The following is an 81,568-nucleotide window of genomic DNA, read 5'->3' as shown; positions in this document are numbered from 1 at the left end:
ATTAGTACTCCAGCAGCGTTTCGCTATCTGGCCTGGTCAGAGGCATCGTCGGGAGTGTAGTTGGCTGCTGGCAGTCAGGGGCGGTCTTGGCGGACTGCCCCTCCAGCGAATGACATCGTCGTCGGTAGTGACAGTGCCGGGCCACGGCCTGACGCCTTCGCCGCCATCGCGACCAACTCAGCGCATGGATGCGAAGTGGCGGGCGGGGCCGGTGTGCGGGGCCAGTTGCCAGGAGCCGGCGGACTTCTGCCACGGTGAGCGGAACCAGGGTGGAACCGTTTCTGCATCCCCCTTTGCCGCCGCCTGGGCTGCCGTGGCCGCGAGAAAGGCATGCGCGAGCATGGCCAGGGTGATGTGCCTCATCCAGCCGACGTAGCGGCGGACTTCGTACTGGTCCAGGCCGCATTCGTTCTTCGCGGCCTGAAAGCATTCCTCGATCGCCCACCGGCGCCCGGCAACGCGCACGAGGCGGTCGACGTCGGTTCCCGTCGGCGCGTATGCGAGGTAGTAGGCGATCTGGTCGGGTCTGTTGATACTGCGCCGGGCCAGCGCCCAGCGGTGATGGGTGGGCCACTCACCGTCGAAGTCCTCGATCACCGGGAGCTGGACGGCCGCCCAGTCATAGACGCGCGGGCCCTTGGCGCCGTCGCCGCACGAACGTTGCTCCCAAGCCTCGTTTGGCGCCTGGCCGAAGAGATACTCGATCCGGCCGAAGCCGGGCACTGGCTGGGACTTCGGGACGGCGAGCACGTAGCCGACTGCGGCTTCTTCCAGCATCCGGCGAAAGCGCCACTCCTGGCCGTAGGCGGCATCCGCGGTCACCCATGCGATCGGCAGCGGGGAGGAGAGTGCGCGCAGCACCATGGCCCTGGCCAGTTCTGGTTTGGTGGCGAAGACCCTCTCATCAGGGATTTTGGCGGCGCGGCAGCGTTCGCGGTCGTCCGTCCAGGACTTGGGCAGATATAGCTCGCGGTCCACCAGGGCGCGTGCGCCGGTGGTGGCGTAGGCGGCGAAGACGCCGATCTGACAGTTCTCGGTGCGGCCGGCGGTGCCGGAGTACTGGCGCTGCACCCCCGCGGAGGTGGTGCCCTTCTTGACGAAGCCGGTGTCGTCGAGGATGAGGACTCCGTCGGCCTCGCCGAGCTTGTCGGCGACGTATGTCTGCAGGTCGTCGCGGACGTCGTCGGCGTTCCAAGTGGCTCTGTTCAGTAACCGCTGCAGGCCGTCGGGGGTGCGGTGGCCTGCGTGTTCGGCCAGTTGCCAGCCGTTCTTGCGACCGACCGGGCCGAGTAGGGCGCGGACGTAGTCACGCATGCGGCGTCGCAGGTCGGCACGGCCGAAACGGTGGCCGATGCGCAGGAACAGGTCGTCGAGTTCACGGTCCCAGGTCGCGTCGGCAGGGTCGTCGATCACGCGGGGAGGCTGCCCTCATCACCGCATAATCAGTTCTCGATGTCATTCGTTGGAGGGGCAGTCCGCCAAGACCGCCCCTGACTGCCAGCAGCCAACTACACTCCCGACGATGCCTCTGACCAGGCCAGATAGCGAAACGCTGCTGGAGTATTAGTACTGCAGTGGGACTTCACCGTTCCCGCTGGTCAGAGGCGTAGTTTCGAGCCTAGCGGGGTGACGGCTCATCAGGAGGCGGTTCGCGCAAGCCGGTCGGTTCGGCGGGCGAGGGCGCGCACGATTGGGTCATGATGGCGGACTTCGTCACGGGGCCGTGGACGGCCGAGCTGGAGGAGTTGTTCCTGCGGGTGGGGAGCCGATTCGGCCGGGTCGAGGTGCGGCGCCGCATGCGGGATTACGTGCGGGGCCTGCTGGGCCCGGTCGGCCGCAAGAACAGCTGGCAGCTGGCCGAGTACGCCGGCCACACCGGCCCGTACGGGCTGCAGCACCTGCTGTCCTGGAGCCGCTGGGATGTCGATGGGCTCCGCGACGACCTGCAGGACTATGTGGCCGAGCGGCTCGGCATGCCGGACGGCGTGCTGATCGTGGACGACACCGGCTTCGTCAAGAAGGGCCGCGTCTCCGCCGGGGTGCAGCGGCAGTATTCCGGCACGGCCGGGCGGACCGAGAACTGCCAGATCGGCGTTTTCGCCGCCTACGCCTCGTCCCGCGGACGGGCGCTGGTGGACCGGGAGCTGTATCTGCCGAAGTCCTGGACCGATGATGCCGCACGATGCCGGGCGGCCCGCGTTCCCGCCGAGCGTGGTTTTGCGACCAAGCCGGAGCTGGCCCGCACCTTGGTGCTACGGGCACTGGCCTCCTCGCTGCCGATCGCCTGGGTGACCGCAGACAGCGCCTACGGGCAGGACTGGACCTTCCGCCGGATGCTGGAGGAAGCCGGAGTCGGCTACGTCCTGGCGGTGCCGAAATCCCAGCAGATCAAGTCACTGGCCGGGATCTGGCGGATCGACCAGCTTATCGCCGACGCCCCCAACGATGCTTGGCAGGTGCTGTCCTGCGGCGACGGCGCCAAAGGGCCGCGCACCTATAACTGGGCCGTCGCCCGGCTGCCCGTCAACATCGTCTTCGACCCGGATCCACCCACGCACCATCGCTGGGTGATGGCCCGCCGCAGCCTGGCCCGGCCCGACGAACTCGCCTACTACCTGGCCTATGCACCCAGCGGGACCACGATCGAGCAGCTGGTGCGCATCGCCGGTACCCGCTGGGCCATCGAGGCGTGCTTCCAGGCCGCCAAGGGCGAGTGCGGCCTGGACCAGTACGAGGTCCGCCGGTATCCCGGCTGGTATCGGCACATCACCCTGGCCATGCTCGCGCACGCCTTCCTCGCCGCCGTGGCTGCGGCCGCGGTCGAAAGGGGGGCAGCAGAAACGACACAGCCGGCCTGGCCCCGCTCACCGTGGCAGAAATCCGGCGTCTGCTGGCAGCTGTCTGCCCCTGGCCCGCGTACCGTCGCGCCGGTGCACTGAGCTGGTCCCACTGGCGCAGACGCCACCAGGCCGTTGCCCGTGCCTGCCACTACCGCCGGCGCCCCGCGCCTGAAGGCTGCTTGCGCGAACCGCCTCCTGATGAGCCGTCACCCCGCTAGGCTCGAAACTACGCCTCTGACCAGCGGGAACGGTGAAGTCCCACTGCAGTATTAGACCGTATCCTACGTGGTGAGGCGGACGTTGAGCCGTACATGGGGCGGGGTACGTGGAGTTGGATTGTTCCGGACGGCTTGTGGGAGATCGCGAGGCCGCTGATCCCGCCGTCGAAGGTGCGTCCGCAAGGCGGCGGAACGCAGGACACGCCTAATGAGACGCTGTTCGCGGCCATCATCTACGTCCTGGTCAGCGGCTGCGCCTGGCGGCAACTGCCGCCCTGCTTCGGCATATCGAAGGTCGACGGCTCATCGCCGGTTTCTGATCTGGTCGAGAGCCGGTGTGTGGGGTCGCCTGCACGAGGCCGTGCTGCATCAACTGGACGACGCCGGCCACATCGACGTCACCCGCGTCGTCCTCGACACCGCCCACGTCAGGGCTAAAAGGGGGCGAACACACAGGTCCGAGCCCCGTGGACCGGGGTAAGCCGGGTTCCAAGGTGCACATCCTGTCAGACGCGAACGGACTGCCCCTCCTTGTCGGTGTCTCGGCCGGCAACACCCACGACAGTGAAGGACTGAAACCCATGATCGAGGGTCACCAAACGAGACACGACCCTCACAAAGGCCAGTACTTCAGCCTCAGCGCTTGCACGCGGACAAAGCCTAAGACCGTGCCGACCTGCGCAGATGGCTCCGGTGGAAACGCATCGGCGTCCGCATCGCTCGCAAAAAAGGGATCGAGTCCAGCGAACGATTAGGACGACGCCGCTGGGTCATCGAGCGGACCATGTCCTGCCTCTCCGGCTATCGCAGACTCAGCCCCCGCTACGAACGAAATCCCAGCAACCACCCTTTCTCGGCCTCGCCGCCGCCCTGTGCTGCTACAAGCGCCTCGTCCGCCTCACCACGTAGGACACGGTCTTAAGCGCCAAGCCGCCCCTGGCAAGTTCCATGACCTCGCTGACCTCTTCGTCAAGGACACGCGTCCAGCTCCGACCGCCCGGCGTGGCAAGACATAATCGTCGTTGCTCTGGCCTCTTGGACCCGCCAACGCGGGCCCTGGCGCGCGAAGTTCTGCTTCTAACCCGGGCATTGCCACGTTCACTTGACATGGAAGGAGTAACAACTCCTCATGTGGACAGGCATGTTGGATGGTCAAATTGGTGACGGCCAGATCAACGCAGTCTATTGATGGGAGTCATGTAATGCTCACGCGACTTCGAAAAACTGGAGTTGCCCTGAGCGGGGTCGCCCTCGCCCTTGGCATGTCACTCGCTGGAGCCTCGCCAGCCTCGGCAGACATTAACGGGGCATATCTTGAATCCCCGCACTATTCGTGCACCTTCAGTGGGATTACCTACGATTCCGTTGGGACTACGGGTTACCGGGCCTGGGGGCACGAATGTCACTCCAAGAGTAATCTCTTCTCCGGTCGTGTTCGACTTGCGACAAGCTGCTCATGGGGATTCACCTATCGCTCAGCTTGGGTGTATGTCAACTCCAATAGTAGGGCGAACCTTCTTAGCCCCTCGGACTCTGAGTCTGGGTGCTTGTGGGGAGTTTCCACCGCTTGGCTTGAGGAAGGCTGATCAAGGGTGATGACGGGCCGTCGGATCGTCCGGCGGCCCATTCAGCATATCCGCCGGTGACGACTGGCTCGCCTACCAGACTATTCCTGAATTCCCGGGCACCACGGAGTCAACGGTGTTGAAGCAACCCCAGTCTTGGTCCAGTTGGGGATAGTCCGGGCGAAGCCGGGGCCCCTATCGGCGATGACTCGAGGAAGCCTGGTGCGTGGAGAAAATCTGGCAAGCAGGATGCTGGGGTGGCTGGGCTGCTTCCAATGGCTAGAGGTTGTCCTGTAACTGGTGTGGCAGTTGGTGCGTTGGCTTGGTATGGGTGGGGTGATCTCAACAGATGATCCGAAGTGGAGCGAGCCGTTCTCCGGGCTGACCGAGGTGCAGTTCGCCAGGCTGGTGGCACTGGTACGGCGCCGTGGCGGCAACGTCCAACGAGGCCGTCCCTGGCGATGCCGCTGGAGGACCGGGTACTGCTGGTGGCTACGTACTGGTGCAAGAATCTCACCTTGCGGCAGGTGGCGCCGCTGTTCGGCGTCTCGAAGTCCGCGGCCGACCGCATCCTCGATCACCTTGCACCCCTGTTGGCCATCTCGCCGGCGCCGGCCGCGCAAGGACACCGTCTACATCGTCGACGGCACCCTGGTGCCCACCCGGGACGGCGCCATCGCCGCCTCCAACAAGAACTACCGGTACTCGCACAACCTGCAGGTCGTCATCGACGCCAACAGCCGCCTGGTCGTGGCGATCGGGCTTCCCCTGCCCGGCAGCCGCAACGACTCCCCGGGCCTTCACCGAGTCCGATGTCGAGCGGGCCTGCCGCGGAGCCCCGGTCATTGCCGACGGCGGCTGCCAAGGCACCGGCCTGCTCATCCCGCACCGCAAACGACGAGGTCAGACGCATCTGTAGCTCGCAACAAGAAGCGGAGAACACCGTCCACGGCCGAGCCCGGGCCGGGTGGAACACGCCCTGTCCCGGCTGAAGAACTGGAAGATTCTGCGCGACTGCCGGCTCAAGGGCAGCGGCGTTCACCAGGCCATGCTCCGCATCGCCCGGCTACACAGCATGGCCCTCACCGGATAACTCACACCCCATACGGGACAGCCTCTAGCTGGGCTGGGGATGAGGCGGCGGGACGCAGCTCGACGTAGCTGCCTCCCCGGCTGGGACGGTACAGGGCGGGAGTCGGCGAACGGCACGAAGCCGCGCTCGGCCCAGCGTCGCGCGCGTCAGGAGGCGCGGGGCGGCCCGTTGAGGCCGCAGCGAGGCCGTTCTCCGCAGGTTCGGGCTCGGGCGTCATCGTGCGTCTACCTCCGGAGTGGATTGGCCGGCCCGCCACTCGCGGAGGTCGGGGATGTGTTGAGCGTGCCAGGGCTGGCCCGAGAAGTTCGGCGATCGAGGTGATCGAGTGCTCGGGGTTGGGCAGCAGGAGGCGTGCGGCGCCAGGGCGCCTGCGGCAGCGCTGCGTGCTGACCTCGGGCCCCTGTGGACAGCCCGCCCCGCCCCTGGAACTGGCTGGCTACCGGTCGACCCTCCCCTTGGGTGAGCAATAGTCGCTGAGTTCCCGGCCTCGTCCACGGTCGACCGGCTTTCTTGAGAGTGCCTGTACCAGGACCCGTTACCTCGTCCGGGTGACGGGAGCCGGTTCTGACCCAACCTCGCCCCGAGTACGCAAGCCTCATTGCTGACGGGATTCCTTCAGTCTGGGTGAAGTCGAGGAGGCGTGGGTTGGCTCTGGCCGTCGTACGCGACCTGCGCGAGTACCGGGCCCCGGCGAGCGAGGAGGAACTCGACCAATTCGAGACCGATGTACTGGCGGGGTTCGTACTCGCGCGGGCGTCGGCCGGGCTGGTCGACAGCACGATCCGCAACGACACCAACCACCTGGACCTGATTCGGGACTGGTTCGTCCGCCTGCTGTGGGACATGGAGCCGGCCGACGCGGACGTGTACTTCGGCAAGGTGCTCCGCGACGCCAAGCCCTCGACCCGGACCGGCCGGGCGGGGGCGCTGGCGGTGTTCTTCCAGTTCCTTGAGCTGCGGCACAAGGTCGAACTGCACAACCTCACCGGCCGTGTGGTCGAGTGCCCGCTGGACGAGATGAACCGGCCGCGGGCCTCGGTGGAACCGCAGCTGCGCATCCCGCCCAGCGAGGCGGAGATCGAGGAACTGTTCGCCGGATGGCGCGAGGAACTCATCTCCTGCCGCAAGTTCGGCCCGGCCGCCCGCAACTACGCGGTCGCCCGGCTGGCAGCCGATGTGGGGCTGCGGATCAACGAGGCACGACTGCTCGACCTGGATGACGTCCGGTGGGAGCTGGGCCGGTTCGGCAAGCTCAACGTCCGCCATGGCAAGGGCTCCCGGCGACGGGGACCGAAGCCTCGGCTGGTGCCGTCATCTGTGTGGTGCTCGGCTGCGGCGTCGAAGAGCTCCTGCTGCCGGAGCCGGAGAGGGTGCCGGAGTCGACGCCAGCGACCGATGAGCAGACCGTCGCCGTGGGCCAGCCCCGCTCCGTCACCCCGCGTCCTCGCGCGGGCAGGTCCCTGCCGCCCCAATGAGCTGCGTGCACTGTGGCAAGCCGCTGCCCGAGGGATCGCGGCGAGACCGGGCTTACTGCGACAACAAGTGTCGGGGCCTGGCCTCCTACTATCGGCGCAAGTCCGGTGTCCCGCCCCCGCCGCGCTGGCAACATCCGGCCCTGACCTCCGACAATCCCGCGCTCCGGTCGGCCGCGGCCCACGCCCAACAGCTCGGCGAGACCAACGGCTGGTCACCGTCCCTCGTCCGGTGCGCGATGGACGGCCTGATGGCCGTGCTGGAGGACCGCCCGCCCGGCGAGCCCGTGAGGATCACCGAAATCCGTACGCGAATACCGCGGCACGCTTCCAGCTACCGGGTCGCCGAGGTACTCGCCGATCTGGACCTACTGGACGACGACAGCGCGTTGACGATCCGCTCCTGGGTCGACCACCGCACCAGCGAACTGCCCGCCGACTTCGCGAGCGACGTCCGGGCCTGGCTACTGGTCCTGCTCGACGGTGACAGCCGTGCCAGGCCTCGGTCACACACCTGCCTATACGTCTACTTCGGGCGCGTCAGGCCCCTGCTGGAGAACTGGGCGGCCACTCGCGGGCACCTGCGTGAGATAACCGTTGCCGACGTCACCACCGCCTTGGCTCCGTTGCGCGGATGGCAGCGGCGCAACGCCATCTCCGGACTGCGCTCGCTGTTCCGCTTCGCCAAGAAGCGCGGCCTGATCTTCGCCAATCCCACTACCCGGCTCAAGGCCGAAGAGATCGAGCGCAACCTGCTGCCGATGACCGACGCCGAAGTGCTCGCCGTCGAACGGACCGCCGTCACCCCGGCACAACGACTGATCGTCGCCCTGGCCGCCGTCCACGCCGCCCGCGCCACGGCCATCCGACACCTCACCCTGAACGACCTCGACCTGCCCAACCACCGCATCGCCATCGCCGGGCACGCTCAACGACTCGGCGAACTACCCCACCAGACCCTGCTGGCCTGGCTCGACGAACGTCGCACCCTCTGGCCGAAGACCCCCAACCGGCACGTGCTCATCAACGCGAAGACCGCCCTGGGGACCAGGCCCGTCAGTGCCGAATACCTCAAGCGGCACCTCCTGCACCAGGGCATCTACCTCGAACGCATCCGCGGCGACCGGGTACTGCACGAAGCGCTGACCGTCGGCGCCGACCCGCTGCACCTCGCCCTGGTCTTCAACCTGTCCCACACCACCGCGAGCCGCTACGCGACCATCGCCCAGGACCTGCTCGACGACCAGATCGAGCAGGCCGCCGAGAGCCAATGAGTTTCCTGCCGATACAACGGCGACGAACCCACCGCACTTTCGAGCCCGTCGGCAGAAGACGCCGAGGGTTCCCGGTCAAAATCCCTCAGTCACGCTGAACTCACGGCCGGCGTGCCAGTAAGAACTGTGTCACCAGCGGCGAACAAGCGGTCAGCGCTTGATAACTGGGGCCTCCTTCAGCCGGTGAGGCATGGCACGGTCTTTTGGTCGTAGCATGTCAACCGTGAACTGCAGCCCTGGCTGAGTGCCTCGATCTGAAGTCCGCGGGTCATTCGTGTGCCGATCCGGGCTCATTCTGGGCACGTGATTTGTGGTGGCTGGTCCGGCAAGTACACCGCGTATTCCTGCGAGTTGAGGTCGCGGCCGACAGCGCGGCAGATCTTGCTGATCGCTGCGGTGGGGGGCGGGTAGGGCGACGTCCCAGCGGCGTACGGTGTGGTCGGCGCTGCCGGTGACCAGGGTGCGCCCGTCCGGGCTGAACACCACCGAGCCCGGCTCGCCGGTGTATCTGCCGGCCGCGCTTCCGCGGCTGCGGCCGGTGGTGGTGTCCCGCCTTCGGCGTCAGCTGGCAGAAGCGGGACATCGGCTTCCCTGCGTCTTTCAGCGCAATGGTGCAGGACACCAAGAAGGACGGCCGCCGTGCCAAGATTTTCGCGGGCTACGACTACTGGACCGGTAGCCAGTGGCAGTGGACCACGCGCACTGCAGCAACCGCCAACGGCGGTCACGGTTCCAAAGACTGGAACAAGCAGACCGCCAGGCTGCCAGTGAAGGACTTCGTGTTCAAGGTCTGCACTTACGACAGCAGCGGCATGCGCACCTGCAGCGGCTGGTTCTGAGGTAAGACGCCATCCGCTCACCGGTCACGGGCGGCCTGGTCGAACAGGGTTCCTCATCGGGTGATCGTGTGAGTGCCGGCTCAGACAGCAGGGCCTGTTGGTCGCTCTCGCGTGCCAGGAGGCCGGGGTGCCCGCCTGCCGCTGTCCGGGGACCGTCTGCCGGATGCCTCCCAGGTCCTGGCTGGCCTCGCGCGCACGCTGGGAGCTGGAGAGTCGGGGCCAGGGTCGGGTCCCGGCCTTCGGTCTGCACATGTCCACGGCCGACGCCCCGGACGCCGTGATCGACCGGGGACACCAAGGGCGGCTTCCGGCGGCCCGGAATGCCGCGTCCCTGCCGTCTCACACCCTGAGCGCGGCTGTTTCTATTTGATTCCATACAGTTCACTCCGTGAGTCACTCACTGTGAGGGATATCAGCGTGAGTTGACCTATGCGTCCAGGGCTTTCCCTCCAAGGCGAGCGGGGGAAGGTTCATGGGCGCCGGCCGCCTGCGTCGTTGTGGAGACCCTGACGTTGTCACGAATGCCCGGGACGGCCACCTCACCCCGAAAGCGCTCACATCCCCGCCCGTCAGCCCCGAGGTTCCTGCTCGTGCCTCCGCCCTTCCGCCGCCTCGGCCTTGCCCAGCTTGTCGGCGATCCCACCGCGAGGTCCTGCGCCGCGTTGGGAGGAATCGGCGAAGTGCCGGACCATGTCGTCAAGAGGGTCGCCCCGGAAGTTCGGACATCAGGAGTGCCTTGCCGTGCATGTCCTAACGAGTTGGGGAGCGATTGCGGTCGGCTTGCAGCAGTTACTGCGATCTCGTATATTCCGAAATCGTGACTTCATCTTCCGTGTCTCCGTACGGTTCGGCGCTGCTGGCACTGCAGCGCGCTACTCATGCCACACTGCAGATCCTCATGGCCGAGCTGGTTGACCTCGATCTGACCGCTTCTGAGATCAACGCCCTGGCCATCCTGGCGGGCGGCCAGGGCCGGACCATCTCCGAGCTCGGCGCCGCGGCCGGCACCCGCCCGACCACGCTGACCAGCGTGTTGGACCGGCTGGAGCGCCGTGGCCACATCACGCGCGGCACCCGTCCGGGAGACCGTCGTGTCGTCGTCATCGAGCTGACCTCCTCCGGCCACCTGGCAGCCGACACTATCCGACAGACCCTGGCCGCCGTAGAAGCCCGCGCGCTCGACGGCGTGCCCGCCGAGGCCGTCGCCGGCTTCCACACCGTCCTGCGTGCCTTGGCCGAGGTATCCCCATGACGAAGACCGAACCCGAGGCGCCCGAGAGCACCCGTGTCTTCGATGAGCTGCTGGCCGAGGTAACGACATCCGCGGGCACCTTCGGCCACCGCGAGCACGTCCACCTCACCTGGCTGGCGGTGCACCGCGTCGGCATGCCCGCGGCCATCGCCCTGATCAGCGACGGCATCCAGCGCACCGCACGCTACGCGGGGGCACCCCAGAAGTACCACGTCACAGTCAGCCGAGCCTGGGTGGAGCTGATAGCCCATCACACCACGGCGCACGGACAGCCGGACTTCGCCGCCTTCACCGAACGACATCCCGCGCTGCTCGACAAGCGCCTACTCACCCGCTTCTACCGCTCCGCGACACTGGCCGGCACGCAGGCCCGCACCAGCTGGGTTGAACCCGACCTCGCTCCCTTTCCCTGGACCGCCCCCAACCAACAGCGGCCCCAAGAGCGGAAGACAACCCGCTTCACGAGTGGGCCCCGCCAAGAACCAAACGCACGAGGCGAGTTGTGAGTCCAGCCTGGACCCGCGCGGCCCTGTCCCACCCCGCTCTGTCCGGCATCTCCCGCGCTCACCTCGACGCCTTACTCGAAGAGCTCGCGCCGAAGTGGGGCGCGGCACGTGAGTCGGCCCTGCGCGAACGCCGTGGCTGGGACCGGCGGCGGGCCGTCGGCACGGGCCCCCGCCACCAGCTGGTATTGGCCGACCGGCCGCTGATTACCCTGGTCCACCAGCGTCACCAGCTGCCGCACGCAGCTTTGGCCGAGTTCTATGGGGTGGACCGCTCCACCGTTTCCGCCGCAATCCGCGAAGTCAAGCCGCTGCTGGCCGCACACGGCTTCGCCGTTCCCGACCAGCCGGGGCTGCAGCTGCGAACCCTGGAGGACCTGTTCGCCTACGCCAGGGCCGAGGGTGTCGGCCTGCGGATCAACGGCACCGATGTGCAGGTATGGCCCCCCCGCGCCGGCCGCCCTGGCCGACGGGCTTTCGTGTCCGGCCAGAGGAAGCAGAACACCATCAAGACCACCACCTTCAGCGACTGGCAGGGACGCACCCTGTTCTCCGGCGTGATCCGCCCGGGCCGAATGCACGATCAGACCGCCATGCGCACCGAGGGCATCGCCGAGCAGTTCCACCAGTACCCGAAGGTGAAGGCCGAGGTCGACGAGGGCTATCGGGGCCTGGCCAACGAGTTCCCCAGCCAGGTGACCGCCCCGCCGAGGAAGCCCAAGATGGACGCCCCGCTCGGCGATCAGTACGGCTGGCGCGAGGCCCGTCGCCGCCAGTCCTCCCGCCGGATCTGCGTCGAGCACACCAACGCCGAGTACAAGCAGTGGCGGCCCCTTCAGCGGTACACCGGCCGCCGAGAGACCTACCCCGAAACCCAACTGGCTGTCGCCGGGCTGGTCTCCGACAGATCCGCCCTCCGGGTCACCCGACGCAAGACCAGTACCGAACTGGTGCTCGCCAAGCCGACTGCAGGCTGACCATCCATCAGCCAAAAGCGCAGGCCAGCATGCTTGACGTCAATCGCTCCCCAACTCGTAAGTGCCCGAAGGGGTCGAGGGTGTTCCTCATCTCCCCGGCGGCGGCGTGGGTGAGGTAGCTGTAGATGCGGTAGGCCTGGCCGCCTGTCTGCGGCGGCCAGGCTGCGGGCCTGGTGGCACGGGGCTTACTCCAGCGGGAGTGTCGCTGCATCCCGCGCCAGCGACGACGTCTTGCGCTGCTTCAGCTTCGGGTGGCCCAGCAACAGCGTCAGGGTCCAGGTGGGAGGGAGGTAGCCGCCGGAGCGGTCGGTGAGGAAGTCGGCATTCTTGATCCTTCGCGGACGAGCGCCCTGCGTCCTCTCCAGCAGTCCGCTGGCCAACAGTTCATCTGCCAGTTCCTCAAGCCGGCCCTCGTAATCGGCATACAGCGCCTTACCGGCCTGCTGTACTGCCTCGTGGGCTTCGCCGACCACTTCGCGGATGCGGAAGGAGTGGTGGTCGTCGTCGTCTGGTTGCGGGAAGAGGCGCTCGGCCAGGGCTCGGCGGGCGCCGGCGGACGTGGTCGAGCGGAACTCCGGCAGGTCCTTCAGGTGGGCGACCATCGCCGCCTGGCGTTCTGTTTCCGCCGCCAAGTCGGTGGATCCTCGCGCTTTTCCTCCTCGGCCTGCCGCTGCCCTGCTTCGAAGTCATTCCACGCCTCTCTGAGTTCGTCGTACCAGGACGCGGTCGTCGACCAGATGTGCGCCACCGCGCCGTGGACAAAGCACACCTCGAGGCCGGCGACCTTGCCGTGGTGCGGCCGCGCCGTGGCCCGGATGGCACGCAGATTTTGACCCGCGGCCTCGTCCAGCACCTCTGGATCGTCCACCGCCGGCCAGTCAGCGAAGTCCGCCGTACCCTGGTCGGGCTGCTCGCCAACTCGCTGTTCGGCTGGACCTGGGCCGACCCGATCGCCGCCCTGGTGATCGCCGCCGCAGTCAAGGAGGTCCGGAAGGCGTGGCGGTGACAGCTGCTGTGCGGCGGCTGAAAGCTCTCGGAAAGACATCGCCCGCCCCGCAAACAACCATGGCCGATCCCCTCTTCGCCACCGGAACGAGTTGATCGCTCATGCGGAAGCGTTCTCATCTGCGCCGGCCGGATACAGTCCAAGGATTTCCAGAAGCAGCAGGCAGTCTTCTCGTCCTCGTGCGTAAGCGGCGATCAGCTTTCGAGCGGATTGTCGTGCCACCTCCGGATTCTCGTCGATAGTGAGATTCTGGATACTGCGGAAAAGATCACTCTTGCAAGAAGACATAAAGGATCACCTTGAGCGGTCACTAGGGTCTTCAGCTGGCCCTCCAAATACGCTTACTCGAGCTCACCTGAAGAACTTCCATACCTTCAGACGGCAAAAACGAAATCGACAGAAAAGTGAAGTCCGGGAGTTCTCCCGATTGACGGTCCTCCGTTTGAAAAAGGCTCTGGCCGCAGCGCGCCCTTTGAACGGTGCTGCAAAGCTCCCGTCGGCACCGGTATACGGTAGTTCCCAAATGTATACCCTGTTCGCAAGGCTTGCGCTTGAGAAAAAACTACTTAACGGACGACGCCCGTCCGGTGTCGGTATTCCTGAGGGAGCAGAACGAAGGGCATTTACACCTAATAGGGTCGTTCTATTCCCCTTCCAGCAAGAGAGCCCAGTGTGGATGGCTTGGACGGTTCTGCTGATACGGTGGGTTGACCAGCCTGCCCGCGTAGGATCCGCCAGGGCTTCAGCTCTGCGAAGGCGCGTTCGCCGAGGGCTCGGAGAGGGGCGTGGCCGCGGTTGAACTGCTGGTAGTGGGCGGGCTGTTCGCGGTGCTGGTACGGGGTGCGGACCATGGCGCCGGCACCCTGGTAGCCGCGATCGGCCAGATCAGGATCTGCCGGGTGAGGCAGGTCTGGATGATGCCGTGTGCGCGGGCTGCGGTCAGCTCATGGGTACAGCCCGGTGTGACGCGGGAGAACCACAGGAGTGTGCCGTCCGGCGTATGATGACCTGGACGTTCATGCCGTGTTTCCTGTCTTTATGTACAGCTCGTCTGCGGCGATGCGGTCGGTCGGGTTGAGGGTGCCGTCGACGATGACGAAGTCTCCTCAGCTCGAACCAGCGCCTCCTGCAGACCCGGTGCCCAGGAGGCGAGCACCTCGAGGGTCTCGGTAATCTGCACGGTCGGCGGGTAGGTCACGTTCCCGATCCTCAGGTTGAGCGAGTCTAGGGCAGGTCGTGATCAAGGGGTCAGGTCGTAGTCTGCTGGTCGGGGTGGGATAGAGACGCTGGTGCTCGCGGGCGGTTTGGAAGGCCAGTAGGCGTCGAGGTCGCCGTTGGTGGTCACGGTGCGGAGGATGAGGACTGCTTCGGCGCGTGAAGGCCCCAGCGGGCGCCAGTGATGTCGAGGCGGTCGGCGATCAGGTCACGGCAGGCGCCCATCCCGTCACTCGTGCCGGTTACTCGCCGTTCCCTGGCGGTGTGTGCCGGGTCTGGTTGCCGGGGTCGAAAGGCGGCCGGGCCGCGATGCGCGCGCGGTCGGCCTCGGATCCGTAGTGGAGATCGATCCGCCGGGCGGCCGCTGCCCACTCGGGCATCGTCCGCACAGGTGCGAGCGTCTTCACCACGAAATCCGAGCCCACGCGATCGCGGGCGCGGGCCCACAGCGTCTCGGCGGGTTCGTCCAGGAGGCAGCCGATCGTGCCCTCGTACATGGCCATCGCCCGAACGCGGCCGTCCGGCTCGACCTGCATGAGACCGCTCAGCGCGTATCCGCGGGCGACCAGGTCGGGATGCATCTGGAGGGCGCGTCCGTCGAAGGTCTGCACAGAGACTGCGGGCGGCAGGAGACGGGTGAGGCGCGCGCGCAGGTCCGGCCCGGTGAGTTCGTCCAGCTGGCTGTCGGTCAGCAGTTCGTGGCGCACGTAGCTCTCCCGGTTCGCCAGGCCGCCGGGGACCGCTGCTCCGAAGGAGACGAAGCCCAGGTGGGGGAACCGGCTGGCGACATCCCGGCACAATGCCTCCATGTCGTCGAAGTTGCTGCGCACAAGGGTGCAGTCGATACTGAAGGGCACCGGCGCGCCCTCGCTGCGCCGGGCCGCCTCATCGAGCAATCCCAGTGCGTGGACGGCCCGGTCGAAGGAACCGGTGCGGCCCCGGATGCGGTCGTGCACCGCCGCCGTGGCGCCGTCGAGGCTGACGTGGACACGGAAGAAGGCTCCGAGTATGTCGTCGAGCAGTTCCCGGGCGAGGAGCCATCCGCTGGTGAACAGACCGACGTCGATGCCAGCGTCGCGAAACCTCCGCGCCAGCATGTGGACGTCCTTGACGAGCAGGGGCTCGCCTCCGCTGAACTGCACTGCCCGCGGTCCCAGCGCGATCAGCGCATCGGCCACCTTCTCGCGGTCCGTGCGGGACAGCTGGCGCGTGGGGCGTCGCCCCGACTCGGAGTAGCAGTGCGTGCAGCGCAGGGGGCACGCGTAGGTTAGGTCCCAGTTCACTTCCTGGGGTCGGTTCATGGGGATGCTCCTAGGGCCCGTCTTCAAACGGATCTTGCCCAGAGCAGGAATGACGCGAGTGTGACCGCCGCTTCGTAGGAGGTGGCGGTCTTCTCGTATCTGGTGGCGATGCCGCGGATGCCTTTGAGCCGGTTGAAGCAGCGCTCAATCATGTTGCGTCGGCGGTAGGTCTCCCGGTCGAATCCTGGCGGTCTGCCGCTGCGGCGGCCGCGGTTGTGTCGGTGCCGTCGCTGGTCGATCTTCTCGGGGATGACATGCGCAATGCCACGTTTACGCAGGTAGGCGCGGAAGCCGCGGGAGCTGTAGGCCTTGTCTGCAACGACCTGGTCGGGCTTGCAGCGCGGTCGGCCCAGGCCGATGCGAGGGACGCGGATCCGTTCCAGCAGTGGGTGTGCGCAGATGCTGTCGTGACGTTGGCCCGGTGTCAGGAGGATGGCGAGCGGGCGTCCTTTGCCGTCGCAGGCGAGGTGGATTTTGGTGGTCAGTCCTCCTCGGGATCGGCCGAGGGCGTGATCGTCCGGTTCGTCCGCCCGCTGCTGCCCCCTTTTCGGCCGGTGGTGGCTGCGTGCTGGTGGGCGCGGACGACGGTGGAGTCGATCTGGACCAGCCAGTCGATGTCGCCGACTGCGTCGGCCTGGGCCTGGATCTGCTGCAGGGCCCGGGTGAACACACCGTCCAGGGCGTAGCGGCGGAAGCGGGTGTACACCGTCTTCCACGGGCCGTAACGGGCCGGCAGGTCGCGCCAGGAGATCCCGGTGCGGATCTTGTACACCATGCCGTTGACGATCTTCCGGTCCTCGACGCGAGGTCGGCCCGTCACGGCTCGCGGTATGAGTGGAGCGAGTAACTCCCACTCACGGTCGGTGAGTTCATGGCGGCGCATCACACCCACCATGATCCATTACGAGATGATCTTTGAAGACGGACCCTAGCTCAGAGTGGTACCGGTGCGGGACCCCAGCCGTTCCCACGGGGTGATGATGGGCGGTCGCGGACCGGATGCCGGTCCCGACCAGTGCCTCGCGAGCTCGGCGTAGAGGGGCGACGCGTCCAGCAGGGCCTCGTGTGTACCTACCAGCGGCCGATCGCCGTCGAGCAGGACGATCCGGTCGGCGCGCGCGGCGGAACTGAGGCGGTGGGCGACGATGACCAGGGTGGTGTCGGCGCGGTCGGCGAAGGCCTCCTCGACGCGTGCCTCCGCCTCCGCGTCGAGGGAGGACGTGGCCTCATCGAGGAGGACCACCCGGGCGGGCGAGAGGTAGACGCGGGCGAGTGCGATCAGCTGCCTTTCACCCGCGGACAGGGACTGCGATCTCTGGGTGAGCGAAGCGTCGAGTCCGCCGGCCGCGGCCACGACGGGTGCGAGGCCCAGCAGTTCGATGCAGTGGGCCAGCGAGCGCGGATCTGCCTCGGGCGCCAGATAGAGGAGGTTCTCGCGGAGCGTGCCGGGTGCGACCCAGGCCTCCTGCGGAATGACCGCTATCTCACGGCGCAGTTGGGCGGGGGCGATGTCCTCCAGCGGCACACCGCCGTAGCGCACGGTTCCGGAGTCCGCCTGGCGCAGCCCGCCGAGGAGATCGACCAGCGTCGACTTGCCGATGCCGCTCGGCCCCACGAGGGCGAGGTGCTCGCCGTGCGGGATGATCAGATTCAGGTCCCGTACCACGGGCGTGGCCGTCGCACTGTAGGCGAACGTGATCGCACTGAGCTTGATGTCCGATCCGGACGGCAGTGCCTCCGGGCGGCGTGTGGGGGGGCACGGCCGTGAGCGGACCGTCGGCGATAGCCTCCTGCAAGCGATGTGCTGCCACGCCGAGTTGGAGACCCCAGGCGCCCAGTAGGCTGGTGACGGCACGCAGGGCGGGCTCGATGCCGGCGGTCAGGCATGCCGTGGCGCTGACAAGTTCGCCGACGGTGAGCAGGTCGCGGCGGACGAGCCACGGCGCCGATGCCAGCAGGGCGAGCAGCGGCAGATGGCAGCCGACCATGATCACGGCGATCCGAATTGCGTCCGTCCGGGCTGCGGCGCGGGTCGCCCGGGCATGCCGCTCAGCTGCGTACACCACGTCCGCCGCCGCCCGCTCGTACGCGCCGGCGGCGGCGATGTCACGGACGCCAGCCACCATGGTCCCTGCCTGCCAGGACACCGCCTCGTCGGCCAGGAAGACCGCGTAACGGCGCCGTGCCATGGCAGGTATGGCTTTGCAGAAGGCCAAGACGGCGATCAGCAGCGTCGGTCCCACGATCAGACCGACCACGGGCGCCACGGTCAGCGCCCCGGCGAGGGCGCCGACCACGGTCAGCGCCATCCGCAGCACCGAGCGCAGCAGTGCGGAGGTCAGTGCCCGTACGGTGTCGATGTGCCCGGTCAGCTGCGCGACGGCGGATGCGTCGAAGGTCCGTGGGGCGGCGACCGCCCGGCGGACCGTGGCGGTCACCAGACGCCGGGTGAGGCCGTCACGCAAAGGCTCGACGACATCGCAGAGCGGGGCGAACACCGCCCTCGCCGCAGCGGCCTTGCAGACCAGCGCCACTCCCAGGACCGCGAGCCAGGCGGCGCCTGCTACGGGCCGCTGCGCCAGGAACCCGTCGTCCAGGGCGCGGGCCACGACGAAGCCGGTGACCAGTGCGGGCAGCGCCTCCAGCCCGCTCCATGCCGTCAGCCGCAGCAGAGCCCCACGACGGCCACGGATCTCCTCCCACAACAGTCGCCAGCCCTTGCCGCCCCGTGCCCGGTCACTCATGGTCTTCCTCTTCCGTCTGCGTCGGCACGTCGTGGGCGGGCCCGTCGCTGTTGGCATCCATTCCTCCGGCGAAGACCGCCCGGTAGGCAGGCACCGCCCACAGGCGGCTGTGGGGCGCGACCGCCCGTATCTGTCGTCCTGCAGCCAACCCACGGTGTCGGCACGGGCGGCGGTGGCGGCGCGGTGGGTTATGACGATCTGTGTCCCATCCGTGCGGAGCGCACGGCCCACTAGCAGCTCGGTGACCGTGTCCAGGTGGGAGGTTGCGTCGTCGAGGACGAGGACGCGTGCGCCTGCCATGCGCGCGGCGGCCCGGGCCAGGCCGAGGCGCTGTCGCTCGCCGCCGGAGAGGGCCAGCCCCGTCAGGGCTGTCCCATATCCGTCCGGGAGCCGTTCGATGAAGTTGTCGGCGCAGGCCGCTCGAGCGGCGGACTCGGCACGCCCGGCGGCGCCCGGAGCCAGGCCGTAGGTGATGTCGTCACGGACGGTGCGTCCCAGAGGCTCGGGCCGAGCGAAGGCGTAGACGACTGCCCGGCTCCGTGCGTCGGGTGCGAGGGTGCGGACCGGGACGCCGTCGAGCAGTACGTCGCCGGAGTCCGGCGTCAGCAGGTGTCCCACGACGGCGGCCAGCGCGGACTTTCCCGCACCAGAGTGCCCCACGACGGCCACCTTGGCCCCCCCCGCGATGTCGAGGCCGACCACGTCCAGCACACGACGGTCCCCACTTGTGACAGTGACGGACCGGAAAGACAGGGCGCCGGGTCCGGCCACGGGCACCGCGTCACCGACAGCCGGGGGGGTTGAGGGCCAGGACCTCGGCCAGGCGAAGTGCCCCGGCACGGACCCGCGCCATGCGCGCTAGGTGTACTCGGCCGGGAGGTTGGTGACACGCCTGCTGCCGGTTGTTGATCATGGGTGGACCTCCGGGCGTAGTGGAGATTGCCGTCTTCACTCACCTCGGAGGTCCTGGTGGCCCACGCTAATGCCCGGCTGACCTTTCACGGCAGATGCCTGCTGGTGCGTCGCGTTGTCTTCGACCGGCGTCCGGTCGCGCATGTCGCCAAGGAACTGGGCGTCTCCCGGCAATGTGCTCACCGCTGGGTCAACCGCTACCGGGCCGAGGGCTGGCCGGGGCTGCACGACCGCTCCAGCCGCCCGCACTCCTGCCCACGGCGCACCCCGGCCGAGGTCGAGGACCGCGTCCTTGAGACCCGCCGGCGCCTGCGCCGGGGACCCGAGCAGATCAGCGAGGCCACCGGGGTTGCGGCCCGGACCGTGACCCGGATCCTGCGCCGACACCACATGCCGCCGCTGGCGGCGTGCGACCCGCTGACCGGGCAGGTGATCCGGGCGGTGCGCAAAAGCGCCGCCCGCTACGAGTACGGCCGCCCCGGCGGCCTGGTCCCCCTGGACGTCAAGAAGCTCGGAAAGATCCCCGACGGCGGCGGCTGGCGGGCCCACGGCCGCAGCGAAGACGTCCGCGGCCGCGGCATCGGCTACGACTACGTGCACGCCGCCGTCGACGATCACTCCCGCCTGGCCTACGCCGAGATCCTGACCGACGAAAAGGGCACCACCTGCGCTGCGTTCCTCACCCGCGCGGCCGCGTTCTTCGCCGGCCACGGCATCGCCCGCATCGAACGGGTGATGACCGACAACACCAGGAACTACCGCACCTCCGGCGCATTCCGGGATGCCTGCCCAACCCTGGGCGCCAGACAGAGGTTCACCCGGCCCCACTGCCCCTGGACCAACGGCAAGGCCGAACGCTTCAACCGCACCCTGCAGGCCGAGTGGGCCTACCACCAGGTCTTCGCCAGCAACACCGAACGCGCCGACGCACTCGCGCCCTGGCTGCGCTTCTACAACACTGGCCGCCGACACACCGCGCTCGGCGGCCAGCCACCGATCAGCCGACTGTCACCAAAGTCATGACCGAGTACACCTAAAGCGTGTTGCACAAGGCCGTGAGCTGGGCATCTCCCGGGTATGGCCGGGGTGTTAAGGGCTGACCGAGTGTGGGTGGAGACATTCACCGGGCTGCGAGTGGCGCAGTTTGCGGGTCTGTTGAAGGTGGTGCGGGAGCGGGGCGGTGATGGCACCTTGCGGGGCCGGCCGTGGTCCCTGCCGCTGGCCGAGCGGGTCCTGCTGGTCGCGGTGTACTACCGCACGAACCTGACCATGCGGCAGCTGGGTCCGCTGTTCGGGGTGTCCTCCTCCACGGTGTGCCGGGTCATCCAGCGACTGGGGCCACTGCTCGCGCTCGAGCCCATGACCCGCCCGGCCGACGGCCCGGACCGGTTGTGGATCGTGGACGGCACGCTGGTCCCGGTGCGGGACCGGAGCGTGGGCGCCTCCAGCCGTAGCTACCGGTTCTCGGCAAACGTGCAGGTCGTCGTGGACGCGGACACCCGGCTGGTGGTGGCGGCGTCCCGCCCGCTGCCGGGCACCACCGCGGACGCGCATGCCTGGCGGCGCTCCGGCCTGGCCCCCCACTGCGAGGGCGTGACGGTGCTTGGCGACGGCGCCTACCTCAACACCGGGCTGATCGTGCCGCACCGTAAACGGCCCGGACGGCCGTTACTGAAGGGCGAGGAGGAAGACAACGCCGAGCACCGCAAGGTCCGAGCTCGCGTGGAGCACGTGATCGGAAGGATGAAGAACTACAAGATCCTGCGCGACTGCCGGCAGCGCGGCAACGGCCTCCACCACGCCGTCCAAGCCGTCGCCCGCATGCATAACCTCGCCCTCGCCGCATGATCACACACGCCAACAAGGCCAGCTCAGACTGCCTGATCACGGCCTTGTGCAACACGCTTTAGAGGTTGTCCCGTAACCGGTGGGGCGGTTGGTGCGTTGGCTGGGCATGGGTGGGGTGATCTCAGCGGATGATCCGAAGTGGATCGAGCCGTTCTCCGGGCTGACCGAGTCGCAGTTCACCAGGCTGGTGGCGCTGGTGCGGCGTCGCGGTGGTGACGTTCAGCGCGGCCGTCCCTGGCGGCTGCCGCTGGAGAACCGGGTGTTGCTGGTGGCGACGTACTGGCGCACGAACCTGACGTTGCGGCAGGTGGCGCCGTTGTTCGGGGTCTCGAAGTCTGCGGCCGACCGCATCCTCGATCACCTGGCGCCCCTGCTGGCCATCTCGCCGGCCCGCCGGCCGCGCAAAGACACCGTCTACATCGTCGACGGCACCCTCGTGCCCACCCGTGACCGCAGCATGGCCGCCTCCAGCAAGAACTATCGGTACTCGACGAACGTGCAAGTCGTGATCGACGCCAACAGCCGCCTGGTGGTGGCGATCGGCCTGCCGCTGCCCGGCAGCCGCAACGACTGCCGGGCCTTCACGGAGTCCGGCGTCGACCGGGCCTGCCGCGGCGCACCGACCATCGCCGACGGCGGCTACCAAGGAACTGGCCTGCTCATCCCGCACCGCAAACGACGAGGTCAGACGCACCTCAGCCCACAGCAGGAAGCGGAGAACGCCGTCCACCGCCGGGCGCGAGCCCGGGTGGAACACGCCCTGTCGCGGTTGAAGAACTGGAAGATCCTGCGGGACTGCCAGCTCAAGGGCAACGGCGTTCACCAAGCCATGCTCGGCATCGCCCGACTCCACAACCTGGCCCTCACCGGATAACCCACGCCCCATACGGGACAACCTCTAGGGATCTTTAACGGCTGAGGTTACGGCGGTTGGAGGTCGAGCCCCGTCCTGGCGATGAGACCCTCGATGAGGCGGGGGCGGTACTGCATCCGTTTCAGCCGCGTCTTCACCAACGCGGTGAGCTGGTCGAGGCTGTGTTTCGTGACGTTGGCCAGCGATCTCTTCAGGTGCGACCACACGCCCTCGACGGGGTTGAGCTCGGGAGCGTACGCCGGTAGTTGGAAGACAGTCAGCCATAATCGGGCCGCGATCAGCTCCCGCATGGTGCGGCTGACGTGCGTGTTCAGATGGTCCCAGACCAGGACGAGGGCCGCCGAGCTGCTGGTGTGCGGCATCGAGCAGGCGGGCGTAGTCGGTCTCGGCGAAGCGCTTGCGCCGGCCCTTGGCGGGGCCGCGGTCGAGGTGGATGCGGTAGATCAGCCGTGGCCGATGGCCGGTTTTGGTGCAGATCAGCGCCGTCATGGAGACACGTTTGGTGCCTGCGGCGGTGACCCGCACTACCGGGGTGTGGCCCCGGCGGCCCCAGGTGCGGCCCTTGGGCGGCCTCAGGTGCGGCCCTTGGGCGGCCTCAGGCCCTGGCCGGCTTCGTCCTCGAAGCAGAGCCAGGCGCCCAAGTCCGCCGCCCTCTTTTTATGACGGGCCACTGCTCGTCCTTCCAGGCGGCGATCTTCGCCTCGTCCCGCTCGGTGGCCTTGCGGGAGGGGACCTGCACGCTCCAGCCGATGCGGTGAAGCAGCAGGTCCAGCCCGGCCAGGGTGTACTCGACGCCGAACCGGCGGCGCACGACCTCGGCGATCCGGGCCAGCGTCCAGCACTGGTCACTCCAGCCTGAGGCGGCCGGGCCGGCATCCAACACCGTCTCCAGAACGCGCAGTTGTCCCGCGTCGAGCTTGCAGCGAGCGCCGCCGGGGCCCTTGAAGGCCAGGGCCTGCCGACCGCCTGAAGCCAACGCCCGCCGCCAGCGATTCGCCGACATCCGGGTAACCCTGAACCGTCGGGCTACCTCCCGGTCACTGGCCCCGGCCTCGATCAGCTCAGCGGCCTCGAGCCGGACTTGCTCACGCCGAGCCCGTTCCTCCGCTGTCAATCTACCGCCATCGGGATACCTCATCCTCCCGGCATAGCGCGGCCCACGACAGCCGTCACGGCCCGACGTAACCCGCACCCCGCCCACACCATCGCCCGCCACCGCACCCCCACCGGCCTCGACGTCGACAACACCAACGAAGTCCTCTACCGCGACTGGATCCACATCGAACACACCGCCGGCAACCACCAAGGCCTGCACACCGCCATCACCCGCCTCCAACACACCAACCGCACCCTCAACTGCCCCCTCCAACCCGAAACCGAACAACTCATCCACCACCTCCTCAACACCCCCAGCACCAGCCCCCACCCCCCACACCAACCATGAACACCCCACCCGCCACCACACCCCACGCCCCACACCCGCCCGGCACGCCAGCCACCCCCGACGGCCAGGTGCCACCGCGCCCACACACCCCCACCACGCGCCCAGCCACCAGCAGTGCCGACACCCGCACCCCCCAGCCCACCCGCGCCCACCAAGCACTGACCGGCCTGATCACCGCCGGTGCCGTCCTCATCGCAGCCATCGGCTTCACCGGCTCCTACACCGCCGTCCGCGAACTCGCCGCCCACCAGGGCTTCGGGGCCTTCAGCTACCTCTTCCCCATCGGCATCGACGCCGGCATCCTGATCCTCCTCGCCCTCGACCTGCTGCTCACCCAGCTGCGCATCCCCTACCCGCTGCTGCGCCACACAGCCTGGCTCCTCACCACAGCGACGATCGCCTTCAACGCCGCGGCCGCCTGGCCCGACCCACTGGGTGTGGGCATGCATGCAGTGATCCCGGTCCTGTTCGTGGTGGTCGTCGAGGCCGCCCGTCACGCTGCCGGCCGCATCGCCGACATCACCACCGACCAACACATCGAAAGCGTCCGCCTCACCCGCTGGCTCCTCAGCCCCATCCCCACCCTCCTGCTGTGGCGGCGCATGAAACTGTGGGAACTGCCCTCCTACCACCACGCCCTCACACTCGAACAAGACCGCCTCGTCTACCAGGCACGGCTACGCACCCGATACGGCCGCACCTGGCGACGAAAGGCGCCCCTCCAGGCACTGATGCCCCTACGCCTCACGCGCTACGGCATCCCCCTCGCCACAACCGTACGAGCAGACCTCACAGCAACCGGCATCACACCGACACCGACTCCAACAACCCCGCCACAGCCGCCCAAGACGACTCCAGCACCACAGACAACCGCCCCAGCGGAACCCGCCGCGCACAACCCCACCACTGAAGCGATGCCCGCCCCACCAGAGCCTGCACCGTCCACCGAACACCACCTCCAACCCCGCTACCGCAACCGTCCCGCACCACCAGACAAGGCCGCGACATCCCACCAGGAGGACAACCCTTTCCCAGCAGCGCACCCCCAGCACGAGCCCCGCGTCAGCCGCAACACCCCCGTACACGGCCGGCAACACGAGGCGCGCGACCATCGACACCGCGGCCGGCCCCAACCACACCAACCCAACCGGCCCCACCACCACTCAACAGAAGACGCCGACACCCCGCCCCCACCACACACCGACCACCCAACCCCACAACCCCCCAGCACCACACAGCGCGAAACCCACCGCGCAACGCCAGCACCGACTCTCACGGCCGCCGACCACTACTACCTCGCCTGGCACACCTTCCAGCAACAGCACGGCAGACCACCCGATGCCGCCGAACTCTCCACCCACCTCGCCACCCGCGGCATCCTCGGCGCAGAAGACCAACCCATCAAACCCAAAGCCCTCGCCCGCTACCTTCTCCAATTCCGCATCTACACCATCTGGGCCCAGCACAGAGCCCTCAGCGACCACCCCCCACTCGAACACGTCATCAAAGACCTCACCCACCACGGCATCACCGGCCAATACAACAAACCCCTCCGCACACCCGACATCACCAAACACCTCACCCGCTTCGAACACCGCTGGCACACCCTCAACCACACCCACCCACCCCACACCCAGCCCCTCAACCAGCCCCACTCCAACGCAGGCGAACCAGACCTCGGTTCGGGCAACGACACATGACACCCAGCACGGCCGCACCGCCCACCCCGACCGAAGACGCGTCACACCGTGAGACCTTGCCAACTCGCCAGCATCACTGACGTGGTTCGCCCCCGGGTGAAGCCGGGCGGAGGCGCCGGGGGCAGGATGACCGGGTGACCCTGATGGTTGAGATCCATGTGCCGCTGCTGCCGACACCCGGCCTGGCAGATGCGCCAAAGGACGCACACAGATCGGCGACACCCACGGTCCGCGTCGGCGAGGCTGCTTCCTACTCTCCACAGCAAAGGCGCACCACGCCACGTGGACAGAGACAACGACCCAGTGAACCTTTGTCTGCAGGGCAGTTACCAAACGCGCTATGCGGCGCCGCACCACTACTGCCGACTCCGCAGACTCGACCCGCTGCACGAGGAATGGACCAAAGCCCGCCGCTGCACACCAGACGATGCAAGACCGCAGATGCGAAAGACCGGGAGCCGGTCTTCGGTGTCAGGCCGCGAATCCGATGGTGGTGACGTACTCGTACTGGCCCCATTCGGAGCCAAGGTCCACCGTCGCGTCGCTGATCCAGGCGTCGTCCAGGGCCTCGTAGTCGTCGTGGGCCCACGCCTGGACGATCCGGTCCCAGTGACGGACATTCAGCGTGCGGAACGACACGGCGCGCTGGCGGGGCCGGTCAACCTGGGACTGGTTGAGCGGGTGGAACTCCACCCGGGTGCCGCGGCCCTCACGGTTAAGGCGGGCGAGCAGGTACCTGGCGACGTTGTGGCGGCGGACCGTACGGTAGGCGGTCTCGATGGTCTGCAGATTCTTCCTCGACGGGCTGCGCCTGCCGGTAAGCCATGCCCTGAGCGTGCGGTCAGTGACGGTCAGGCCGGCCTCGCGGGCCGCCTGGCGGGCGTGGTCGGTGCGGGTGAGGTAGTGCAGACGAGCCAGCAGCCCGCGGCGCTGGGTGACCGGCGTGGCGACGAAGCCGGCGAGCGCATCGAGCTGACGGGCCACGGCCTCATGGCCCTTCAGGCCACGGGCCCCATATTTCCCGAAATCGAGGGTGCGCTCCGGCACGGCAATTCTCTTCCACGGTGGCATGCGCTGCTTTTGCGGCGAGCATCAGATTACAGCAGGTCCCCTTGGCGAGATCATGAGTTGCCGTCACGCACGCACCGGTTTTGACCTGCTGCTTCGCGGGCGTGCAGGAATGCGGGATGTACTCACACCCGGCAAGCGCGGCGGCGCGTCCGGCGCTTCCGTGACTGGCGGACCAGCACCGGCCCAAGCGAAGCCGTCACCGTCGTCACCCCGCTCATGGTGTGGGGCCGGCATGCCCGCACTCCTCCTGGCGCCCGCCGCGACCGGCCCGCACATCCCCGTCGACGGTCACGCACTTCCCCAGCAGGAGCGCCCCACCTTTCCCCGCCCAACCGTTCGACGCCTTTTGACGTTTGGCGTCCGGATCAATGGACCACAGCGTCATCATCGTTCTATGACTGCACTCAGCCTTGCCCAGCGACTCGCCGGCCGCATTCAGCACCTCCTCGGCGACGGCCCGTTTCGCCATCCTGGCGGATGGACCCACATGGGCGCTGTCATCAGCGACGCCAGCTTCCACGCACGCTGCACGTACGAGGCGACCCTCCGACCGCGGCTTCTCCGGCTTCAAGCAGACTGGCCCGATGCGACAACGGTCCGCGGTTTCCAGGGACGGCTCGCAGTAGAAGACCTTGCCGTGGCCATGAACTTCAATGACTCACGGAAGGTGGCGACGGCCCACGCCATCACCGACCTGCTGGCTGCCAACGGCGTCGACACCCGCGATGATCTCCACGCGTGGCTCGACCACCCGGCCAATCGCGCCGCGCTGCGCAAATGACGTCAATGGCCGCAGCGGTCCTCACCCTGGAGCGGCAACGCTGAAAGACCTCAGTGAACCTCTTTCATCTTGGGCTGTCGGGTGAACCAGGCTGGTCAGGGACGGTGACGTGGCGAAGCCCCTCGTCGTTGGTGTGGTGATCTCACTCAACACGCCGACGGCCGGGGGGCTTCGCTGGTTCCGTATCCTTCCACGCTCGATGTCCGGCACGAGCTGGTCGAGCATGTCTCATGGCTCATCTACGCCCGAAGGTGTGAACGCCACACTCGCTGGCGCAAGTTGAGCTGCTTCCGTCAGGCACAGCTCGCCGTTGCCCACCTGCGCAAGAACGAGACGCTCGCCCAGCTCAGCGCAGGGTTCGGCGTCTCCGAAGCGACGGCCTGGCGGTACGTGGACGAGACGGTCGACGTCCTCGCCGCCTGGGCGCCCGGCCTGCGCGAGGCCCTGACCGGCCGCGGCGAGGACGACTTCGTGATCCTGGACGGCACTCTGATCCCCACCGACCGGGTCGCGGCGGACGAGCCGTACTACTCCCAAAAGCACAAGAAGCACGGCATGAACGTGCAGGTCGTCGCCGCACCCGACGGCACGCCCCTGTGGTTCTCGCGGGCCCTGCCCGGACGCACCCACGACCTGACCGCCGCCCGTGCTCACGGTGATCGAGAACTGCCACACGCGAGAGATCCTCGTCCTGGCCGACCGCGCCTACCAGGGCGCCGGCGCTACCGTCCGCACCCCCTACTACCACCACCACGAACTGCCCGATCACTACCAGCAGTACAACCGGGACCACGCCCGACTACGCGCCCCTGGCGAACGCGCCTTCGCACAGCTGAAAACCTGGCGCCTCCTTCGTCAAGCCCGATGCTCGACCAACCGCATCGGACGCATCGTAGCCGCCGTCCACACCCTCCTGATCTGCGGATACGGAGGAGAAAGAGGTTCAGTAAGCCCTCATCTCATTTGGAACGGTAGCCTGTCGGTCGTGGTTTCGATGATCCCGCTGGTGAAGGGGATACCGCCGATCCGCTCCCGGAGCGGACGACGACGGCGCAGACCGGAAAAGCTCGACGACCAGCTTCGGCGATGGTTACGCGGGCGGCATCAGGCACCGCATCGCCCGCAAGGGCATCGAGTCCTCGACCCGTCTGGGCCACCATCGCTAGACTATAGAACGCACGATGGTCCTGGCTCGCCGGATGCCGCAGACTGCACCACCGCTACGAGCGTAAAGCCGAGCATTTCCTGGCCTTCACGAACATCGCCTGCACCCTCATCTGCTACCGCAGACTCATCAAATGAGATGACGTCTTTAGAGCGTGTCCTACGTGGTGAGGCATCGTTGGTCCAGGCATGGGGCGGGGTACGTGGAGTTGGATTGTTCCGGACGGGCTGTGGGAGATCGCGAAGCCGCTGATCCCTCCGCCGAAGGTGCGGCCGCAGGGCGGCGGTACGCAGGACACACCTGATGAAACGCTGTTCGCGGCCATCATCTATGTGCTGGTCAGCGGCTGTGCCTGGCGTCAACTGCCGCCCTGTTTCGGCATATCGAAGTCGACGGCGCATCGCCGGTTTCTGATCTGGTCGAGAGCCGGCGTCTGGGGGCGCCTACACGAAGCGGTCCTGCATCAGCTCGATGACGCCGGCCTCATCGACGTCACCCGCGTCGTCCTCGACACCGCCCATGTCAGGGCCAAAAAGGGGGCGAACACACAGGTCCGAGCCCCGTGGACCGGGGCAAGCCGGGTTCCAAGATGCACATCCTGTCGGACGCGAACGGCCTGCCCCTCCTCGTCGGCGTCTCGGCCGCCAACACCCACGACAGCGAAGGGTTGAAGCCCATGATCGAGGGTCACCAAACGAGACACGACCCTCACAATGGCAGGTACTTCAAGCCCCAGCGCCTGCACGCGGACAAAGCCTACGACCGTGCCGACCTGCGCAGATGGCTCCGATGGAAGCGGATCGGAGTACGCATTGCCCGCAAGGGGATCGAGTCCAGCGAACGATTAGGGCGACGCCGCTGGGTCATCGAGCGAACCATGTCCTGGCTGTCCGGCTACCGCCGACTCAACCCCCGCTACGAGCGCCATCCCCGCAACTACCTGGCCTTTCTCGGACTCGCAGCCGCCCTGTGCTGCTACAAGCGCCTCGTCCGCCTCACCACGTAGGACACGCTCTTAGAGCGTGTCCTACGTGGTGAGGCATCGTTGGTCCAGGCATGGGGCGGGGTACGTGGAGTTGGATTGTTCCGGACGGGCTGTGGGAGATCGCGAAGCCGCTGATCCCTCCGCCGAAGGTGCGGCCGCAGGGCGGCGGTACGCAGGACACACCTGATGAAACGCTGTTCGCGGCCATCATCTATGTGCTGGTCAGCGGCTGTGCCTGGCGTCAACTGCCGCCCTGTTTCGGCATAGAAGTCGACGGCGCATCGCCGGTTCCTGATCTGGTCGAGAGCCGGCGTCTGGGGGCGCCTACACGAAGCGGTCCTGCATCAGCTCGATGACGCCGGCCTCATCGACGTCACCCGCGTCGTCCTCGACACCGCCCATGTCAGGGCCAAAAAGGGGGCGAACACACAGGTCCGAGCCCCGTGGACCGGGGTAAGCCGGGTTCCAAGATGCACGTCCTGTCGGACGCGAACGGACTGCCCCTTCTCGTCGGCGTCGTCGGCCGGCAACACCCACGACAGCGAAGGGCTCAAGCCCATGATCGAGGGTCACCAAACGATTCCCAATGAGGTTGTCAAGCCTGGCTGGTGACGTTCTGTGAGCGTCAGCCCAGTGCGGCAGGGGCCGGGGGCTTTGTGATCTCGAAGGTGCGGCCATCGCGTATGAGGGCCCATATGACGTTCAGGCGTCGTCGTGCGAGGGCGATGATGGCCTGCTTGTGGTTTTTGCCTTCGGCCCTCTTTCGCTCGTAGAACGCTTTTGAGACGGGGCAGCACCGGGCGGCGACCATAGCCGACATGTAGAAGACGCGCAGCAGCCTTCGGCAGTAGCGTCGAGGGCGGCGCATGTTCCCGTTGATTCGTCCCGAGTCCTTTGGGACCGGGGCCAGGCCGGCGACACCGGCGAGGCGGTCGGAACTCCCGAAGACGCTCATGTCTCCGCCTGTGTGGGCGATGAATTCGGCACCCAGGACGGAGCCGATGCCGGGCATGCTCAAGATGGCTTCGGCGTGTGGGTGGTCGCGGAGCCGGCTCTCGATCAGGGCGTCGGTCTCGGCGATCTCGGCATCGAGGGCCGTCACCTCCCGCGCCAGCTTGGCCACCACTGAGGCGGCCACCTTCTCTCCAGCCACGGCGGTGTGCTGGGCCTCGGCGGCGTCGACTGCGGTGGCAGCAACCAGCTGGGAGTTACGGACCTTGCGGTTCTTCAACCAGGTCGCGAGCCGGTTCTTCCCGATCCGGCGCAGGGCGGCGGGGGTCTGGTAGGCCGTCAACAGCACCAAGGATGCCTTTGATTCCTTGTAGTCGAAGGCCCGCTCCAGGGCCGGGAAATACTCCAGCATCTGGGCCCGCAGCCGGTTGATGGCTCTCGTGCGGTCTGCTGCCAGGTCCAAGCGACGCGAGGTAAGAAATCGCAGGTCGACGGCGATGTCGTCGCCGCGGTGCACCGGTTGAAGGTCACATCGCATGCGCGCCTGATCTGCAATAACGAAGGCATCCTTCGCGTCCGTCTTCCCATCACCCCGGTAGGAGCCGGAGGCGTGGTGGACGGTGCGGCCGGGGATGTAGAGAACCTTCTGACCGTTGTCGGTCAGCAGCGCGATCATCAGGGCAGCACCGCCGGCGTTAAGGTCGATCGCCCACGTCACCGGCTCACCGTCGCTCAAATCCAACACATCGCTGATCCAGTTGGACCAATGCAGCAGCCTGGCTGCGGTCTTGACCGCTGCGCTGAACACGACGGGGAGTAGATGGCGGATCTCCGGGACGGTCAGCGTGATGCGGTCGATGCTGCGGGGTAGGGTCGCGCGGATCGGCGGGCTGGTCCGCACCCGCGCTGGCTGCGACGGCTGCCAGGAAAGCCAGGGCGAGCATGGTGTGACGGTGCCATGAGGTCCAGTGTCCCAGCCGGTCCTGATGCAAGATCGAAAAACCAGACTGGAGTACTAGGGTCCGTCTTCAAAGATCGTCGGGTGGTGGATCATGGTCGGGTGATACGTCGCCATGAACTCAGCGATCGTGAGTGGGAGTTACTGGCTCCGCTGATACCCCGGGCCGCCACGGGTCGGCCGCGCGTGGAGGACCGGCAGGTCATCAACGGGATGGTCTACAAGATCCGTACTGGGATCTCGTGGCGGGACCTGCCGGAACGCTACGGCCCGTGGAAGACGGTCTACACCCGCTTCCGCCGCTACGCGCTCGACGGCGTGTTCACCCGCGCTCTGCAGCAGATCCAAGCCCAGGCCGATGCTGCCGGAGACATCGACTGGCTGGTGCAGATCGACTCCACCATCGTCCGCGCTCACCAACACGCCGCCGCCACCGGCCGAAAAGGGGGAGGTACCGGCAGGACGAACCGGACGATCACGCCCTCGGCCGATCCCGAGGCGGACTGACGACCAAGATCCACCTCGCCTGCGACGGCCGCGGGCGTCCCCTGGCGATCCTCCTGACGCCGGGCCAACGTCACGACAGCATCTGCGCACGTCCCGTGCTGGAACGGATCCGCGTCCCCCGCATCGGTCTTGGCCGGCCACGCTGCCGGCCCGACCAGGTCATCGCGGACAAGGCCTACAGCTCCCGCGGCCTCCGTGCCTACCTGCGCAGGCGCGGCATCGCACACACCATCCCTGAGAAGACCGACCAGCAAAGGCACCGTCACAACCGCGGCAACCGCGGCGGGCGGCCGCCAGGGTTCGACCGGCAGACCTACCGCCGACGCAACACCATCGAACGCTGCTTCAACCGACTCAAGGGCTTCCGCGGCATCGCCACGAGATACGAGAAGACTGCCACCTCCTACGAAGCGGCGGTCACACTCGCCTCGTTCCTGCTCTGGGCAAGATCCGTTTGAAGACGGACCCTAGGACGGTCGAGGCTTCGAAGCCCACCTGCCCTGGGGAGGACGAATCGCGTGTCCGGCCAGCTCAGGACACCTCGCCCCGCCGGGCTTACAGTCGTTAGTAAGAGGCGTTCCGCCTCACTCCGTCATCGTCATCGCGGACCACGGGCGGGGTGCGGGACTTCGCACGGCCGGCCGGCACGGCCAACGGGGGATCAGCCTCGCCGTCCGGCCTTGAGTGCAGGGATCCGATGCGCCATGGCTGACGTGAAGGTCGTGTGGACAGGGCTTGAGTGCCAAGTCAGGCAAGAGAAGGAAGACGATATCTTCGGCAGCGTTCAGGTGATCGCCGGGATGACTCCGCAGCCGCCACTGAAGTTCCCGGAGAGCGGCACGCTGCAGTTCGGGCCTCCGGGGCTGAGGATCTTCAGCGCCCAGCGCCTGCTGTACTCCGGACCGGCGCAGGATCTCACCGTGTCACTCGCGCTCGTGCAGCACGACTCTGGTGACGTGGAGCAGGAGAAGCAGGCCGTCGCCCAGGCCATCTCCGCCGCAGCGACCGCGGCCATCGCCAAGGCGACCGGCGGGGCGGGCGGCTTGATCAAGCCTTTCATCGACCTCGTGGCCGAAGCCCTGGTCGACTTCTTCAGCCAACTCCTTGGCCTTGCCGACAACCCGTTCAACCCGGCGGCCGTCTTCATCCCGAAGGACAGGCTGTTGGATGCAAACAGCCGGCGCCAGATCCGGCAGCGTACCGACGATCCGCGCGTACTGCAGTTCACCGACCAACTCGCCTGTAGCGGCACGGACGATGACGGAGACCTGGGGGTCTACGCGCTGTACCTGGACGTTCAGCCATCAGGACCCCCGGCGGAGGCATGCCCCCCGTGGACGACGGCATCGGCACACCCACACTGAGCAGGGGTTCGCAGGGAGCCGCAGTGAAGAAGCTCCAGCAACTGTTGAACGCCCATGTGCCGGACGTCCAGGCCCTTGCGGTCGATGGGGACTTCGGCTCCGTGACGGACGCTCGCGTCCGCGTGTACCAGCGCCGGGTCGAGATCGAGGTCGACGGCATCGTGGGTCCCCAGACCTGGGGCATGCTGACGGGCGGTGAGCTAGCGCAGGAGGGCGCGGCCGGGACGCCAACCCTGAGCAACGGCGCGCACGGCCCGGCGGTCCGCAAGCTCCAGAGGCTCCTGAACGCCCACGTGCCGGACCTCCAACCCCTCGCGGTCGATGGGGTCTTCGGCCCTGTCACGGAGAAACACGTCCGCAGGTTCCAGACCCGCCTCGCCATCGCCGTCGACGGCATCGTCGGCCCGCAGACGTGGGGCGCGCTCACACTATGACGCGCTAGGTGTGCTGTCCGGGCAGGTTGGTGACCCGGCTGGCTGGGGGTTGGCCGCCGATGCCGGTGTGGGGTCGTGGGGTCGGTGGTAGTTGTACCAGTCCAGCCAGTCGAGGAGCCGCTGATGAAGCCGCAGGTGGGGGCCGTGAGTTGCGCGCGCTCGCGTACTACACGGTCGGCTGGAAGCCGTTGATCGTGGCCTCGACCATGCGGGAGACTCGCTCGAGTTGGGCTCTGGTCGGCTCAGCGGGGACCTTGAGGTTCTGCCACACCACTACGAAATCGAGGTTCCGGTTGCTGTCGTGCACCTTCGCTGCCTCGGAAACAACTTTCTCGACGACACCGGCGCTATTGGGCTTGAGTGGGCCGATGCCGATCTTCGCGTGGGTGGCGGAAAGCCCGCCGTTCGGCCAAAGGAGTTCGCGGTGAAACCAGCTGCGGCCGCCGCCTGCAAGCATCTGGAGCAGATCCGTCGGGCGGCCGCTCTCCAGGCTGCCGTCAAACATCCGGGTAACAAGTCTCGCCATGTCCCCGGCCGTGGTCGCCTGGGCGACCTGTCCGTCGTTTGTGGACGCGATCCGCACGGGGGTCCATTGTCCCAGGTAGTCGCCGGCGAGCCAGATGCCCTGCTGGTTCGGTCGGAAGAAACCGTCGTCTCCGGCCTTGGCGTTCATGAAGCCGAACGCGACGCCGTGGATGCAGGCCGCCGCGGCGGCGTTCTGCTGCTGCAGGAGCATCCCCCTGAGCTGGGAGCGGTAGTCGAAAGTGAACTCGACGCCGGTCGGCCGACCCGCCGCATCGAGTTGCGGTTCGAGAACCGTCCGGTAGGCCGGCAAGATCTTGGTGTCGTCACTCCCGTGCTCGATCGTGATGTTGCTCGGGGTGGCGTTCTTGATCTTCTGGTCGAAGGCAGACGAGAGAGCAAGGAAGAAGGCGTCCGGCGACGGCGGCCCCTGTGCCAGGAGCAGTTGGCGGGAGAAGAAGCGGAGGGTGTGTGCCGCGTACATGGCGAGGAGTTTGACCAGACTGCCCGAGAAGTGAACCTCGTTGTGCCGGTGGCCCGCCCACGCGCGGTCGGTGTTCTCCAGAGCCACCACGGTGAGCGCGACCCGTTCGAGTGCGGTGCGATCCGCTCCGGACAGCCCGTTCATGAAACCGTTGAGCGCGTTCTGCATGCTCCGGTTACGGTCGGGGGCCCCCTCGGCCTGGAGGTTGTCGCCGTACGCCCCGGTGAACATCTCCATGATGATCGACCGTCCTTGGGAGGAGACGAACGCCGCGAAGACGGCGGCTCTACCAATGAGCATGTCGCTCCCTCCATGGTCGTACGTCACTCCACCGTCCTCAACTTCTACAGCGGTGCGCTTCCCCTCGTAGCGTGGAGACCCGATTTGGAGGGAAGGTTGGGTCGTTGGAGACAAGAGGCGCAAGCTTTGACCCGGAGTTCCGGGCGGGGGCTGTGCGTATCGTGAAGGAGACCGGTAAGCCGGTCGCGGAAGTGGCGCGGGATCTAGGGTCCGTCTTCAAACGGATCTTGCCCAGAGCAGGAACGAGGCGAGTGTGACCGCCGCTTCGTAGGAGGTGGCAGTCTTCTCGTATCTCGTGGCGATGCCGCGGAAGCCCTTGAGTCGGTTGAAGCAGCGTTCGATGGTGTTGCGTCGGCGGTAGGTCTGCCGGTCGAACCCTAGCGGCCGCCCGCCGCGGTTGCCGCGGTTGTGACGGTGCCTTTGCTGGTCGGTCTTCTCAGGGATGGTGTGTGCGATGCCGCGCCTGCGCAGGTAGGCACGGAGGCCGCGGGAGCTGTAGGCCTTGTCCGCGATGACCTGGTCGGGCCGGCAGCGTGGCCGGCCAAGACCGATGCGGGGGACGCGGATCCGTTCCAGCACGGGACGTGCGCAGATGCTGTCGTGACGTTGGCCCGGCGTCAGGAGGATCGCCAGGGGACGCCCGCGGCCGTCGCAGGCGAGGTGGATCTTGGTCGTCAGTCCGCCTCGGGATCGGCCGAGGGCGTGATCGTCCGGTTCGTCCTGCCGGTACCTCCCCCTTTTCGGCCGGTGGCGGCGGCGTGTTGGTGAGCGCGGACGATGGTGGAGTCGATCTGCACCAGCCAGTCGATGTCTCCGGCAGCATCGGCCTGGGCTTGGATCTGCTGCAGAGCGCGGGTGAACACGCCGTCGAGCGCGTAGCGGCGGAAGCGGGTGTAGACCGTCTTCCACGGGCCGTAGCGTTCCGGCAGGTCCCGCCACGAGATCCCAGTACGGATCTTGTAGACCATCCCGTTGATGACCTGCCGGTCCTCCACGCGCGGCCGACCCGTGGCGGCCCGGGGTATCAGCGGAGCCAGTAACTCCCACTCACGATCGCTGAGTTCATGGCGACGTATCACCCGACCATGATCCACCACCCGACGATCTTTGAAGACGGACCCTAGCAAGGAGGTGTGCAGGCGGTTTTGATCTAGCTCGGACCACAGGTACTCACCGGGTCGTTGAAGTCCGTGATCCCGCAACAACCCGTGCATCCGGTCTTCTCGCACGTACCGCACGTGTAACAACTGCTGCCCTCGTACGTGGGCATGCACCGGGAGCCGCACGTCAGCTCGCAGGTGATACAGGTCTCGAACTCGTACGTGCGATAGCCGCAGTCTATGGGGACTTCCGTCTCGGCCCGCTCTCGTTGTTCTCGCTGCCCGGACCGGAAGCCCCGATGGGGACGGCGCCGGAGGTCGAGGTCGAATTCATCGGGGGGCGATGCGTGCTCATGCAGGCGTACGAGACTTCCGCGCCCTTCCTGAGCGTTATCCGGGTCGCCTCCGCGCCGATGAACGGTGGCTGCTCCCAGAGAATTCCGGCACTGTCGACGACATCGTCGACGGCGAATTCGATGCAGTAATCGAAATTGCGTGTGAAGTACAGGCGCCGGTGGCCCGGGCGGTCACTGTCACCGAGGAATCCGTTGAACGTCGGTCCTTCTTCGCTCCGGTCCTCCGCCCGGCGCGGCTGGCACCGGAATTTCTCGACAACGGGATCCTGCGGGCCCTCGATGTCCCTGGGCTTGCCCCCATCCTTGCCCCTGGGCCTGTCCCGCCCCCTGGGATTTCCCTCGTCCGCACGATCGGCCATCCCATTGCTCCTTCTTGCGTGTCGGGCAACCTGGAGGTGCGTATGCAACGACCAGCAACAAGATGAGAAGGCCCATCAAGCCTTCCACGGCGGTTGGCGGTGGGCAACCGGAGCCCGTGCCCACCTGGTCACTCCGTTTGGCCGGCCCGCTGCTGCATGCCGTGAGCCATCCTGAAGGGAGTGCCATGGTGGTCGACGTCGGCGCCGGGGGGCAAGTTATTGAGGTAGGCGGTGCGGGCGGGGTCGTCCACGTGAGCCAGGCAGGCAGTCTGGCCCGGGATGCGGATACCTCGGCAGCCGACCGGGTCCGTCGCGGGACCGGCGCCGTGACCGCAGTGCGGCCAGTCAGGCGGCTGCGGTGGGGCGGCAGGCGATCTGCTCATCGCTCGGCGGCCGTCCGGTGCGTCATGTCCTCCATCATCGCTCGGCTTGTACAAGAGCGGTGGCCTCCGGATGCGGCCTGACTTCGGGTTCACCCACCGGTACGAGCTCCTGCATGGAAGGACCGTTCTGGTGCACTGCTGCGAGTTTGAGCTGGCGGTCGCGGGCGGCTACCGCAAATTTCCGTTTCGGTACTCCCGAAGGCCGAGATGGAGCGCACCTTCACTGCCGAGCGGGCCGCCGTCAGCGCGCAGCCGACTCCATCATCCGTGCAGCCAACTTCGGAGGCAGACAGCAGTGTCGCTGTTCGTCACCCGTCCATTGTCCGGTAAACGTGTCCCGAAAAGAGCGCCATCTCGAGGGTTTTCCGGACGGTCTGCCGGACGGGCGGTTAGCATCCCCTTAGGGATCAGTCCAGCACGACCGGATGCCGGGGGATACGGTCCTCACGGGCGCGCGCAACCAGGTCGACGAGGCCTGCGGGATAGACCGTTTCCCTTGTCCGGCCGGGCTGGGTCGAGGCCGTAAGTATGCGGCCGACCCGGCCCAAGCCAGTAGGGTGCGCCGAGTGAAGAATGAACCCCGCCGCGCCAGCACCTTCCGCCTCGTGGTCACGGGAGGAGGCACCGGCGGTCACACCTATCCGGCGCTCACCGCGATCCGCACGTTGCAGAGTCGTCTGGCGGGAGAGGGCAGGGCCCTTGACGTCCTGTGGATTGGTACTGCCGATGGCCTGGAGGCGCGCGTGGCGCCGGCTGAGGGGATCGCGTTCGCCACGGTGGCCACGGGGAAGATCCGCCGCTCGAGCAACCCGCTCAAGATGATGTCCGCGGCGAATATGCGGGACATGGCTCGCGTACCGCTTGGCGTGGCTCAGGCGAGGAAGCTGGTCGCGGACTTCCAGCCGGACGTTGTGCTTGCCACCGGCGGCTACGTCGCGGTTCCCGCGGGGCTGGCCGCGCGTATGTGCCGGCGTCCGCTGGTGTTGCACGAGCAGACGGTGCGCTTGGGTCTGGCCAACCGGAAGCTTGCCGGTTCGGCGACGTGGATTGCGGTGTCTTCCGAGTCGACGTTGCCTCTTCTGCCGGCGGAGGTGCGCGGCGCTGCGGTGGTCACCGGCAATCCGATCCGGCCGGAGGTACTGGCCGGGCATCCGGATAAGGCGGTGCAGGCTCTTGGCCTTCATGGCTTCGACCGGCGGCTGCCGACTGTGTACGTCACCGGTGGTGCGCAGGGTTCCCAACAGATCAACGGCGTCGTACGGGACGCTCTGTCCTGGTTGCTGGAGAGGGCGAACGTGATCCACCAGTGCGGCCCGGACAACGTCGGGGAGCTGCGGCAGTACGCAGCGGCCCTGCCAGCCGGGTTGGCTGGCAGGTACCACCTCACCGGGTTCGTCGGCCCGGAGCTGCCGGACGTTCTTGCGCTCGCGGATGTCGTTGTGTCGCGCAGTGGGGCCGGGACTTTGGCCGAGCTCACCGCTCTCGGCAAGCCGGCCGTTTTCATCCCGCTTGCCTCCTCGGCGGGGAACGAGCAGGCGCACAACGCCCGCCATCTGGAGGAGGGTGGGGCCGCCGTCGCCTTGCTCGGTGACGTCACTGCAGACCATCTCCGCGACGCGGTGGGCCCGCTCCTTGCTGATCCGGCACGGCGGGAAGAGATGGCGCAGCGGGCCCGGGCGCAGGGGAGGCCGGATGCGGCGGACCGGCTCGTGGACGTGATCCTGTCCGCCGCATCCGGCTGACCCGTGTGCGGTCACGGGAGACCACGGCCGACGTGTAGCGCGGTGCCCGCATCGATGAGCACGGCGCAGTCGTTGAAAACCTGGTCGCCCTGGCCCATCGGGTCGGGGACGTCGCGGCCCGGGAGATAGAGGCTGAGTTTGTGCGCGTTGTCCTCGCCACAGATCGCACGGAGTGTGCCGAGGACAGCGGCGTCCATCGCCAGTACCTCGTCCGCCCAGTCCAGCATCTCCAGGGTGATCTGCTGCGCCCGGTGGAGGGTGAGGTCGAGTCCCAGTCGCCGCGCGGCGTTGATCATGGATGGGTTGGCGGGCTGGCCCTGCCATTTGCCGATCAGTCCTGCTGAGCGGGCCGTCACGGCCGTGCCTCCCCTGCGGGTGAGCGCGATCTGGGCGAACGGGGAGCGGCAGTAGTTCCCCAGGCAAACGGTCAGCAGGTTGCGCATCTCGATCCTCCGGCGGACTTGAGGGCCTGTCCGAGGGCTGTGACCACGTGCTCGATGTCCGGCTCAGTGAGGTGCTGGTGGAAGGGCAGGCTCAGGATCTGCTCGCCGACCTGCTCGGTGGCCGGCAGTGTGCGCCGCCAGTCGGCGAAGGCGGGCTGGAGGTGGTTGGGCGGGTAATGGACGCCCACACCGATGTCCTGGGCTCGTAGGGCTGCGAACACCTGGTCTCGGTGTGGCACGCGGACCTGGCACAGATGCGGCACCGTGTGCTCGACGTCGACGTCGACGAGCGTCACGCCGTCCAGTGGGGCGAGGGCGTGCCGGTAGGTGTGCCACAGGCGGCGCCGGGTGTGCTCGGTCGCAGTGAAGCGATCGAGTTGGGCCAGCCCGATGGCGGCGTTGAGGCTGGGAAGTTGGTAGCGCAGGCCGAAGCCTTCCACCCGGTAGGTGGTGATGTTCGCTCGCTCGCTTTGAGACTGGACGATGCCAAGGAGCCGAAGCCGGCGGATGCTGTCGGCTTCCTTCGGCGTGCGGGGGATGACCATGCCGCCCTGGACGCAGGTGAGGTTCTTGATCGGCCCGAATGAGAAGCACGTCAGGGCCCCGGTGGTGCCCACGCGTCGTGTGCCGTTGCGGGAGCCGAAGGCGTGCGCGGCGTCCTCGATGACGGCCACTCCCCGCTCGTCCAGTTCGGCCTGGACGGCGCCGAGGTCGACGGCCCGGCCTCCGAACAGGACCGGGATGACGGCGGCCGTGGTGTCGCTGACCGCATCCATGACGAGCTGGTCGGTCACGCACAGCGTGGCGGGTTCGATGTCGACGAAGCGCGGGGTGGCGCCAACGGCCAGGATTGCCTGGATCGTCGCGCAGAACGTCATGGACGGCACGATCACCTCGTCGCCGGGGCCGACTCCGGCGGCGAGTAGGGCGGTGTGGAGGGCCGCGGTGCCGGAGGCGACGGCCAGGGCGTCTGCGACGCCGAGGAAGCCAGCGATCCTGCGCTCGAACTCCTCGGTGACGTCTGTGTGTCCGTACTGCCCTGACTCAAGGACCTGAACGGCCGCTGGGGTTTCCTGCCCGTACAGGTAGGGGCTGGCGTTGCGCGTGGCGTCCGGCCTCACGGTTGCGGTCATGATGTCCCTCCCTTCGCCACGGTCGTGAGGTCAAGTTCGGCGACGTCTCCGACGGCCAGGGTCTCGATGTAGTTGGTCAGGAACAGCCCGGCCTTGTAGGTGAGGCGGTCGTGGTCGACCGGCAGGCCGAACAGGCCATTGACCATCTGGCCGACGAGGTCCGCTCCGGCTGCTTCACTCAGGGGGAAGCCGCCGGCGATCCGGACGTTCAGCTCGGTGATCGTGACCGCAGCATCGTCGGAGACGAACCCCTGCACGCAGCAGATGCCGCGGGCGCGGACAGCGCCCAGCGTCTTGACGACGGCCTCCCGTACCGCGGGGTGGTCGAACGTGGTGGAGACCGCGGCGAGGCCTGCCTTCACCAGATTGCGGCGGCGCAGGATCGCCGAGGCCCGTCCGGTGCGGTCGACGAGGCAGTCCGCGGTGAACTCGTAGCCGTACACCCGCTCTTGGACCAGTGGTTCTGGGACGAGCTCGCACAGGAGGCAGGCGTGGTCTCGCCTGTCGATGAAGTGGACGTTCTGAGCGCCGTGGCCGCGTCGGGGTTTGACGACGAGTGGCGTGTGGTCGGGGACTTGGTCGATCGCTTCGGGGAGCCACGTGCGCGGGGTGGGGATGCCGTGCGTGGTCAGGACCTGGTGGAAGGCGGCCTTGTCGATGCAGGAGCGCATTGACTCGGCATCCGGCAGCCACAGGCGCACGTCATCGGCCTGCAGCTGGGGAGCCATGTCCATCAGCGGTGGGAGGTCGTGCTCGATGCCGGCCACCACCGCGTCCACGGCGAGGTCCCGGCACAGCTCGGTCATGACGTGGGGGTAGTCGGGGTCGGCGGCGAGCGGGGTGACCCGGGGCTCGACGCCTGGCAGCAGGAGACCGGGGGCGAGAGGGTTCGCGTCGGCGGCGATGACCTGGTGGCCCAGGCGGGTGAGGCTGCGGGTCAGTCCGAAGCCCGGGTTGGCGCCGACCCCGGTGACAAGGATTCGGCGGGGGGCCGTGTGGTCAGTGGGCATGGGCTTCCTCTCCGGCGGGTGTGAGGGCGACCGTGGGACGGGATGCGTGGGGGTTGCGCATCAGGGGCGCCCAGCGGTCGGGGTTGCGCCGATACCAGTCGATGGTCTCGGCGAGTCCTTCCTCGAAGTCGCGCTGCGGCCGGTAGCCGAGGGTGGCGATCTTGCACCAGGTCATGGAGTACCTGAGGTCGTTGGACAACCGGTCGGGAACGTAGGCGACCGAGCCCCAGTCGGCCCCGCACAGGCGCAGGAGGTGGCCGGTCAGCTCCTTGCTCGTGAAGTCGGTGCCGCCGCCGATGTTGTAGACCTCCCCGGGGGCGCCGGAGCGTAGGACGAGTTCAATGCCGGCGCAGTTGTCCTCCACATGCAGCCAGTTCCGCACGTGCTCGCCGCGGCCGTGGAGGGTGACCTGATCGCCCTTCAGTAGCCGGGTCACGAATAGAGGGATGATCTTCTCCGGGTGCTGGCAGGGCCCGTAGTTGTTCGACGAGCGCGTGATGCACACCGGCACGCCGTAGGTCTGGTGGTACGACAGCGCCGCCAGGTCGCTGGCGGCCTTCGACGCCGCGTAGGGCACGCTCGGCCGCAGCGGGGCCGCCTCGTCGGCGGCTCCGGTGGGCAGGGGCCCGTACACCTCGTCGGTGGAGACGTGGACGAACTTGTCCACCCCCAGCCGGAATGCGGAATCCAGCAGGGTGCGGGTGCCGAGCACGTTCGTGGTCAGGAAGTTGCCCGCCTCGTAGAAGGAGCGGTCGACGTGGGACTCGGCGGCGAAGTGGACGACATGGCTGTGCCGTTTGATGAGGCTGTCGACCAGGTCGGCGTCGAGGATGTTGCCCTCGACGAAGTCCAGCTTGGGATCGAGGAACGCCTCCCCGAGGTTTTCGACGCTCCCCGCGTACGTCAGGGCGTCCAGGACGGTGACCTGGCCGATGTCCTCACATCGCAGAAGTCTCTTGACGAAGTGTGAGCCGATAAAGCCCGCGCCTCCGGTGACGAGCACCGTTCGCATAGTGCCTCCTCACGAGCCGATGGCAGGCGCCCCTGTCGGGGGCTCCGGCTGCCGGGTGATGCGATAGCACGATGCTGGGCTCAACCGTTCGATCGCGTCGATGGGTTGAGGGAGGTCCCGGGGAGGTCCCGCCACATGAACCAGTAACCGATTGGGCGCGGTGAGTGATTGTATGGAGGGGTGGAAGACGGACCCCTTCACCCGCTCGTCGCGGCGCGAATCGCCTGTGACATGACGGTCGGGGAGCTTGCCTCCGGCGTCCGCGCGGCAGCCGGCCGACGTGGTCTGCGCTCCGGCACCGATGAGGCCCGGGTGCGCAAATGGCAACGCGGCGACGCACAGCCCAACGAGGAATCCCAGATCTACATCGCCGAAGCGCTCGGCTGGCCTGCGGACATCGTCCGCGCCGACGACTGGCCGAACTGGCTTCCGGTTACCACCGACGGCGTCGTCCCGTTCGGACCCCACAGCTCCGTGACCGCCCTGAGAGAGGCCCTGCGAACCGCGATGGACCGCCGTGAATTCCTGACGATTTCCAGTGCCGCCCTGACCGCGCTGGCTGCGGACTGGGCCACCGGCCCCGCCGCCGCGCTCGCCCAGGCCCCCGACGGCGCTGCGATCGGCGAGGACTTCGTCGCCTTCCTGGAGGACACCACCCGCTATCTCGCCGGACTGGCCACCGAGCAGCCCCAGCACACCATCGTCCTGCTGGAGGCACACCTGTCCGCAGTGACCGGGCTTCTCGAGAACGGCCGCTGCACGCCCGCTCTGCGTCAGCGCCTGCACATCCTGGCGGCCTCGCTGTCCCAAACCGTCGCCTGGTACGCCTTCGACCGGGGCCGCCATCCCCACGCCAGCCAGAACTGGATCGCCGGGCTGCACAACGCCCACGCCGCCGGGGACCACAACATGGGCGCCGGACTCCTGAGCGACCTCGCCTACCAAGCCACCTGGCGCGGCGACCACACCACCGCGGCCGGCATCCTCACCCACGCACTGAACCGCACCACCCACCCCGCAGCCCGCTGCCTGCTCCAACTCCGACTCGCCCGAGCCCGCGCCGCATGCGGCGACCGCAGCGAACAACGCGCCGTCCTGCGCGCCTTGGCCGCAGCAGAGCAGCACCTCAACGAGGCCGGCACCGACCGGCCCGCCTGGTGCGCCTGGGTATCCGAGGCCGACCTCGCCGTGGACTCCGGCCAGGCACTCCTCAACCTCGGCGACACCGCCCGAGCCCACCAGCTCATCACCGAAGGCGAACGGCTACTCCCCGCCGCCCGGGACAAGACACGAGGTGTCTTCCTGACCTACCAGGCCGCGAGCTACCTCGACTTGAAGGAACCCGAACCCGCCGCAGCCGCCGCAACCGAGTCCATGCTCCTGGCCCGCCGCACCGGAGCACCCCGCTGCGTCCGCCTCGTCGAGGACCTGCTCCCCCGCTTCCAGCCCTACGCCCGCGCCCAGGGCGTACCGGAACTCTTCCAACTCGCCGCCGCGTAAACAGTCCTTCCTCTCGCCAACGCAGGTGATTAGGTACGGTCGCAACGACGCCGACGTCGCCGCACCCGGCCGGCGGGAAAGGGCGGATCCGAAGACCAGCGACGCTGGGCTTCTCTCGGTCAGAGAGTCCCTCCAGGTCGCGCTTCTGGCCGGGACCGAGGGCAGCGCGCAGGTGGACGAACTCACCGAAGCCGCCGCCGACCACTACCACTTGAACTACAACAAGCACCCCGTATCGATCTTGTTCCGGGAGGTCCGCGCTGCTCCGCGCCCGCCGGCGCCGGCCTGGCGGCCGTCCAGACCGGCGGACGGGGCGACGTCACGCAGGGACGCCGAGCGGCGGGTGCTCGAGCACGCGGGCCCTATCCCGGCGGGGGCGGCTACCAGGACCGCTCCCGCCCTCCCCGGTTCCGCGTTCTACGCGTCGGCCGGCCAGAACTGGATGAGATAGCGCTCCACCCCGGCACCGGTGCCTTCGCCCTCCGAAAGGGCTGCGGCTTCGGCCCGGCCGACGCAGCTGACGCGGACGTGCCAGGAGCCACCCGCGTCAGCCAGCGTGATGACGTCGTCCATCCGGCCCGTGTGCATGGACCACACCGCGACCTGCCCGCTCGTCGACTCAAAATCGGCTTCGGCCTGCTCGTCCCAGACGCCCGGATCCTGCGGGGGCGGCGCGCCGTCCCACACCTCCACGTCCACTGTGGCGGTATGGGTGTGCCCACCACTGGTGATGTCCAGACGCCCTGGATGGGTGCCCAGGAAGGAGTGGCGATGAAAGTCGTCGGGGAAGGGGACGGGCAGGTCTGCGTCGTCGGACTCTTGCAGCCCAAACGCGTGATACCCCACGAACGCGCTCACGCGCTGCCGCCGGACAAGCTGTCCCACAGTGGCCCCTTCCAATAAGGTCACGTCTCTCATCAGGATGCTAGGCCGCGGCCTACCCACCAGTCATACAGCGCGGGGAACCAGCCGAAGATGGCCTGGCAATACGGGCGCGGTTGGCGCAGTAGGGCCGCTGCGTGCTGTAGCAGCGCGGCCTGACCCGGTCGGGGCCCCAGATCGAGGGTGCGGGAGCGGGCCCGGCTCCACGTGGTTGCGGCCGTACAGTCGGGCCGCGCAGCAACTGTTCATCGTCGCCGTTCACGCCTTGCAGCCGCCACCGACAACCGGGCCGGCCCGGTCAAGTTCGGAACCGGGAGAGCCAGCCGCTGGCCTTCTGGGAGGCCGGCGCCGTGTCCGTCTCGCGACGTTCCTGCTCCTGGCGCTCGCGTTCGGCTTGTTCGGCCTGTCGCTCCGCTTCGAGCGCCGGTGCTTGCAGTCCTCGCACAGATGCAGGTGGCTGTCCCCGCGGCCCCAGTCGACCGCGATGCCGGCCTTCCACCTGTCGTCGGTGATCCTGGTCCCGCAGTCCCCGCCCACCGGACGCTGCGCCTCGCGTTCGGCTGCTTCCTGCGCGAGACGGCGCCGCCCCTCTTCAGTGCGGCAGGCGAGGGCGCATCCCGGCGGTGGTTGCCGATTGCGTCCCAGAGGGTCTAGCGGTCCTCGCGGCCGAAGCGCCAGAACGCGGGCCCGGCCGGGCCGTGCTCGCGCAGCAGCTCCAGCGTGGTCGCCACGATCGGCATCTTTCCCTTATCGAGGTGGAAGCCGTCGGCCCCCTGACCCTGCCAGTGCTCGCGGGTGAGGGCGGCGACCTTCTCCATCTGCTCCAGCGCGGGCCGGGGGCCGACCTAGTTGAAGACGAGCAGGACCGGCGGGTGCGTCGCGTCGCCCCACTGCGGATCGGGCGCGGACCAGCGGGTTCGCCACATCGGCTTGCCGCGGCCGTCGGTGTCCTTCGCCTTGCGGTGAAAGTGGCGCATGTACTTGTCGAATTTCGCGGCATCCTCGGTGCAGTTGTCGGCCTCGATGAACAACAGAGGCAGCCCCACCTCCGGGGTGATGAGGACGATGTCGGCCCACGCGCATCCCACGCCGGGGGTCGTGCCCGTCGACGGGAGCGCGATCTCGGTGGCGTAGGAGGTGAGGGTGCCGATCCCGTCGGGTGCGTCGACGCAGGCCTGGGCGGCTGCGATGGCTTCGGCCGGCTCATCTGCTACCCCGCAAGGTCGGGCTCCGGGCGGATCATCGCCACGACCGTCATCACGTGCGAGCACACGTGCCGACGGTGCTCCAGGCGGAGCTTCGTCGCCAGATCGTCGGCTGCGGGCGCAGCTGAGCCGAGCCGGTCGGCGGCTTTCAAGGCGACGGCCGCGACGTGCCCGGCGAGGGCGCGGCTTCGCGCTGCCCGGTCCAGACGGTGACGTACGAACCCGCCCCCTGAGTGCCACCAGCCCCCGCCGTCCGGGTCCGCGGGCGGCGGGAGTTGCGTTGGCCAGGTTCACGGTCCTGCTGGCGAGTCGGAGACCCGTGCGCACGTTCTCTCAATCTGATGTTCTGTCTTCACGGTGGCCGGGGGCGGTGGGACTTTCAACTGGCGAGGGTTTCTTCACCTTGAGTGCCCTCACCTACCCACCGGGAGGGGACTTCTCATGGCCACACTCAACGTCAGAGTTGCAGCTGTGTTCGGTGCAGCCGCCTTGATCCTTTCGGGAGTGGTCGCTCTCGCTCCCACCGCCTCGGCCGTATGTGGTGGGGTCGAGGTTTCCTCCACGGCGGGTGAGTTCTGTGTGGAGGCCAGCGTTACCGCGACCGAGGTGGCCGCGGAGGGGACGACCCGCGTGACGAGCCACGTGCCGGGTGTCGTCCACGTGACGAGTGACACCGGGGAGTCCCTGAACCTCTCGCCCCTCGACTCCGAGGGCGTCATCCAAGGCCACAGCCACATCGCTATCCAGCGCCTTTAGCGGGTCCGGGGCGTGACGGGAGGTTCGCCGGGTTGCGCCGATTGCGGGCCATTCGGTGGGACGGTGTGTCCGCACCGCTCGCCTCCGTGTGTCCCCGGCTGCGGTCTGGGGCGCGCCGGCGGCCGTGACACCCTGGGCTATCAACCGCCAGCAGGCGAAGATGTAGCGGCCCACGAAGTCGTCGTACAGGTCGTCCACACGGCCGCCACCCAACTCCCCGGTCCCGGGAACCGACTCCGAACCCACTCGGAGGCGTGGGTAGTTGCTCGACCGCCAGATCGCCGCGCTGACAGCGGCCGACTGCATCCGGGTGTTCTCCGACAAGAAGTCCGGCAAAAGACGCCGAACGCGGGGAACTGTGCCCGGGGGACACTCTCGTGATGCCCTCCCTCGACCGCCTCGGCCGCTTGATCCAAGACCTGCCATCCGCGAACTCATCGTGCAGGGCACGCACGAGGGCCTGGAGGCAGCTCGTTGCCCGCGGCGAGCGCATCGGGCCGCCTCCGGCGATGACGGAGGAACAGATCCGGCACGCCCGGGCCCTGCTCGCGCAGGAGAACACGGTCACCTCGATCGCGAAGCTGCTCGGTGTCTCGCGCACGATGCTGCACAAGTACGTGCCCGAACTGATGTTGGCCGCGACGTTTTCGTGCCGGGCGATCGGGGCCCAGCCCTACCTGGATCCCGGTGACCATGTGGCACAGCCCTCCGCCCCCTTCCCGGTTACCGGACCAGGGAGCGCAACACAGGACTCCTGTTGCTGCCGGTGCCAGTCCAGGCTGGCACACCGAAAGCCTGGCCGCCCGCCGTCCATCCCAGTCATTCCTTCGGTGGTGCATGAAGACCGGCCGGATGCCCCGCCTCACGCTGCCGCCCGCCGTCATCACCCAGGACCCGGAACCGCTGCACCAGCACGGCCGGCTCGCGATCCTCCGCCGGGTCCTCAATGACGACTTCTTGCCCCTGCGAGCCAGGGTCGCCGCCGCGCTCGTTCTCCTCTATGCGTAACCGGTCAGCCGCATCGTCCGCCTCACCAACGACGACGTCACCGACGACGAGACCACCGTCACCGTCCAGTTGGGAGACCCACCGTCCCCGCTGCCGGAGCCCGTCGCCGACCTGATGCGGGCCTATATCGGTCCCGCCAGCACCTGCCCTAGCCGTCCGGATTGTTCCGGGCCTCCTCCAACCGACCCGTCACCTCGGCCAGTTGGTCCTCAAGGTCATCCACCCGCTCCCGGGCCTCCAGCTCCTCGAACAATGAGCCCATCGGTGTCGCCTCCTCCACCGTCACGGTAGAGACGACCGCTCAGCCCATCCACCCGTGCGTGCCTCGTCAGCGCGCGGGGCAGTCCCTGCCTGCCAGCTCGCGGTGCAGGTAGGGCCCGTCCGGCATGGTGCCGTTCAGCCAGTCGGTGAGCCGCTCGGGCAGCGACTGCCCGAGCGGGGCCAGGGCATGCCCCGTGCAGCAGACGCACCGCCCCGGTCCATGAGCGGAACGATCCCTGACGGAAGGGGGCTTTCGGGCTCGGCGAAGTCGCGGTGTGCCTCCGCGATATCCACGCAGTCACTGAGCTTTTTCAGCGTGGCCACTGATCGGGTGACGGCGGTGAGGTCCGCAACGCACGAGGCTCCCGTGCCGTTGAGGGAGGTGTTCGACGTCTCAACTCACCGGCACAGGAGCCCTCGTTGGTTCCCTATCCTGCCGCACTCGACCTGCCTCCCGCCGTGGTCGAGTGGGTAACCATGCTCATCGTCACCCGAGAGGGTGACCGCCGCTGCAAGCTCCCGCCGCACGAGCGTGCCCTGGTCGGCCTGGTCTACCTGCGCCGACACGACACCCTCAAGCAACTCGCGGCCGGTTTCGGCATCTCCTTCGGCACCGCCCACGCCTACACCACAGCCGTCATCGCCCTGCTCGCCGACCGCGCGCCCGGCCTGCTGCGCGCCCTGCGGGAAGCCGATCCCGACTACGTGCTGCTTGACGGCACGCTCGCGGAATGCGACCGGGTCGGCGACAGCCGGACCGACTTCTCCCACAAGCACCGTCGGCACGGGGTGAACGTGCAGGTGGTGACCGACACAGCCGGGCAGCTGCTGCGGCTCTCGCCCGTCCTGCCCGGCCGCGCACACGACCTGACCGCGGCCCGCACCCACCGCATCATCAGGATCTGCGAACGCCAGGGCGTTGCGGTGCTCGCCGACCGCGCCTCCCTGGGAACCGGTCCATGGGTGACAACACCGATCCGACGCCCGCCCGGCCGCGACTTGTCGCCGACCCAGCGCACGGTCAACCGCGCGCTGTCCGCCGCCCGGGCGCCAGTGGAGCGGAGGGTCGCCCGGCTGAAGTCCTGGCGCATCTTCCGCAGGGCTCGATGCAGCCCGAATCGAATGTCGTCCATCGCCGCAGCCATCCTCACCCTGGAGCGGCAACGCTGAAAGAGCTGACTGAACAAGTCGCCGGCATCCGTCAACGACACCACATCCCATGGCCCGAACCCACCATTGGCCACTTCGAGATAGAGCCGCCGCAGTAGCAGGGGCATCGGGTGCCCCACCATCTGCTCCACCGCTCGTACATCGTCCGCAGAGGCAGGATCCGGCAGTTCTCGGTCGGTCACCTGCTCACGCACGGCCAGGACGAGATCGTCATCAGTCACATGCAGATCCTCGACCACGCCGGACCGCTTGTCGATGGGCAACGTTGCTGCTCAGCACCTTCCTGGCTCTGTATGCGAGAAGGGGCAGCAGATGTTCACCGCTTCGAGAGGCAGTCCCGAGGGCCGCAGCATTCGAATTGTTCACGGGATGCGGCAGCACCGGTTGCCAGGCTCAGGGGCGGTACGCGGCTGTCGCGATCTCGACGAAGGATCGGATCAGTGGGTTGGTGTCGCCTTCGTTCCACACCGCAACCACTCGGCTCGGCGTCATGTCGATCAGCGGCACCACGGCCAGTTCTGCGGGCAGGTCGTGTCCGAGCGGGGCCAAGCCGACCGTGCCGTTCCACAGAACGGCCTGAAGGCATTCCTGGACTGCGCGCACGACTGGGCCCTCGCGCGCCCTGCCCCCGTTCCAGTACGACTGCCAGATGGGGTCGGCACCCTGCGGGAACTGGAACCAGCGGCGGTCGCTCAGCTCGGCCAGCCGCAGCCGGTCGCGGTGGGCCAGTGGATCGTCGGCGCGCAGGACCACGCCGACCGGATCGGTTCGCAGCGCACGCACCGTCAGGGCGGTCTCGTCGAACGGCGCCCGGGTGAGGGCAACGTCGACCAGTCCGGCGCGCAGCCCGCACGTCGGGTCGGTCAGGTCGGTGTCGCGGATGCGGATGTCGATGCCGGGGTGCTTTCGACGGTAGGCGTCGGCCAGCCTGCTCACTCCCGGGTCGGTGCCGTCGCTCAGGATGCCGACGGTGATGGTAGCGGCGCCGGCCGCGGCGCTGACGCGTACACGGACGCGGTCGGCATGGTCGAGTAGGGCTCGCGCCTCGTCGAGCAGCACCGTACTCACCGAAGTGAGCGTGACGCCGGTGGACGAGCGGGCCAAGAGCAGGGCCCCGACGTCGGCCTCCAACTGCTTGATCGCCCGGCTCAGCGGCGGCTGGCTCATGTGCAGTCGGGTGGCGGCCCGGCCGAAGTGACGTTCCTCGGCGACCGCCACGAAGTAGCGCAAGGTCCGTAGCTCCACGCTGCAACGATACCCACGAGGTATCGACGCTGCGGGATGGGTCTTGGACACCGGCAGGGCTCTCGCGGTGCACTCGTGAGCATGACCGAAGAAGCTAAGACCAGCGAGCCGCAGGCCAACCCCGCCGTATCGGTGGTGGGTCCCGGCGACGGTGAGACGATCGTTCTGGGCACCACGCGCATGCGCGTTCTGGAGGACGGCAGCCACACCGGGCACCGCCTCGCGATCGCCGAGTCCGTCCTCGCCCCGCACACCCAGGGACCGCCGCAGCACCGCCACGCCCGACACGACGAGGGCTTCTACGTCCTCTCCGGCACGGTGCGGTTCACCGTCGGGGACGAGGACTACGACGCCACCAAGGGCACGCTCGTCATGGTTCCGCCCGGCAGCCCGCACACCTTCGCCAACCTGACCGACCAACCCGCCGTCATGCTCAGCACCTTCACCCCCGACCTGTATGTGCAGTACTTCCGGGACCTCGAGGAGATGTTTGCCGGCGGTCGGCCGCCGACGCGACAGGCCAACATCGACGCGATGAGCCGCTACGCGACCGAGCCCGCCACCGACCTCCTCTGACGCCGACGGGACGGAATGGCGATGCCACCCCTCTTCCGACCGGCGAGGCCGTGGCGCTGCCGCCTTTCGCGTTCGGCCCCTTCGGACGACGGACCGGGCCTTCTCCAGGGCTTCCCTGGCAATCGACGGGGCTCCCGCGAACCGGTGGCCCATGAACGGGAACGATGAGCATCGTCTACTGGATCGTGGCGGGACTGCTCGCCCTCTGCTACTGCTACGCAGGCACGCTGAAGGTGATCCGCAGCCGCGATCAACTCCGCCCGATGATGACCTGGGTCGACCGCGTACCCTTGCCCGCCCTCAGGGCGCTGGGAACGCTCGAAATACTCGGCGCGATCGGCTTGGTCCTGCCACCGCTGACCGGCATCGCGCCCTCGCTGGCGCCAGCCGCGGCCATCGGCTTCGTCCTCCTGCAGATCGGTGCGATCGCCATGCACCTGACCGGCGAAGACCGCCGGATCGCACTCAACCTCGGGCTCACCGCCACCGCGGCCGTGACCGTCTGGCTGGCCACCGGGCTGTGATCGAGACAGTCCTCGACCGGAGGATGCGAAACCAGGGCCAGCCGCCCCACGGCCGCTGTCATTTCTCATGAACATCGAACACGCCGCCATCTACGCGCTGCTGGGTGAGGCGTACATCTGCCGTCGTAACTCGCGAACAGAGCCACCTTCCCTCAGAAGGGACTGCACCCAAGTCCATCTGCGTGAGATCGGCGTCCCGTCGCAGCGCGGCAGGACCTCCGCAATCCGACAGCTCGTCCTCCAGGCCCCGGCCCCCGTCACCGCGAAGGCACTCGGCTATCACGACAAGACCACCACCCGCCTGGGCACCGAGGCTGGCGGAACCTGGAGCCGACACGCCCCTGGCGACCACTGAGGAGTATGTCGTTCCCGATTCTTTGACTCAGTGGTGGCCGGTCCAGCCGCCCAGCCGGCCCAGGAAACGCCACACCGGCCGCTCGTGCTGCCTGCCCACGTGCCGCTTCGTCTCCCACGACAGCGCACTGTTGCCGTAGGCACGTGTGGCCAGGCGGTTCACTTCCTCTTCCACGTCCCGCAGATGCTTGCCGATGCGTTGGATCCCCTGGTTGCAGTCTCTGAGCCACAACACCCCCAGCAGGAGCGTGGCAACGGCGACGTACACCGAGGGCCTGTGCAGGGAGACTCCGCCCGTTCCCACGACCAGGGCAGCGATCACTCCCGGGAAGCCGAGTATCTGCATCCTCGACGCCACACGCTGGGTGATTTCCGCCCGCAGCGACTCGTACTCCCGCATGAGCAGAGCGATGATCTCGGCATCGTGGTCCTGGCTGTCCTGGTGTGCCATGCCTCCCCCAAGGGCCGACTCGCATCTGTCCCTGGCCTTCCCTCGCTCTCTGGAGCCAACCTGCATTTGAGGAAGACCTGCGCCGCACGGGCATCCTTGGACGCCGCGGGCGCAGCAAGCCGGTGGACTTCACTCTCCAGGCCGCCGGGGACACGTGTGCGCCGGAGCGGTTGGCGCGCACGTACCGGGCGAAGATCTCCAGGCTGTCTAGGAAAGGTGAAGAAGTCCGCGCAGCAGGTCCCGGCTCCCCTCCGGTCTCAGGCTCTCGTGCTGAAGTTCCTTCAGCGTACGCCCGTACTGGGCTACCTCCTCGTGTCTGTCCAGGTAGAGCGCGCTGGTGGGCTGCTCGAGGTAGACGACGTCCGAGAGGTCGTACTCCGGGAAGCTGAAGATGGTGAAGCTCCGCTCTCCCCGGAGTGGCCGCCGAAGCTGAACGGCATGATCCGCAGCCGTACGTTGGGGCGCTCGGAGAACTCGATCAGGTGCTGGAGTTGGCCGCGCATGACGTCACGGTCGCCGTACGGGCAGCGCAGGGCAGCCTCGTCCAGAACGATATGGAGATCGGGGGGTGTCCGACAGGGAGCCGGTGTGGTTGACGACCACGACCGGCTCGGGCAGCACCAGCAGCCCGGTCGGCATGAGGATGTCCCGGTCGCGGTCCAGGGTGCCGATGTCGGCCAGGCGCATCCCGCGCTCCGCTGCCGTCGGCGGCGAGCGCGGGATGCGCCTGGCCGCTGGGAGTCGGTCAAGTAGAAGACAACCGTGCCGCGCGGCCCCGCAATGTACGTCAAGGGCGGTGAAGGGGGCACAGGGGTGCGGTGTCTCATCCGACATGCTGAATGCATGATCTCGACGCATGGACCGAGAGGCAGCCAACCATGCTTCTGAAGCAAGGAGTCTCCGGTCTCATGTTGGAGGTCGTATGCGTCTTCGCCGTGCCCTCGTTGCTGCCGTGACCGCAGCGTCTGCCGCCGTGCTGGTTCTAGGGTCAGCACCTAGCGCTGCCGCCGCCAGCGTCGACCTCACGGGCAGTGTGCAGGTCAGGATTGTGGGAGGAACTGCCTCCGCAGAAGTCGGTGTCGATGCCGACTTGGCCGAGTAAGAAATTCGGCGGTAATCCGTTCGTCCTCTCCTCAGCCACCCGAGCCCTCTCCTTTCGCCTTCGCTGACCCGCCGCTTGGGCTGGCCTGGTTACCGTACGGGCCGCGGACCGTCAGAGCCGCGGCCTGTTGCGGGCCTTGGCCTGTGCCCGGGAGCGAACGACGACCGGGTGCTCCAAGGCTTCGCACCGACCCCGCCGCCCCGCCGACAGGCGTCTACGAGCGCGGCCAGGCGGCTGGGGTGGTCGGCGGCAGTGGGATCTCATCTAGCCTCAGCCACTGCTCTCGGCCGTGCCCATCAGGCAGGCAAAACCGCATGTCCCGGGCGTCGTCCGCCTCGTGCGGAGCATCCCCGACCGCCCGCAGCAGGGCCCGCAGCCTCGGGTAGGGGCCCTGCATCGCCCGTCCGCTCCGGCTGATCGATCAGGACGCGTATTTCGTCAGGACGCCAGGCTTCGACAAGTGCGACGCCTCGAAGCCGACGATCAAGGCGACATCCGGTAGCACGATACTGACGCACACCGCATGTGCGGCCCGGGCCGGTCACAGGGCCGACCCCGGGCCGCGCCACACCGGAGAACGGAGACGTGAAGTGAGGTCCGGCGGGATCACATGGATAGCCGACGAGGACATCTCCTGGCTCGGCTACTACATCAAGCTGGCCCGGGGCCTGACAGGCGAACAGCTCGCCGCCCGCCTCGCCGCTCCCGGCGGCCCCGTCTCGGTCCAGGCCACCAAGGGGCCGCAGGCCGAAGAGCTCATCGACAGGCTCGACGCCGAGCGCGGCGACACCGACAGCATCGCCGTCCGCTACGGCGACCACGCCGGCCTGGGCTTCGCCATAGCCTACGGCCACTGGCCGTCCGTCCTCGGGCCCGCGTACCACGACGGGACATCCCGAGACGGAGTCCACGTCTTCGAGCTCTACTACGAGAAGCAGAACCCGAAGGTTCCGCCACCCGCATTCGCCTACTTCCACGACGACCACTATGTGTGCGGCTTTGACATGTACATGTACACCTGGTCGCAGGAGATCACCGGCCCCGGCGCCGACCTCATCCGCGCTGACATCATTGCGGCCGGAATCCCGGAGGAAAAGAAGGGGGACACAGCGCACCGTGCCTCTCTCGCCGTGCTGGAGCAGCGCTTCGAACTGGCGCTGCCGCGTGAACCGATCCTCGACGCGTCACTGCCCACTGCGCTCGTAAGAGGGCACCAGCCGCGATGAGCCGTCCCCATGATCGCAGACGGCCCCCAGCGCTCCAGCTGGCTCGGGGTGCGCGCCCACGTGCATCGCATCGCCGTTGAGGGACAGCCCGCCGATGTCCAGACGGCGATCCCCGCGCAGTCGGCCGGTCCAGTAACGCGGTCGGGCCCGCGTCGTCCGGTCACCGAACGCCAGGCTGCCCCCCCTCATGGCCCTCCCACGAGACGCCGGTCGAGCCTCGCGGTACAGCAAGCCGCGGCAAGCGTCCTCAGAAGTGGTTCAACTCCAGTTCGCCGTTTGATCGACCGAGCTGACTGAATGTTGAGCCAGCACGTGACCTGGCGGCAGGTCACACGAACCACGCGGGCTCGAACGTTCGTCCTGCACGATTCTGATGGGCTCGGACGAATTAGAGGAATTCAAATTTGAGGGTGACCGAGCTGCCAGGCCCTATGCCGTCCGGAGGTGGCGCCTCGGTATCCAAAACCCTGGCCAAAACCCATCGACCTTCGCCGGTTTGAATGCAAAGGCTCTGCGTTTTCTCTACCTGGCGCAGATCCACGGTTTCATCAGCGCGTTCCGAAAGGGTCGAGCAGGCGGGAATGTTCACATTGTCGATGACTCCCATCTGAACTGGAGCGGAGAAGGTGAAATATCCTGAGAAGAAATAGATGTCGTCCGCATTGCCGTACTGGTTGGTTATCGCCTTCCCGTCCACGTCCACGTAGTGGTCATGTGGGATCTTGAGCGCATAACTGGCTGCCGGTCGGTTGCCTTCATCACCGGTTTCGCCGCCCGAACTTGTCCCACTCGTGGCTCCACCAGCGGGACTCCCCCCGCCCGAGGCACCTCCAGCGGCATCGCCACCTCCGGGGCCCTTGCCGCCACCACCTGTCTTTCCGTCGGTGGCCCCACCGTCCGACCCGGACACTCCAGAGGTATTGCCGTCATTACTCTCGCCACAGACGCCGTTGGGGCAATTATTCTCGGTGTTATACGAGTCGCTAGTGCAGCTACTGATCGCGAGCAATGCAGCTAACACTATCGCGGGCCGATTGAATTTTCTTGGAGATGGATTTGCCACGTTCACTTTGAACGGTCCGGGGTGCCGACTCGGTTGTCGTCGTTGTCTCGCCCGCATACGCCACCGGCGCATTCATTGTGATCTCTACCGACATTGTTGGGAACTGCTTGGAAAATTCCGATGACGGCGATAGCGATCAGTCCGATAGCGATGATCAGCCTGATCAAAACCCTTCGGCGATCTTCACTGCTCATTGGAGGCATGCGTGCCCCTCCCCCCTGGCGCCCAGCGAGCCGAAAGACATGGTGGCAGAGATCACTTCTCGCTGCCCTGCATCTGCGGCAGTTAGGCGGTTTCGTTTGGATCATCGGGCGGACCAGAGGAAGATGCCTGCGATGTGGAGTCCGGCCAGGTAGATGGTCGCGGTCTTCTCGTAGCGGGTGGCGATGCCGCGCCACTGCTTGAGGCGGTTGATGCACCGCTCGACGGTGTTGCGCTGTTTGTAGGTCTCGCGGTCGAAGGCCGGTGGCCTGCCGCCCCGGCTGCCCCGTCGCAGCCGGTGGCTGTGCTGGTCCGCCGGGACGGGGATCACTGCCCGGATGCCGCGCTTGCGCAGGTGTTCGCGGATCGCGCGGGACGAATAGGCCTTGTCGGCCAGGACCAGGTCCGGCCTGGTGCGTGGCCGTCCTCGCCGACGGGGAACGCGTAGGCGAGCCATGACGTCGGTGAAGACAGGCGCGTCGCCGGCCTGGCCCGCAGTGAGAACGAACGCCAGAGGCCGGCAGCGGTCATCTGCAGCGAGGTGGATCTTCGTGGTCAGTCCGCCGCGGGAGCGGCCGATGGCGTGGTCGCGGGGTTCGTCTGGCTGGGCCCCTTTTTGCGGGCCCCGGCCGCGTGCTGGTGGGCACGCACGATCGTGGAGTCCACCGAGACGGCCCAGTTGAGGTCATCGTCGGCGTCGGCCTGTGCCATCAGCGCGGTGAACACCCGCTCCCAGGTGCCGTCGACGGCCCACATCCGCAGCCGGTTGTAGACGCCTCGCCAGTTGCCGTACTTCTCCGGCAGGTGGACCCACTGAGTGCCGGTCTGGAACTTGAACGCGATCGCGTCGATTACCTCCCGGTGGTCCCGCCACCGGCCGCCCCGCTTCGGTGTGCGGTCGGGGAGTAACGGCTCGATCCGCGCCCACTGCGCGTCAGTCAACGGCACACCGGACCAACGACCGACTGATCCAAACGAAACTGCCTAGTAGTGCTTCGTTAGGTCTATTCGTTGGTGCTGATCAAGAGCATGTTGGTCGTGTGGATGCGCATGAAGTGAACCGATTACGGGCGGCGTTGGCGATGTTCGTGGCGGATGTCTTCGCCTCGGTGCCGCGTACGGATCAGCGGGCCAAGGGTGAGTGCTATCTGCGAGGCCTGATGCTCGACGGTCGGCGCAAGTCGATCCAGCCGATGGCCGAGCGTCTGCCGGACGGGAACATGCAGGCCCTGCAGCAGTTCGTGAACCAGTCGCCGTGGGATCCGCTGCCGGTCAGGCGGCGGATCGCCGAGCGGCTGTCCAGAGTCGTCAGGCCCGAGGTGTGGGTGATCGACGACGTGTCGTTCCCCAAGTGCGGCAAGGCCTCGGTCGGGGTGGCCCGCCAGTACTGCGGAGCGGTCGGCAAACGGGCGAACTGCCAGGTCGCGGTCAGTGTCCATGCCGCCACCGACACCGCCTCGTGCCCGTTGGAGTGGCAGTTGTATCTGCCGCGGGAGTGGACGGACGAGCCCGACCGCTGCCGCAGGGCAGGCGTCCCCGAGGACGTGGTGCACCGGGAGAAGTGGCGGCTCGCGCTCGGCCTGCTGGACACACTCGCCGAGTGGCAGCTGGAGGCGCCGGTCGTGGTCGCCGACGCCGGCTACGGCGTCAGCACACCGTTCCGGCTCGGTCTCCAGGAGCGAGGGCTGTCCTATGTCCTGGCCCTCAACGGGAAGGAAGTCGCTCATCCGGAGGATGTCGAGCCGCACCAGCCCGCTTATGGCGGGCTCGGGCCGCCCACCCTTCCCCGCTACCGCACCCCGCCGCGAGCCATTTCCACCCTCGCGGCGCAGGCGGGTGCCAAGCGATTCTCCGAAGTGACCTGGCGGCAGGGCAGCAAGGGCGCGATGACCTCACGGTTCACGGTGCTGACGGTGCGGCCCGCGGGCAAACAGTCCCTGGCCGCCGCTCAGGAATCTGGCGGGGGCCGCAGCCGGTGGGACGGCGTCCTGCCCACCCAGACCCTCCTGGTCGAATGGCCGGACGGCCAGGACGCCCCGACGGACTACTGGATATCGAACCTGCCCGCCACCACACCCGTCGCTGACCTGGTGCGGTGGGCGAAGATGCGCTGGCGGATCGAACATGACTACCGCGAGCTCAAACACGGCCTGGGACTGGACCACTTCGAAGGCCGAACCTGGCGCGGCTGGCACCACCACGTCACCCTCGTCACCGCCGCGCAGGCATTCCTCACCCTCCGCAGGCTCGACCCAAAAGTCGAGACACCGACGCGAGCCTCTACCAGACCCTCGACGCACTCCAAGACCTGCTGAGGTGCTGGACCGGCACCTGCACCACCTGCGGTCGCCCCCTCAAAACCAGCAGAACCAGAACCTAACGAAGCACTACTAGTTCAGAGAAGGTCGGTGTACAGCTTGTTGGTCAGCTGAAGGCCGCAGCCTCAGAGCAGCAGCTCGCACCAGAATGTGTCATGTTCGTGACGGCGGCGGAAAGCGTCCAGTTCGATCGCCTCCAGCAGCATCAGCGGCTCCTCCGAGTCCGCACCGCCAGGACCGCCGTCTGAAGCTGCCGCCTGTCCCCACGCACGAAACACCGCCTTTCGTCCCAACTCATCCGCCCGGGGCCCCGGGCGTCGTGGCGCGCTTCTTGTCGTAAGGTCATCTGACCCCCTCGATTGTGGTCAGCAGAAGTCGGCAGTTGGTGACTGCCTCGTAGCTGCTGCGCAGGGGCTGATACCGGTAGGAGTGGCGGCGCGCTGACCACAGGCCTTTCCACGCGGCGTACGGCCGCATCGCGTCCACCCAAGTGCACTGCCCCAGCCAGTCCCGGGCTCGCATCGAACTTCGGAAATATCGGTGCAACTCGCGCTCCAGGACTGCACGGTCGAAGGCCGCGTAGGTGAGGCAGCGGCGGCGAAACAGGAGCTGCGCAAGGCGCGGGACGAACGCGGCGAACGGCGGGACCGTCGCGGCTTGCTGCTGGGTGAGGCCGTGCAGGGCTGTTGCTGCTGGAGTGATGCGGGCGTTGGGGTTGAGGTGTTCGTTGAAGAGCACGTTGCCGTGGCGGTCTGTCAGGCCGATCTGCACGGCCCACGGATCGGTGAGGTCGGTGGTCTGCACGTCGAGGACGACCAGGCGCGGATCGGTGAGGATGCCGCGAGCCCACCGCCTGACGCGTTCGTGATCTGTTCTCCATGAGGCGGGGCGGCGTAGCGCCCGGAGGGCGTGGTCCAGGTGTGGATGCTGCTCGCGAAGCGACTGCACGTGCCAGGTCCCTGCCATCGTCGCTGATGGACATGGCAGCGCGATGGCCTCCCTCAACGACCGACAGACAGCGGGTCCTTGGCGTCGCACGCCTCAGCGACGGAGGGGCTGCTGGCGTGTCATCGCGTCGGCCAGCTGCTGGCGGGCCACATACAGCGCCGCGTCCAACCGACGGGTGCCGGTGACGACACACAGCGTGTACAACGCGTCCTCAAGCTGTCGCCTGGTCTGCGCACTGCCACCGGACGGCAGGGCCCGTCCGGCGGAGCACAGGGTCCTACGCTCTGACCGTGATTAACCTCCAAGTTCGCAGCGAGATAGGCGAAGCGGGCCACTTGTCGTAACGCGTAACGACTGCCCGATGGTGTTTGAGCCGGTTGATGGTCCGCTCGGCTTCGTTGCGACGTTTGTAGAGTCGCAGGTAAGCGCGGTTACAGCGCGAGCTGTACGCCTTGTCGTCGCTGACGCGGTCCGGCCTGGCGCGGGGATGCCCGCCGCCAGGCCGGGCAACGCGGATGCGCGCGGGGACTTCGGTGAACTGGGGTGCGCCGCCCCCCTGGCCTGGACTGGCCTGCCCAGAAGGTGTCAGGGGACGGCAGCCGCCCTCACCGGCGAGGTGGATCTTGGAGGTCAGGCCGACTCGGGACCGTCGCGCTGGTAAGCCCGGCAGGTGGTGGGGTCAACGCCGACCATGTTCGGGTCAAGCCGCCCGCCAGGTCTGCATCGGGCTGCACGGCGTGCACGATCCGGTCCCAGGTGCCGGCGGTCGATCAGCGCCAGGGACGCTCGTGGACTGCCCTTCCCGTTGCCGAACCGCTTCGGAAGATGTCGCCAGGGGACACCGGCCTGGGCCGGAACAGGATGCCGCTGACCACCTGCCGGTGATCAGTCCACCGTCCGCCGCGCAGCCCGGCGACGGGCAGGTGCGGCTCCAGAGACATCTGCGGAAACACAAACACCATCACGGGACACCGGGTCACCGGGTTTGGGTTGCGGCGCGGGACGTGAGGTGTTCCCAGTTGCGGTGCGCGATGTCGGCCTTCTCCTCGTCGGTGAACGGGGCGTCCTCCAGGAAGGAACGAGCGACGCCGGCGCTGGTGTCCAGGAAGGGGAAGCCAGCGGGGCGGAACCCGTAGGTGAAGGGGTAGTCGGTGGAGTACAGCATCCGTTCGGTCCCCACGACCTCAGCTGCCCAGCGGAAGTAGCGGGGGCTGACCGTGCCGCTACCGGCGACCCAGAAGTTCTGCTGGAAGTAGTCGGCGAGCGGGCGAGCCAGGCCGCCGGCGTCGGCGAGGCACCCGACGTGGTCGAGGTAGAAGAGCACAACCTCTCCCCAGTGGCCGGCGATCACCTGGAGATCGGGGTACCGGTCGAAGACGCCGGAGAAGATCATCCGCAGGTACTGCACGCCCAGGTCGTAGTACCAGCCGATCCCAGGCCCTGCCAGCGCTGTCCCGACGGGACCGATGTTCGAGTAGTAGGCGTCGATCACCGCCTGCACAGGCATCTGCGGGTGGAAGTGGAGAGGGACCCGCAGTCGCTCAGCGGCGGCGTACAGCTCGTCGTACCCGGGATCGTCGGCGAGCTTGGATCCGGTGCGACCGTAGAGCATGGCGCCCGGGAAGCCCAGTTCGGTGACCGCCCGCTCCAGCTCCGCAGCCGCGGCCGACGGCGACTGAGTGGGGATCGCCGCGAATGCCTGGAACCGGTCGGGCCTGCCGGCCACGATCTCCGCGAGCTGGTCGTTGGTGTCGCGGGCCACGGCGACGGCATCCGAGTCGGGCAGGTTCTGCACGCCCGGCGTCGAGATCGACAGCACCGCCACGTCGACTCCCTGGTCGTCCATGTGCGCCAGCCTCAACTCCGAGGTGTCTCGCAGCCGCTGGGCGATGGGGCTGTCGCCGAACCCCAGGTTCGGCAGCTCCGGCACTCCGGACCGCGACCACGCCTCCATGATCGCGGGCAGGACGACGTGCTCTTCCAATGCAGTGATCCGCAGTCGGTCGGACATGCGATGCTCCTCAACGATCGATTTCCAATGGAAACATCGAGAGCGTATCACTGATACGAACGTTGGAAGCGTTGATTCGGTATCATTGATACATGTCACCTCCATTGAGCGGGAGCAGCGCAGCCGACGCTGCGGCCATCGGTCGCGAACAGGCCCGGCAGCGGGTCATCGAGGCCGCCATCGGCCTGCTGACGCGCGGGGGCCGCGACGCGGTCACCACTCGCGCGGTCGCTGATGCGGCGGGCCTGCAGCCACCGGCCATCTACCGGCTGTTCGGCGACAAGGACGGGCTGCTCGACGCGGTGGCCGAGCACGGCTTCGCCGCGTTTCTCGCCACCAAGCGCGTCGACCCCGACCCGGCGGACCCGATCGAGGACCTGAGAGCCGGCTGGGACGTCGCGGTCGAGTTCGGCCTGGCTAATCCCGCGCTGTACACACTGATGTACAGCGAACCCACGAGGGCCACCTCGGCGGCCTTCAAAACCGGCATGGAGATCCTGAGGGGCCGTATCCGGCGCCTCGCCGCCGGCGGCTGGCTCCGGGTCAACGAGGAACTCGCGGCCCAGATCATCCATGCCACGTCGCGCGGCGCGGTGCTCACCTGGCTGTCCCTGCCCAAGGACCGGCGTAACCCGGCCCTTTTGACCACTCTGCGGGAAGCCATGGTCGCCGCCGTCACCAACCAACAGCCGGCCGTGCAAGACGCCGGCCCGGCAGGCGCCGCCCGCGCCTTGCACGCCGCACTGCCCGAACAGACGACCCTCAGCAGCGCGGAGCAGGATCTGCTGAGGGAGTGGCTGGCCCGCCTTGCCGCCGACGGGTGAAGTGCCGACGCTCGTGCGTTCGCCCCTGCGATGAGGCGCTCCTGCACCGCCTCACCGCCGGGCACCTGTACGCGGGCACCGTCGTGATCCCGCGAGGCCGGCATCCGTCCCACTACGCGCCGCGTGCCGGGGTCGTCCTGGTCGAGCCGGAGAAGGTCATCGCCGAAGCGGAGTTGGCGCAGGAGTTGGGACACCAGGTGGGCGTCTTTCTTCCTGCCGCCTTCGCCGACGCTGTGGTGAAGGCGCACGCGGTGGTGACGGTCCCCGGTTCGTTGGCCCTCTATGCGCGCGGGCTGTACGGGTTCCTGCGCGAACTCGACCGGCAGGGCTGCGACCTCATCGTCGCCTCCTTGCCGGTGGAGGAGGGGCTGGGACCGGCGATCGCCAACCGGCTCCGCCGCGCCGCGGGGCCGGCCCCGGCCCACCGTGTAACGGGCACCGACGCCCTGCCCCTACTGCGCCCAGATGCGGGGACCGGGCGGATTGGTGACGGAATCGGCTGAGCTCCCGCCGGTCTGGCAGGCCGGGCACAGCACGTGCCGCCCGCCGTCGGTCACGACCGTTCCCCATCCCCGGCACACCTCGCAGCCCGCAGCGGAGGGGGTGCTGGGCGCGTGGTCGGCTCCGTGAGCCATCGGGCGGTGCCATTCCGGAGGAGATCGACCAGGGGCAACTCACGCCAGGGAAGCCGGATGGTCAGGACGCGGCCGGGACCTCCGCATCGAGGCCGCGTGAGGCAATGATCTGTGCACTGCCGTCGGCCAGCCGGTAGGACAGCCCCAGCACGCCAAGACGGCCTGCGGCCACCCGCTCGGCCAGGACACGGGAGCGTTCCAGCAGAAGGTCCACAGTGTGCTCGATGTGCTCGGCCAGGATCTCGTCGGCCTGGTCGCGTCCGGCGGCGCGGGCCGCCAGCACGCTCGGGGTCACCCGTTCGACAACGTCACGGACGAAGCCGCCGGGCACCCTGCCACCGTCGGCTGCGGCACAGGCTGCTGCGATGGCTCCGCACGAGTCGTGGCCGAGCACGACGACGAGCGGGGCGTCGAGCACGCTCACGCCGTACTCGATGGAACCGAGGACTTCTGCACCAGCGACATGCCCCGCGGTGCGCACCACGAACAGGTCGCCCAGACCGCGGTCGAAGATGATCTCGGCGGCCAGCCGCGAGTCGGAGCACCCGAACAGCACGGCGAAGGGCTGCTGGGCCGGTGCGATCTCGGTGCGGCGTATGGCGTCCTGGTTCGGGTGCTCGGGGATGCCGGAGACGAAACGCTGGTTACCGGCCATGAGCAGCTCGAAGGCGTCGCGGGGCGTCGGGTTCTGGATCTCGGTCATGGCCGCAGCCTACGAGCCGGCATCAGCCGTCGCACCGCCTGGCCTCCTCGGTCATCGCCGGGTCGGCCGATGCCGACGGCTTGGGCAGCATCCCCAGTCGCTGGGTCAGGACGGCCTCGATGCGAAACCTCAGCGCGCGGCCCTGCTGCCTCGCCCCATACGGCCACTGGTCCAGAACCCGCCGTTCTTCGTCCACACCCGCCCAACGAGCGAGGCACTGCCCGCGCCGTCGGCCGAACGTGGGCGGACCGCCCACCAGTCGCGGGGCCGGACGCAGTGGCACAGTGACATCAAGTCTCATCGGCATTGATCACGTAGACGACCGCCGAGTGGCTCCCCAAACTCGCGTGAAGTGACCGTCCACGGAAAGTGACAGCCGGCCTCCGAGATGCTCATGCCCCGCGACCTATCGGACCCGCTCGTAGCTGACAGTGGTGGTCGGGCATTCCTCGGCCAGGCGGTTCAACGCGTCCCGCTCGCCGGCAGCCAGTCCGCCGGGTCCTTCTCCGCCTTGGACCAGTTGGACGTCCCGGAGACGGCGATCAGGCTGTTCGGCGCGCCCTGGTCGTTGGCGTACGCCTCACGCCGCGCCGCCGTCCACGCCCCAGCCCCGGAATCCCACGCCTCAGCGAGCGGGACCATGTGGTCGACGTCGAGCGACGCCGCCGAAGTGACCCACACCTGGTCGTACTCCGACCATCACCGCCCGCCGGTCAGCGCGCACTTCGGCCCGACTACCGGGGCCAGCAACGCCTCGGCAAGGATGACCTCCCCGGGTGTCACAGCCGTCCGTGGCGTTCAGCCCCTTGTTCCAGTACTTGAACTCCGCTTAGAAGTACGGTCAGTCGTCTCTTCACCAGACCGAGAGCCGGAAACTACCGAGCGCCCATCCGGCCTGGGCTGACCGCGGCGGCTTCGGGGCCACCGATGAAAAGCGCCCGGCCAGGTCGGCAGTACCGGATGCATACGGCTACAAGGAAGGACCTGCTATGGCGGCATACGTCTACTTGAACGGCGTCTGTACCTGGTACGACGAACAAGGAGCGGGGAAGCCGCTCGTCCTGTTCCACCCCGGCGGTGTTGGGGTCGACTCACAGGCATTCGGGCCGAATCTGCAGGCACTGAGCTCGCACTTCCGGGTCCTTCTGCCGGAGCGGCGCGGCCACGGACACTCGCCCGACACCGACGACCCCTACAGCTATGACCTGATGGCCGACGACATGATCCTCTTCCTGGAGCAGGTGGTCGGCGGTCCCGCGCGATTGCTCGGGATGAGTGATGGGGCGATCGTCGCCCTGACGGTGGCCGTGAAGCGGCCGGACCTGGTGCAGCGGTTGATCTGCGTTGGCGGCGTTTTCCACAACGCCGGCTGGGCCGAAGGGGTGATCAACCCTGACCCCGAACCACCGGACTTTCTGATTGGCCATTACGGCGACGTCTCCCCCGACGGGGAAGGCCACTTCGCAGTCGTAGCCGAAAAACTCAACCAGATGCACTCCGCCGGGCCCAAATTCACCACGGACGACCTGAAGAAGATCCATTGCCGCACGCTGGTCATGGTGGGCGACGACGACGAAGTCATGCTTGAGCACGCCATCGACTTCTACCGAGGTCTTCCCGAAGGCGAGCTGGCAATCGTCCCCGGCACCTCGCACGGCCTGCTCGTGGAGAAACCGGAGCTCTGCAACCAGATCATCGTTGACTTTCTGACGTCAGACCCCGTGCCGACCCTCGCACCGATTCGGCGGGCGCCGGCGTAGAACTGTGGCGGCTCCATCGGTCCAGGACGAGCCATGGCGGCAACCCGTCTGATGCGACGAGCCGGAACAGCGCGGGCGTCAGCAGCCTCGATGATCCGTGTTTCCGCAGGCGCCAGGATCCGCCCGCCGTACCAGTCCGCGAGAGGTACGAGCGTGGTGGTCTCCCGGGCGCGTACCACGGTGGCTCGGGTCCGGACATGGCGTTTCCGACCAATGTCGCCCCCTTCTGTGTGCTTCGTGTCGCGTTGGGGGGAAAGGATCATGCACCTGATTCGGTCGGAGGGCTAGAGGCGTGACCTGCTCAGCCTTCCGCGAGAGTGGAGGAATGACTGACAGTGCTGTCGCACGCACTGCCTGCAGATCTATCGTTGACCACGGGCGATTGGGGGTCGTCGTAGTGCGGGACACGCGGCTGGTGCAGACAGCAGTGATCGGAGACGAGCACTCGGACGTGCCCGTCGTACTGCCGGCCGAAGCCATCGAGCTGGACGGGTTCCGCCGCTCTCACGTCCACGACACGTTCTGGTGCGGGCTCCTGCTCGGCGGATGCGGAGCCCAGCTCGCCCACAAGCTGTACGTCGACAGTCAGTCGTCCCTGTCAAGTACAGCGTGTTGAACCCAAACGCACATGGATGCTCTGGCCAGGGGCGGGTCAGATGGTGCACGCAGCACGAGCGAGGCTGCGACCGGCCTCTGGTTCAGGTCGCAGCCTCGCTCATGCCGGAGGTTGCTATTGCAGTCAGCAACCTCCGGAGGACGCGCGTATCTGGAGCGCCACCGGGGAGTCGCAGCAACCGCCTTTTGACGCTTCGGTCCCGGACAGGGGCAGCTCGACTTCAGCGGCTTCCTGGTCGGGGGTGAACGCGGTGCTCGCGGGGTGGTCTGCTTGCTGTGGCCCGGCTGTTGTGCGGTCAGCCGGCGGAGACAGCCTCAGCGGGGTCTGTCTCGTCCGCGATCGCGGAGGGTGTGTTCTTGGGGCCGCGGAGGGCGATGTAGATGAACAGGGCGCCCATGATGACGGAGCCTGCCCACATGGCCTGCTGCCAGCCGTCGACGAATGACTGCTGCGCCGCGTGGAGCACGTCTGGTGCGTGTGGTCCGGTGCTGCCCGCCACCGCAACGGCGGTGGCGACGCCTTCCCGGGCGGTGTCCGCAGCGCCTTGGGGGATGCCGTGCAGCCTGTCGTCGATGGCGTTGCGGTAGCCGGCGGACACGAGTGCGCCGAGCAGGGCGACGCCGAGTGCGGTGCCGAATTCGCGGGTGACGTCGTTGAGGGCGGAGGCGACGCCCTGCTTCTCGCGCGGCAGGGAGGCGGTGATGGCCTCCGTGGACGGGGTCATCGACAGGCCCATGCCGACGCCCATGGCGAGCAGGCCGGGCAGGACGGACAGGTAGCCGCCGCTGACGGAGACGAACAGCGCCATGAGCGCCATGCCGATGCTTGCCAGTGCGATGCCCACGACCATGGTCGAGCGTGCGCCGATCCCTGCGGCCAGCTTGGGGGCCAGGCCGGAGGCCATCATCATCGCGAGGGCCATGGGCATCATCGCGACCGTGGACAGCAGGCCCGACCAGCCGAGTACGGCCTGGAAGAACGGGAAGAGGACCACGCCGATGCCCGCCTGGACACCGAAGACCACCAGAAGCGTGATCGAGCCGCCCGACAGTCCGCGCTCCCGGAACAGGCGCACGTCCAGCAGGGAGGCGTCGCGGCGGTGCAGCTCCCAGGCTACGAAACCGATGGTGGCGATGAGGCCGACGGTCAGGCTGATCAGCGTCTCGGGCGCGGTCCAGCCGCGTTCGGGGCCCTCCTGCAGGACGAAGATGAGGCCGACCACAGCGAAGCTGGAGACCAGCGCGCCGACGGTGTCGAATCGATGGGCCGAGGTCTCGCGGGAGTTGGGAACCGACTTCAGCGTCATGGCCAGCGCCACGAGGACCAGGACCGCGGGCAGGACGAACAGCCAGCGCCATTCGGCGACGTCGACGAGGAGCGCGGAGAGGAACATGCCCAGGATGCCGCCGCCTCCGGCGACACCGGTCCACACGCCGATCGCCTTGCCGCGCTGGTCTTCGGGGAAGGTGGAGGTGATGACGGCGAGCGTGATCGGCATGATCATGGCGGCGCCGATGCCGCTGGCCACGCGGGCGGCGAGCATCACTTCCGCCGTCGGGGCCAGGCCCGCGACCACGGTAGCAATGCCGAACACGCTCAGTCCGGCGACAAGCACGGGCTTGCGGCCCAGGCGGTCGCCCAGGGCGCCGAGCGGCAGCAGCAGCGCGGCCAGGGCGAGGGTGTAGATGTTGATGATCCACAGAACCGTGCTCTGGGAGGCGGCGAATTCCACGGCCATGTGGGTCTGCGCAACGTTCAGCCCGGTCACCGAGGCGATGACCGCCATCAGGGCGATGGAGACGGTGGTCAGGATCGTGCGCAGCTGACGCGCGTCGGGGGCGCCCCGGCCGCCGGCTTGCGTGGCCGGTACGGGCTGGTTCGTACTCATGGATTCCTCTCAAAAGGGCATGCTGAGTCAGCGCCGGAGCAGGGCCGGTCGCCGGGTGAAGGGGGTGGGCGGGGCCCGTGCCCCGCACGCATCGAGGGCGTGCAGCGGCTGGTGCCGCGCCGGATGCCAGAGGGCGGGAGTTGCGCCCTGGGCTGCGGCGAGGGCCGCGTCGGTGTCTGCGGTGGCCAGCACGCTGTTGATGTGGGAGCCGGCCAGGGCGCCGGCCGCCGCGGAGGCGCCGACCTGGGCGGCAAGGTCGGTGGCGTTGCCTGCCGCCCACACGCCCGGCACCTCGGTGGTGCCCGCCATGCCGGTGGCGATGCCGCGGGCCATGTTGTCGGGCAGGTCCTGCATCGGCGGCTTCAGACCGTCCAGGCCCTCGGCGCGGTCTTCCATCCGGGCGGCGACCGCGAGGACGCGGCGGGCCACGACCTGGCCGTCGGCCAGGCGCACGCCGGCGAGGGTGCCGTCCTCGCTGTTGACGACCTCCTGCACCGGGGTGTCGACGATGCGGATGTTGCGGGCGGCAAAGCGGGCGCGGGTGGCCTCATCCGGGTGAGTGCCGTGGCTGAAGTAGGTCAGGTCCTCGGTCAGCTACCGGAACAGGAATGCGTGGCCGATGGAGGCCGGGCCGGTGGCGAGGATGCCGATGGGCTGATCGCGCACCTCCCAGCCGTGGCAGTACGGGCAGTGGACCACACCGTGGCCCCAGTGCTCGGCGAGGCCGGGGACCTCGGGCAGCACGTCCTTCAGGCCGGTGGCCACCAGGACCCGGCGCGCACTCACGCTCAGTCCGTCGGCCAGGGTGATGGTGAACCGCAGATCCCCGTCCGTCGACGGGGCGGCGGGCTCGGCCGAGGTCACCTCACCGAAGACGACGCGCCCTCCGAACTGGCGCACTTGCTCCCGGCCTCGCTGAAGGATCTCGGGGGGAGGGGTGCCGTCCAGGACGATGAAGCCGTGTATGGCCTCGGCGGGCGCCTTGCGTGGGGAGCCGCTGTCGATCACGACGACCGAGCGGCGGGAGCGGGCGAGCATCGCCGCACCGTTCAGCCCGGCCGCGACCCCGCCGATCACCACCGCATCGACGGTCCCACCGGGCAGTGCGTCACTCGCGTATGGAGAAGTTGTCACAGCCATGGCCTCCTGCCTTTCCTCGTCCACTGGTCCCAGACGTTGCGGACCAGCCGCACACGACGTTAAGCCGGAGTTGCGTCAAAGGCATACACTGTTGCTCATGACGCAAGAAGATGGAGATCTGGACAGCCTCGTACGCAAACGCATCCGTGCCTTGCGGGTGGCGCAGGGCTGGTCGCTGGAGGAATTGGCCTCCCGCGCCCACCTCAGCCAGTCCTCACTGAGCCGCATCGAGAACGGCCAGCGCCGCCTCGCACTGGATCAGCTGGTCACCCTCGCCCGCGCCCTGGACACCACACTCGATCAGCTCGTGGAGACCGCCACCGACGACGTCGTCACCAGCCCGACGATCGACAGCACCCACGGCCGGATGCGCTGGACCATCAAGGCCGACCCCGGGATGAGCGTGGTGCGCCAGCGCATGACCGAACCGCCCCCCGAGAACCCGGCGCGCATGCGTGCCCACCCGGGGCGCGAATGGCTCGTCGTCCTGTCCGGCACGGCGATCCTCATGCTCGGCCACCGCCGTTTCCGGCTCGAGACCAACCAGGCCGCCGAGTTCCCCACGATGATGCCGCACGCGATCGGCGCCGACGGCGGGCCCTGCGAGATCCTGGGCATCTTCGACCGCGACGCCCGCCGCGGGCACCAGAGCGACAGTGGCGACGACACCCAGGGCGCTCCCGAGTGACCGTGAGGCCGCGCGACGGCCTTCCCTGGCGGTGGCATCTTGCGCGTCGGGCAGCGCCCTCGACCATCACCTTGCGTAAACAGGGACACTTCATGCTGTAGGCGCATATCCATCTTAGTGTGAAGAGCATGAACCACGCACACACCGACACCCCCCACCACGGCGCTTCGCACGGTCACCACCACGAGCACGCAATGGACGGCCAGGCGGAGATCCTCGACCTGGACGCCGAGGTCCTCGCCGAGCACACCGCCTCCATCACCGCATGGCTGCCGCTGCAGTCCGTCCCGCACCGCATCGTGGACCTGGGCTGCGGCACGGGCGCGGGCACCTTCGCCCTCTTGGACCGCTTCCCCGACGCGCATGTCACCGCCGTCGACGCCTCCGCCGAACTCCTGCAGCGCCTGCGCACCACGGCGTGCACCCGCGGCGTCCAGGAGCGCGTACGCACGGTGCAGGCCGACCTCGACGACGATGCCTGGCCCGACCTCGGCTCACCAGACCTGGTCTGGGCATCGGCCTCGATGCACCACATGGCCCACCCCGACCGCGCACTGCGCACCGTCCACGACACGCTCGCGCCCGGCGGCCTGTTCGCCGTCGTCGAACTGGCCGGCCACCCCCGCTTCCTGCCCGAAAGCGCCTCCGAGGACCAGCCCGGCCTGGAAGAGCGCGTCCACGCCGCAGCCGACCGCCGCCAAGCCGAACACATGCCCCATCGCGGCGCCGACTGGGGCCCGCTGCTGACCGCCGCCGGCTTCACCGTCGAGGGCGAACGCACCATCGCCGTGAACCTCGAAGGCTCCCGCAGCGAAGCGATCGGCCGCTACGCCACCGGCGTCCTGCAGCGCATCCGCAGCGTCATCGCAGACAGACTCTCCCCCGAGGACCTCACCGCGCTCGACCAGCTCCTCGACACCAGCAGCCCGCACAGCATCCTGCGCCGCGACGACCTGACGGTACGCACCGAGCGCACCGTCTGGGCCGCCCGCCGCATCTGACCACGGATGGTTCCTCCCGCCAGGGCGGGCCCGCCTCCGAGCCCGCGGGCGGTGAACGGCCGGGTACGCCTTTCGTCCCGCTGATCAGCTGCACTTTGCGGCGAAGCCACCACTTGCACGGGACATCGGGCAGCGACTCAGTGGCTTCGGCCTGGTGCGGCTGGGTCGGCAGCGCCCGGACCGGGGAGCCCGGCTGCGACAGGGCATGGAGCAGCTGCCGGTTGTGCGCGGTCAGTTGGTTCACAGCGCGGACGAAGTGCTCGACGTCGGTCCGCAGCTGGGCCAGCTCGGTGGCGTCCTTGGCGCAGAGCTCCTTCAGTTTGACGATCTTCTGGCGCAGACGGATCTCGGAGTGCGGCGCCTGCCCGCGCGCTCTGACCTGCGCGTAGAAGTCGTTCTTGAGGTCGAGGTGGCGCTGGGTGAGCGCGTTGCGCGGGACGCCGGCTTCCTGGGCCAGGGCGACGATCGTCAGCGCGCCGTTGGAGTGCTGCGAGGCTCCCTGCAGGATGCGGTCCATGGCCGCGCGGATACGGTCGCGTTCCTCGGGGGCGCGGCTCATGAGGTGCCGTCCTGGAGTGTGGCGCGGGTGCGGTGGTGGGCGTCGGCGAGGTCGCGCAGACGGGTGGCGTTGTCGCGCAGTCGCGCGCCCAGCGGGCCGGGGACGTGGCCGGCCTGCTGGTCAAGCGCGGTGGCGCGGCGACGGAGGCCGGCGGCGTGCTGATCGGTGCGGGCGATGTTCGCGCAGGCTGGGACGCACTGGTCGAGGCTGGGGGTGTTCTTGAGGCCGCAGTGGCACAGGGCCTTGTCGCGCTTGTAGACGCACATCAGCAGCGTATGGGGATTGTCGTAGACGGCCAGGTGGGGGTTGGCGAGGACCTGGCGGGCCTGCCGGGCGGTGATGACGGTGCCGGTGTCCTGGGGTGCGGTTGCGGCGGCTGTGATGGCCCGGCGGGCGGCGGGCCCGGAGCTGCCGAGGCCGTCCTCGAGAGCGGCATTCAGGTCGGCGACGGTGTCGATGGTGGCGCGGGCCGTCTCGACGTCGAGGAGGTCGTGGATGCCGTCCCGGCTGCGTGCCAATGGTGGAGTCGGGTATTGGAACTGTCGGAATGTCTGACGCGTGTGTGCGGCGCGCATCGGCTTGGGCCGGTTTGTCTGTCTTGACTGATGCGACGTACGGCGGCCTCTACAGTGCTATCGGTGGCCAGCGAGTTCGGGGGTGCGGGTGGCGCGTGTGGTGGCGGTCCATGGGATCGGCAAGCAAGTACTGGGCGAGGAAACGCTCCTGACGGAGTGGTGGCCCGCGATGGCCGATGGGTTGCGCCGCGCTGGGGAGGATGGCGCGGTTGCGCGGTCGGACGTGGCGATGGCGTTCTACGGGGATGTCTTCCGTCCGGCGGGGCAGCTTCTCGCTGTGGGCGATCCTCGGTACCGTGCCGCAGATGTCGGTGAGGGTTTCGAGCGGGAGTTGCTGCTGGCGTGGTGGCGGGCGGCGGCGGAGACCGATCCGGCGGTGGTGCCCCCGGATGCGGCGGATACGCTGGTGACGACGCCGCGGTCGGTGCAGGCGGCGTTGCGGGCGCTTTCGGCGTCGCGCTTCTTCGCCGGGGTGGCGCTGCGCGCGATGGTCTTCGACGTGAAACAGGTGCACCGGTATCTGCTCGACCCGGGCGTGCGGGCTCAGGCCCGAGGCCGGGTGCTGGCGGCTCTGGGCGAGGACACCCGGGTGGTGGTGGCCCACTCCCTGGGGTCGGTGGTCGCCTATGAGGCGTTGTGCGCCCGGCCCGGGCACCAAGTGCGGGCTCTGGTCACCCTCGGCTCGCCACTGGGCATCCCGAACCTGATCCTGCACCGGCTGGAGCCGAAGCCACAGGAGCTAGGCGGCACGGCGCGGGGCATCTGGCCGGGAGGGGAGCGCCTTGCGTGGACGAACCTCGCCGACCAGGATGATGTCGTGGCCTTGGTGAAGGACCTGCGCCCGGCGTTCGGCAATGCCGTGCGCTCGGCGCTGGTCCACAACGGTTCTCACGCGCACGACGCGACCGCGTACCTGACCGACGCGCTGTGCGGGCGAGCGATCGTGGCGGGCCTGGAATGAGTACCTCGGCGACCAACGAGGTCGGTGCGGGCGTGCCGCGCCGGTTCCTGATCGCCACGGCTGTCGCGCGGTACCCGAAGTGCCCCGACTGGGACCGGCCCGAGCTGGCCGCGGCCCGCGAGCGCGTCATCGACCTGTTCACCCGCGAGCTGGGCTACCGGCATCAGACCGCCCTCGGCCTAGATCCCACTCGGGCCCAACTGACCGATGAGCTACGGGCGTTCTGCAAGTCGGCGGACCGGCGTGAGGACGACCTGCTGGCGGTGTATATCTCCGGGCACGGGGAGGTCCTTGACGACGGTGGCGATCATGTGCTGCTTACCGCCGACACCGATCCAGACGACATCGCCTACGCCCTGCCCACGGGGGAGCTGGCCCGGGTGATCCTGCGGGACACCAAGGTGCGACGGCTGCTGCTGGTGCTGGACACTTGCTTCTCCGGGCAGGGCGGCAACGAACTGGCTGCGGCGGCGCTGGGCCGCATTGGCGCGCAGTGGGGGCGGACCACCGGTTCGGGACTGGTGATCGTCTCCTCGGCCCAGCCGCATCAGCAGGCGCAGGCCGGTCTCTTCCCCCGTCTGCTTGACGAGGCCGTGGGCAGCCAGGCCACGGCAGGGCACGGTCCGGACGTGCTGTCGGTGTCCGCGGTGGTGCAGCAGATGAACGACCATCCCGATCGGCCCGGTTTCCAGCGCATCAGCCTGTCCCTGATCGGGCTGACGGGGGAGCCGCCCGCGTTCCTGGCCAACCCTCGCCACAGCACGCGGCTGACCGATGTGGATCTGGCCATCCAGCAGGCCGCAGAGTTCGACGAACACGCCCGGCGCCGCGAGACAGAACTCACCAACCGGCTGCTGGTTCGCGCCATGGGTTACCACGGAGACGCCGAACAAGGCTGGTGGTTTTGCGGCCGTCATGCTGCGCTCGCCGACCTCGTCGACTGGCTGCGCACGCCCGCTACAGACCTCGGGTCGGTCTGCCGGGTGGTTACGGCCGGTCCAGGGTCGGGCAAGACCGCCGTACTCGGTCTGATCGCCGCTCTGTCCCACGCCGGACGCCGTCGCACCGTACCCGTCGACGCGCTCGGCCTCGCTCCGCATCTGGTACCCGACGCGGGGGCGATCGACGTCGCCGTCTATGCCCAGAACCTCACCGACACCGACGTCCTGCAGGGCATTGCCGCCGCGGCCAAGGTGCGCGCCGACACCGTCGGCGAACTGCTCGAGGCCCTGGACCCACCGGCCGACGGGCGGCCGTTCACGGTGCTCGTCGACGCCCTCGACGAGGCCGCCACCCCCGAAACCCTGTGCTCTCGGATCCTGCGCCCGCTGATCGGCCACTCCGGCGGTCGGATCCGGCTGCTCCTGGGCACACGCCCCTATCTGCTGGATCGCCTCGGCCTCGACCCGCACCACCACGCCCAACGCGAGCAGGTCGTCGACCTCGACGCCCCCCGCTACGCCGACCAGCAGGCCCTTCTCGCCTACACCGTCCGCAACCTCCTGGAAGCCCACCCCTCCTCCCCCTACCGGCGCCAGGTCCAGGTGCTGCGGCCGGTGGCGGAAGCGGTCGCCGAGGCCGCCGGGACATCGTTCCTCGTCGCCCGCATCATCGCCAGTACCCTGGCCTCGGCCGACGACGTCGTCCCCGACCCGTCGGACCGGGCATGGCGCGACGCCCTACCTCGCCTGCCGGGGCAGGCTATGCGCGACGACCTCACCCACCGTCTCGGCTCGGACGCCCTACGGGCCGTCGACCTGCTGCGGCCGCTGGCCTTCGCTGAGGGCCAGGGCCTGCCCTGGGAGGACATCTGGGCGCCCCTGGCCTCCGCGATCTCCGGCCTCGCTTACACGGACGACGACGTGCTGTGGCTGCGGCGCGCGGCCGGCTCGTACGTCGTGGAAGCCACCGAGTCCGCCCGGTCGGCCTACCGTTTGTATCACCAGGCCCTGGCCGAACACCTGCACGACGGCGCCGACCGGAAGGCGGTCCATGCGGCCTTCGCCGAGGTCCTCATCAGTCGGGTCCCTTACTGCATCGATGGCTCGCTCGACTGGTCTCGCGCCCATCCGTACACGCTCCGCTATCTCGCAGCCCACGCGACGGCGGCTGGCCACCTGGACGACGTCCTCGGCGACACTGAATACCTCGTCCACGCCATCCCACGTGGGCTCATCCGGCACCTGCACCACGCGCACAGTGACTCTGCCCGGCTGTCCGCGGCGGTCTATCGCACGTCTGTCGGGATCCATGCGGCAGCGACTGCGGCGGCACGCCGACAGGTTCTCGTCCTTGACGCGGCCCGGGCTGGGGCCACAGAACTGCGGCAGGGGCTGGCTCAGAGGGTGCCAGAGGAGGAGTGGGTGGCTCAGTGGGCTACGGGGGGCGACTTTTCGCCAGCGCTTCGGGATACGTTGACTGGCCACACCATGCCGGTGAACGCAGTGGCGTGCACGGTGGTGGACGGTTCCCCCGTCGCCGTCACCGGCGGTTCCGATGGGACTGTGCGGCTCTGGGACCTGACCACCGGGACCCAGGTCGGCCAGCCTCTGACCGGCCACACCGGCGTGGTGTCGGCGGTGGCGTGCGCGGTGGTGGATGGAACCCCCCTCGCCATCACCGGCAGCGGCTCCGATGGGACCCTGCGGCTATGGAACCTGACTACCGGGAAGCTGGTCGGCTCGCCGTTGACCGGCCACACCTTCGTGCAGGGAGTGGCGTGCACGGTGGTGGACGGCACCCTGCTCGCCGTCACCGTCGGCGGCACCGACGGGACCGTACTGTTGTGGGACCTCACCTCCCGGACCCAAGTCGGCCAGCCGCTGACCGGCCATATCGGCGAGGTAGCGGCGGTGGCCTGCGCGGTGGTTGATGGCATCCCCCTCACTACCACCAGCAGCCAGCTCGGGACCGTGCGGGTGTGGGATCTGGCGTCCAAGATCCCAGTCCGCCAAGATCTGACCGGCTACGGCCGGTCACGCCCAAGCGGGGTAGTGAGCCTAAGCCCGGTACGGGCGGTGGCATGGACGGTGGTGGGCGGCACCGCCGCCGTCGTCACTGCGGGTGATGACGGGGTGCGAGTGTGGGACCTGGCTACCGAGACACCCGTCCGCCGACATCTGCCCGGCCCCGCCAGCCCGATTCAGGCGTTGGCGTGCACGGTGGTCGACAACACCCCCGTCGCCATCACCGGCGGTTCCGATGGGATGGTGCGGGTGTGGGACCTGACCGTCGACACCCCGGTCGGCCGAGCCCTGGGCCACCACAACAGGGCAGTGAACGCTGTAGCGTGCGCGGTGGTGAACGGCACATCCGTCGCCGTCACTGCGGGTGATGACGGGGTGCGGGTGTGGGACCTGACCGCCGAGATCCCGGCGATCCGACCCCTGACCGGCCACACCGGCCAGGTGCAGATCGTGGCGTGCGCGGTGGTGAACCGTCGCCGCCCGCGATCGCCGCAGCCAGGCCGTAGGACACCGCCGAGAGCGCGGTGGCGAGCGCAGTCCCCTGACGGCACCCCCGTTGCCATCACCCTCGGCAGCAACACCATCCAGCTATGGGATCTGGCCTCCGGGGCCAGAGTCAGCCAGCCACTAGCTGGCGACACCGGCAAGGTACTGGCGGTGGCGGACGGCAACCCCCTTGCCGTCACCCTCGAATTCAACAGGCACCCGCACAGGGCCCAGCTATGGGATCTGGCCTCGGGGACGCCGATCGGCCGCCCCGTGACTGGCCTCTTTGGGGCAGTAGAGGCAGGGGTGTGCACGATGGTCGACGGCACCCCCCTCGCCGTCGTCGGCAACAGCGAGAAAGTCAACGTGTGGGATCTGGCCGCCGGGACCAGCCAGACTCTGACCGGCCACACCGGCTACGTACGGACGGTGGCGTGCGCGGTAGTGAACGGCACCCTTCTCGCAGTCACCGGCAGTTCCGATAGGACTGTGCGGGTGTGGGACCTAACTGCCGAGACCCCGACCAGCCGACCCTTGACCGGCCACACCGGGGTGGTGTCGGCGGTGGCGTGCGCGGTGGTGGACGGCACCCCCCTCGCCGTCACCGGTGGTTCGGACGGGACGGTGCGCGTGTGGGACCTGACCACCAGGACCCAAGTCGGCCAGCCTCTGACCGGCCACACCGGGGTGGTGTCGGCGGTGGCGTGCGCGGTGGTGGACGGCACGCCTCTCGCCGTCGTCACTGCGGGTGACAATACGGTACGGCTGTGGAATCTGCGTTCCTGCGAGCCCGCAGGCATCCTGACGGTGCCCGGTCCCCGCGCTGTCGCACTCACCTCCGACGGAGATCTCGTCGTGGGCATGGGCAAGGACGTAGCAGTCTTCCGCCGATGCTCTGCACACAAGGTGCCCTGACCGAAAGAACCACCGCCACCACCTGCCAACGTCGCAGGTCGAGGGCTGCCATCAAGTTCGTCGCTGACTGACGTCGGCCCATCAAGCTCGTCGCTGACTGACGTCGGCGGCGTAGGCGGCCCAGTCCCCGGCTGACGCCTGCTGCCACTGGACGGCGACTTTGATGTGGACCCCGAGCGTCCGGGCCAGGATCGCGGCGGGGAGCTCAGTGGCGAGAGTGAACAGTGCGGTGGACCGGTCTTGTTTGGGCCGGATCCCGATGGTGTGGAGGCGTTTGCCGATCTGGCTGTCGGTGAGAGGGCGCCCGGGGTGCCCTCCTGGGAACAGCCAAGGGACGTCGTCGGGGGTGCCGATCTTGGCCTTGCCGTGGCGGGTCGCGACCACTTCGCGGACCAGACCGGCGAGCGGCGCGGGGAGGAGGACCGGCGAGGTGCCGAACGTGATGGAGACGGTGTCGTTGCCGATGTGGACGTCATCGACGGTGAGCTGGCTAATGGTGGAGATCTTCTGTGCGTAGAGGATCAGCAGCAGTCCCGCGACGCGGTCCGGGGTCGGCAGCGTGTCGTCGTTGAGGAGGCGGCGGGCGTCGGTCCAGCGTTTCTCGCTGTCGATGGTGCCGAGCGGACCGGTCCAGCGGACGGTGCCGTAGGTCAGGCCGTGGGCATGTCGGTGCTGTACCGACCAGCGGACGAAGTGGCCGGTCTCGTCGCGGTAGCTGACCGTGGAGTCGGCCATCCAGCGTTCCAGGTCCGTCTGGGTGCAGGTCCCCAGCGTGAGCCCTTCACCGGTGAGCCATTCGAGGAAGTTGTTCGCCGCGGTGACGTGGCAGCGCACGTTCAGGTCCTGGAGCCGGGTGGCGTGCTCTTCGCCGAGGCGGCGCCGGAATCGGCGCAGGTGGTGCCAGACCGCGTAGCCGTGCAGGATCCGGCGCTCGGCGAGGTCACTGCGGGCCTGGACCGTCGCAGTGATCCATTTCTCCAGGGAGATGAGGCGCTCGTCGCGGGGCGGCAGGGCTCCAGTCGCGACCAGGACACTGCGCAGATGGGCCAGCACCTTGCCCGGGGGCAGTTCGTCGAGGACCTCGTGGGTGACGGGCCGCTCGTCGCGTCCTATGCGTTCCAGTAGGTCACGGGCCTGGGAGCGGGAGACCCAGGCGAAGGCGACGTCCGGACGCTCGGAGCTCATCAACGCCTCGTGGAACGGGGTGAGTTCGGGACGGATGGCCCCGGTGGCGTCGCCGAGGAGGTCGCGTACTCGCTGATCGAGAACGCATCGCTGGCAGGGACGGGTGCTGAGCTGCCAGGTGATGGTGCAGACCGGGCAGCGGCCCCAGAAGTTGGGGTCGGGATTGGTGCACTTCGCGCACAACGGCGCCTCCCAGGTGCCGCTGCGGGCCTGGGCGACGGTGCCGCAGCTGCTGCAGGTCACCCATCGCTGCTGGCAGCGGTCGCACCAGGGCTGGCCGGTGGCCCGGGACATGTCGCAGAGCGCCGTCCGCCCGCAGATGCCGCACTCCGCGGTGATCCTCGGCCGGCAGTTCTGGCAACGCGGGCCGTCAGGCAGCCGGTTCGCGACGGGCATGCGGCGGCCGCAGCCGACGCACTCCTCCAGATTCGCGGGCTGCCTGATCATGCAGTTCGGACACAGCGGTCGGCCCTCGGCGTCCCGGGTGGCGGGCTCGCGCATGGCGCCGCAGCCGAAGCAGAGGACGGCCGCGTGGCGGGCGAAGCAGGCCCGGCAGATCCTCTTGCCCTTCAGCAGTTTGGACAGCGCCTTCACTTCGTGGCAGCGCGGGCAGGCCGGCCGGACGACCTTGGTCGCCCCGGCATCGACGAGCTCGTTGATGAACCGCAGGGCGGCCGGGGTGGGTGCTTCGTAACCGGCACCGGTCAGCAGCTCGGGGCGGGCGACGACGGCCCAGGCCAGGCGGCGCTGTCCGGCGGGCCGGACGGTGGCGCGTCCGAGCGCGGCCAGGACCACGTCGGTGTCGAGGGCGGGATCGAAGCCCGTGATCAGCTCGGTGAGTTCCCGCAGCGGATCGCCGTCGGTGTCAGGGCAGTTCGCGCAGCGCGGCTCGCCGTTGCGGTCCCGGCTGGTGACGCGTCGTTCTTCATGGCAGCCCGCGCAGACGGCCGACTTGTCGAAGCAGGGTGAGCATCCCCACCGTCCTCCGGTGCTGCTGCCGACGTAGCGGCATGCGCGTCCGCACTCGCCGCAACGGGGCAGTGCGACGTTCTGGGCGCCGGCATCGTGCAGGGCCATCAGCAGTTTGGCAACGCAGTAGGGCGCCGGTGGCTGTCCGGTCCGCAGCAGCGACGGGTCATCGTGCAGGGCCTGGGCGAGGCTGCGGCGACCGGCTCGTGCGCGTACGACCGTGAGGACAATGTCGCGGACGTGCTCGGCGGACAGGTGCTTTTCGACGTTTCCGACCAGCCGCACGACCAGGCCGACCGGATCCGCAATGACCTCCTCGGCAAGACCGGTCACCGGTCAACTCCGCTGATCCGGGCCCGCCGAGGCCGCAGGTCACCGACTCCTTCGGAGACCGAAGCCCCGCCTGCTGCGGCCCTCTTCGGCTTCGCCGCGGAGCCGGCCACGGCGATGGGCTCGATGAGGTCGTCCATGGTGCAGTCGAGGATGTCCAGCAGAGCCATGAGGATCTTCAGGCTGAGGCGTTCGGGTCGCTCGACGACAAGCCGATAGACCTGGCTCGACGACAGACTGATGCCGCGTTCCTTCAGGGGCGGGATGAGGTCGGTGGTGGAGAACATCCCGCGGTCCGCCATGACCTTGCGCAGGTGCCAGTGGTAGTCGAGCTTGGCGGCCATCATCGGGTCCTTCCTCGTCAGACGCCGGCGAACGCCGGGGCCAGTGCCTTGCTCAAGGCAGTGTTCATGAAGTCGTCGCTGACGTGCGTGTAGATGGCCGTGGAGCTGTCGCACTCGTGACCGACCTGCTGCTGAATGAAGCGCCGGTCCACCCCGTCCTCGGTCAGATGCGTGACGTAAGAATGACGAATTGAGTGCGGAACTAGTTCTTTTGGGAGCTTTAGTGCGTCCCGGTATGCATTGAACCGGTCGTTGATCGAGCTCGGCTGCAGACGTCCCCCGCGTTCGGTGATCCACAGAGCCGGGTGATCGGGGAACCCGAAGCGTGGCCGGACATTCTCGACGTAGTCCTCGACCGCCTCGACAGCCCAGTCCATCACCGACAGCACGTTCCGCCGTCGCGGCGGCTGGCCCTTCTTCGCCTTGCCGTAGCGGACGTTGAGCGTGCCGTACCGGCCGAACTGGCGAGCCTTCGGGTTCCGTCCGAAGTCGATCACGTCCAGCTTGGACGTCTCGGTCCGGCGAAGGCCCCAGCCGTAGATGACCTTGAAGAGGGTGGCGTCCCGGTAGGCCGCGAGGGCACCCTTGCGCTTGGACTTCACGGCGCGTGCGACCTGGTCATCGGCATAGTCGAGGAACCGCTGCAGTTCTTCGCGGGTGAACGGCCTTGCTTCCGGATCGCCTTCGTAGTCCTGCAGGTGGGGCAGGGTGTTCCACTCGTGAGCGATCGCCACCGGGTGGACGCCGAAGGCTTCCTCGCAGGCAGGTCCCCAGCCGTAGCGGCCGTCGATGAGGAACTCGGTGAACAGCCTGATGTCGCCCTGGTAGCTGCGGATCGTGGACGGCGCCAGATGCTTCTCGCCCGTCAGCGTGGCGGACCACTCGTCCATGTGGGCCGGCGTCCACCGCCACGGGTAGTCGTTCGCGAACTCGAGAAACCGGCGGACGAGCCGTTCCTTGGGGTCGATCGTCTCGTCCTTCAAGCCGCGCGACTTCTGCTGAGCCCTCCAGCCCCGCAGCATCGCGTCGAACATCGCATCCTCCGGACGCAGATGAACCACCCCGGACACGAGCTCCAGACGAGCCGCCCCGGCCAGGGCCACCTTCTGCTGATGCACCACTCCAGACCATCCCTTCTGGAGGGCAGATCATGCATCAAACGGGATCACCTCGGCAACATGCCTGTTCAGGCCGTTAGTTCGTAGTAACGTCGGAGACCGTGAAGGTGGCGCCATGAGCTGGCGACCTGCGACTTCTCGCCCATCTGATGCAATTCCCGAGGGTCGGCATATCCGGCCGATACGGAAGTCCGCAGATGGCCGTACTGAATTGCGAGCGCGACCAGGCCCCCGGCGCGGCGGGCGATGTGCCAGGCCAGGCTCCTGCGGAACCGTTCGGTACCGATTCTCCCGTGCGGATCCGGCGGGATGATCTCAAGGGCCAGCCCGTGGGCGGTTGCCTCGTGGTTGGCCCAGGTGATGAAGTCCTCCACTCGGATGCCCAGAGTGTGCACGGTGAGGGAGCCGGTGCCGGTCCGGGTGCCGCGCAGGTCGTGGGCGTGGTGGTCGAACAGCAGCTGTCCTTGGGGAACCATGCGTTCCAGGACACGGATGGCGTTCACGACGGGGGCGATGGCCACCAGGGAACATCGCGGACTTCGCCCTCGGAGCGGTGGTTGCCGTCTTCGTCGCGGGCGGTCTTGTACACGGTGCTCGTGATCAAGTGCCGCCCTTTGCGCCCCGCACTGTCCGGCTGCGGGTCGGGGCAGCAGCCGCTGCGCAGTCCGGCCGCCTCGCCGGGACGCATCCCGGTCAGATAGGCGATGACGATGAGGCACGCCGTGCCCAACTGGCGCATCAGGAAGCCTGTTTCGGTGTAGTCGACGGCCTCTCTCCAGGGGATGCCGCCGAGTGTGCCGGTGACCGGGGCGCGGAGCGGGCACGGGCCGGGCCGATCCAGGGCGGCCTGCCGCCAGCCGTGATCACAGGTGGTGGCCCAGGGAGGCGCGGGTGAGCGCGGCGATAGAGGCGCCCGCGATCGTGGTTCTGCCCAGCCACTGTGTGGTCGGAATCGGCAGTTGGGCGG

General features: G+C 68.1%; 71 protein-coding genes and 13 pseudogenes (1 of these 84 only partly in view). 39 read left to right on the top strand and 45 right to left on the bottom strand.

Going from position 1 to position 81,568, the window contains the following annotated elements:
• Positions 1 to 177: 177 nt before the first annotated feature.
• Positions 178 to 1,410 carry an IS701 family transposase gene (locus ACQEV2_RS41525; RefSeq protein ID WP_433055220.1) on the bottom strand — a complete coding sequence of 411 codons (1,233 nt, stop codon included), beginning with the start codon at positions 1,408 to 1,410 and terminating at the stop codon, positions 178 to 180.
• 287 nt (positions 1,411 to 1,697) lie between these two features.
• Here ACQEV2_RS41525 and ACQEV2_RS41520 point away from each other — a divergent pair, with 287 nt between their 5' ends.
• The 3 genes and pseudogenes from ACQEV2_RS41520 to ACQEV2_RS41510 all read left to right on the top strand — a co-directional run bounded on the left by ACQEV2_RS41520 (position 1,698) and on the right by ACQEV2_RS41510 (position 5,716).
• Complete coding sequence (locus ACQEV2_RS41520; protein ID WP_433054061.1) at positions 1,698 to 2,939, top strand: IS701 family transposase; 1,242 nt, start codon at positions 1,698 to 1,700, stop codon at positions 2,937 to 2,939.
• Between the two features lie 212 nt (positions 2,940 to 3,151).
• Positions 3,152 to 3,967, top strand: a pseudogene (locus ACQEV2_RS41515) (IS5 family transposase).
• A gap of 983 nt (positions 3,968 to 4,950) precedes the next feature.
• Positions 4,951 to 5,716, top strand: a pseudogene (locus tag ACQEV2_RS41510) (transposase).
• A gap of 615 nt (positions 5,717 to 6,331) precedes the next feature.
• On the opposite strand, the gene ACQEV2_RS41505 reads toward ACQEV2_RS41510, so the two are convergent.
• The gene (locus ACQEV2_RS41505; RefSeq protein ID WP_433054058.1) at positions 6,332 to 6,982 is read right to left on the bottom strand and encodes a hypothetical protein; all 651 of its coding nucleotides are present in this window, start codon (positions 6,980 to 6,982) and stop codon (positions 6,332 to 6,334) included.
• A 214-nt stretch (positions 6,983 to 7,196) separates the two neighbouring features.
• Between ACQEV2_RS41505 and ACQEV2_RS41500 the strand changes: the two genes are divergently transcribed.
• Positions 7,197 to 8,462, top strand: coding sequence for a hypothetical protein (locus ACQEV2_RS41500; protein WP_433054055.1), 1,266 nt, complete (start codon positions 7,197 to 7,199; stop codon positions 8,460 to 8,462).
• A 150-nt stretch (positions 8,463 to 8,612) separates the two neighbouring features.
• Here ACQEV2_RS41500 and ACQEV2_RS41495 read toward each other — a convergent pair whose 3' ends face one another.
• Positions 8,613 to 8,945: a hypothetical protein gene (locus tag ACQEV2_RS41495; protein WP_433055218.1), complete on the bottom strand. Its 333-nt coding sequence runs from the start codon at positions 8,943 to 8,945 to the stop codon at positions 8,613 to 8,615.
• 125 nt (positions 8,946 to 9,070) lie between these two features.
• Here ACQEV2_RS41495 and ACQEV2_RS41490 point away from each other — a divergent pair, with 125 nt between their 5' ends.
• The 4 genes from ACQEV2_RS41490 (at position 9,071) to ACQEV2_RS41475 (ending at position 12,033) form a co-directional block, all read left to right on the top strand.
• Complete coding sequence (locus ACQEV2_RS41490) at positions 9,071 to 9,301, top strand: hypothetical protein (RefSeq protein WP_433054052.1); 231 nt, start codon at positions 9,071 to 9,073, stop codon at positions 9,299 to 9,301.
• Between the two features lie 817 nt (positions 9,302 to 10,118).
• Positions 10,119 to 10,553: a MarR family winged helix-turn-helix transcriptional regulator gene (locus ACQEV2_RS41485; protein ID WP_433054049.1), complete on the top strand. Its 435-nt coding sequence runs from the start codon at positions 10,119 to 10,121 to the stop codon at positions 10,551 to 10,553.
• On the top strand, positions 10,550 to 11,059 hold the full coding sequence (locus tag ACQEV2_RS41480; RefSeq protein WP_433054046.1) for a hypothetical protein: 510 nt from the start codon (positions 10,550 to 10,552) through the stop codon (positions 11,057 to 11,059). Before ACQEV2_RS41485 ends, ACQEV2_RS41480 begins: the two co-directional genes overlap by 4 nt.
• Complete coding sequence (locus ACQEV2_RS41475; RefSeq protein ID WP_433054043.1) at positions 11,056 to 12,033, top strand: transposase family protein; 978 nt, start codon at positions 11,056 to 11,058, stop codon at positions 12,031 to 12,033. Before ACQEV2_RS41480 ends, ACQEV2_RS41475 begins: the two co-directional genes overlap by 4 nt.
• Positions 12,034 to 12,218: 185 nt before the next feature.
• Here the strand turns inward: ACQEV2_RS41475 and ACQEV2_RS41470 are convergent, their stop codons facing one another.
• On the bottom strand, positions 12,219 to 12,665 hold the full coding sequence (locus tag ACQEV2_RS41470) for a hypothetical protein (protein WP_433054040.1): 447 nt from the start codon (positions 12,663 to 12,665) through the stop codon (positions 12,219 to 12,221).
• 266 nt (positions 12,666 to 12,931) lie between these two features.
• Between ACQEV2_RS41470 and ACQEV2_RS41465 the strand changes: the two are divergent.
• Positions 12,932 to 13,226: pseudogene (locus tag ACQEV2_RS41465) on the top strand (hypothetical protein); the annotation flags it as partial.
• A gap of 470 nt (positions 13,227 to 13,696) precedes the next feature.
• Here ACQEV2_RS41465 and ACQEV2_RS41460 read toward each other — a convergent pair.
• The 5 genes and pseudogenes from ACQEV2_RS41460 to ACQEV2_RS41440 form a co-directional block, all read right to left on the bottom strand.
• A pseudogene (locus ACQEV2_RS41460) lies at positions 13,697 to 14,213 on the bottom strand (transposase family protein); the annotation flags it as partial.
• 283 nt (positions 14,214 to 14,496) lie between these two features.
• A complete protein-coding gene (locus ACQEV2_RS41455; RefSeq protein ID WP_433054037.1) occupies positions 14,497 to 15,555 on the bottom strand; it encodes a radical SAM protein in 1,059 nt (352 codons plus the stop codon).
• A gap of 23 nt (positions 15,556 to 15,578) precedes the next feature.
• A protein-coding gene (locus tag ACQEV2_RS41450) for an IS5 family transposase (RefSeq protein ID WP_433055216.1) occupies positions 15,579 to 16,438 on the bottom strand; the annotation gives its coding sequence in 2 pieces (ribosomal slippage) (positions 15,579 to 16,085 and positions 16,088 to 16,438; 858 coding nt in all).
• A 45-nt stretch (positions 16,439 to 16,483) separates the two neighbouring features.
• Positions 16,484 to 17,155, bottom strand: coding sequence for an ATP-binding cassette domain-containing protein (locus tag ACQEV2_RS41445; RefSeq protein WP_433055213.1), 672 nt, complete (start codon positions 17,153 to 17,155; stop codon positions 16,484 to 16,486).
• Positions 17,040 to 19,010 (bottom strand): ATP-binding cassette domain-containing protein, encoded by a 1,971-nt coding sequence (locus tag ACQEV2_RS41440; RefSeq protein ID WP_433054034.1) that lies wholly within the window; start codon positions 19,008 to 19,010, stop codon positions 17,040 to 17,042. Before ACQEV2_RS41440 ends, ACQEV2_RS41445 begins: the two co-directional genes overlap by 116 nt.
• Positions 19,011 to 19,268: 258 nt before the next feature.
• Between ACQEV2_RS41440 and ACQEV2_RS41435 the strand changes: the two genes are divergently transcribed.
• The 3 genes from ACQEV2_RS41435 to ACQEV2_RS41425 all read left to right on the top strand — a co-directional run bounded on the left by ACQEV2_RS41435 (position 19,269) and on the right by ACQEV2_RS41425 (position 21,933).
• Complete coding sequence (locus ACQEV2_RS41435; protein ID WP_433054031.1) at positions 19,269 to 20,234, top strand: IS481 family transposase; 966 nt, start codon at positions 19,269 to 19,271, stop codon at positions 20,232 to 20,234.
• A gap of 54 nt (positions 20,235 to 20,288) precedes the next feature.
• Complete coding sequence (locus ACQEV2_RS41430; RefSeq protein WP_433054028.1) at positions 20,289 to 21,059, top strand: transposase family protein; 771 nt, start codon at positions 20,289 to 20,291, stop codon at positions 21,057 to 21,059.
• Between the two features lie 106 nt (positions 21,060 to 21,165).
• Positions 21,166 to 21,933 carry a transposase gene (locus tag ACQEV2_RS41425; protein WP_433054025.1) on the top strand — a complete coding sequence of 256 codons (768 nt, stop codon included), beginning with the start codon at positions 21,166 to 21,168 and terminating at the stop codon, positions 21,931 to 21,933.
• A 47-nt stretch (positions 21,934 to 21,980) separates the two neighbouring features.
• Here ACQEV2_RS41425 and ACQEV2_RS41420 read toward each other — a convergent pair.
• Positions 21,981 to 23,071: pseudogene (locus ACQEV2_RS41420) on the bottom strand (IS630 family transposase).
• 302 nt (positions 23,072 to 23,373) lie between these two features.
• Here ACQEV2_RS41420 and ACQEV2_RS41415 point away from each other — a divergent pair.
• The gene (locus ACQEV2_RS41415) at positions 23,374 to 25,077 is read left to right on the top strand and encodes a DUF2637 domain-containing protein (protein ID WP_433054022.1); all 1,704 of its coding nucleotides are present in this window, start codon (positions 23,374 to 23,376) and stop codon (positions 25,075 to 25,077) included.
• A gap of 471 nt (positions 25,078 to 25,548) precedes the next feature.
• Here ACQEV2_RS41415 and ACQEV2_RS41410 read toward each other — a convergent pair whose 3' ends face one another.
• Positions 25,549 to 26,124, bottom strand: coding sequence for a transcriptional regulator (locus tag ACQEV2_RS41410; protein ID WP_433054019.1), 576 nt, complete (start codon positions 26,122 to 26,124; stop codon positions 25,549 to 25,551).
• A gap of 418 nt (positions 26,125 to 26,542) precedes the next feature.
• Between ACQEV2_RS41410 and ACQEV2_RS41405 the strand changes: the two genes are divergently transcribed.
• The 5 genes and pseudogenes from ACQEV2_RS41405 to ACQEV2_RS41385 all read left to right on the top strand — a co-directional run.
• Positions 26,543 to 26,929 (top strand): hypothetical protein, encoded by a 387-nt coding sequence (locus tag ACQEV2_RS41405; protein ID WP_433054016.1) that lies wholly within the window; start codon positions 26,543 to 26,545, stop codon positions 26,927 to 26,929.
• Positions 26,930 to 27,062: 133 nt separating this feature from the next.
• A pseudogene (locus tag ACQEV2_RS41400) lies at positions 27,063 to 27,863 on the top strand (transposase family protein); the annotation flags it as partial.
• A 57-nt stretch (positions 27,864 to 27,920) separates the two neighbouring features.
• Positions 27,921 to 28,231: pseudogene (locus ACQEV2_RS41395) on the top strand (IS5/IS1182 family transposase); the annotation flags it as partial.
• Positions 28,232 to 28,282: 51 nt separating this feature from the next.
• Positions 28,283 to 29,100, top strand: a protein-coding gene (locus ACQEV2_RS41390; RefSeq protein ID WP_433054013.1) for an IS5 family transposase whose coding sequence is annotated in 2 segments (ribosomal slippage) — positions 28,283 to 28,625 and positions 28,625 to 29,100 — 819 coding nt in all. Because the reading frame shifts where the segments join, the coding sequence is not laid out codon by codon here.
• Between the two features lie 50 nt (positions 29,101 to 29,150).
• Positions 29,151 to 29,658: pseudogene (locus ACQEV2_RS41385) on the top strand (IS5 family transposase); the annotation flags it as partial.
• A gap of 46 nt (positions 29,659 to 29,704) precedes the next feature.
• Here ACQEV2_RS41385 and ACQEV2_RS41380 read toward each other — a convergent pair.
• Entirely contained in the window at positions 29,705 to 30,838 is a 1,134-nt protein-coding gene (locus ACQEV2_RS41380; protein ID WP_433055210.1) for an IS110 family transposase, read from the bottom strand.
• Between the two features lie 255 nt (positions 30,839 to 31,093).
• Between ACQEV2_RS41380 and ACQEV2_RS41375 the strand changes: the two genes are divergently transcribed.
• The 3 genes from ACQEV2_RS41375 (at position 31,094) to ACQEV2_RS41365 (ending at position 33,293) form a co-directional block, all read left to right on the top strand.
• A protein-coding gene (locus tag ACQEV2_RS41375; protein WP_433055208.1) for an IS5 family transposase occupies positions 31,094 to 31,953 on the top strand; the annotation gives its coding sequence in 2 pieces (ribosomal slippage) (positions 31,094 to 31,460 and positions 31,460 to 31,953; 861 coding nt in all).
• 246 nt (positions 31,954 to 32,199) lie between these two features.
• A complete protein-coding gene (locus ACQEV2_RS41370; RefSeq protein WP_433054010.1) occupies positions 32,200 to 32,859 on the top strand; it encodes a hypothetical protein in 660 nt (219 codons plus the stop codon).
• Positions 32,820 to 33,293, top strand: a complete 474-nt coding sequence (locus tag ACQEV2_RS41365) for a peptidoglycan-binding domain-containing protein (protein WP_433054008.1) — start codon at positions 32,820 to 32,822, stop codon at positions 33,291 to 33,293. The genes ACQEV2_RS41370 and ACQEV2_RS41365 overlap by 40 nt, the downstream gene beginning before the upstream one ends.
• A 166-nt stretch (positions 33,294 to 33,459) precedes the next feature.
• Here ACQEV2_RS41365 and ACQEV2_RS41360 read toward each other — a convergent pair whose 3' ends face one another.
• From ACQEV2_RS41360 to ACQEV2_RS41350, 3 genes are all read right to left on the bottom strand, one after another.
• Positions 33,460 to 34,536 carry a hypothetical protein gene (locus ACQEV2_RS41360; protein ID WP_433054005.1) on the bottom strand — a complete coding sequence of 359 codons (1,077 nt, stop codon included), beginning with the start codon at positions 34,534 to 34,536 and terminating at the stop codon, positions 33,460 to 33,462.
• A 279-nt stretch (positions 34,537 to 34,815) separates the two neighbouring features.
• Positions 34,816 to 35,675, bottom strand: a protein-coding gene (locus ACQEV2_RS41355) for an IS5 family transposase (RefSeq protein WP_433055205.1) whose coding sequence is annotated in 2 segments (ribosomal slippage) — positions 34,816 to 35,309 and positions 35,309 to 35,675 — 861 coding nt in all. Because the reading frame shifts where the segments join, the coding sequence is not laid out codon by codon here.
• 262 nt (positions 35,676 to 35,937) lie between these two features.
• Positions 35,938 to 36,414 (bottom strand): hypothetical protein, encoded by a 477-nt coding sequence (locus ACQEV2_RS41350; protein ID WP_433054003.1) that lies wholly within the window; start codon positions 36,412 to 36,414, stop codon positions 35,938 to 35,940.
• Positions 36,415 to 37,363: 949 nt separating this feature from the next.
• On the opposite strand from ACQEV2_RS41350, the gene ACQEV2_RS41345 reads away from it, so the two are divergent.
• The gene (locus ACQEV2_RS41345; protein WP_433054000.1) at positions 37,364 to 38,539 is read left to right on the top strand and encodes a UDP-N-acetylglucosamine--N-acetylmuramyl-(pentapeptide) pyrophosphoryl-undecaprenol N-acetylglucosamine transferase; all 1,176 of its coding nucleotides are present in this window, start codon (positions 37,364 to 37,366) and stop codon (positions 38,537 to 38,539) included.
• An 11-nt stretch (positions 38,540 to 38,550) separates the two neighbouring features.
• Here the strand turns inward: ACQEV2_RS41345 and ACQEV2_RS41340 are convergent, their stop codons facing one another.
• The 4 genes from ACQEV2_RS41340 to ACQEV2_RS41325 are packed head-to-tail and all read right to left on the bottom strand — an operon-like array spanning position 38,551 to position 42,137.
• Positions 38,551 to 38,982 (bottom strand): low molecular weight phosphotyrosine protein phosphatase, encoded by a 432-nt coding sequence (locus tag ACQEV2_RS41340; RefSeq protein WP_433053997.1) that lies wholly within the window; start codon positions 38,980 to 38,982, stop codon positions 38,551 to 38,553.
• Positions 38,967 to 40,115: a DegT/DnrJ/EryC1/StrS family aminotransferase gene (locus tag ACQEV2_RS41335; protein WP_433053994.1), complete on the bottom strand. Its 1,149-nt coding sequence runs from the start codon at positions 40,113 to 40,115 to the stop codon at positions 38,967 to 38,969. Before ACQEV2_RS41335 ends, ACQEV2_RS41340 begins: the two co-directional genes overlap by 16 nt.
• Positions 40,112 to 41,125 (bottom strand): ATP-grasp domain-containing protein, encoded by a 1,014-nt coding sequence (locus tag ACQEV2_RS41330; RefSeq protein ID WP_433053991.1) that lies wholly within the window; start codon positions 41,123 to 41,125, stop codon positions 40,112 to 40,114. Before ACQEV2_RS41330 ends, ACQEV2_RS41335 begins: the two co-directional genes overlap by 4 nt.
• On the bottom strand, positions 41,115 to 42,137 hold the full coding sequence (locus ACQEV2_RS41325; RefSeq protein WP_433053988.1) for a dTDP-glucose 4,6-dehydratase: 1,023 nt from the start codon (positions 42,135 to 42,137) through the stop codon (positions 41,115 to 41,117). Before ACQEV2_RS41325 ends, ACQEV2_RS41330 begins: the two co-directional genes overlap by 11 nt.
• 231 nt (positions 42,138 to 42,368) lie before the next feature.
• Here ACQEV2_RS41325 and ACQEV2_RS41320 point away from each other — a divergent pair, with 231 nt between their 5' ends.
• Positions 42,369 to 43,637 carry an XRE family transcriptional regulator gene (locus ACQEV2_RS41320; RefSeq protein ID WP_433053985.1) on the top strand — a complete coding sequence of 423 codons (1,269 nt, stop codon included), beginning with the start codon at positions 42,369 to 42,371 and terminating at the stop codon, positions 43,635 to 43,637.
• Positions 43,638 to 44,054: 417 nt separating this feature from the next.
• Here the strand turns inward: ACQEV2_RS41320 and ACQEV2_RS41315 are convergent, their stop codons facing one another.
• The 3 genes from ACQEV2_RS41315 to ACQEV2_RS41305 all read right to left on the bottom strand — a co-directional run bounded on the left by ACQEV2_RS41315 (position 44,055) and on the right by ACQEV2_RS41305 (position 45,790).
• Entirely contained in the window at positions 44,055 to 44,522 is a 468-nt protein-coding gene (locus ACQEV2_RS41315; protein ID WP_433053982.1) for a hypothetical protein, read from the bottom strand.
• Between the two features lie 647 nt (positions 44,523 to 45,169).
• Positions 45,170 to 45,337, bottom strand: a complete 168-nt coding sequence (locus ACQEV2_RS41310) for a hypothetical protein (protein WP_433053979.1) — start codon at positions 45,335 to 45,337, stop codon at positions 45,170 to 45,172.
• A gap of 27 nt (positions 45,338 to 45,364) precedes the next feature.
• Positions 45,365 to 45,790 (bottom strand): hypothetical protein, encoded by a 426-nt coding sequence (locus tag ACQEV2_RS41305; RefSeq protein WP_433053976.1) that lies wholly within the window; start codon positions 45,788 to 45,790, stop codon positions 45,365 to 45,367.
• A 375-nt stretch (positions 45,791 to 46,165) separates the two neighbouring features.
• Here ACQEV2_RS41305 and ACQEV2_RS41300 point away from each other — a divergent pair, with 375 nt between their 5' ends.
• The 3 genes from ACQEV2_RS41300 to ACQEV2_RS41290 all read left to right on the top strand — a co-directional run bounded on the left by ACQEV2_RS41300 (position 46,166) and on the right by ACQEV2_RS41290 (position 48,919).
• On the top strand, positions 46,166 to 46,480 hold the full coding sequence (locus ACQEV2_RS41300) for a hypothetical protein (RefSeq protein WP_433053973.1): 315 nt from the start codon (positions 46,166 to 46,168) through the stop codon (positions 46,478 to 46,480).
• An 852-nt stretch (positions 46,481 to 47,332) separates the two neighbouring features.
• Complete coding sequence (locus ACQEV2_RS41295; protein ID WP_433053971.1) at positions 47,333 to 47,488, top strand: hypothetical protein; 156 nt, start codon at positions 47,333 to 47,335, stop codon at positions 47,486 to 47,488.
• Between the two features lie 681 nt (positions 47,489 to 48,169).
• On the top strand, positions 48,170 to 48,919 hold the full coding sequence (locus ACQEV2_RS41290) for a transposase family protein (protein WP_433053968.1): 750 nt from the start codon (positions 48,170 to 48,172) through the stop codon (positions 48,917 to 48,919).
• Between the two features lie 393 nt (positions 48,920 to 49,312).
• On the opposite strand, the gene ACQEV2_RS41285 is transcribed toward ACQEV2_RS41290, so the two are convergent.
• Positions 49,313 to 50,164 (bottom strand): LysR family transcriptional regulator, encoded by an 852-nt coding sequence (locus ACQEV2_RS41285; protein ID WP_433053965.1) that lies wholly within the window; start codon positions 50,162 to 50,164, stop codon positions 49,313 to 49,315.
• An 81-nt stretch (positions 50,165 to 50,245) separates the two neighbouring features.
• On the opposite strand from ACQEV2_RS41285, the gene ACQEV2_RS41280 reads away from it, so the two are divergent.
• The 3 genes from ACQEV2_RS41280 to ACQEV2_RS41270 all read left to right on the top strand — a co-directional run bounded on the left by ACQEV2_RS41280 (position 50,246) and on the right by ACQEV2_RS41270 (position 51,619).
• On the top strand, positions 50,246 to 50,740 hold the full coding sequence (locus ACQEV2_RS41280; protein WP_433053962.1) for a cupin domain-containing protein: 495 nt from the start codon (positions 50,246 to 50,248) through the stop codon (positions 50,738 to 50,740).
• Positions 50,741 to 50,904: 164 nt separating this feature from the next.
• Positions 50,905 to 51,264 (top strand): DoxX family protein, encoded by a 360-nt coding sequence (locus ACQEV2_RS41275; protein ID WP_433053959.1) that lies wholly within the window; start codon positions 50,905 to 50,907, stop codon positions 51,262 to 51,264.
• 67 nt (positions 51,265 to 51,331) lie between these two features.
• Complete coding sequence (locus ACQEV2_RS41270) at positions 51,332 to 51,619, top strand: hypothetical protein (RefSeq protein WP_433053956.1); 288 nt, start codon at positions 51,332 to 51,334, stop codon at positions 51,617 to 51,619.
• Positions 51,620 to 51,646: 27 nt separating this feature from the next.
• Here the strand turns inward: ACQEV2_RS41270 and ACQEV2_RS41265 are convergent, their stop codons facing one another.
• From ACQEV2_RS41265 to ACQEV2_RS41255, 3 genes and pseudogenes are all read right to left on the bottom strand, one after another.
• The gene (locus tag ACQEV2_RS41265; RefSeq protein WP_433053953.1) at positions 51,647 to 52,069 is read right to left on the bottom strand and encodes a hypothetical protein; all 423 of its coding nucleotides are present in this window, start codon (positions 52,067 to 52,069) and stop codon (positions 51,647 to 51,649) included.
• Between the two features lie 207 nt (positions 52,070 to 52,276).
• Positions 52,277 to 52,635 (bottom strand): annotated as a pseudogene (locus ACQEV2_RS41260) (DUF5753 domain-containing protein); the annotation flags it as partial.
• A complete protein-coding gene (locus tag ACQEV2_RS41255) occupies positions 52,577 to 52,756 on the bottom strand; it encodes a hypothetical protein (RefSeq protein ID WP_433055270.1) in 180 nt (59 codons plus the stop codon). The gene ACQEV2_RS41255 and the pseudogene ACQEV2_RS41260, both read right to left, overlap by 59 nt.
• Positions 52,757 to 53,761: 1,005 nt before the next feature.
• Between ACQEV2_RS41255 and ACQEV2_RS41250 the strand changes: the two genes are divergently transcribed.
• On the top strand, positions 53,762 to 54,397 hold the full coding sequence (locus ACQEV2_RS41250) for a hypothetical protein (RefSeq protein WP_433053950.1): 636 nt from the start codon (positions 53,762 to 53,764) through the stop codon (positions 54,395 to 54,397).
• Between the two features lie 388 nt (positions 54,398 to 54,785).
• Here the strand turns inward: ACQEV2_RS41250 and ACQEV2_RS41245 are convergent, their stop codons facing one another.
• Together ACQEV2_RS41245 and ACQEV2_RS41240 are read right to left on the bottom strand one after the other, a co-directional pair.
• Positions 54,786 to 55,100, bottom strand: coding sequence for a hypothetical protein (locus ACQEV2_RS41245; protein ID WP_433053948.1), 315 nt, complete (start codon positions 55,098 to 55,100; stop codon positions 54,786 to 54,788).
• Between the two features lie 664 nt (positions 55,101 to 55,764).
• Positions 55,765 to 56,609 (bottom strand): IS5 family transposase gene (locus ACQEV2_RS41240; RefSeq protein WP_433053945.1). Its coding sequence is split into 2 segments (ribosomal slippage): positions 55,765 to 56,250 and positions 56,253 to 56,609, totalling 843 coding nucleotides; the frame shifts between segments, so codons are not numbered across the junction.
• 92 nt (positions 56,610 to 56,701) lie between these two features.
• On the opposite strand from ACQEV2_RS41240, the gene ACQEV2_RS41235 reads away from it, so the two are divergent.
• On the top strand, positions 56,702 to 57,976 hold the full coding sequence (locus tag ACQEV2_RS41235) for an IS701 family transposase (protein ID WP_433034744.1): 1,275 nt from the start codon (positions 56,702 to 56,704) through the stop codon (positions 57,974 to 57,976).
• Positions 57,977 to 58,321: 345 nt separating this feature from the next.
• Here ACQEV2_RS41235 and ACQEV2_RS41230 read toward each other — a convergent pair whose 3' ends face one another.
• The 4 genes and pseudogenes from ACQEV2_RS41230 to ACQEV2_RS41215 all read right to left on the bottom strand — a co-directional run bounded on the left by ACQEV2_RS41230 (position 58,322) and on the right by ACQEV2_RS41215 (position 60,938).
• Positions 58,322 to 58,927, bottom strand: a complete 606-nt coding sequence (locus tag ACQEV2_RS41230; protein WP_433053942.1) for a 3'-5' exonuclease — start codon at positions 58,925 to 58,927, stop codon at positions 58,322 to 58,324.
• Positions 58,928 to 59,020: 93 nt separating this feature from the next.
• Positions 59,021 to 59,179: a DUF5133 domain-containing protein gene (locus tag ACQEV2_RS41225; protein ID WP_433055202.1), complete on the bottom strand. Its 159-nt coding sequence runs from the start codon at positions 59,177 to 59,179 to the stop codon at positions 59,021 to 59,023.
• A 25-nt stretch (positions 59,180 to 59,204) separates the two neighbouring features.
• Positions 59,205 to 59,868: pseudogene (locus ACQEV2_RS41220) on the bottom strand (transposase).
• Positions 59,869 to 59,903: 35 nt separating this feature from the next.
• Positions 59,904 to 60,938, bottom strand: coding sequence for an amidohydrolase family protein (locus ACQEV2_RS41215; RefSeq protein ID WP_433053939.1), 1,035 nt, complete (start codon positions 60,936 to 60,938; stop codon positions 59,904 to 59,906).
• Positions 60,939 to 61,030: 92 nt separating this feature from the next.
• On the opposite strand from ACQEV2_RS41215, the gene ACQEV2_RS41210 reads away from it, so the two are divergent.
• Both ACQEV2_RS41210 and ACQEV2_RS41205 read left to right on the top strand, forming a co-directional pair.
• A complete protein-coding gene (locus ACQEV2_RS41210) occupies positions 61,031 to 61,762 on the top strand; it encodes a TetR/AcrR family transcriptional regulator (protein ID WP_433053936.1) in 732 nt (243 codons plus the stop codon).
• A 95-nt stretch (positions 61,763 to 61,857) separates the two neighbouring features.
• Positions 61,858 to 62,265: pseudogene (locus ACQEV2_RS41205) on the top strand (Sua5 family C-terminal domain-containing protein); the annotation flags it as partial.
• Between the two features lie 193 nt (positions 62,266 to 62,458).
• Here the strand turns inward: ACQEV2_RS41205 and ACQEV2_RS41200 are convergent.
• The 3 genes and pseudogenes from ACQEV2_RS41200 to ACQEV2_RS41190 all read right to left on the bottom strand — a co-directional run.
• Positions 62,459 to 63,100, bottom strand: a complete 642-nt coding sequence (locus ACQEV2_RS41200) for a carbonic anhydrase (RefSeq protein WP_433053933.1) — start codon at positions 63,098 to 63,100, stop codon at positions 62,459 to 62,461.
• A 22-nt stretch (positions 63,101 to 63,122) separates the two neighbouring features.
• The gene (locus ACQEV2_RS41195) at positions 63,123 to 63,296 is read right to left on the bottom strand and encodes a hypothetical protein (RefSeq protein ID WP_433053930.1); all 174 of its coding nucleotides are present in this window, start codon (positions 63,294 to 63,296) and stop codon (positions 63,123 to 63,125) included.
• Positions 63,297 to 63,580: 284 nt separating this feature from the next.
• Positions 63,581 to 63,923: pseudogene (locus tag ACQEV2_RS41190) on the bottom strand (GmrSD restriction endonuclease domain-containing protein); the annotation flags it as partial.
• Between the two features lie 166 nt (positions 63,924 to 64,089).
• Between ACQEV2_RS41190 and ACQEV2_RS41185 the strand changes: the two are divergent.
• Positions 64,090 to 64,860, top strand: a complete 771-nt coding sequence (locus ACQEV2_RS41185) for an alpha/beta fold hydrolase (protein WP_433053927.1) — start codon at positions 64,090 to 64,092, stop codon at positions 64,858 to 64,860.
• A 415-nt stretch (positions 64,861 to 65,275) separates the two neighbouring features.
• Entirely contained in the window at positions 65,276 to 65,476 is a 201-nt protein-coding gene (locus tag ACQEV2_RS41180; RefSeq protein WP_433053924.1) for a hypothetical protein, read from the top strand.
• 295 nt (positions 65,477 to 65,771) lie between these two features.
• Here ACQEV2_RS41180 and ACQEV2_RS41175 read toward each other — a convergent pair whose 3' ends face one another.
• Positions 65,772 to 67,364 (bottom strand): MFS transporter, encoded by a 1,593-nt coding sequence (locus ACQEV2_RS41175; RefSeq protein ID WP_433053921.1) that lies wholly within the window; start codon positions 67,362 to 67,364, stop codon positions 65,772 to 65,774.
• Positions 67,365 to 67,499: 135 nt separating this feature from the next.
• A pseudogene (locus ACQEV2_RS41170) lies at positions 67,500 to 68,504 on the bottom strand (NAD(P)/FAD-dependent oxidoreductase); the annotation flags it as partial.
• A gap of 97 nt (positions 68,505 to 68,601) precedes the next feature.
• Here ACQEV2_RS41170 and ACQEV2_RS41165 point away from each other — a divergent pair.
• Positions 68,602 to 69,192: a helix-turn-helix domain-containing protein gene (locus ACQEV2_RS41165; protein ID WP_363112803.1), complete on the top strand. Its 591-nt coding sequence runs from the start codon at positions 68,602 to 68,604 to the stop codon at positions 69,190 to 69,192.
• Positions 69,193 to 69,320: 128 nt separating this feature from the next.
• Positions 69,321 to 70,193 carry a class I SAM-dependent methyltransferase gene (locus ACQEV2_RS41160; RefSeq protein WP_433053918.1) on the top strand — a complete coding sequence of 291 codons (873 nt, stop codon included), beginning with the start codon at positions 69,321 to 69,323 and terminating at the stop codon, positions 70,191 to 70,193.
• On the opposite strand, the gene ACQEV2_RS41155 is transcribed toward ACQEV2_RS41160, so the two are convergent.
• Positions 70,084 to 70,752, bottom strand: a complete 669-nt coding sequence (locus ACQEV2_RS41155) for a hypothetical protein (protein WP_433053915.1) — start codon at positions 70,750 to 70,752, stop codon at positions 70,084 to 70,086. The two genes, ACQEV2_RS41160 and ACQEV2_RS41155, sit on opposite strands and share 110 nt — an antisense overlap.
• A complete protein-coding gene (locus ACQEV2_RS41150; RefSeq protein ID WP_433053912.1) occupies positions 70,749 to 71,270 on the bottom strand; it encodes a hypothetical protein in 522 nt (173 codons plus the stop codon). Before ACQEV2_RS41150 ends, ACQEV2_RS41155 begins: the two co-directional genes overlap by 4 nt.
• A 145-nt stretch (positions 71,271 to 71,415) precedes the next feature.
• On the opposite strand from ACQEV2_RS41150, the gene ACQEV2_RS41145 reads away from it, so the two are divergent.
• Both ACQEV2_RS41145 and ACQEV2_RS41140 read left to right on the top strand, forming a co-directional pair.
• Positions 71,416 to 72,288 carry a hypothetical protein gene (locus ACQEV2_RS41145; protein WP_433053909.1) on the top strand — a complete coding sequence of 291 codons (873 nt, stop codon included), beginning with the start codon at positions 71,416 to 71,418 and terminating at the stop codon, positions 72,286 to 72,288.
• A gap of 32 nt (positions 72,289 to 72,320) precedes the next feature.
• Positions 72,321 to 76,655, top strand: a complete 4,335-nt coding sequence (locus ACQEV2_RS41140) for a caspase family protein (RefSeq protein ID WP_433055199.1) — start codon at positions 72,321 to 72,323, stop codon at positions 76,653 to 76,655.
• Between the two features lie 81 nt (positions 76,656 to 76,736).
• Here the strand turns inward: ACQEV2_RS41140 and ACQEV2_RS41135 are convergent, their stop codons facing one another.
• From ACQEV2_RS41135 to ACQEV2_RS41110, 6 genes are all read right to left on the bottom strand, one after another.
• Entirely contained in the window at positions 76,737 to 79,142 is a 2,406-nt protein-coding gene (locus tag ACQEV2_RS41135; RefSeq protein ID WP_433053906.1) for a site-specific integrase, read from the bottom strand.
• Positions 79,139 to 79,486 (bottom strand): helix-turn-helix domain-containing protein, encoded by a 348-nt coding sequence (locus ACQEV2_RS41130; RefSeq protein ID WP_433053904.1) that lies wholly within the window; start codon positions 79,484 to 79,486, stop codon positions 79,139 to 79,141. The genes ACQEV2_RS41135 and ACQEV2_RS41130 overlap by 4 nt, the downstream gene beginning before the upstream one ends.
• A 14-nt stretch (positions 79,487 to 79,500) precedes the next feature.
• Positions 79,501 to 80,604, bottom strand: coding sequence for a tyrosine-type recombinase/integrase (locus tag ACQEV2_RS41125; RefSeq protein ID WP_433053901.1), 1,104 nt, complete (start codon positions 80,602 to 80,604; stop codon positions 79,501 to 79,503).
• Between the two features lie 65 nt (positions 80,605 to 80,669).
• Positions 80,670 to 81,104: a hypothetical protein gene (locus ACQEV2_RS41120; protein ID WP_433053898.1), complete on the bottom strand. Its 435-nt coding sequence runs from the start codon at positions 81,102 to 81,104 to the stop codon at positions 80,670 to 80,672.
• Positions 81,101 to 81,340, bottom strand: a complete 240-nt coding sequence (locus tag ACQEV2_RS41115; protein WP_433053895.1) for a hypothetical protein — start codon at positions 81,338 to 81,340, stop codon at positions 81,101 to 81,103. The genes ACQEV2_RS41120 and ACQEV2_RS41115 overlap by 4 nt, the downstream gene beginning before the upstream one ends.
• 124 nt (positions 81,341 to 81,464) lie before the next feature.
• Positions 81,465 to 81,568 carry the end of a hypothetical protein gene (locus tag ACQEV2_RS41110; RefSeq protein WP_433053892.1) on the bottom strand. The gene runs 229 nt beyond the window's last position, so 104 of the gene's 333 nt are visible here — the last part of the coding sequence; its start codon lies beyond the right edge, outside the window; it ends in the stop codon at positions 81,465 to 81,467.

This window comes from Streptomyces sp. CA-251387, assembly GCF_050936625.1.
Classification (GTDB): domain Bacteria; phylum Actinomycetota; class Actinomycetes; order Streptomycetales; family Streptomycetaceae; genus Streptomyces.
Note: the sequence above shows the minus strand (reverse complement) of the source record. Positions and strands in the feature narration are given on the sequence as shown.

Bases quoted from the DNA above. Each gene is read 5' to 3' on its own strand.
- ACQEV2_RS41310 (WP_433053979.1), bottom strand. From the start codon at position 45,337: ATGGAGAAGGTCGCCGCCCTCACCCGCGAGCACTGGCAGGGTCAGGGG.
- ACQEV2_RS41455 (WP_433054037.1), bottom strand. From the start codon at position 15,555: ATGAACCGACCCCAGGAAGTGAACTGGGACCTAACCTACGCGTGCCCC.
- ACQEV2_RS41295 (WP_433053971.1), top strand. From the start codon at position 47,333: ATGCCCCGCCTCACGCTGCCGCCCGCCGTCATCACCCAGGACCCGGAA.
- ACQEV2_RS41270 (WP_433053956.1), top strand. From the start codon at position 51,332: ATGAACATCGAACACGCCGCCATCTACGCGCTGCTGGGTGAGGCGTAC.
- ACQEV2_RS41300 (WP_433053973.1), top strand. From the start codon at position 46,166: ATGGCCACACTCAACGTCAGAGTTGCAGCTGTGTTCGGTGCAGCCGCC.
- ACQEV2_RS41335 (WP_433053994.1), bottom strand. From the start codon at position 40,115: ATGACCGCAACCGTGAGGCCGGACGCCACGCGCAACGCCAGCCCCTAC.
- ACQEV2_RS41275 (WP_433053959.1), top strand. From the start codon at position 50,905: ATGAGCATCGTCTACTGGATCGTGGCGGGACTGCTCGCCCTCTGCTAC.
- ACQEV2_RS41175 (WP_433053921.1), bottom strand. From the start codon at position 67,364: ATGAGTACGAACCAGCCCGTACCGGCCACGCAAGCCGGCGGCCGGGGC.
- ACQEV2_RS41115 (WP_433053895.1), bottom strand. From the start codon at position 81,340: ATGCGCCAGTTGGGCACGGCGTGCCTCATCGTCATCGCCTATCTGACC.
- ACQEV2_RS41480 (WP_433054046.1), top strand. From the start codon at position 10,550: ATGACGAAGACCGAACCCGAGGCGCCCGAGAGCACCCGTGTCTTCGAT.
- ACQEV2_RS41405 (WP_433054016.1), top strand. From the start codon at position 26,543: ATGACTGCACTCAGCCTTGCCCAGCGACTCGCCGGCCGCATTCAGCAC.
- ACQEV2_RS41490 (WP_433054052.1), top strand. From the start codon at position 9,071: ATGGTGCAGGACACCAAGAAGGACGGCCGCCGTGCCAAGATTTTCGCG.
- ACQEV2_RS41425 (WP_433054025.1), top strand. From the start codon at position 21,166: ATGGGTGGGGTGATCTCAGCGGATGATCCGAAGTGGATCGAGCCGTTC.
- ACQEV2_RS41415 (WP_433054022.1), top strand. From the start codon at position 23,374: ATGAACACCCCACCCGCCACCACACCCCACGCCCCACACCCGCCCGGC.
- ACQEV2_RS41210 (WP_433053936.1), top strand. From the start codon at position 61,031: ATGTCACCTCCATTGAGCGGGAGCAGCGCAGCCGACGCTGCGGCCATC.
- ACQEV2_RS41265 (WP_433053953.1), bottom strand. From the start codon at position 52,069: ATGGCACACCAGGACAGCCAGGACCACGATGCCGAGATCATCGCTCTG.
- ACQEV2_RS41325 (WP_433053988.1), bottom strand. From the start codon at position 42,137: ATGCGAACGGTGCTCGTCACCGGAGGCGCGGGCTTTATCGGCTCACAC.
- ACQEV2_RS41370 (WP_433054010.1), top strand. From the start codon at position 32,200: ATGGCTGACGTGAAGGTCGTGTGGACAGGGCTTGAGTGCCAAGTCAGG.
- ACQEV2_RS41280 (WP_433053962.1), top strand. From the start codon at position 50,246: ATGACCGAAGAAGCTAAGACCAGCGAGCCGCAGGCCAACCCCGCCGTA.
- ACQEV2_RS41200 (WP_433053933.1), bottom strand. From the start codon at position 63,100: ATGACCGAGATCCAGAACCCGACGCCCCGCGACGCCTTCGAGCTGCTC.
- ACQEV2_RS41185 (WP_433053927.1), top strand. From the start codon at position 64,090: ATGGCGGCATACGTCTACTTGAACGGCGTCTGTACCTGGTACGACGAA.
- ACQEV2_RS41430 (WP_433054028.1), top strand. From the start codon at position 20,289: ATGGCCGGGGTGTTAAGGGCTGACCGAGTGTGGGTGGAGACATTCACC.
- ACQEV2_RS41165 (WP_363112803.1), top strand. From the start codon at position 68,602: ATGACGCAAGAAGATGGAGATCTGGACAGCCTCGTACGCAAACGCATC.
- ACQEV2_RS41505 (WP_433054058.1), bottom strand. From the start codon at position 6,982: ATGGCGGACGTTGAGCTTGCCGAACCGGCCCAGCTCCCACCGGACGTC.
- ACQEV2_RS41365 (WP_433054008.1), top strand. From the start codon at position 32,820: ATGCCCCCCGTGGACGACGGCATCGGCACACCCACACTGAGCAGGGGT.
- ACQEV2_RS41215 (WP_433053939.1), bottom strand. From the start codon at position 60,938: ATGTCCGACCGACTGCGGATCACTGCATTGGAAGAGCACGTCGTCCTG.
- ACQEV2_RS41255 (WP_433055270.1), bottom strand. From the start codon at position 52,756: ATGCGCCTGGCCGACATCGGCACCCTGGACCGCGACCGGGACATCCTC.
- ACQEV2_RS41340 (WP_433053997.1), bottom strand. From the start codon at position 38,982: ATGCGCAACCTGCTGACCGTTTGCCTGGGGAACTACTGCCGCTCCCCG.
- ACQEV2_RS41350 (WP_433054003.1), bottom strand. From the start codon at position 36,414: ATGGCCGATCGTGCGGACGAGGGAAATCCCAGGGGGCGGGACAGGCCC.
- ACQEV2_RS41360 (WP_433054005.1), bottom strand. From the start codon at position 34,536: ATGGAGATGTTCACCGGGGCGTACGGCGACAACCTCCAGGCCGAGGGG.
- ACQEV2_RS41320 (WP_433053985.1), top strand. From the start codon at position 42,369: ATGACGGTCGGGGAGCTTGCCTCCGGCGTCCGCGCGGCAGCCGGCCGA.
- ACQEV2_RS41520 (WP_433054061.1), top strand. From the start codon at position 1,698: ATGATGGCGGACTTCGTCACGGGGCCGTGGACGGCCGAGCTGGAGGAG.
- ACQEV2_RS41330 (WP_433053991.1), bottom strand. From the start codon at position 41,125: ATGCCCACTGACCACACGGCCCCCCGCCGAATCCTTGTCACCGGGGTC.
- ACQEV2_RS41130 (WP_433053904.1), bottom strand. From the start codon at position 79,486: ATGATGGCCGCCAAGCTCGACTACCACTGGCACCTGCGCAAGGTCATG.
- ACQEV2_RS41160 (WP_433053918.1), top strand. From the start codon at position 69,321: ATGAACCACGCACACACCGACACCCCCCACCACGGCGCTTCGCACGGT.
- ACQEV2_RS41155 (WP_433053915.1), bottom strand. From the start codon at position 70,752: ATGAGCCGCGCCCCCGAGGAACGCGACCGTATCCGCGCGGCCATGGAC.